The organism is Streptomyces sp. ST2-7A, assembly GCF_021390475.1.
GTDB lineage: Bacteria > Actinomycetota > Actinomycetes > Streptomycetales > Streptomycetaceae > Streptomyces.
This window is the reverse complement of the sequence record NZ_JAJUWS010000018.1, coordinates 1-109150: the sequence shown is the minus strand read 5'-3', so window position 1 is coordinate 109150 and position 109150 is coordinate 1. Positions and strand designations below refer to the sequence as shown.

The 109150-nt window shown below is 73.7% G+C and carries 92 protein-coding genes, 1 tRNA gene and 3 pseudogenes; 42 read left to right on the top strand and 54 right to left on the bottom strand.

Going from position 1 to position 109150, the window contains the following annotated elements:
- Nucleotides 1-1335 (bottom strand): sensor histidine kinase KdpD (locus LZF96_RS13275; RefSeq protein ID WP_233870760.1); only part of this gene is annotated, 1335 nt, incomplete at its 3' end.
- A gap of 562 nt (nt 1336-1897) precedes the next feature.
- Between LZF96_RS13275 and LZF96_RS13270 the strand changes: the two genes are divergently transcribed.
- A complete protein-coding gene (locus tag LZF96_RS13270) occupies nt 1898-2689 on the top strand; it encodes a tyrosine-protein phosphatase (RefSeq protein WP_233870757.1) in 792 nt (263 codons plus the stop codon).
- A 77-nt stretch (nt 2690-2766) separates the two neighbouring features.
- Here the strand turns inward: LZF96_RS13270 and LZF96_RS13265 are convergent, their stop codons facing one another.
- From LZF96_RS13265 to LZF96_RS13215, 11 genes and pseudogenes are all read right to left on the bottom strand, one after another.
- Nucleotides 2767-3825, bottom strand: a complete 1059-nt coding sequence (locus LZF96_RS13265) for a polyprenyl synthetase family protein (RefSeq protein WP_233870751.1) — start codon at nt 3823-3825, stop codon at nt 2767-2769.
- Nucleotides 3822-5552: a hydroxysqualene dehydroxylase HpnE gene (gene hpnE, locus LZF96_RS13260; RefSeq protein WP_374203218.1), complete on the bottom strand. Its 1731-nt coding sequence runs from the start codon at nt 5550-5552 to the stop codon at nt 3822-3824. Before hpnE ends, LZF96_RS13265 begins: the two co-directional genes overlap by 4 nt.
- Before the next feature lie 77 nt (nt 5553-5629).
- Nucleotides 5630-6559, bottom strand: a complete 930-nt coding sequence (gene hpnD, locus LZF96_RS13255) for a presqualene diphosphate synthase HpnD (protein ID WP_233870746.1) — start codon at nt 6557-6559, stop codon at nt 5630-5632.
- A complete protein-coding gene (gene hpnC, locus LZF96_RS13250) occupies nt 6556-7665 on the bottom strand; it encodes a squalene synthase HpnC (RefSeq protein WP_233870742.1) in 1110 nt (369 codons plus the stop codon). Before hpnC ends, hpnD begins: the two co-directional genes overlap by 4 nt.
- A gap of 33 nt (nt 7666-7698) precedes the next feature.
- Nucleotides 7699-8436 carry an ABC transporter ATP-binding protein gene (locus tag LZF96_RS13245; protein ID WP_233870781.1) on the bottom strand — a complete coding sequence of 246 codons (738 nt, stop codon included), beginning with the start codon at nt 8434-8436 and terminating at the stop codon, nt 7699-7701.
- A 97-nt stretch (nt 8437-8533) separates the two neighbouring features.
- Nucleotides 8534-9469 carry an ABC transporter permease gene (locus LZF96_RS13240; RefSeq protein WP_233870738.1) on the bottom strand — a complete coding sequence of 312 codons (936 nt, stop codon included), beginning with the start codon at nt 9467-9469 and terminating at the stop codon, nt 8534-8536.
- A 110-nt stretch (nt 9470-9579) separates the two neighbouring features.
- Entirely contained in the window at nt 9580-10425 is an 846-nt protein-coding gene (locus tag LZF96_RS13235) for a glycosyltransferase family 2 protein (protein WP_233870779.1), read from the bottom strand.
- 65 nt (nt 10426-10490) lie between these two features.
- A complete protein-coding gene (locus tag LZF96_RS13230) occupies nt 10491-11180 on the bottom strand; it encodes a CDP-alcohol phosphatidyltransferase family protein (protein WP_233870735.1) in 690 nt (229 codons plus the stop codon).
- Nucleotides 11181-11346: 166 nt separating this feature from the next.
- Nucleotides 11347-12405, bottom strand: a pseudogene (locus LZF96_RS13225) (iron-containing alcohol dehydrogenase family protein); the annotation flags it as partial.
- The gene (locus tag LZF96_RS13220; protein ID WP_233870732.1) at nt 12393-13166 is read right to left on the bottom strand and encodes a sugar phosphate nucleotidyltransferase; all 774 of its coding nucleotides are present in this window, start codon (nt 13164-13166) and stop codon (nt 12393-12395) included. The pseudogene LZF96_RS13225 and the gene LZF96_RS13220, both read right to left, overlap by 13 nt.
- Nucleotides 13163-15163, bottom strand: a complete 2001-nt coding sequence (locus LZF96_RS13215) for a DUF5941 domain-containing protein (RefSeq protein WP_233870776.1) — start codon at nt 15161-15163, stop codon at nt 13163-13165. Before LZF96_RS13215 ends, LZF96_RS13220 begins: the two co-directional genes overlap by 4 nt.
- A gap of 253 nt (nt 15164-15416) precedes the next feature.
- Here LZF96_RS13215 and galE point away from each other — a divergent pair, with 253 nt between their 5' ends.
- The 3 genes from galE to idi all read left to right on the top strand — a co-directional run bounded on the left by galE (nt 15417) and on the right by idi (nt 18508).
- Nucleotides 15417-16445 (top strand): UDP-glucose 4-epimerase GalE, encoded by a 1029-nt coding sequence (gene galE, locus LZF96_RS13210; RefSeq protein WP_233870729.1) that lies wholly within the window; start codon nt 15417-15419, stop codon nt 16443-16445.
- Between the two features lie 205 nt (nt 16446-16650).
- The gene (locus LZF96_RS13205) at nt 16651-17586 is read left to right on the top strand and encodes a cation diffusion facilitator family transporter (protein WP_233870726.1); all 936 of its coding nucleotides are present in this window, start codon (nt 16651-16653) and stop codon (nt 17584-17586) included.
- A gap of 352 nt (nt 17587-17938) precedes the next feature.
- The gene (idi, locus tag LZF96_RS13200; protein WP_233870724.1) at nt 17939-18508 is read left to right on the top strand and encodes an isopentenyl-diphosphate Delta-isomerase; all 570 of its coding nucleotides are present in this window, start codon (nt 17939-17941) and stop codon (nt 18506-18508) included.
- 119 nt (nt 18509-18627) lie between these two features.
- Here the strand turns inward: idi and LZF96_RS13195 are convergent, their stop codons facing one another.
- Both LZF96_RS13195 and LZF96_RS13190 read right to left on the bottom strand, forming a co-directional pair.
- On the bottom strand, nt 18628-19113 hold the full coding sequence (locus tag LZF96_RS13195; RefSeq protein ID WP_233870721.1) for an ATP-binding protein: 486 nt from the start codon (nt 19111-19113) through the stop codon (nt 18628-18630).
- A gap of 119 nt (nt 19114-19232) precedes the next feature.
- Nucleotides 19233-19820: an HdeD family acid-resistance protein gene (locus LZF96_RS13190; protein WP_233870773.1), complete on the bottom strand. Its 588-nt coding sequence runs from the start codon at nt 19818-19820 to the stop codon at nt 19233-19235.
- A 384-nt stretch (nt 19821-20204) separates the two neighbouring features.
- Between LZF96_RS13190 and LZF96_RS13185 the strand changes: the two genes are divergently transcribed.
- From LZF96_RS13185 to LZF96_RS13175, 3 genes are all read left to right on the top strand, one after another.
- On the top strand, nt 20205-21074 hold the full coding sequence (locus LZF96_RS13185) for an enoyl-CoA hydratase/isomerase family protein (protein WP_233870719.1): 870 nt from the start codon (nt 20205-20207) through the stop codon (nt 21072-21074).
- Nucleotides 21075-21083: 9 nt separating this feature from the next.
- Nucleotides 21084-21986, top strand: a complete 903-nt coding sequence (locus tag LZF96_RS13180) for an alpha/beta fold hydrolase (RefSeq protein ID WP_233870717.1) — start codon at nt 21084-21086, stop codon at nt 21984-21986.
- 220 nt (nt 21987-22206) lie between these two features.
- Nucleotides 22207-23103, top strand: coding sequence for a phosphotransferase (locus LZF96_RS13175; protein ID WP_233870715.1), 897 nt, complete (start codon nt 22207-22209; stop codon nt 23101-23103).
- A 10-nt stretch (nt 23104-23113) separates the two neighbouring features.
- Here LZF96_RS13175 and LZF96_RS13170 read toward each other — a convergent pair whose 3' ends face one another.
- Together LZF96_RS13170 and LZF96_RS13165 are read right to left on the bottom strand one after the other, a co-directional pair.
- Nucleotides 23114-24031 carry a regulator gene (locus LZF96_RS13170; RefSeq protein WP_233870713.1) on the bottom strand — a complete coding sequence of 306 codons (918 nt, stop codon included), beginning with the start codon at nt 24029-24031 and terminating at the stop codon, nt 23114-23116.
- On the bottom strand, nt 24022-24345 hold the full coding sequence (locus LZF96_RS13165; RefSeq protein ID WP_233870711.1) for a hypothetical protein: 324 nt from the start codon (nt 24343-24345) through the stop codon (nt 24022-24024). Before LZF96_RS13165 ends, LZF96_RS13170 begins: the two co-directional genes overlap by 10 nt.
- Nucleotides 24346-24732: 387 nt before the next feature.
- Between LZF96_RS13165 and LZF96_RS13160 the strand changes: the two genes are divergently transcribed.
- Entirely contained in the window at nt 24733-25278 is a 546-nt protein-coding gene (locus tag LZF96_RS13160; RefSeq protein WP_308294198.1) for a bifunctional DNA primase/polymerase, read from the top strand.
- Nucleotides 25279-25562: 284 nt separating this feature from the next.
- Here the strand turns inward: LZF96_RS13160 and LZF96_RS13155 are convergent, their stop codons facing one another.
- Both LZF96_RS13155 and LZF96_RS13150 read right to left on the bottom strand, forming a co-directional pair.
- Nucleotides 25563-28043, bottom strand: coding sequence for a Tex family protein (locus LZF96_RS13155; RefSeq protein WP_233870709.1), 2481 nt, complete (start codon nt 28041-28043; stop codon nt 25563-25565).
- Nucleotides 28044-28285: 242 nt separating this feature from the next.
- The gene (locus tag LZF96_RS13150; protein ID WP_374203216.1) at nt 28286-30031 is read right to left on the bottom strand and encodes a PLP-dependent aminotransferase family protein; all 1746 of its coding nucleotides are present in this window, start codon (nt 30029-30031) and stop codon (nt 28286-28288) included.
- 28 nt (nt 30032-30059) lie between these two features.
- Here LZF96_RS13150 and LZF96_RS13145 point away from each other — a divergent pair, with 28 nt between their 5' ends.
- On the top strand, nt 30060-30932 hold the full coding sequence (locus LZF96_RS13145; RefSeq protein WP_233870707.1) for a methyltransferase domain-containing protein: 873 nt from the start codon (nt 30060-30062) through the stop codon (nt 30930-30932).
- A gap of 42 nt (nt 30933-30974) precedes the next feature.
- Here LZF96_RS13145 and LZF96_RS13140 read toward each other — a convergent pair whose 3' ends face one another.
- The 7 genes from LZF96_RS13140 to LZF96_RS26575 form a co-directional block, all read right to left on the bottom strand.
- Entirely contained in the window at nt 30975-33392 is a 2418-nt protein-coding gene (locus LZF96_RS13140) for an MMPL family transporter (RefSeq protein WP_233870705.1), read from the bottom strand.
- 332 nt (nt 33393-33724) lie between these two features.
- Complete coding sequence (locus LZF96_RS13135; protein ID WP_233870703.1) at nt 33725-34417, bottom strand: TetR/AcrR family transcriptional regulator; 693 nt, start codon at nt 34415-34417, stop codon at nt 33725-33727.
- A gap of 503 nt (nt 34418-34920) precedes the next feature.
- Nucleotides 34921-37263, bottom strand: coding sequence for a 3-hydroxyacyl-CoA dehydrogenase NAD-binding domain-containing protein (locus LZF96_RS13130; RefSeq protein WP_233870700.1), 2343 nt, complete (start codon nt 37261-37263; stop codon nt 34921-34923).
- A 123-nt stretch (nt 37264-37386) separates the two neighbouring features.
- Nucleotides 37387-38598, bottom strand: coding sequence for an acetyl-CoA C-acetyltransferase (locus LZF96_RS13125; RefSeq protein WP_233870698.1), 1212 nt, complete (start codon nt 38596-38598; stop codon nt 37387-37389).
- 142 nt (nt 38599-38740) lie between these two features.
- Entirely contained in the window at nt 38741-39964 is a 1224-nt protein-coding gene (locus LZF96_RS13120) for a CaiB/BaiF CoA-transferase family protein (RefSeq protein ID WP_233870696.1), read from the bottom strand.
- Between the two features lie 530 nt (nt 39965-40494).
- Complete coding sequence (locus LZF96_RS13115) at nt 40495-42858, bottom strand: ABC transporter substrate-binding protein (RefSeq protein WP_233870694.1); 2364 nt, start codon at nt 42856-42858, stop codon at nt 40495-40497.
- Nucleotides 42859-42865: 7 nt separating this feature from the next.
- A complete protein-coding gene (locus tag LZF96_RS26575) occupies nt 42866-43771 on the bottom strand; it encodes a hypothetical protein (protein WP_267940830.1) in 906 nt (301 codons plus the stop codon).
- Between the two features lie 327 nt (nt 43772-44098).
- Between LZF96_RS26575 and LZF96_RS13105 the strand changes: the two genes are divergently transcribed.
- The 3 genes from LZF96_RS13105 (at nt 44099) to LZF96_RS13095 (ending at nt 47349) form a co-directional block, all read left to right on the top strand.
- The gene (locus LZF96_RS13105) at nt 44099-45223 is read left to right on the top strand and encodes an aminotransferase class V-fold PLP-dependent enzyme (protein WP_233870692.1); all 1125 of its coding nucleotides are present in this window, start codon (nt 44099-44101) and stop codon (nt 45221-45223) included.
- A gap of 150 nt (nt 45224-45373) precedes the next feature.
- Nucleotides 45374-46348, top strand: coding sequence for a sterol desaturase family protein (locus LZF96_RS13100; protein ID WP_233870690.1), 975 nt, complete (start codon nt 45374-45376; stop codon nt 46346-46348).
- A 149-nt stretch (nt 46349-46497) separates the two neighbouring features.
- Nucleotides 46498-47349, top strand: coding sequence for a lysoplasmalogenase (locus LZF96_RS13095; protein ID WP_233870687.1), 852 nt, complete (start codon nt 46498-46500; stop codon nt 47347-47349).
- Here LZF96_RS13095 and LZF96_RS27360 read toward each other — a convergent pair.
- Nucleotides 47294-47425: pseudogene (locus LZF96_RS27360) on the bottom strand (hypothetical protein); the annotation flags it as partial. The gene LZF96_RS13095 and the pseudogene LZF96_RS27360 overlap by 56 nt on opposite strands.
- A gap of 176 nt (nt 47426-47601) precedes the next feature.
- Complete coding sequence (locus LZF96_RS13090) at nt 47602-49152, bottom strand: glycine hydroxymethyltransferase (RefSeq protein ID WP_233870684.1); 1551 nt, start codon at nt 49150-49152, stop codon at nt 47602-47604.
- A 239-nt stretch (nt 49153-49391) separates the two neighbouring features.
- Here LZF96_RS13090 and LZF96_RS13085 point away from each other — a divergent pair, with 239 nt between their 5' ends.
- Nucleotides 49392-49619: a dodecin gene (locus LZF96_RS13085; protein WP_233870681.1), complete on the top strand. Its 228-nt coding sequence runs from the start codon at nt 49392-49394 to the stop codon at nt 49617-49619.
- Nucleotides 49620-50089: 470 nt separating this feature from the next.
- On the opposite strand, the gene LZF96_RS13080 is transcribed toward LZF96_RS13085, so the two are convergent.
- Nucleotides 50090-51019 (bottom strand): carbohydrate kinase, encoded by a 930-nt coding sequence (locus LZF96_RS13080; RefSeq protein WP_233870678.1) that lies wholly within the window; start codon nt 51017-51019, stop codon nt 50090-50092.
- A gap of 280 nt (nt 51020-51299) precedes the next feature.
- Between LZF96_RS13080 and LZF96_RS13075 the strand changes: the two genes are divergently transcribed.
- The 4 genes from LZF96_RS13075 (at nt 51300) to LZF96_RS13060 (ending at nt 53785) form a co-directional block, all read left to right on the top strand.
- On the top strand, nt 51300-52112 hold the full coding sequence (locus LZF96_RS13075; protein ID WP_233870675.1) for a hypothetical protein: 813 nt from the start codon (nt 51300-51302) through the stop codon (nt 52110-52112).
- A gap of 104 nt (nt 52113-52216) precedes the next feature.
- Nucleotides 52217-52378, top strand: a complete 162-nt coding sequence (locus LZF96_RS13070) for a hypothetical protein (RefSeq protein ID WP_233870673.1) — start codon at nt 52217-52219, stop codon at nt 52376-52378.
- A 25-nt stretch (nt 52379-52403) separates the two neighbouring features.
- Nucleotides 52404-52580, top strand: coding sequence for a hypothetical protein (locus LZF96_RS13065; RefSeq protein ID WP_233870670.1), 177 nt, complete (start codon nt 52404-52406; stop codon nt 52578-52580).
- A gap of 299 nt (nt 52581-52879) precedes the next feature.
- Nucleotides 52880-53785 carry an alpha/beta fold hydrolase gene (locus LZF96_RS13060; RefSeq protein WP_233870667.1) on the top strand — a complete coding sequence of 302 codons (906 nt, stop codon included), beginning with the start codon at nt 52880-52882 and terminating at the stop codon, nt 53783-53785.
- 41 nt (nt 53786-53826) lie between these two features.
- Here the strand turns inward: LZF96_RS13060 and LZF96_RS13055 are convergent, their stop codons facing one another.
- The 7 genes from LZF96_RS13055 to LZF96_RS13025 form a co-directional block, all read right to left on the bottom strand.
- Nucleotides 53827-55521, bottom strand: coding sequence for a polyamine aminopropyltransferase (locus LZF96_RS13055; RefSeq protein ID WP_308294197.1), 1695 nt, complete (start codon nt 55519-55521; stop codon nt 53827-53829).
- 92 nt (nt 55522-55613) lie between these two features.
- Nucleotides 55614-56051 carry a DUF350 domain-containing protein gene (locus LZF96_RS13050; RefSeq protein ID WP_233870663.1) on the bottom strand — a complete coding sequence of 146 codons (438 nt, stop codon included), beginning with the start codon at nt 56049-56051 and terminating at the stop codon, nt 55614-55616.
- A gap of 222 nt (nt 56052-56273) precedes the next feature.
- Complete coding sequence (locus tag LZF96_RS13045; protein ID WP_233870659.1) at nt 56274-56690, bottom strand: DUF4247 domain-containing protein; 417 nt, start codon at nt 56688-56690, stop codon at nt 56274-56276.
- Nucleotides 56687-57214, bottom strand: coding sequence for a DUF2617 family protein (locus LZF96_RS13040; protein ID WP_233870656.1), 528 nt, complete (start codon nt 57212-57214; stop codon nt 56687-56689). The genes LZF96_RS13045 and LZF96_RS13040 overlap by 4 nt, the downstream gene beginning before the upstream one ends.
- Nucleotides 57211-57912, bottom strand: a complete 702-nt coding sequence (locus LZF96_RS13035) for a DUF4178 domain-containing protein (protein ID WP_233870653.1) — start codon at nt 57910-57912, stop codon at nt 57211-57213. The genes LZF96_RS13040 and LZF96_RS13035 overlap by 4 nt, the downstream gene beginning before the upstream one ends.
- Before the next feature lie 532 nt (nt 57913-58444).
- Entirely contained in the window at nt 58445-60367 is a 1923-nt protein-coding gene (locus LZF96_RS13030) for a PH domain-containing protein (protein ID WP_233870649.1), read from the bottom strand.
- Between the two features lie 170 nt (nt 60368-60537).
- Entirely contained in the window at nt 60538-61074 is a 537-nt protein-coding gene (locus LZF96_RS13025; protein ID WP_233870645.1) for a PH domain-containing protein, read from the bottom strand.
- Between the two features lie 64 nt (nt 61075-61138).
- Between LZF96_RS13025 and LZF96_RS13020 the strand changes: the two genes are divergently transcribed.
- Both LZF96_RS13020 and LZF96_RS13015 read left to right on the top strand, forming a co-directional pair.
- The gene (locus LZF96_RS13020) at nt 61139-61756 is read left to right on the top strand and encodes a TetR/AcrR family transcriptional regulator (RefSeq protein ID WP_233870642.1); all 618 of its coding nucleotides are present in this window, start codon (nt 61139-61141) and stop codon (nt 61754-61756) included.
- Between the two features lie 81 nt (nt 61757-61837).
- Nucleotides 61838-61925 (top strand) — tRNA-Leu (locus LZF96_RS13015).
- A 317-nt stretch (nt 61926-62242) separates the two neighbouring features.
- Here the strand turns inward: LZF96_RS13015 and LZF96_RS13010 are convergent.
- Nucleotides 62243-63292: a LacI family DNA-binding transcriptional regulator gene (locus LZF96_RS13010; RefSeq protein ID WP_233870639.1), complete on the bottom strand. Its 1050-nt coding sequence runs from the start codon at nt 63290-63292 to the stop codon at nt 62243-62245.
- 368 nt (nt 63293-63660) lie between these two features.
- On the opposite strand from LZF96_RS13010, the gene LZF96_RS13005 reads away from it, so the two are divergent.
- The 5 genes from LZF96_RS13005 to LZF96_RS12985 are packed head-to-tail and all read left to right on the top strand — an operon-like array spanning nt 63661 to nt 68653.
- On the top strand, nt 63661-64935 hold the full coding sequence (locus LZF96_RS13005) for an extracellular solute-binding protein (RefSeq protein ID WP_233870636.1): 1275 nt from the start codon (nt 63661-63663) through the stop codon (nt 64933-64935).
- 7 nt (nt 64936-64942) lie between these two features.
- Nucleotides 64943-65926 carry a carbohydrate ABC transporter permease gene (locus tag LZF96_RS13000; protein WP_233870633.1) on the top strand — a complete coding sequence of 328 codons (984 nt, stop codon included), beginning with the start codon at nt 64943-64945 and terminating at the stop codon, nt 65924-65926.
- On the top strand, nt 65926-66810 hold the full coding sequence (locus LZF96_RS12995) for a carbohydrate ABC transporter permease (RefSeq protein WP_233870630.1): 885 nt from the start codon (nt 65926-65928) through the stop codon (nt 66808-66810). Before LZF96_RS13000 ends, LZF96_RS12995 begins: the two co-directional genes overlap by 1 nt.
- The gene (locus LZF96_RS12990) at nt 66807-67508 is read left to right on the top strand and encodes a ThuA domain-containing protein (protein ID WP_233870626.1); all 702 of its coding nucleotides are present in this window, start codon (nt 66807-66809) and stop codon (nt 67506-67508) included. Before LZF96_RS12995 ends, LZF96_RS12990 begins: the two co-directional genes overlap by 4 nt.
- Entirely contained in the window at nt 67493-68653 is a 1161-nt protein-coding gene (locus tag LZF96_RS12985; protein WP_233870623.1) for a Gfo/Idh/MocA family protein, read from the top strand. Before LZF96_RS12990 ends, LZF96_RS12985 begins: the two co-directional genes overlap by 16 nt.
- 251 nt (nt 68654-68904) lie before the next feature.
- Here LZF96_RS12985 and LZF96_RS12980 read toward each other — a convergent pair whose 3' ends face one another.
- Nucleotides 68905-69510, bottom strand: coding sequence for a TetR/AcrR family transcriptional regulator (locus tag LZF96_RS12980; protein ID WP_233870620.1), 606 nt, complete (start codon nt 69508-69510; stop codon nt 68905-68907).
- 101 nt (nt 69511-69611) lie between these two features.
- On the opposite strand from LZF96_RS12980, the gene LZF96_RS12975 reads away from it, so the two are divergent.
- Both LZF96_RS12975 and LZF96_RS12970 read left to right on the top strand, forming a co-directional pair.
- The gene (locus LZF96_RS12975) at nt 69612-70067 is read left to right on the top strand and encodes a VOC family protein (protein ID WP_233870617.1); all 456 of its coding nucleotides are present in this window, start codon (nt 69612-69614) and stop codon (nt 70065-70067) included.
- 149 nt (nt 70068-70216) lie between these two features.
- Nucleotides 70217-70903, top strand: coding sequence for a GyrI-like domain-containing protein (locus LZF96_RS12970; RefSeq protein ID WP_233870614.1), 687 nt, complete (start codon nt 70217-70219; stop codon nt 70901-70903).
- Nucleotides 70904-71082: 179 nt separating this feature from the next.
- On the opposite strand, the gene LZF96_RS12965 is transcribed toward LZF96_RS12970, so the two are convergent.
- Nucleotides 71083-72054, bottom strand: coding sequence for a zinc-binding dehydrogenase (locus tag LZF96_RS12965; RefSeq protein ID WP_233870611.1), 972 nt, complete (start codon nt 72052-72054; stop codon nt 71083-71085).
- Nucleotides 72055-72306: 252 nt separating this feature from the next.
- Nucleotides 72307-73140, bottom strand: a complete 834-nt coding sequence (locus LZF96_RS12960) for an alpha/beta fold hydrolase (RefSeq protein WP_233870608.1) — start codon at nt 73138-73140, stop codon at nt 72307-72309.
- A 135-nt stretch (nt 73141-73275) separates the two neighbouring features.
- On the opposite strand from LZF96_RS12960, the gene LZF96_RS12955 reads away from it, so the two are divergent.
- From LZF96_RS12955 to LZF96_RS12945, 3 genes are all read left to right on the top strand, one after another.
- Nucleotides 73276-73905 carry a TetR/AcrR family transcriptional regulator gene (locus tag LZF96_RS12955; RefSeq protein ID WP_233870605.1) on the top strand — a complete coding sequence of 210 codons (630 nt, stop codon included), beginning with the start codon at nt 73276-73278 and terminating at the stop codon, nt 73903-73905.
- A gap of 201 nt (nt 73906-74106) precedes the next feature.
- Nucleotides 74107-74577 carry a hemerythrin domain-containing protein gene (locus tag LZF96_RS12950; protein WP_233870602.1) on the top strand — a complete coding sequence of 157 codons (471 nt, stop codon included), beginning with the start codon at nt 74107-74109 and terminating at the stop codon, nt 74575-74577.
- Between the two features lie 359 nt (nt 74578-74936).
- Complete coding sequence (locus LZF96_RS12945) at nt 74937-75527, top strand: DoxX family membrane protein (RefSeq protein WP_233870599.1); 591 nt, start codon at nt 74937-74939, stop codon at nt 75525-75527.
- Nucleotides 75528-75833: 306 nt separating this feature from the next.
- Here the strand turns inward: LZF96_RS12945 and LZF96_RS12940 are convergent, their stop codons facing one another.
- A complete protein-coding gene (locus tag LZF96_RS12940; RefSeq protein ID WP_233870596.1) occupies nt 75834-75998 on the bottom strand; it encodes a hypothetical protein in 165 nt (54 codons plus the stop codon).
- A gap of 274 nt (nt 75999-76272) precedes the next feature.
- Here LZF96_RS12940 and LZF96_RS12935 point away from each other — a divergent pair, with 274 nt between their 5' ends.
- Nucleotides 76273-76698 (top strand): hypothetical protein, encoded by a 426-nt coding sequence (locus LZF96_RS12935; RefSeq protein WP_233870594.1) that lies wholly within the window; start codon nt 76273-76275, stop codon nt 76696-76698.
- Nucleotides 76699-77184: 486 nt separating this feature from the next.
- Here LZF96_RS12935 and LZF96_RS12930 read toward each other — a convergent pair whose 3' ends face one another.
- Both LZF96_RS12930 and LZF96_RS12925 read right to left on the bottom strand, forming a co-directional pair.
- Nucleotides 77185-77772, bottom strand: coding sequence for a CRISPR-associated endoribonuclease Cas6 (locus tag LZF96_RS12930; protein ID WP_233870591.1), 588 nt, complete (start codon nt 77770-77772; stop codon nt 77185-77187).
- Nucleotides 77773-77886: 114 nt separating this feature from the next.
- On the bottom strand, nt 77887-79164 hold the full coding sequence (locus tag LZF96_RS12925) for an FAD-binding protein (protein ID WP_233870588.1): 1278 nt from the start codon (nt 79162-79164) through the stop codon (nt 77887-77889).
- A 215-nt stretch (nt 79165-79379) separates the two neighbouring features.
- On the opposite strand from LZF96_RS12925, the gene LZF96_RS12920 reads away from it, so the two are divergent.
- A complete protein-coding gene (locus LZF96_RS12920; protein WP_233870586.1) occupies nt 79380-80123 on the top strand; it encodes a sulfite exporter TauE/SafE family protein in 744 nt (247 codons plus the stop codon).
- 282 nt (nt 80124-80405) lie between these two features.
- On the opposite strand, the gene LZF96_RS12915 is transcribed toward LZF96_RS12920, so the two are convergent.
- Nucleotides 80406-80948 carry a pyridoxamine 5'-phosphate oxidase family protein gene (locus LZF96_RS12915; RefSeq protein WP_233870584.1) on the bottom strand — a complete coding sequence of 181 codons (543 nt, stop codon included), beginning with the start codon at nt 80946-80948 and terminating at the stop codon, nt 80406-80408.
- Between the two features lie 229 nt (nt 80949-81177).
- Here LZF96_RS12915 and lanKC point away from each other — a divergent pair, with 229 nt between their 5' ends.
- From lanKC to LZF96_RS12895, 4 genes are all read left to right on the top strand, one after another.
- The gene (gene lanKC / locus LZF96_RS12910; protein WP_233870582.1) at nt 81178-84039 is read left to right on the top strand and encodes a class III lanthionine synthetase LanKC; all 2862 of its coding nucleotides are present in this window, start codon (nt 81178-81180) and stop codon (nt 84037-84039) included.
- A gap of 105 nt (nt 84040-84144) precedes the next feature.
- Complete coding sequence (locus LZF96_RS12905; protein WP_233870580.1) at nt 84145-84264, top strand: SapB/AmfS family lanthipeptide; 120 nt, start codon at nt 84145-84147, stop codon at nt 84262-84264.
- Nucleotides 84265-84442: 178 nt separating this feature from the next.
- Entirely contained in the window at nt 84443-86254 is a 1812-nt protein-coding gene (locus tag LZF96_RS12900; protein WP_233870578.1) for an ABC transporter ATP-binding protein, read from the top strand.
- A complete protein-coding gene (locus tag LZF96_RS12895; RefSeq protein ID WP_267940827.1) occupies nt 86254-88191 on the top strand; it encodes an ABC transporter ATP-binding protein in 1938 nt (645 codons plus the stop codon). The genes LZF96_RS12900 and LZF96_RS12895 overlap by 1 nt, the downstream gene beginning before the upstream one ends.
- Here the strand turns inward: LZF96_RS12895 and LZF96_RS27355 are convergent.
- The 6 genes and pseudogenes from LZF96_RS27355 to LZF96_RS12865 form a co-directional block, all read right to left on the bottom strand.
- Nucleotides 88117-88290: pseudogene (locus LZF96_RS27355) on the bottom strand (helix-turn-helix transcriptional regulator); the annotation flags it as partial. The gene LZF96_RS12895 and the pseudogene LZF96_RS27355 overlap by 75 nt on opposite strands.
- Nucleotides 88291-89183: 893 nt before the next feature.
- A complete protein-coding gene (locus LZF96_RS12885) occupies nt 89184-89606 on the bottom strand; it encodes a PPOX class F420-dependent oxidoreductase (protein WP_233870576.1) in 423 nt (140 codons plus the stop codon).
- A 241-nt stretch (nt 89607-89847) separates the two neighbouring features.
- Complete coding sequence (locus LZF96_RS12880; RefSeq protein WP_233870573.1) at nt 89848-91176, bottom strand: chondroitinase-B domain-containing protein; 1329 nt, start codon at nt 91174-91176, stop codon at nt 89848-89850.
- A gap of 95 nt (nt 91177-91271) precedes the next feature.
- Complete coding sequence (locus LZF96_RS12875) at nt 91272-91709, bottom strand: ATP-binding protein (protein ID WP_233870570.1); 438 nt, start codon at nt 91707-91709, stop codon at nt 91272-91274.
- A 1090-nt stretch (nt 91710-92799) separates the two neighbouring features.
- Nucleotides 92800-93360: a flavodoxin domain-containing protein gene (locus tag LZF96_RS12870; RefSeq protein ID WP_233870567.1), complete on the bottom strand. Its 561-nt coding sequence runs from the start codon at nt 93358-93360 to the stop codon at nt 92800-92802.
- 140 nt (nt 93361-93500) lie between these two features.
- On the bottom strand, nt 93501-94739 hold the full coding sequence (locus LZF96_RS12865; protein ID WP_233870563.1) for a PP2C family protein-serine/threonine phosphatase: 1239 nt from the start codon (nt 94737-94739) through the stop codon (nt 93501-93503).
- A 483-nt stretch (nt 94740-95222) separates the two neighbouring features.
- Between LZF96_RS12865 and LZF96_RS12860 the strand changes: the two genes are divergently transcribed.
- Both LZF96_RS12860 and LZF96_RS12855 read left to right on the top strand, forming a co-directional pair.
- Nucleotides 95223-95894, top strand: a complete 672-nt coding sequence (locus LZF96_RS12860; RefSeq protein ID WP_233870560.1) for a hypothetical protein — start codon at nt 95223-95225, stop codon at nt 95892-95894.
- A 44-nt stretch (nt 95895-95938) separates the two neighbouring features.
- Nucleotides 95939-96931: a hypothetical protein gene (locus tag LZF96_RS12855; protein WP_233870557.1), complete on the top strand. Its 993-nt coding sequence runs from the start codon at nt 95939-95941 to the stop codon at nt 96929-96931.
- Between the two features lie 834 nt (nt 96932-97765).
- Here the strand turns inward: LZF96_RS12855 and LZF96_RS12850 are convergent.
- Entirely contained in the window at nt 97766-98134 is a 369-nt protein-coding gene (locus LZF96_RS12850; RefSeq protein WP_233870554.1) for a hypothetical protein, read from the bottom strand.
- A gap of 692 nt (nt 98135-98826) precedes the next feature.
- Here LZF96_RS12850 and LZF96_RS12845 point away from each other — a divergent pair.
- Both LZF96_RS12845 and LZF96_RS12840 read left to right on the top strand, forming a co-directional pair.
- Nucleotides 98827-100164, top strand: coding sequence for a DUF4132 domain-containing protein (locus LZF96_RS12845; protein WP_233870551.1), 1338 nt, complete (start codon nt 98827-98829; stop codon nt 100162-100164).
- A 423-nt stretch (nt 100165-100587) separates the two neighbouring features.
- The gene (locus LZF96_RS12840; RefSeq protein WP_233870548.1) at nt 100588-100770 is read left to right on the top strand and encodes a hypothetical protein; all 183 of its coding nucleotides are present in this window, start codon (nt 100588-100590) and stop codon (nt 100768-100770) included.
- Between the two features lie 291 nt (nt 100771-101061).
- Here the strand turns inward: LZF96_RS12840 and LZF96_RS12835 are convergent, their stop codons facing one another.
- Nucleotides 101062-101691, bottom strand: coding sequence for a DsbA family protein (locus LZF96_RS12835; RefSeq protein WP_233870545.1), 630 nt, complete (start codon nt 101689-101691; stop codon nt 101062-101064).
- Between the two features lie 519 nt (nt 101692-102210).
- Between LZF96_RS12835 and LZF96_RS12830 the strand changes: the two genes are divergently transcribed.
- Together LZF96_RS12830 and LZF96_RS12825 are read left to right on the top strand one after the other, a co-directional pair.
- Nucleotides 102211-103497, top strand: coding sequence for a D-arabinono-1,4-lactone oxidase (locus tag LZF96_RS12830; protein ID WP_233870542.1), 1287 nt, complete (start codon nt 102211-102213; stop codon nt 103495-103497).
- Complete coding sequence (locus LZF96_RS12825) at nt 103494-103886, top strand: sensory rhodopsin transducer (RefSeq protein WP_233870539.1); 393 nt, start codon at nt 103494-103496, stop codon at nt 103884-103886. Before LZF96_RS12830 ends, LZF96_RS12825 begins: the two co-directional genes overlap by 4 nt.
- Nucleotides 103887-104184: 298 nt before the next feature.
- Here LZF96_RS12825 and LZF96_RS12820 read toward each other — a convergent pair whose 3' ends face one another.
- The 3 genes from LZF96_RS12820 to LZF96_RS12810 form a co-directional block, all read right to left on the bottom strand.
- Nucleotides 104185-105750 (bottom strand): hypothetical protein, encoded by a 1566-nt coding sequence (locus LZF96_RS12820; RefSeq protein ID WP_233870783.1) that lies wholly within the window; start codon nt 105748-105750, stop codon nt 104185-104187.
- 185 nt (nt 105751-105935) lie between these two features.
- Nucleotides 105936-106886, bottom strand: a complete 951-nt coding sequence (locus LZF96_RS12815; protein ID WP_233870536.1) for an ABC transporter ATP-binding protein — start codon at nt 106884-106886, stop codon at nt 105936-105938.
- A complete protein-coding gene (locus tag LZF96_RS12810; RefSeq protein WP_233870533.1) occupies nt 106883-107470 on the bottom strand; it encodes a TetR/AcrR family transcriptional regulator in 588 nt (195 codons plus the stop codon). The genes LZF96_RS12815 and LZF96_RS12810 overlap by 4 nt, the downstream gene beginning before the upstream one ends.
- A gap of 263 nt (nt 107471-107733) precedes the next feature.
- Between LZF96_RS12810 and LZF96_RS12805 the strand changes: the two genes are divergently transcribed.
- Nucleotides 107734-108936, top strand: a complete 1203-nt coding sequence (locus tag LZF96_RS12805) for an FUSC family protein (protein ID WP_233870530.1) — start codon at nt 107734-107736, stop codon at nt 108934-108936.
- Nucleotides 108937-109150 lie beyond the last annotated feature (214 nt).

The window sequence follows — 109150 nt, the reverse complement described above, 5'->3', positions numbered from 1 at the left end:
GCGCCCCTCGGGGGCGGGAGCGGGGGCCGTGTCCGCGGACGCCGGCTCGTCCCCGGGCAGGGGCTCGCCCAGCAGTTCGCGCGGGATGACCAGGACCGCCTGGACGCCGCCGTAGATGTTGCTCTGCAGCTGCACCACGATGTTGTGCCGGCGCGCCAGCTCGGAGACGACGAACAGGCCGATCCGCCCGTCCCTCAGCAGTTCCTCGACCTCGATCCGCTCGACGCCGGAGAGCAGCGCGTTCATGCGGATCTGCTCGTCGGGCGGCATGCCCAGCCCCCGGTCCTCGACCTCGATGGCGAGGCCGGCGGTGACGTGCTGGGAGCGCAGCAGTACCACGGTCTGCGGTGCGGAGAAGGTGGTGGCGTTCTCCACCAGTTCCGCGAGCAGGTGGATGACGTCGGCGACCGCGTGGCCGCGCAGGGTGCCCTCGACCGGCGGGACGAGTTTGGCGCGGGAGTAGTGCTCGACCTCGGCGATCGCCGAGCGCAGCACCTCGGTCATGCCGACCGGGCGGGTCCACTGTCGGCGGGGGACGGCGCCGCCGAGCACGGCGAGGTTCTCGGCGTAGCGGCGGATGCGGGTGGCCAGGTGGTCGACCTGGAAGAGCCCCTTGAGCAGTTCCGGGTCCTCCACCCGGTTCTCCAGCTCGTCCAGCTGCTCGATCTCCCGGTGGACCAGGGACTGCAGACGGCGGGCCAGGTTGCCGAAGACCTCGACCTTCTCGTCGCTGCCGCCGGCCCTCTCGCGGACCACGGAGGTGGCCCGGGCGATCGCGTCGTGGGCGGCGTACCGGTCCATGGCGATCTCGTGGGCGAGGAGGTCCAGGTTCCCGGCCCCGCCCGGTGGCGGTGGCGGTGGGTCGGCGGGGGGTCGGACCCGCTCCCCGCGTTCGACGCGGTCCAGAACCTCCCTCAGCTCGCCGCGCGCGCGAGCGGTGTGGCGGCGCAGCGCGATGACCCGGGCGACCTGGGCCCGGCTCTCGCCGGCGGCGAGGTAGGCGGCCGCGGCCACGACCACGCAGACCAGCACGAGGGCACCGCCCAGCACCGCCCACAGCGGTCCCTCGGCCACCCGTTCGGCGGTGTCGCCGGCACGCAGGAGGAAGGTGACGGTCGCGGTCGCGATGGCGGCGACCAGGGTGGCGGGCACCACGGTCAGGCGCAGGACACGGCCCCGGGCCCGGATGTCACCGGCGGTGGGGCGCAGGGGCGCCGGGCGGTCCCGGAGGCCGACGGGACGCGGGGAGGGACCGGGCACGGCGGCCCGGGAGGTGTCGTCGGCGGCGGGGACGTCCTCTCCCTGATCGGCCGCCTGGCGCTGCGTCTGGGGCATCGGCGTCCTCGGGGCGTCGTCGGGGCTGCGGGTCACGGGCGACCGTCCCGGCCGGCACGGGGTGCGGGGGCGGCCGGAACGCCGAAGGGGATCGTCGTTCGGTCGGGGTGCGCGGCGGAACGGGCGGATCGAGGGGCGGTCGCGTTCACGGTGTTCGCCCCACGCACGTCGCTCCCGGCCCGGTTCCACGGTCGACATCCCGTCCCCCGGAGGGCGACGTCACGACCGGGATGCCGGCCGGGTTCCGCAAACGAACCGTCGCGATCATAACGTCACACCGGTATCGGCCGGCACCGGTCCCGACCCGGGGATTTTCCCCCGCCCCGGCTCCGGCGCCGCGTCCGTTCCCCCGAACCCCTCTCCCCCGCCCCGCCCGGTGGGCTCCCCCGCGTCCGCCGTGTCCGCCCGGGGGACGGGAACGCGCCACCGTGCCCGTCGTACCCGGGCACCGCTCCGACGGGGCTCGTCCGCACTCTCGGCAGGGAAAAGCCGGTGTCGTAGGGTCGAGGCGTTCGGGCGCCGTCGGCCGCGCCGGGTCGAGGACCCACGACGAGGAGGAACCGTGACACAGCAGTCCGCAGAGCCGGTGTTCACCGGAGTGCGCAACTTCCGCGACCTGGGTGGCCTCCCCACCGGGGACGGCAGGCGGGTACGTCCCGGTCGGTTCTTCCGCAGCGGACACCTCGCGAAGGCCACCGAGGAGGACCGTCGGGCCCTGGACTCGCTCGGCCTGCACACCGTCTTCGACTTCCGCAACGCCGCCGACCAGGCCCTGGAGGGCGCGGACGTGGAGCTGCCGGGCGTGCGGAACGTCAACCTGCCGCTCACCGATCCCGCCGACGGCGCCGACTTCTGGCGGATGGTGCGGCACGGTCAGCTGGCGCAGCTGCGGGCCGAGCTGGAGGACGGCCGGGCGGCGGGCCGGATGGTGTCGTCCTACCGGATGATGATCCGTGAGCGGCGCGAGGAGCACGGCCGGGTGCTGCGGTCACTCGCCGGCGGCAGCGTGCCGGTGCTGATGCACTGCGCGGCCGGGAAGGACCGCGCCGGCCTGACCGTCGCGATCGCCCTGATCGCCCTGGGGGTCGAGCGGGAGGCCATCATCGCCGACTACCTGAAGTCCAACATCGGGATCAACCGCTACCGGATCACCCGGGGGAAGAACGCCGAGGGCGGACTCTCCGAGGAGGTCGTGGAGTTGCTGGCGCCCCTCTTCGACGCCCGGCAGGAGTACCTGCAGGCCGCCTTCGACCAGATCACCGTCGACTGGGGCGACACCGACGCCTACCTGCGGGACGGACTCGGCATCGGTCCGGAGCACCGGGAGCGGCTGCGCGACTCCTTCCTCCACTGAGTCGCGCCGACCGGACCACGGCACACCGGTCCCGTGAATGACCCCGGGCCCCGGGGAGTGCCCCGGGGCCCGACGGATCAGCGTTCGCGGATGACCACGAAGTCGGCCAGCGCCCGGAAGCGGTCCCGCACCCGGTCGGGCATCGACAGGTCCTCGATGGCGGCCAGGGCGGCCGTGTGCCGACGGCGTGCCTCGGCCTCGGTCCACTCCCGCCCGCCGGCCTCCTCGATCAGCGCGGCCCGCTCGGCGAACTCCGTCTCGTCGAAGTCCTGGAACTCGACGGGGGACTTCTTCGCGTCGGCCGTCAGCAGCGCGGTCAGCCGACGGGCGGCGGCGTTGTCCGCCGCCACGGCGGCGACCACCGGCAGCGACTTCTTGCGTCGGCGCAGATCGCTCCAGGTCTGCTTGCCGGTGGAGCGGGGGTCGCCCCAGATGCCCAACAGGTCGTCCACCGCCTGGAAGGCCAGACCCAGATCGTGGCCGTACGCCTCCAGCGCGTCGGCGGTGCGGTCGTCGGCCCCGCCCAGGACCGCCCCGATGGAGGCGGCGCAGGCCAGCAACGCGCCGGTCTTGTCCCCCTCCATCCGCAGGCACTCCTCGACACCGACCATCTCCCGGTGCTCGAAGCTGATGTCGCGGGCCTGGCCGTCGATCAGCCGGCGGGTCGCCGAGGCGAGTCGCCGGGCGGCCCGGGCCGCGTGCTCCCCGCCCTCCACCAGCAGGATCTCCCCGGCCAGGGCGAACAGCGCGTCACCGACGAGGATCGCGTGGGCCGGGCCGTGCACCTTCCACACGGTGTCCCGGTGCCGGCGCTGCTCGTCACCGTCCATCAGGTCGTCGTGGAGCAGCGAGAAGTTGTGGACCAACTCGACCGCGACCGCGCCGGGCACCCCGACGGCGGGGGCGGCGCCGGCCGCCTCGGCGGAGAGCACCGCGAGGGCGGGACGGACCGCCTTGCCGCCGTCCGCGTCGGCGGGACGGCCGTCGGCGTCGATCCAGCCGAAGTGGTAGGCGGCCACGGTGTCCATGGGCGGCGCGAGCCGGTCCACGGCGGCCCGCAGGGCGGGGCCGGCCAGCGCGCGACCCTCCTCCAGAAGCTCCCGGACTGCGGTGGTGTCGGGGGCGGTGGACTTCACTGGGGCTCCTCGATGGATGCGGAAGGACGAACGTCGGTTTCCGGCCGGGCGGTCGGGGCGGGGCCCGGAACGGTCGGGGCGGGGCGGGGGCCCCGGGGCGGATCGGCGCCCCGGTCGGGCCTCCCGCCGGTGGGGGTCGGGGTCCCCCGGGGGTCACCGGCATCCCGGGCTTCCGTCGGCGGGGTGGTCGTGGACGCGGCGGGCGGGGTATCGCCGTGGGGGTTCGCCCCCCCACCGGCCGACTCGCCGGCCCCGGTGTCCCCGCCGGTCCCGGCGCTCCCGGTGTCTCCGGGGACCGGAGCGGCACCGCGCACCGCGATCCGAAGCCCGGCACCGGGCGCCCCCACCGCCTTCGCGGCGGCCAGACCGCTGCGCACCGCTCCCTCCATCGTGGCGGGCCAGCCGGTGGCCGTCCAGGCGCCGGCGAGGAACAGGCCGGGCGCGGCGGTGACGGGACCGGGCCGCAGGCGACGGGTGTTCGGGGCCGGGTCGAAGGTCGCCTCGCGCTCACGGGTGACGAAGAAGTCCCGCACCCGGGCCTCCCGCGCGCCGGGGAACGCCCTGGCGAGGGCCGACAGGTAACGCTCCCTCAGGACCGCGACCGGCAGGTCGATCTCCTCCCCCGCCGCCGACTGGGAGAGCGCGAGGTACTGACTCGCCCCGGCGTCGGGCAGGGCCGCCAGCCCGGAGGCGACGGTGCGGTCGAAGACCCACTGCACCGGCGAGTTGAGCACCGCGAGGAAGGGCTCGCGCGACACCGGTCGGTCGTAGATCACGTGCACGTCGAGGATCGGGGCGGTGCCCAACTCCCCGAGGCGATCGGGGTCGGACAGCGCGCCGGGCGGCAGCAGGGCGCGGGTGGCGTCCTGCGGCAGGGCCAGCACCACGGTGTCGGCGCCGATCCCGTTCCCGGAACCCGCCGGCGCGCCGGGGTCGGCGGGCCCGTCCACGGCGCGCAGGTCGGCCCACCAGCCGCCGTCGGACCGCCGGCGCAGTCCGCGGACCCGGGTGCGCGTCAGCACCCGGACCCCGGCCCGCTCCAGGGCCCGACCGGCCCGGTGGTGGTGGATCTCCCCCAGCGGGACCTGCGGCAGGCCGATGTCGGCGGCCCCCTTCTCGCTCAGCAGACCGGTGCGGAAGACCATCACGGCCAGCGCGAGCGAGACGTCGTCGGCGCGGGCGTTGAGCGTGGCCACCCCCACCAGGTCCCACAGCGCCGCCACGGCGGTGGGCCCGGTCCCGTACCGACGCAGCCAGGATCCGAAGGAGTGTCGGTCCAGCGCGGGGTCCTCCGGGTCCAGCCGGCGCAGCGCGAGCGCGGCGCGGACCACCGAGGCGCGGTCGGCGGGCGACAGGTGCGGGTAGCGGGCCAGGGCCCCGGCCAGGTGCAGGGGGGCGGGCATCCCGGAGCGGCGCAGCCGGCCGAGCCGGCCGGTGCGGGCGTCGAGCACCGGCACGTCCAGCCGGGGCTGGACGGGCGCCAGGTGCTCGGCCCCCACCCGGCGCAGGAAGCCCCGATAGGCGGTGCAGCAGCGCAGGTAGACGTGCTGGCCGTTGTCCACGGTCAGCGGTCCGGGCTCCCGGTCCCGGGTGAAGGAGAAGGCCAGGCCGCCCAGCCGGGGGCGGGACTCCACCAGGGTGACCGGGTGACCCCGGTCGGCGAGGGCGAGGGCGGCGGTGACCCCGGCCAGCCCCCCGCCGACCACCAGGACACGTCCGGGGTCCACGGCTCCCCCGGTGTCGGGGACTCCGCCGCCACCGGTGGGCCCCGGGGCGGGAAGGGCGGATGAGGGCACGGGCGGGGTCACGCGGGGTACCCGCGGGCGGCGCGACGGGCGTCCAGGCCGGTCAGTCCGCGCACGGCGACCAGTGCCTTCTGCGCCGGGGGGAGCGAGACCCGACCGCGCAGCACCGCGGCGGGGTCGGCCGCGATGTGGTCCAGCAGACGGTGGTAGATGCCGGCCATCGCCGCCACGCAGGCGCCGGAGCGGCGGTCCAGCAGGGGCAGCAGGCGCAGCCCGTCGGCGAAGAGGTCGCGGGCGCGGCGCACCTGGAAGCGCATCAGACCGGTGAAGTCGGCACCGGGGAGCGGCGCGGCGGCCCGGAAGCCGTCCTGGCAGCCGAAGCGGCGCAGTTCCTCGGCGGGGAGGTAGGTGCGGCCGTTGCGGGCGTCCTCCCGCAGGTCGCGCAGGATGTTGGTGAGCTGGAGGGCCAGCCCGAGGGTGTTGGCCCGCTGGGCGGCGCGGTCGGCGTCGGGGGCGCCGGCGACGGTGCCGAAGACACCGAGGGACAGCCGGCCCACGGCCCCCGCCACGCACCGGCAGTAGTCCCGCAGGTCGTCCCAGGTGTGGTACCGGCGGCCGTGCACGTCCATCAGCACCCCGTCGACCAGTTCGTCCAGGGCGTCCACCGGGATGGGGAAGGCGCGCGCGGCGTCGGCGAGGGCGAGGGCGACGGGGTCGGTGCAGTCCTCGGTGATCTCCCCGGCGCGGATCCGCTCCAACAGGATCCGGCACTCCTTGAGCCGGGCCTCCTTGACCTCCGACGGCAGGGTGCCGTCGCCGATGTCGTCCACCCGCCGCGAGAAGGCGTACAGGGCGGACATGGCGTGGCGCTTGGGAGTCGGCAGCAGACGGATGCCGTAGGAGAAGTTGCGGGCCTCCAGACCCGTGACGGTCTCGCAGTAGCGGTGGGCGGCGGTCACGGCCGGGGCCGGCCGCGGGCTTCGGGTCACGGGGTGGTGCTCGCGTTTCTGCTCGGGGACGAGGGGGCGGGGTCGGGGGAAGGACCGGGGCCGGAGGGGTCGGAGGGGCCCCCGGCGGCCCCCGGCGGGCCCTCCGGCGGGCGGGAGGCGGCGCGCAGGACGGCCAGGCAGGAGGAGGCCAGGTCCCGCCGGCCCGCCCTCCGCGCACCCGCCAGGACGTCCCAGCGGGCGGCGGACAGCCCTCGCAGGGCCGCCCGTCCCCCGCCGACGAACCCGGCCAACAGCAGTCGCAGCCGTCCCCCGGTGTCCCGGACCAGCGGCACCCCTTCGGCCAGGAGTCCCCGGGCCCACTCCGCCTCGACGGCGATCAGGGCCCGCAGGGAGGCGTTCGCGGTGGGGGCCAGCAGGTCGTCCGGATCGACCCGGAAACGACGCATGTCCTCGGCCGGGAGGTAGATCCGGCCCCGGGCGCGGTCCTCGGCGACATCCTGCAGGTGCTCGATGATCTGCAGCGCCGTGCACACCGCGTCCGAGCGGCGGACCCGCTCGGGTGTGGTGGTGCCGGTCACCGCCAGGACCAGCCGGCCGACGGGGTCGGCGGACAGGGCGCAGTAGCCCAGCAGCTGGGCGCGGTCGGCGTAACGGTGCACGCGCTGGTCGAGACGGTTGGCCTCGATCAGCGCGCGCAACGAGTCCTCCGGGAGCCGGTGCTCGCGCGCCACCGGACCCAGCGCGGCGAGGAGGGGGTGCCGGGGGGAGCGACCCGCCAGCCCCCGGTCCAGATCCGCCTCCAGCGCGTCCAGGAGCACCAGCCGCTCGGCCGGGGGCATCGGGTCGACCGGGACCTCCTCGCCCCGTTCCCGCGCCGCCCGGGGGTCGGTGCCCAGCAGGAGGGCGGCGTCGGATCCGCCGGGCGCCAGGTCGCCGTCGCCGATGTCGTCCACCAGGCGGGCGTAGCCGTACAGGGCCATCAGGCCGTGACGCCAGGCGGGGGGCAGGAAGGCCGGGGCGACGGGGAAGTTCTCCCGCGCCGCCTTGCGCAACGTGGCCCCGGTGGGATCCGGGGCCGGGGCGCGGTGCGCGGTGTCCGTGGGGTGGGCGGTGCCGTCGGCGCCCGCCGTGGTGCTGCTGTTCATCGACATTCTTCCCCGTCGCACCGGCGCGACCGGTTACCTGGCGTTCTCCTCCGCGTATGCCTTGAGGACGGGCTCGGTCGGGCCGTCCATGACCAGCTCGCCCTTCTCCAGCCAGATCACCCGGTCGCAGGTCTTCTCGATGGTCCGGTTGTTGTGACTGACCAGGAACACCGTACCGGCCGTGGCCCGGAGTTCGCGGATGCGGGCCTCGGAGCGTTTCTGGAACTTCTTGTCGCCGGTGGCCAGCGCCTCGTCGATCATGAGCACGTCGTGCTGCTTGGCGGCGGCGATGGAGAAGCGGAGCCGGGCCTGCATGCCGGAGGAGTAGGTGCGCATCGGCAGGGTGATGAAGTCGCCCTTGTCGTTGATGCCGGAGAACTCGACGATCTCGTCGTAGCGCTCGCGGATCTCCTCGCGGGACATGCCCATGGCCAGGCCGCCGAGTATGACGTTCCGCTCGCCGGTGAGGTCGTTCATCAGGGCGGCGTTGACGCCCAGCAGGGAGGGCTGGCCGTTGGTGTAGACCCGGCCGCGCTCGGCCGGGAGCAGACCGGCGATGGCGCGCAGCAGGGTGGACTTGCCGGAGCCGTTGGAGCCGATCAGACCGATCGCCTCGCCCCGGTGGGCGATGAAGGAGACACCGCGCACGGCGTGCACCTCACGGACCCGGCCGGAGGGCTCGCGGCGCAGGATGCGGCGCAGCGCGGCGGCGGCGTTGCCCTTCTGCCGGCCGCCCTGCACCCGGTAGACGATGTGCAGGTCCTCCGCGATGACGGTGGGGACCGGGGGTTCGGCGGCTTCGGTCGCGGGAGGGTTCCCGCCGGTCGCGGGGGCGGTGTCCGCCCCCTCGCGGGTGGTGTCCTTGAGTTCAGCCACGGCCGTACCGCTCCTCCGCCTTCCAGAAGTACACGAACCCACCGATACCGAAGAGCAGCGCCCAGCCGACACTCAGAAACCAGAAGTGCGGAGCGAGACTCTGGTGGTGCGGTCCGTCGATCAACGCGAAGCGCATCAGCTCCATGTACACCGCCGCCGGGTTGGCCATCAGGACATCGGCGATCCAATCCGGGCCCGGCACGTTCCGGCTGACCATGTACTGGAGCGGGAACATCACGCCGGAGGCGTACATCCAGGTCCGGAGCACGAAGGGCATCAACTGGGCGAGGTCGGGGGTGTGACTGCCCAGCCGGGCGAAGATCATCGCCAGTCCGGAGTTGAAGACGAACTGCAGCAGCAGGATCGGGACGATCAGCGGCCAGGTCCAGGTCGGGTGGTACCCGAAGGCCAGCAGCACGATCACCACGATGATCATCGAGTAGAGCAGTTGCTGGAGCTGTTGCAGCGAGAAGGACAGCGGCAGCGAGGCCCGGGGGAAGTGCAGGGCCCGGACCAGGCCCAGGTTGCCGGAGATCGCCTTGACCCCGCTCATCACCGACTGCTGGGTGAAGGTGAAGACGAAGACGCCGATCACGAGGAAGGGGATGTACTCGTCCATCTCCATCCCTCCTCGGCCGCCGAGCAGCAGACCGAAGATCAGGAAGTAGACGAAGGCGTTGAGCAGCGGGGTGAACACCTGCCAGAGCTGCCCCAGCTTGGCCTGGCTGTACTGGGAGGACAGCTTGGCGCGGGAGAAGGCCAGGATGAAGTGGCGACGCCCCCACAGTTGCCGGACGTACTCCGTGAGCGGGGGCCGGGCCCCGCTCACGGTCAGTCCGTGGCGGGCGGCCAGTTCCGCCGGGGTGAGGTGGGATTCCCCGGGCCCCGACGGGCCGGGTGTCGCACGTTCGTGCGTTGTCTCGCTCACGTGGAAAACTCTCGTCCTCGCTGGTCACAGCCGACAGAACCGGCGACGTCCGGGTCCCGTCGGGAGTTCCCGGTCGCGTCGGTGGATGGATGTTCTCAGATCCGAGCTTGTCAGATGACCGGGGGGCGGCCCAGTCGGGTCAGCCGCCACACGGTCCGCCAGCGCATCGGACGTCGCGGACCACAGGGGGTCCGCCAGCCCTCCGCGAACCCGCCGAACCAGGCCCCCAGGGCGGCCCGGGAGGGACGGCGGAGCAGGGTGAGCAGCAGCCACACCGAAAGATAGACCGGAATCAGCGGCAGCGGGAGATTGCGGCGGGCCAGCCACACCCGGTTGCGGGCCACCATGCGGTGGTAGACGGCGTGCCGGGCCGGTGAGGTGGTGGGGTGGTGCAGCACACAGTCGGCGCGGTACTCGATGCCCCACCCCGCGTCCAGCGCGCGCCAGGCCAGGTCGGTCTCCTCGTGCGCGTAGAAGAAGGCGTCCGGCAGACCGCCGACCTCGGCGAAGACCCGGGTGCGCACGGCGTTGGCACCGCCCAGGAAGGTGGTGACCCGCGAGGAGCGCTCCGGGTCCGAGGCCCGCAGTCGGGGAACGTGCCGACGCTGCGTGACGCCGGTCCCCGGATCGGCGATGCGGAAGCTGACGATGCCCAGGCGGGGATCGGCGGCGAAGGCGTCACGGACCCGCTCGGCGGTTTCGGGGTCGGGCAGCAGACCGTCGTCGTCGAGGAAGAGCAGGACGTCGACCTCCTCCCCGGCGGGGCCGAACGCCTCGACGCCGACGTTCCGACCACCCGGGATGCCGAGGTTCTCCGGCAGCTCGACGCTGCGCACGCCCTCGGGCAGATCGGGCAGCGGGGCGCCGTTGCCGACGACGACGACCTCGATCGGCTCGCCCTTCTGGTCCGCGACGGAGTCCAGGAGGGCGTTCAGCTCGGCGGGGCGGTTGCCCATGGTGATGATCACCGCGCCGAGGCGGACCCGCTCCCGCCCCGCCGGCCCGGTCGGCTCCGCGCCGCTCACCGCAGCCTGCTGGAGGCGAGGATGGAGACCAGGTGCAGCACGGTCTGCAGGACCGCCACGGCGGCCAGCACGACCACGCCGAGCCGGGTGAAGAACAGCCCGCCCGCGATCAGGTCGGCGATCGCGACCACGAGGATGAACAGCGATGCCTCCACCCCGCCGACCAGCCGGTGGAACTTCAGCGCGGCGGCGGCCCGACGGGCCAGCGCGACCCGGGAGGAGCGCGGCACGGCCGCCTCCTCGCGCGCCGCCGACATCCCGCTGCGGCTGCGGGCGACGTCCACCAGGTCGGTCTCGGCCTTGATGAGGATGGCGCCCAGCGCGGCGAGGGTGCCGAGGAAGGCCCACATCCACTCACCGCCGGCGCCCTCGCGGCCGAAGAGGTCGGCCGCGCGCAGGCCGAAGCCCACCAGGAGCGCCGCCTCGGCGAGGTAGTGGCCGATCCGGTCCAGGTAGACGCCGGTCACCGAGGTCTGCCGACGCCAGCGGGCGACCTCGCCGTCCACGCAGTCCAGCAGCAGGTAGAGCTGGATCAGCAACGCGGCGAGGACCGCGCCGAGGATGCCGGGGATCAGCAGGGCCGCGCCGGCGCCGACCCCGGTGAGCACCATGAGGTGGGTCAGCTGGTTGGGGGTGATCCGGCTGTTCACCAGCAGGCGGGTCCACCGCAGGGAGATCTCCCGCATGTAGAGCCGGCCGGCCCAGTGCTCCCCGCTGCGGCGGTCCTTGATCCCCTCGGGGTGGACGACCGGACGCAGTTCAGCGATGGAGGGCCGGGGCGGTCGGCTCGGGCCGTCCTTCCCCGTCGTCCCCCGCGGGTCGTTCCCGGTCCCGGGGCCGCCCGGCGTCGATGGTGTTGACGAGGTCGACATAGTCGGCGTACGCGTCCCTGATCTGGTCGGTGGACAGGTCGAGGTGTTCGAGGATCGTGTAGCGCCCGGGGCGGGTGCGCGGGGCGTACTCCACGACCCGGAGGAACTCCTCCGGGTCGAAGCCGATCTCGGTGGGGAGCACCGGCAGGCGGTGCCGGCGGAGCGTCTCGATGATCAACCCGGTCTTCGCCCCCGCCCCGCGCAGGTGCATCGCGAAGGCGGCGCCGAGCCCGCACTGCTCGCCGTGGGGGGCGCGGCGCTGCGGGAAGAGCAGGTCGAAGGCGTGGTTGATCTCGTGGCAGGCGCCGGAGGCGGGGCGGCTGTCCCCCGCGATGGACATCGAGATGCCGGTGAGTACCAGTCCCTCGGCGAGGACGGTGAGGAAGTCGTCGTCGTCGCAGTCCCCGGGGTGCCGCAGGACGGCCTCGCCGGCCTGGCGGGCCATGGCGGCGGCGAGGCCGTCGATCGCCTCGCCGGTCTCGCGGTGGGAGAGCTCCCAGTCCGCGACGGCCGAGATGTTGGAGATCACGTCGCCGATGCCGGAGCGCACGAAGCGGGGCGGGGCCTCCCGGATCACCGACAGGTCGATCACCACGGCGATCGGAGTGGGCACGCCGTAGGAGCCGCGGCCCGCGTCGTTGTCGAGGGTCGCGACGGGCGAGCACAGACCGTCGTGGGAGAGGTTGGTGGCCACGGCCACCAGGGACAGTCCCACCCGGGCGGCGGCGAACTTGGCGCAGTCGATGATCTTGCCGCCGCCCAGTCCGACCACCGCGTCGTAGTGGCCGGATTTCAGGGCGCCGGCGAGTTCGACCGCGTCGTCCAGGGTGCCGCCGCCGACCTCGAACCACTCGGCGCCCTCCAGGGTGGGCTCCAGCCGCTCGCGCAGCCGGCGGCCGGAGCCACCGCTGATGGCGAAGGCCAGCTTGCCGGTGGGGGCGATGCGCTGGTCGGCGAGCAGTCCGGCCAGGTCGGCCAGGGCGCCGGGGCGGATGTCGACGGTGACCGGCGAGGGGATGAGCCGGGTCAGTACCGGCATGCGATCTCCCGTCCGCGTGCCAGGTCGGCGTGGTTGTCGATCTCCACCCAGGCCACCTCGCCGATCGGGGCGGTGTCGACGCGGAAGCCCCGGTTCACCAGCTCCTGGTAGCCGTCCTCGTAGTACAGGTCGGGGTCGCGCTCGAAGGTGACCTTCAGCGCGTCGGCCAGGTCGGCCGCGGCGGAGGACTCGATGAGGGTGACGCCGATGTACTCGCCGCTGGCCTCGGCCGGGTCCATCAGCTTGGTGATGCGGCGCACCCCGCTCGCCGGGTCGACGACGACCTTCATCTCCTCGTCGGCGAGCTTCTTGACGGTGTCCAGGGCCAGGATGATCCGGCGGTCACCGCCACGCGCCTCCAACAGGGCGCGCTCGACCGAGGGCGGGTGGACGGTGTCGCCGTTGGCGAGGATGACGCCCTCGCGCAGGGCGTCCCGGGCGCACCACAGGGAGTAGGCGTTGTTCCACTCCTCGGCCTTGTCGTTGTCGATGAGGGTGAGCTTCACGCCGTACCGCGCCTCCAGGGCGGCGCGCCGCTCGTACACCGCCTCGCGCCGGTAGCCGACCACGATCGCCGCGTCGGTGAGGCCGACCTCGGCGAAGTTGGCGAGGGTGAGGTCCAGGACGCTCTTCGCCTCACCGGGGACGGCTCCCTCCGCCTCGGCCCCCTCGGGCCCGACCGGCACCAGTGCCTTGGGCAGGGTGTCGGTGTAGGGACGCAGACGCCGTCCGGCGCCTGCCGCGAGCACGAGGCCGATCATGCGGGTACTCCGTTTTCCCTTGTTCCGTCGGGGCCGTTGTCGCGGCGGCCGGCGGTGTCGTCGGTCGGGGTGTCGGTTCGGGGGTCGGTCGGGTCCGCGTCGTCGTGGACGGCGGGCGCCGAGGAGGAGGTCCAGAACCGGACGCTCTCGGCGGGCACGACCACGGCGAGCGCGGCGGCCGCGATCGCCAGGGTGAGGGTCAGGCCGGCGCCTCCCGCCGCCCAGAGGGCGGAGGCGGCGACGACCAGCAGGACCCGGCCCTCGTGGCCCCCGAGGGCGAGGACCAGTCGGCGGGGCGGCGCCCCGGCACCGCCGCGCAGGCGGTACACCGTGTCGTAGTGATGGTAGGCGGTGACGGCCACCAGGCAGAAAGCGGCCGGCAGGGTCGCGTTCACCCACCCGTCATCCCCGCCCCGGGCGTGTGCGGCGAGCACCAGGACGGTGCCGTACTCGCCGAGGCGGAACAGCGGCGGCAGCAACCAGTCCAGTCGACCGGTGGGCGGCGCGGCGACGGCCAGGCCCGCGCACACCGCGTACCCGAGGGCGAGCAGCGGCGTCCAGACGGCTCCGGCCACGCCGGGCAACAGCAGCGCGCCCGGGGCCAGGAGGACGGCGGCCAGCGCCCACAGCGGGGCCGCGAAGCCGCCGGGGCGGCGGTGTCCGGCGCCGAGCCGGGCCACACCATCGGCCAGGGGGCCGCTGTCGGTGAGGATCTCCAGGGCGCGGGCGGCCTCCGGGGTGACGGTGCGCGGGCGCAGCGAGCGCAGGACGCGGCCGGCGGTGGTGTAGCAGGCGGCGAAACCGCCGGCGACCAGCAGGACCACGAGGGTGACGCGCGGGGTGGTCAGGGCGGTGAGGAGGGCGATCAGGGCCCAGCGCTCGCCGATCGGCAGGATGATCATGCGGCGCAGCCAGATCGTCCAACCCACCCGGTCCAGGCGGCCGGAGAGCGCGGCGGCGCGTCCGGCGGCATCGGCGTCGGTCGCCGGGGCCGTCCCGCCCGGCGGGGTGCCGGCGGGGGGCGGGGCGGTGCTCTCGGTGAAGGCGAAGTCGACGATGTGCCGGCAGGTCTGCAACACCATCGCGCCCAGGGCGAGGGTCCAGATGGTCCCGTCGTCCCCCGCCCGCACGGCCCCGATCGCCAGACCGGCGTAGAAGGCGTACTCCTTGACCCGGTCGAAGGTGGCGTCCAGCCAGGCGCCGAGCGTGGAGTAGGCCAGGGTGTAGCGGGCCAGTTGTCCGTCGGCGCAGTCCAGCGCGAAGGAGAACAGCAGGAGCGCCCCGGCGGCGACGAAGCCGCCGCGGGTGCCGGTCGCGGCGCATCCGGCGGCGATCAGGGCCACCGCCAGGGAGGCGGTGGTGACCTGGTTGGGGGTCAGGCCGCGGCGGGCGCACCAGCGGGCCAGGTACCGGGACCAGGGGCTGATCGCGAAGGTGGTGAAGAAGCCGTCGCGAGACTTGACCGCCGAGTCCAGGCGCACCCGTTCGTCGTCGACGGCCACGATCCCCTCCTCGGCGGCGGCGCGTTCCGCGGCGGTGCGCGAGACGGCGGCGACCAGCGTGCCGAGCGCGGGCCGGTGGACGGCCGTGCCCGATTCCTCCGCCCGGGTCGCCAGCAGGTCGGGCAGCGGGGTGTCCGGGTCCAGGAGGCGGGTGTCGCCGGGGCGGGCCCCGGCGATCGCCTCCAGGCCGTCGGCCAGCGCGGCCCGGGCCCCGGGTCGCACCAGCAGCACGCCGGGGACGGCCGCCGCCGGGAAGCGGGGGTCGGTGAGGGCCAGCCGCAGGGCGTGTCGATGTCCGACGAGATCGGCGTCGACCACCGCGACCGGGGTTCCGGCGGGCACCCCCGCCAACTCCCGTTCCACGGCCCGGGCGGCCCGGGAGGCGTGCCCGGCGGCGCCCGCTTCGACGGGGCGCGGCGTGAAGCCGAGCGCCCGCAGGTGGTCCTCCAGGGCCGAACCGGCCGGGGGGTCACCGATGAGGATGGCGATCGACAGCTGAACTCACTCCTTGGGACGCGCCACGGCCGCGCAGGCGGCGGGACCGGGCCGGGCGCCGGACACGGGGCCGGGATACGGGGGCTGAGGCTATCCGATCGAACGGGAGGGTGTTCACCTCGGCTTCACCGCTGTCGGGTTGCCCACATCACCGACTTCTCCCCCGCGGTGTCCGGCCGGGTTCGGACACCGGACACCCGGGTGGGCCGGCCGGGCGACGGGCCGCGCGGCGCCCGGCAGTAGGCTGCCGGACATGACGTGGCTGATCATTGGCGGTGCCGGCTACATCGGGGCGCACGTGGCCCGGGCCATGGCGGAGGCCGGGGAGTCCGTGGTGGCGCTGGACGACCTCTCCTCCGGGGTGGCCGGGCGCCTCCCGGAGGGGGTTCCGCTGGTGCGGGGCTCCGTGGCGGACCGGGCGCTGCTGGACCGGACGCTGGCGGAGCACGCGGTGGAGGGGGTGGTGCACCTGGCCGCGCGCAAGGAGGTCGCCGAGTCGGTGGCCGACCCGCTGCTGTACTACCGGGACAACGTGCACGGCCTCACGGTGCTGCTGGAGGCGGCGGTCGCGGCGGGGGTGGGGCGCTTCCTCCTCTCCTCCTCCGCCGCCGTCTACGGCACACCGCCGGGGGACGGGCCGGTGACCGAGGAGACCCCCTGTCGGCCGGTGAACCCCTACGGGGAGACGAAGCTGGCCGGTGAGTGGCTGGTGCGGGCCACGGGGGCGGCGCACGGCCTCGCCACCGCCTGCCTGCGGTACTTCAACGTGGCGGGCACGGCCCGCCCGGAACTGGCGGACCGGGGACGCTCCAACGTGGTGCCGATCTTCCTCGAGCGGCTGGCCCGTGGCGAGGCCCCGGTGATCCACGGGGACGACTACGCCACCCCCGACGGCACCTGTGTGCGGGACTACGTGCACGTGGCGGACGTGGCGGCGGCCCACCTGGCGGCCGCCCGGTACCTGACGGGGGCCGCGGCGGGGTCGGACCTGACGGTGAACATCGGGACCGGCACGGGGGTCTCGGTGCGGGAGCTGGCGGTGCTGGCGGCCGAGGCGGTGGGCCGGCCGGAGGTCGAGCCGGTGGTCGGTCCCCGGCGCGCCGGGGACCCGGCACGGGTGGTGGCCGCCGTGGACCGGGCCCGCGAGGTGCTGGGGTTCACGGCCGCGCACGACATGCGGGAGATGCTCGTCTCCGCCCGCGAGGGACGGCTCGCGACCACCTCCGCGCCGGAGAACGCGCAGGTCACAGAGACAGGGGAAAGCGCAGGTCAGAGGGGATGACAACGGTTTTCGGCGTCGCGTTGCCCGATACCCCCGGGGCGTAGTTCACTGGGTGCTCGCCGGGGTTCGCCGGCCGCCCCGGCCGGACCTGCGCCGGGGTGCCGTCGCGTGGTGCGGAGGGACCCGTCGAGGGCTCCCCGCGCCCCGGGAGGACATCCCGGCGGGACGGGCCCGGGGACGACGAGCGCGCGCGGAGGCGGGACGCATGGGAGCCGGACACCGGCACGGCCATCACGGCGCGGGCGGCGGGGGCACGGCCGGCGCGGCGCACCGGGGCCGGCTGTGGATCGCCCTCGGCATCGCCTGCCTGCTGCTGGTCGTCGAGTCGGTGGGCGCGGCGATGACCGGTTCGCTGGCACTGCTGGCCGACGCCGGTCACGTGGCGACCGACGTGATCGGCCTGGGCGCCGCGCTCTTCGCCATCCACCTGGCCAACCGTCCGACGGCGGCGCGGCGCACCTTCGGCCTGGCCCGGGCGGAGATCCTGGCGGCGCTGCTGAACTGCGTGCTGCTGCTGGGCGTCGGCGGCTACATCCTGATCGAGGCGATCGACCGGTTCCGCGACCCGGCCGAGGTGCCGGGCGGGCCCACCATCGCCTTCGGCCTGTTGGGGTTGGCGCTCAACGGCGTCTCGCTGGCGCTGCTGATGCGCGGGCAGCGGGAGAGTCTGAACGTGCGCGGAGCCTTCCTGGAGGTGATGGCGGACGCCCTGGGTTCGCTGGCGGTGGTCGCGGCGGCCGTGGTGATCCTGCTGACCGGTTGGCGGTACGCGGACCCGATCGCCTCCCTGGTGATCGCGGGCCTGATCGTCCCCCGCACGCTGCGGCTGGCCGGGGAGGCGCTGGAGATACTGCTGGAGACCGCCCCGCGCGGGGTGGACCCGGACGAGGTCCGCGAGCACATGCTGGGCGTGGAGGGGGTGCGGGAGGTCCACGACGTGCACCTGTGGACCATCACCTCGGGGATGCCGGTGGTCTCGGCGCACGTGGTGGTCGCGCCGGAGGTCCTGGACGCGGCGGGGCACGAGCGGATCCTGCGCGAGTTGCGGGAGTGCCTGGGCGGGCACTTCGCGGTGGAGCATTGCACCTTCCAATTGGAGCCGGCGGGGCACGCCCGGCACGAGGCCGGGCTCTGCCACTGACGGCGGGGGATCGGCCACGGCACCGGCCACGGCACCGGCCGGGGGCCGGGCCGGCCGGCCCGGCCGCCGATCGATGCCCGCGCGTTCCCCCGCCCGGGAACCGCTGTGCCGGAGAATCGCCGTGCCGGGGACCGTCGGCCTCCCCCGCGGGGCGGGTCCGGCGCGCGGTCCGCCGTCCCGACCCGGCCGAGGGCCCGGGGCGCGCGGGGGTGCGCGGGCGGCGCCCGGGGGTGGGCACCCCCCGCCGGAAAGCCGGTGGGGCAGACTGGGTCGGGTGGTCGGCGCCCCGGGGCGCCGGCCCGATCCGTCCCGCGGCCCGGCCGCGACCCGCACCGTGAGCGGAAAGGCTCCCATGTCCCGCAGCACCACCCCACCCGCCGAGCCGATCATGCTGGAGCTGGTCGACGAGCGGGGACGGACCGTCGGCGTCGAGGAGAAGCTGGCCGCCCATCGCGCCCCCGGGCTGTTGCACCGCGCGTTCTCCGTCTTCCTCTTCGACGCGGAGGGACGCCTGCTGTTGCAGCGGCGGGCGAAGGAGAAGTACCACTCCCCCGGGGTGTGGTCCAACACCTGTTGCGGTCACCCGTACCCGGCCGAGCCGCCGTTCCTGGCCGCCACCCGCCGCACCGTGGAGGAGTTGGGCCTCGCGCCCGTCTCGATGCGGTCGGTGGGAACGGTGCGGTACAACCACCCCGATCCCGCCTCCGGGTTGGTGGAGCAGGAGTGGAACCACCTCTTCGCCGGGCGGGTGGACGAGGAGCCCCGGCCCGATCCGGCCGAGATCTGCGAGATCGACTTCGTGACCCCGGAAGGGCTGGCCGAACGTCGTGCCGAGGGGCCGTTCTCGGCCTGGTTCGGCACCGTGCTGGACGCCGCCCTGCCGGGCATCCGCGAGGTGACGGGGGGGACGGCCGGCTGGTGAGTCCGGCGGGCCCTCCGAGGCGGGGTCGGGCGGCGCGTCCGCCCGGCTTTCCCGGTCGGCCCGGTGGGTCCCGTGGGTCCGGTCGGCCCGAGCGGTCCGAGCGGTCCGACGGGGCCGGTTCAGTGGAGTGGCATCAGGTCCATCGGCACCGCCGCCCAGACCACCTTGCCCCCGGCGGGGACCGGTTCCACCCCGCAGACGCCGCCGGCCTCGCCGGATATCTCCCGGACCAGGAGCAGGCCCCGGCCCCCGATGCGCTCGCGGTCGGGCTCGGCGTACAGCGCGGTGGGGCGGTAGGGGTGTCGGTCCTCCACCGAGACCCGGACCCAGCCACCGCCGAAGGCCACCTCCACACCGATCTCGGGGGTGAGCAGGGCGGCGTGCCGGACTCCGTTGGTGACCAGTTCCGAGAGGATGAGCAGCAATCCGTGGAGCAGGTCCTCGGAGATCGGCGCGCCGCGCTCCCGGATGAGCGCGCGCACCGCGCGGCGGATCTGCGGCACGGACGCGTCCACCGGGGCGACGGTGAAGCGCCAGGCGCTCTCCTCCCCGCCGGTCGCGGGAAGGGGGTAGTGGGTCGAAGCACTCGCTCGGCTGTCCATCATGCCCGGCACCGGTCCCTCTCGTGACGACCCGCCGACCGGGGAATCCGGTCGGCTCCTCTTCGGGGTCACCCCTACGAGTGTTGGCACATGCCAGAGCCTCATGACCGAGTGTCGGGAACTCAGCGCATATCCACGTCTTTTGACGTATCCCGACTGGGCTTGACCGAATGATTCGTCCCGGGTGTGACCAATCCGATCAGTCGACGACCGCCGACACCCGCCGCGATCAGACTCAGACCGTCGAAGAGCAGGGCGAGCGAGAAGAAGGCGCCCAACACGTACATGGAGCCGTCGGGCCAGTCCACCAGCACCAACACCCCCAGCAGCACCCCGAACGACCCCTGCACCAACGTCCACACCGTTTGCGGGCCGCGCACCACGAAGGCCCCGACCAGGCGGTACACGCCCGCCGAGAGGAAGAGCAGCGCCGCGAAGGCCGTCAGCCCCTCCTCCCCCGGGTCGGGGAAGCGGATGAGGATCACCCCCGCCGCCGCGTTCAACGCCCCCACCACCAGGCCGAGCCACACGAAGCGCGTACCCCGCGCCGCCACCGCGTGCAGCAGACCGACGCACCCGCCCAACAGGAGCAGCCACCCGAAGAGCAGGACGGTGGTGATGGTCGCCAGCGCGACGTGTCCCAGCCCGACCAGCCCCGCGGCGACCAGCACGCAACCCAGCACGGTGAGCCGTCCGAGGTCCCGGCGCACCAGTCGGACGGAGTCCTCGTCCGCCCCCGCGTCCGGCGCGCTCCCCTCCCGACCGGCGACCGGTTCCGCCGCCGGCGCGGAGCGCGGGGGTGGTCCCCCGGGAGGACCCCCCGGGCGGCCGGTGACGGCATCGGGGGCGGTGTCCGGGTCGGGGGCGGACCGGGGGCCGTCCCCGGCGTCCTTCTCCCACCGGGCGCGTTCCCGCGCCGCCCCGTCCCCGCGGTCGGATCCCCCGATGTCGTCTCCGCTGTTCATCGCTGCCTCCCACCGGTTCCCCGGCGGCGGCCGGCCCCGGGCTCCGTGGCGAATTCTGCCCCCGCCGGCCCGTTTCGCACCTCGCAACGCGCCCGGAATCCCACCCGGGGCCCCGGATACGATCCGCGCATGGAACCCGGAGGGAGCACGGTGCCCGGCGAACCCGCCCCGCGCCCGACCGCGACGACGCACACCGCCGTGACGCATGCCGTCCGGGAGGGCGTGGCGCGGGTGGTGCTGTGCCACCCGGCCCGGCGCAACGCCCTCACCGGGGAGATGTGGCGGCGCATCCCTCCGCTGCTCCGGCGGCTGTCCGCCGACCCCGGGGTCCGGGTCCTGGTGCTGACCGGCCACGGTGAGACCTTCTGCGCCGGGGCCGACATCCGCGACCTGCGCGCGGGGGACGCGCCGCAGGACCTCGCGGTGGCGGCCGAGGAGGCGATCGCGGCCTTCCCCGGCCCGAGCCTGGCCGTGATCCGGGGCGACTGCGTGGGCGGCGGCTGCCAGTTGGCCGCCGCCTGCGACCTGCGCCTGGCCGCGGCGGGCGCGCGGTTCGGGGTGACCCCCGCCCGGCTGGGACTGGTGTACCCCGCCTCCTCCACCGCCCGCCTGACGCGCCTGATCGGCCCCTCGGCCACCAAGCACCTGTTGTTCTCGGCCGAGTTGATCGACACCGACCGCGCGCTGCGGGTCGGCCTGGTGGACGAGGTCCTGCCGCCGGACGCGCTTGAGCGGCGGGCGGGGCGACTGATCGCGACCCTGCTCTCCCGCTCGGCCCTCACCCAGCGGGCCGCCAAGGAGTTCGTCGACCATCCGCCCGCCGATCCGGCCGCCGGAACCCTGCGCACCGAACGGTGGCGGACCGCGCAGCGCGAGTCGGGTGAGGCGGCCGAGGGAGTGGCCGCCTTCCTGGAACGGCGACCCCCGTCCTTCCGCTGGGCCGGCGGGATCGACCCGCCCGATCGCGCCCCCGGCGTGCGTGTCCCACCACCCGGGTAGGGGTGGCGCATGGCCAGAATCCTGTGTGGGGACACCGAGTTCGGATACGACGAGGCGGGGGGCGGCGAGCCCGCGGTGGTGCTGGTGCACGCCGGGCTGGCGGATCGTCGGATGTGGGCGCACCAGTTCCTGGCCCTGGCGGCCGATCACCGGGTGATCCGCTACGACTGCCGGGGCCACGGGGAGAGCGGTTCCGGGCCCGGGCCCGGCTCCCACCAGGAGGACCTGCTGGCGTTGTTGGACGCCCTCGAGGTGCCCCGGGCCGCGCTGATCGGCTGTTCGATGGGCGGCTCGTACGCGGTGGAGGCGGCCCTGGCGGCACCGGAACGGGTGACTGCGCTGGCACTGATCTCCCCCGGGCTCTCCGGGCGCCCGTGGCCCGAGGACATGCTGCTGGAGGCGGCGGAGCGGGTGCACGCGCGCATCCCCGCCGAGCGGCGCGAGGTCTACCTGGCCGGGGGCACCACGGAACACCTGCTGGTCGACGCGCTGGCCACCGCCGAGGCGCACATCGAGTGGATGGTGGCCGGTCCCGGTCGGGACCGCTCGGCGCTGCCGCCCGAGGCGTGGGAGTTGGCGGTACAGATGTACCGCGAACACCTGGAACGTCTGTGGAGCGGGGAGGAGCCGCCGGTCGAGGAGGTGCTGCCGGATCTGTTGCCGGGCACCCGATTGGACCGCGTGGTCGCGCCCACCCTGGTCATCAACGGGCTGGACGACGTGCCCCGGGTGCAGGAGGTCGCGGCCGAGGTGGCCGGCGGGATACCCGGCGCCCGTCTGGTGGATCTGCCCGACACCGGGCACCTGGCGCCGTTGGAGCACCCCGCGGAGGTCACGGAGATCCTGCGGTCTTTCCTGGTCTCCGCCTCGACCGTCCCCACCCGCGAGGACCCCGGGGCGCCCGCTCGCTGACGGGCGGGGAGCGGGGCGGCCCCCGCCCCTCCCCCGGGTCGCCGCGCACGCCGCGCCGGAGGCCGTGGCTCCTCACCCCGACGCTCCTGGTGAGGCGCCTGCCGACCCGGTCCACCCCCGCGCTCACGCCCCGGATACGCCGTGGCGATGCGCTCCGGCGCTGTTTCCCCGGAGTGTGGAAGGGTGGGCCCGGAAGTCTGGGGACGGGGAGGTGCGCGGCATGGCGGTGATGTTCCAGGCCGGGGCTGCGAGGGCCGTTCTCGATGCAGCCTGTCGACGGGCCGGGCTCGATCCCGCCGGTGCCGAGTTGCTCCGGCTGGGTTCGAACGCGGTCTACCGGCTCGCCTCGGCCCCGATCGTGGTGCGGGTGGCCGGTGACGGGGAGAGCGCCGCATTTGTGAAGCGATCGGTCGCGGTGGCGCGATGGCTGGAAGCGGAGGGGTTTCCCGCTGTCCGGATCGTCTCCGGCATCGAACAGCCGATGGCAGTGGCCGGCCGTCTGGTCACCTTCTGGGAGAACGCGCAGGATCGGGAGGAGTACGCCCGTCCCGATGAACTGGCCGACCTCCTCCGCCGTCTCCACCGGCTGCGGGAACCGGAAGCGCTCGGCCTGCCGTACTTCAACCCTTTCGCCAAGGTGTGGGAGCCGCTCGCCGAGATGGAAGGGGTGGGGGATGAGGACCGGCGGTTACTGTCCGAACGTGCCGATCGGCTGCACAAGGAGTACGACCGGCTCGACTTCGTCCTTCCCTTCGGCATGATCCACGGGGACGCCAACGTCGGGAACGCGATCCGCCGACACGACGGCCGGGCGGTGCTGATCGACCTCGACGGTTTCTGCCCGGGGCCCCGGGAGTGGGATCTCGTGCTGACCTCGCTCTACTACGAGCGGTACGGCTGGCACACCCGGGCCGAATACGAGTCCTTCGTGCACCACTACGGATTCGAGCTGATGAACTGGCCCGGCTATCCGGTCCTCGCCGATCTGCGAGAGCTGATGATGACGCTCTGGCTCGGGCGCCGGATCACCACCGAGGAACGAGCGGCGCGGGAGTTCGCCCGCCGGGTGCACGCCATCCGCACCAACGGCAGCCGGCGGGACTGGCAACCCTTCTGAACCGGTGGACCTACCGGCCGATCCGATCGGTGGTGGCGAGCCACAACCGGTGCTCCCCGGCCTGCTCCTCCAACTCCCGCACGCTCGCGGTGTGCCCGGTGGCCTCGACATGCCGCCGGAACTCCGCCAGATAGCCGACGCACCGGTTGAACCGGAGCTGTTCCCCCAGATCGAGGGCATCCAGAGCCACCCGGCACGCCTCCTCCGGATCGCCCGCCCCCAGGTGGGCGTCCGCCAGAACCATCGTGGCGAAGAAGTCGCTGCGCACGTGGTCACCGCTCATGGCGTTCTCGGCATGGGCCACGGCCCTGCGGGCACTCCTCACGTCCCGGAAGCAATGGGCGGCCTCGGCGGCCAACTCCGCCTCGTCGAAGTAGCTGATCCACTCCGGTTCGTCGCCGTTGTAGCGGCTCTCCAGAGCGTTCGTCGCGGCGGAGAGTGCCTGTTCGCATCCCTTCACATCTCCCGTGCGGGCCAATGCGCGGGCCTCCATGGCATGGAACTGTGCCAGCAGCGTCGGCGTCGCCACCCCGGCCACGCCCAGGCGGGCCGCCCGGGCGAGTGTGGCAGCTTCGGCGTGGCGACCGAGAAAGGTGGCTTGGTGGCTCATCGCGGAGAGCACACTCCCGGCCAGACGCCGGTCCTCCCAGTCTTGGGCGAGACGCAGCGCCTGGAGGAAATAGCGTTGGGCGAGACCGTGATGACAGGCGTCGTAGGACATCCAGGCCGCGAGAAGGGTGGCCTCGGCGGCAGTGGAGAACAACACACGTCCCAGCGCCTCGGTCCAGCCTCCGGTGAGCAGAGGGGCGACTTCACGGCTGAGATACTGGATCACCGCGTGCCGGGCGTGACCACCGCCGAACCGGTCGTCCAACCGCGCGAAGGTCTCGATCGTCGTCCGTACGGTGGCCACATCCGTCAGGCCCACCCGAAGGTCGGTTCCCTCCGAACGTGCCGGGCGGTCGGGGGCGGAGCCACCAACCACCGCAACGACGCCTCGTGCCAGGCCGGAACGGAGGGAGCCGAGGAGAGCAGGCCCTCCGCGTTCTCCAAGTCGGTCCGCCACAGGGCGGCGACCCCTGTGATGGCCTCCCGGATGGTGTCCGGGTAGCCGATCCTCGATACAGGAAGAAGCGGTACCTCCTGCACCCCGGACAGATCGAGGGCTTCACGGAGCAGCGGGCCGTAGAAGTCATCGGGAACGCTGTGGCCGTTCTCCCAACTGGCGATGCGGCGCTTCACACTCGCATCGGAGGGCAACGCCCGACCCTGTCGCGCGGCCTGCCGGCGCAACTCGCCGACGAGACGTAACTGACCCCACCCACGAGCCCTACGGGCTTCCCGGATGGTCTCGCCAAGCCCGGCCGTACTCCCCATCGCATCCCCCGTCGTACGATCACGCCTTCTCCGTGTTCGTCTTCTCACATTACGGAGTCGAGTCCTTGGTCAATGCGGAAAAGGAGGAGACGCGAAGGGTTTTCAGCGTCACGGGGGATGATCCGGCGGTGACGCCCGCGTCATCCCCCGTCTCCCGTCGTCATCTGCCGCCCCACCGCCTTGGCCGGAAGTCTGGAGGAGCGGCGACCGACCGGCGCCGTGCGGATGTGACCGAGGTGGGTTCGGGTGCAGATGATGACGCGGCGGGGGCTGGCATGGATCTCCTCCACAGCCGAAATTCCGGAACACTGCCGGGAAATCTGGCGTGATGACCCCCGCCGGCCGTACGCACTTCCGGCCGGGAGACAGTTCGATGTCGTGACGGTCGATCAGCGCCTCGGCATCGAAACCTTCGACCAACTGCGACGCTACGGACTTCCGGCCGGCCCGGTGATGGCGGACTGGGCCGCCCGACGGGTGGGCTTCTTTCTCCCGGCCGGTTCACGGGAACGCTTCGAACGGATGCCGGTCGCCGAGCGTGCCGGGATGCCCTCCTACCGCTACATCGGTCCGGGATCCGTCGTGGTGGTGCCGGGACCGATGCCGTTCGGTGGCGATCGGTTCACCTGGCTCCTCGCTCCGTTCCGGCAGCCCTACCCGACACCGGTTCGCACGGCCGCGCTGACGGCCATGCTCGCGGCGGCCTCGATGACCCTGGAACGAGTCGACCAATGGGGTATGGAGCACACCGGGACAGCCCCGGAGGATGGCGAAGAGATGGAGTGCCGCCCCGGATGAGAATGCCCCAACGATGCCGCTGTTCAGATGCACTGAGTCCGCCGATCTGCAAGGGGAGTTCCCCTACCTGCGGGCCGACCTCAACACCTTCGGCGGCGCATGGTCGCACTACAAGAAGACCCCGCTGTCAACAAGTTGGCCGGTGACGGGATCTGTCAGCACCTTCTGTGAGGCTCCGTCGCGGGATTCGCGCCCGCGCACGCGGTTCCGACGGGTCGCACCGGAACGGCCCGGGCCCTCCCGCGTGCGGGGAGGGCCCGGGCCCCGGGCGACCTCGTGAGGGGTCAGCGACGGCCCTCGCCGCCGGTGAGTCCGGCCCGGCGCAAGGCGTCGGCCATGGCGCTGTTGACCGGCGCCGGCGCACCGCGCCGGTCACCGCCCCGACGGTCGCGCTGCCGGGGCGCGCCGCCCTTCTCGCCGCGCTCGGCTCGGCCCCCGCGCTCGCGCGGGCCGTTGCCCTCGGGGCGACCCTCCCGGCCGCCCCGACCGCCGCGGCCGGCCCGCCCCTCCTGACCGCCCTGGCCGCCCTGGCCGCCGCGGTCACGACCCGCGCCCGGTTCGTCGTCCAGCCGCAGCGTCAGCGAGATCCGCTTGCGCGGGATGTCCACCTCCCGCACCCGCACCCGCACCACGTCACCCGACTTGACGACCTCGCGCGGGTCGGAGACGAACTTCTCCGACATCGCCGAGACGTGCACCAGGCCGTCCTGGTGGACGCCGATGTCCACGAACGCGCCGAAGGCTGCGACGTTGGAGACCACGCCCTCCAGGATCATGCCCGGCTCCAGGTCGCCGATCTTCTCCACGCCCTCCTTGAAGCGGGCGGTGCGGAAGGCCGGTCGGGGGTCGCGGCCCGGCTTCTCCAGTTCGCGGAGGATGTCGGTGACGGTGGGCACGCCGAAGGTGTCGTCGGTGAACTCCTCCGGGCGCAGGCCGCGCAGTACGGCGGTGTTGCCGATCAGACCCGCGACGTCCGTACCGGTGCGCTCGGCCATCCGACGCACCACGGGGTACGCCTCGGGGTGGACACTGGAGGCGTCCAGCGGGTCCTCCCCGCCGCGCACCCGCAGGAAGCCGGCGCACTGTTCGAACGCCTTGGGGCCGAGTCGGGCGACGTTCCGCAACTCCTTGCGGCTGCGGAAGGGGCCGTTCTCGTCCCGGTGGGCGACGATGTTCTCGGCGAGCCCGGAGCCGATGCCGGAGACCCGGGCCAGCAGCGGCGCGGAGGCGGTGTTGACCTCGACGCCGACGCCGTTCACGCAGTCCTCGACCACGGCGTCCAGGGAGCGGGAGAGCTTCAACTCGGAGAGGTCGTGCTGGTACTGCCCGACCCCGATCGACTTCGGATCGATCTTGACCAGTTCGGCCAGCGGGTCCTGGAGCCGGCGGGCGATGGAGACCGCGCCGCGCAGCGACACGTCCAGGTCCGGCAGCTCCCGGGAGGCGAAGGCGGAGGCGGAGTAGACCGAGGCGCCCGCCTCGGAGACCAGGGTCTTGGTGAGGTTCAGCTCCGGGTGCCGGGCGATGAGGTCGGCCGCCAGTCGGTCGGTCTCGCGGGAGGCGGTGCCGTTGCCGATGGCGACCAGCTCGACCCGGTGCCGGGCGGCCAGTTCACCGAGTCGTTCCAGCGCCTGATCCCACTTGCGCTGCGGGGCGTGCGGGTAGATCGTCCCGGTCTCCACGACCTTGCCGGTGGCGTCGACGACGGCCACCTTCACACCGGTGCGCAGCCCGGGGTCCAGGCCGAGCACCGCGCGGGTGCCGGCGGGCGCGGCGAGCAGCAGGTCGCGCAGGTTGGCGGCGAAGACGCCGACGGCCGCGTCCTCGGCGGCGGCCCGCAGCCGGGAACGCAGGTCGATCCCGAGGTGGACCAGGACGCGGGTGCGCCAGGCCCAACGGACGGTCTCCCGCAGCCAGGTGTCACCCGGGCGCCCCCGGTCGACGATGTCGAAACGGTGGGCGATGGCCCGCTCGTAGGCGGCGGACTCCGGCTCGCCGTCCTCGCCGGCCTCCGGTTCCAGGGCCACCTCCAGGACGTCCTCCTTCTCGCCCCGGAACATGGCCAGCGCGCGGTGCGAGGGCAGTTCGGCGACCCCCTCGGCGACATCGAAGTAGTCGGAGTACTTCGTGCCGGCCTCCTCCTTGCCGGGACGCACCCGGGAGATCAGGCGACCGCGGCTCCACATGCGCTCGCGCAGTTCGCCGATGAGGTCGGCGTCCTCACCGAAACGCTCCACCAGGATGGCCCGGGCGCCGGTCAGCGCGGCCTCGACGTCCGGGACGCCGCGTTCGGCGTCCACGAAGGCGGCCGCCGCGGCGGTGGGCTCCACCGAGGGGTCGGTGAGCAGACCGTCGGCGAGGGGCTCCAGGCCGGCCTCGCGGGCGATCTGCGCCTTGGTGCGGCGCTTGGGTTTGAAGGGGAGGTAGATGTCCTCCAGCCGGGCCTTGGTCTCCGCCGCGTGGATGGCGGTCTCCAGGGCGTCGTCCAGCTTGCCCTGCTCCCGGACCGACTCCAGGATCGCGGTTCGGCGCTCCTCCAGCTCCCGCAGGTAGCGCAGGCGCTCCTCCAGGGCGCGCAGCTGGATGTCGTCGAGGCCGCCGGTCGCCTCCTTGCGGTAGCGGGCGACGAAGGGCACGGTGGATCCGCCGTCCAGCAGTCCGACGGCCGCCACCACCTGTCCCTCCGCGACCGCCAGTTCCTCGGCGATTCGGGCCTCGACGGTGCGGCCGGTGCCGGCGGGAAGGGTCTGTGCGGACTGTGTCACGGTGCTCTCGGGGCGCGTGCCCCTGCCTCCTCTTGCCCGGTGTCGACGGACCGGGTCCGGGCCGCCCGCGGATGGGTGCGCGCGGGCGCGGGGTCGGTCCGCCGGGGTCGGTTCGCCGTACCGGGACCGGTACGGCCCGTGCATTCTGACAGGCCCGGGCGGTCGGCTGCCGGCGGGACGCGCCTGTCGGTCCGGCCGGGACGGGGGCGGGCGGACCCGGGGCGGGAAAGGACGGGGCCCCGTCATCCCCGGTGGATCGCACCGGGGACTCGACCCCCGGGCGTGTCCCCGGGGTCCCCGGGGTCGGCGGGGTCGGCACGAACGCCCCCGGCCGGTCCACCGGCGGGCGCGTCGGGGCGAAGGCCCCGGATTCCGGACGGGCGGCTCCGGTCCCCCGCGCGCCGCCCGGCGACGGGTTCTCCGGGGAAGGTGCCGCGCGAGGGGCCGAGCAGGCCGCGCACGGCCCCGCCCAGCAGTGCCACTCCCTCCGCGATCGCTCCCGGCGGGTGGGCGGCGTACCCCAGCACCAGACCGGGTCGATGGGAGCCCCGGGTGTTCGGGGAGACGTGCCAGGACAACGGGTGCACGCGCACCCCGGCCTCCAGCGCCGCGGTAGCGGCCCGCAGGTCGTCGCCCGTGGCGAAGGTCACCGTCAGGTGCAGACCGGCCGCCGCGCCGTGCACCGTGCCGCCGGGCAGGTGCTCGGCCAGGGCGGTGATCATGGCGTCGCGGCGCCGGCGGTGCCGGGCGCGCAGGAACCGCAGATGGCGCTCGAGCGCGCCGGACTCCATCAGGTGGGCGACGACCAACTGCGGTGGGACGGAGGTGCCCAGGTCGGCGAGGCGCTTGGCCTCCACCAGGGCGGGCCGGAGGGCCGGTGGGGCGATCAGCCAGCCGATCCGCAGGCCGGGTGCGAGGGTCTTGGAGAGGCTGCCCAGATGGTGCACCCGCTCGGGGAGCAGCGCGCGCAGGGCGGGCACCGGGGGACGGTCCCAGCGGTGCTCGGCGTCGTAGTCGTCCTCCACGATCAGGCCGTCCGTCTCCTCGGCCCACCGCATCAGGGCCCGCCGGCGGTCCCCGCCCAGGACCACCCCGGTGGGGAACTGGTGGGCGGGTGTCAGGAGGACCGCCCGGGCGCCGTCGGCGCGCAGGGCGTCGATGTCCGCGCCCTCGGCGTCCACCGGGATCGGCGGGGTGTCCAGGCCGCGTCCGCGCAACACCTGCCGGACGCCCATCGACCCGGGGTTCTCCACCGCCACGCGGTCGATCCCCCGCGCCCGCAGGACCTCGGCGAGCAGGCCGAGTGCCTGAGCCGTACCGGAGACCACCAGCACCGCCTCCGGGTCCACGGCGATCCCCCGGGTGCGGCCGACCCACCCCGCGACGGCGGTGCGCAGGGCGGCGGTACCGCGCGGGTCGCCGTAGCCGAGGACGGCGGCGGGCAGGTCGGCGAGGACGGCGCGCTCCGCGCGCAGCCAGGCCGTCCGGGGGAAGGCCGCGAGGTCGGGGGTGCCGGGCGTGAGATCGACGCGGGCCGGGACGGCGCGCAACGCGTCGTGCGCCCCCGCCCCGGGGTCGGGTACGAAGAGCCCGTCGGGAATCCGGCGGGGAGCGGTATCGGGCCCCGTCGGGATGGGCGCCGGGGGCCGGACCGGTGCGGCGACCACGACGGTACCCCGGCGTCCGTCCCCGGCCAGATGGCCGTCCTCGGTCAGTCGCCGGTACGCCTCGGTGACCACGCCCCGGGAGACGCCGAGGTCGGCGGCGAGGGTGCGGCCGGCGGGCAGCCGACCGCCCACGGGCAGTCGCCCGTCCGCGACGGCCGCCCGCAGCCGGTGGGTCAGCCAGTCGGCCAACCCCCCGGCAGGGGCCTCGCGACGGTCCAGGTGGAGGAAGTCCGCCCCGTGGGCGGACCCCGGGGCCGGCCCGGGTGTTCCCCGGGCGACCGTTTCGGACCTGTTCTCCGGCTCTTCTTCGGACCTGTTCACCGGTCCATTGTGACGAGAGGCTCGGGGCATGGAGATCATCACCCCGCACGGGGACACCCACCCCGGTTCGGAGCCGGCCGGGGCGCGGGACGGATATGTACACGGTTACGGGGCCCGCGAGGCCGAACGGCTGACCACGCAGGCGGACGTCCTGGCGGCCCTGGTGCACGGCGACCGGGAGGGCATCGGCGGCCCGATCACCGGCCGGGTGCTGGAGGCGGGGTGCGGAACCGGGGCCCAGACCGGGCATCTGTTGGCCACGCCGGGGATACGGGTGGACGCGGTGGACCTCTCCACCGCGTCGCTGGCCCGGGCCCGTGGCCGACACGCGGCGGCCACGGCGGAGGGGCGGGTGCGGTGGCACCGCGCCGACGTGACGGACCTGCCCTTCCCGGACGCCGCTTTCGATCACGTCTTCGGCTGTTTCGTGCTGGAGCACCTCGCCGAACCGGGCCGGGCCCTGGCCGAGTGGCTGCGGGTGCTGCGGCCGGGCGGCGGGTTGACCGTGGTGGAGGGCGACCACGACTCGACCCTGCTGCACCCGGACGGCGCGGCGGGACGCGCGGTGATCGCCGGCCAGGCACGGGCGCAGGAACGGGCCGGTGGGGACGCCTTCATCGGGCGTCGGTTGGCGCCGTTGGTGCGGGGCGCGGGGTTCCGGGAGGTGGTGGTGGAGCCCCGCACGGTGTGCGCGGACCGGGCCCGGCCCGATCTGAGGACCGGATTCGTCCTCGGCACCTTCGTGCCGGTCTTCGAGGCGGCCCGGGGGGATGTGCTCGCGGAGGGGATGGTGGACGCCGCCGAATGGGAGCGCGGAATCGCCGACCTTCGGCGCACCGCCACGGGGGACGGCACCTTCCACTACACGTTCTTCCGCGCGACCGCGCGCGCCCCCCGCTGAGCGCGCCGACCCGGGATGCCGGGGGCTCCGGCGGGTGTCCGTTCAGCGGCGCCGGGAGGAGGGGGTGTCCCGTTCGGCGTCGGCGCCCGGGACACCACCGTGCCGCGCGGGGTCCCCCGGGTCGTCGGCGAACCCGTCGTCGGCGACCTCCCCACCGGCGGTTCGCCGCGCGAAGACGGCCGGGGCGTCCGCCGTCCCGGCGCCCGGGACGGCGGGCTCGGCGGCCCCCGGTGCCCTCCGGGCCAGCTTCTCGCCCTCCACGTCCACGTTGGGCAGGATCCGGTCCAGCCAGGCCGGCAGCCACCAGGCGGAGCGGCCGAGCAGCGCCAGCACCGCGGGCACGATCGCCATCCGGACCACGAAGGCGTCGAAGAGGATCGCGGCGGCCAGACCGAATCCGATCATCTTGATCATCGGTTCGTCCGCGCTGACGAAGCTCGCGAAGACGCTGATCATGATGATCGCGGCGGCGGTCACCACACGGGCGCTGTACCGGAAGCCGGTGATGATCGCCTGCCGGGCGTCCTCGCCGTGGACGTACGCCTCCCGCATCCGGGTGACCAGGAAGACCTCGTAGTCCATCGCCAGGCCGAAGACCACACCGATCAGGAAGATCGGCATCAGGCTCATGATCGGACCGGTGACCTCGACCCCGAAGAGGCCGGCCAGCCAGCCCCACTGGAAGACCGCGACCACGGCGCCCAGGGAGGCGAAGACCGAGAGCAGGAAGCCCAGCCCCGCCTTGATCGGCACCAGCAGGGAGCGGAAGACGACGGTCAGCAGGACGAAGGCCAGGCCGACGACGACCATCAGGTAGGGGGCCATGGCGTCGTCGATCCGCTCGGAGACGTCGATGGCCATCGCGGTCTGGCCGGTGACCAGGACCCGGGCGTCGTCGGCGCCGGCGAAGGCGGATGCCTCCTCGCGCAGGTCGTGCACCAGGTCGGCGGTCTCGACACCGCTGGGGGTGGAGCCGGGGATGACGGTGAGCATCGCGGTGTCACCGGTCTCGTCGGGGATCGGCTCGGTGACGGCCACGACGTTGTCCAGGCCCCGGATCCCCTCGGCCACGGCGCCGGCGATCGCCCCGGCGTCCTGCCCGTTGTCCACGTCGGCGGTGTCGACGGCCAGCAGCAGCGGGCCGTTGAAACCGGGTCCGAAGGACTCGGCGAGCATGTCGTAGGCCTGGCGCTGGGTGCTGGAGGGCGGTTCGGAACCCTCGTCCGGGAGGTTGAGTTCCATCTGGGTGGCGGGTATCGCGATCACACCGAGGCCGGCGACGGCGACCAGCAGGACGGCGATGGGACGCCGGACGACGAAGCGGGCCCAGCGGGTGCCCATGTTGGGCCGCTCCCCGTCGGCCGGGGTGCCCTCGACGGGGACCGTGTCCCCGGCGTCCCCGGCGCTGTCGGCCCCCTTGGTTCCCCCGGCGCGGGGGCGACGGGCCACCTGCGGGCGCACCTTCTCGCCCGCGAAGCCGAGCAGGGCGGGAATCAGGGTGATGCCGATGAGGACGGCGATGGCCACGGCGCCGGCCGCGGCCAGACCCATCTTGGTGAGGACGGGGATGTTCACCACCGCGAGGCCGCACATGGCGATGATGACGGTCAGACCGGCGAAGACGACGGCGGACCCGGCGGTGCCGGTGGCGCGGCCGACGGCTTCCCTCCGGTCGTGTCCCGCCGCCAGTTCGGCGCGATAGCGGGAGACGATGAACAGCGCGTAGTCGATGCCGACGGCGAGGCCGAGCATCATCGCCAGGATCGGGGTGGTGCTGTCCAGTTCGAGCGGTCCGCTGAGAACGGTGATGGCGCTCACCGCGATGCCGACCCCGATCAGGGCGGTGATCAGCGGCAGGCCGGCGGCGATCAACGAGCCGAGGGTGATGACCAGCACCACCGCCGCCACCGCGACACCGATCACCTCGGCCACGCCGGTGCTCGGGATCTCGAAGAGGGCGTCGCCGCCGATCTCGACCGTCAGGCCGGCGTCCCGGCCGGTCTCCGCCGCGTCCAGCAGCGCCTCGCGTTCGGCGTCCTCCAGTTCGGTGCCGCCGACCCGGTAGGAGACCTGCGAGTAGGCGGTGGTGAGGTCCTGGCTGACCGCCTGCGTCTCGAAGGGATCGGTGACCTGCGCGATGCGGTCACTGCCGCGTTCGAGTTCGGCGACGACGTCACCGACGGCCGCCGCGTGGGCGGGATCGTCGATCGCCCCGCCGTCGGGAGCCCGGAAGACGACCCGGGCGGTGGCCCCGTCGGCCCCCATGCCGGGGAAGCGTTCGGAGAGCAGGTCGAAGGCCTCCTGGGCCTCCGTGCCGGGAATGGAGATCTCGGTCGCGGGCTGGGAGTCGGTGGTCACGACGGCGGCACCGGCGACGCCCAGCAGGGCGATCCAGATCAGTGCGACCCATCGCCTCCAGGCGTATGTGAGACGCCCTGTCGCGTAGAGGAATGTCGCCATGAGAAGGCTGCTCTCCCATCGAGGTGGGCCGGCGGGGAGATTCCGGCGGTGTGGCCGTTCTTCGGTTTTCCGGATGCTTCCGGATGATTTTTCGCCGGTTTTCCGGCGTGCCTCGGGCCGGGCGGTGCCGTTCCGGGGTCCGGGGGGACGACCGGTGCGACGGGGACGGGGCCGGTTCCTCGGCGGGCGCGCGCCACGGCCGACCGGCGGAGCCCCTCATCGGGGCACGTCGGGGCCCGCCCGGGAGCGACCGGGCGTGTCAACGGGACGCGCGGGGTGTGGTGGTTGTCGATCCGCCGGGGTCCGGGGCGATGGGGGGCCGCCCCGGACGGTCAGCGGTCGGCGGATCCGTCCCGGGGAACCGGAGCGGACCCGCCGGGTTGGGAGGTCCCGGGGTCGGGGCCCCCCGGTTCGGTGCCCTCGAGACCGAGCACCGGGATGACGACCGCGTCGATGAAGCGGTCGAGGTACTCGGCGTCGGCGTGGGTGCCCTCGAAGAGCGGCCGGGTCATGACGGCCCCCATGAAGGCGTGCACGAGGTGGTCGGTGGCCGGGACGCGGGGCGCGATCTCGCCGCGCTCCACGGCCCGGTGCAGGGCGATGGTCAGCACGTCGGTCTCCGGCTCGACCAGCACCTCGCGGACGGCGCGCAGCAGTTCGGCGTCCCGCTGCCCGGCGTGGAGGAGGGCGTGCAGCAGACCGGTGCTCTCCTCCGAGTCCTCGGCGACCCGTCGGGCCATCTCCCGGATGTCCCCGAGGAGGGTGCCGGTGTCGATGTCCGCGAGGGTGGTCCGCTTGGTGTGCCGCAGGGCCGTGACGACGAATTGCGCCTTGGTGCCCCACTGACGGTAGAGGGTGGCCTTGCTGGCCCGGGTGCGGGCGGCGACGGCGTCCATGGTGAGGGCGTCGTAACCGCGTTCGCAGAGCAGTTCCAGCACCGCCTCGTACAGTTCGCGTTCCCGTTCCGGGGTGAGCTTCCCCCGACCGGTGGCGCGCGGCGCGACGGCCGCGGACTCTCCCGACATGGCGCGTGCCTCCCGAGGGCGACGGAACGACGGAACGGACGGTGTCGGCACCGTATCGGGCGGGCACGGCCCCCGGGGAGGGGCCGGCGCGTCCGGAACGGGCCGCGTATCGGGGCGGAACCCACCGGTCGCCCCCGCCGCCCGGGGCGGCGGGAACGGTGCCGAGGGGGTACGCCCCCGTGTACGGGCAGCGTAGCCGGCCCCCTCATCGAAACGCAAGCGGATCGAAACGTGACCGTTCTCATTCACGGGCCGGTCGGACTCCGGGGATGGCCGGGGCTGGACGGGGAAGGCGCCGGGGTCGGCTCCCCGTGTCCGCCGGCACCCCGGGGTTCCCCGGGAACCGGGCTCCGGGCTCCGGGCTCCGGGGAACCCGGACGTCACGTCCCGCCGGCCCGCGGGGGGCGGTGGGCGCCCGGACCGGCCCCCGGATCGTGTCGAGGACCCCGGACCGGCGCTCCCCGGGGGCGGGCCCCACCGCAGGGGACGCTCCCCGGGCCCCCTCAGGCTCCGTCCACGGCCACGGGGCCGCCCACCGGCCGACCCTCCCGCACCCGCTCGATCAACCACGCCGGCGGCTCGAAGCGCTCCCCGTACCGGCCCCGCAACTCCCGGGCCCGCTCCAGGAAACCGGTCGGGCCCGTCGGCCATCCGTCCGCGTAGCGCAGCACCCCGCCGGTCCAGGTGGGGAAGCCGATGCCCAGCAGTGATCCCACGGTCGCGTCGGCCTCGGACTCCACCACGCCCTCCTCCAGCGCCCGCATCGCCTCCAGGGACTCGGCGAAGAGCATCCGCTCGCGCAACTCCCGGAGGTCGGCGTGCCCGACCGCCGGGTCCGTGCCGGAGGTCGGCGCGCCGGGGCCGGCCCCCGATCCGGCGCCGGCCGCCGCGAAGTACTCGCGCAGCCCCGGCCACAGCCCCAGCCGCCGCCCGCCGGGACCGTCGTACTCGTGGAAGCCGGCGCCCGCCGCCCGCCCGGCGCGCCCGAACTCCTCCACCATCCGCTCCAGCACCCGCTCGGCCGGATCCGGACCGTCCGCCGGCCCCGCCCCGGCGGCGCGCGCCGCGCGTCGGATGTCCCGGGGCAGGGTGAGGGTCAGCTCGTCCAGCAGGGCGAGGACCGGGGTGGGGTAGCCGGCCGAGAGACAGGCCCGCTCGATCGAGGCGGGGGCGATCCCCTCCCCCACCATGCGCAGCCCCTCGTCGAGGAAGCAGCCGATGACCCGGGAGGTGAAGAAGCCGCGGGCGTCGTTGACCACGATCGGCGTCTTCCGCAGCCGACGGACCAGGTCGAAGGCGCGGGCGACGGCCTCGTCACCGGTGGCGGGCCCGCGCACGATCTCCACCAGCGGCATGCGCTCCACCGGGGAGAAGAAGTGCAGGCCGAGGAAGTCGGCCGGCCGGTCCACCGAACGGGCCAGGTCTCCGATGGGCAGAGTGGAGGTGTTGGTGCACAGCAGCGCGTCGGGGGCGAGCAGCGGCACCGCCTCGCGCAGCGCCGCGGCCTTGACCTCCGGGTCCTCCACCACCGCCTCGATCACCGCGTCACAGCCGGCCAGGTCGGCCGGGTCGGCGGTGGGGGTCAACCGGCCCAGCACCTCCTCGCGGTCCCCTGCGGAGAGTCGGCCGCGCTCCATCTCCCGGTCCAGCAGTTCCGCGCAGCGGTCCCGGCCCCGGGCGGCACGGTCGGCGTCGAGGTCCCTGAGCACCACCTCGATCCCGGCGCGGGCCAGCACGTGCGCGATGCCGGCACCCATCATCCCGGCGCCGAGGACGGCGACCCGGGTCACCGGCCGCTCCGGGACGCCGGCGGGGCGACGGGCCCCGGCCTCCACGGCCCGTTTGTCGAAGAACAGCGCGCGGATCGTGTCGCGCGCCACCGGTCCGGTGACCAGGGAGGTGAAGTACCGGGACTCGATGAGTTGGGCGGCCTCGATGTCCACCGCCGCGCCCTCGACCGCCGCCGCGAGGATCGCGTGCGGGGCGGGGGCAGGCGCGCCACCGGTGCGGGCGGTCAGGCGGGCGGGGAGGGCCGGCAGCAGGGCGGCGGGGCCGGGGTCGGAGGGCACGCCGCCGGGGACGCGGTATCCGGGGAGGTCCCAGGGCTGTCGGGCGTCGGGGTTCCCGGCGATCCACGCGCGGGCCCGGGAGAGCAGTTCGGCCGGGTCGTCGACCACCTCGTCCACCAGGCCCAGCTCCAGGGCGCGCGCCGGGCGGTACCGGCGTCCCTCCAGCAGCAGCGTGGCCAGGGCCCCGGTGATGCCCAGCAGGCGCACCGAGCGGACCACGCCACCGGTGCCGGGCAGCAGGCCCAGGGTCACCTCGGGCAGCCCGACCCGGCAGCCGGGGCCGGTGAGCAGCAGGCGGTGGTGACAGGCGAGGGCGATCTCGTAGCCGCCGCCCAGCGCGCTGCCGTTCATCGCGGCGACCACCGGACGGCCGAGGGTCTCCAACCGGCGCAGGGCGCGCTTGATCGCCATCGCCCCGTCGAAGACCTCCCGCGCGCGATCCGGCCCGATCTCCACCAGGCGGCGCAGATCCCCGCCCGCGAAGAAGGTGGGCTTGGCCGAGGTGATGATCACGCCGGTGATCGTGTCGCGCTCGGCCTCCAGCCGGTCCACCGCGGCGGTGAGCGCGGCGGTGAGCGCGGGGTTCATCGTGTTGGCGGAGCGGGCGGGGTCGTCCAGCACCAGGGTGACGACGCCGTCCGCCCCGGAGCCGTCGTCGGGGTCCCGCTCCCAGCGGATCGGGCCGGGCGCCCCGGGGGCGCCCCCGGCGGTCGGGGCGTCGGCCCCGGGGGCGTCGGCGGTGGGCCGGTCATCGGTCGGGGGCTGCTGCTGGGGCATGGCCGGGGCTCTCCGGGAACGTCGGGGGCGGGGACCGGGCTGGGACCGCGCGCCGGCGGGTGGGGTGAGGCGCGGGGCGGTTGCGGGGGCGGGTAAGCGGCGGGGCACCGCCGTCCGCCGGGATCAGAGACGTTCGATGATCGTGGCGATGCCCATGCCGCCGCCCACGCACAGGGTCGCCAGCCCGCGGCGCAGGTCGCGGCGCTCGAGTTCGTCGAGGAGGGTGCCCAGGATCATCGCGCCGGTGGCGCCCAGAGGGTGCCCCAGGGCGATGGCGCCGCCGTTGACGTTGACCCGGTCGAGGTCGAGTCCCATCTCCCGTACGAAGCGCAGCACGACGGCCGCGAACGCCTCGTTGATCTCCACCAGGTCGATGTCGTCCATGGTCAGGCCCGCGCGGTTCAGCGCCTTGCGAGTGGCGGGGGCCGGGCCGGTGAGCATGATGGTGGGCTCGGAGCCGGTGACGGCGGCGGAGACGATCCGGGCCCGGGGGCGCAGCCCGTACCGCTCCCCCACCTCCCGGGTGCCGATGACGGTGAGGGCCGCGCCGTCCACGATGCCGGAGGAGTTCCCGGCGTGGTGGACGTGGTCGATGCGCTCCAGCCAGTGGTACTTCCCCAGCGCGACGGCGTCGAAGCCGCCCTCCTCCCCCATCCGGGCGAAGGAGGGACGCAGGGCGGCGAGGGAGTCGGCGGTGGTGCCGGGGCGCGGGTGCTCGTCGCGGTCCAGCAGGACGAGACCGGAGGGGTCGGTGACCGGGATCACCGAGCGGTCGAAACGGCCGTCCTTCCACGCGGCCGCGGCGCGTTCCTGGGAGAGCGCGGCGTACTCGTCCACGTCGCGGCGGGTCAGCCCCTCCAGGGTGGCGATGAGATCGGCGCCGATGCCCTGCGGGACGAAGCCGACGCGGTGGGCGGTGGCCGGGTCGGCGGCCCAGGCCCCGCCGTCGGAACCGATCGGCACCCGGGACATCGACTCCACCCCGCCGGCGAGGATCAGGTCCTCCCATCCGGAGCGGATCCGGGCGGCGGCCTGGTTGACGGCCTCCAGACCGGAGGCGCAGAACCGGTTCTCCTGCACGCCCGCCACGGTGTCCGGGAGACCGGCGGCGATGGCCGCGATCTTGGCGATGTCGGAGCCCTGGTCGCCCAGGGGGCTGACCACGCCCAGCACGATGTCGTCGATCGCGGCCGGGTCCAGGTCGGGTAGGCGGCGGCGGAGTTCGTCCACCAGGCCGACGACGAGGTCGATCGGTTTGACGGTGTGCAGTGAACCGTTGGGCTTGCCGCGACCGCGCGGGGTGCGGATCGCCTCGTAGAGGTAGGCCTCGGTCACGGGCTCTCCCGGCGTCGTCGGCGGATCGGCGGGTCCGGTCGCTGCCGCTCCCGTCTCGGAACGCCTCCCACGATAAGAACGTGTTCCACTTTCGACAAGGGCGACGCCCCGACCGGCGCCTTCGATCCCACTCCGCGCGCCCTCACGCCCCCGGCGCGTCGGGGGATGCCGGGTCGGCGGGGGCCGTGGCCTCCGCCAGACCGGGCAGTCCCCAGTCCCGGGCCACCCCGGCGGCGTCGGCGCCGGGCCGGGAGGGGCCCCGTCGCACCGCGCCGGGTGTGGCGGAGAACCGGGGCGCGGGGGCGGGCTGCACCAGTCCCCCGTGCTCGACGAAGGTGCCCCGGGCGGCGAGGTGCGGGTGGTGGGGTGCCTCCCGCAGCGAGAGCACCGGCGCCACGCACGCCTCGGTGTCGGCGAACACCTCCACCCACTCGTCCCGGGTGCGGCCGGCCATCCGATCGGCGATCGCGGCCCGCAGCCCCGGCCACCGGTCGGGGTCCTCGTGGTCGACGACCACCGGGTCGTCGGCGAGGCCGAGCAGCTCCAGGAACTCCGCCCGGAACCGGGGCTCCAACGGGCCGACGGCCAGGTACCGGCCGTCGGCGGCGGCGTAGGTGTCGTACCAGGGGGTGCCGCCGTCCAGGAGGTTGGCCTCGCGGCGGTCGTGCCAGGCGCCGGCGGCCATCATGCCGTGCAGCATCGTGGTGAGGTGGGCGGTGCCGTCCACGATCGCGGCGTCCACGACCTGGCCCGCGCCACCGGCGCGCACCCGGTGCAGGGCGGCGAGCACGCCCACCACGAGGTAGAGGGAGCCACCGGCGTAGTCGCCCAGCAGGTTGGCGGGGACGGCCGGGCGGCCGTCGGCGGGGCCGATGACGCCGAGTGCGCCGGTGATCGCGACATAGTCGATGTCGTGGCCCGCCCGGCGGGCCAGCGGCCCGTCCTGCCCCCAGCCGGTCATCCGCCCGTAGACCAGGCGGGGGTTACGGGCCAGGCAGGCGTCGGGGCCGACGCCCAGGCGTTCGGCCACGCCGGGGCGGTACCCCTCCAGCAGCACGTCGGCGCGTTCGGCCAGCTCCAGCACCCGCTCGGCGGCCCCCTCGCGCTTGAGGTCCAGCAGCACCGAGCGCTTGTTGCGGTTCGTGGTGTCCCACCGGGGGTCGATGTGCGGCCAGGCGCTGCCGGGACGGTCGACCCTCACCACGTCGGCGCCCAGGTCGCCCAGGATCATCGCGGCGAACGGACCGGGGCCGATGCCGGCCAGTTCGACCACCCGCACGCCCGCCAGGGGACCGTCGCCCGGTTCGGGGTCGGTCTCCCGCCGTGCGGCGTCCGCCGTGGCGTCCCCGTCGGTCTCCGCGCCCATCGCTCTCCCCTGCAACCCGTCCCGGACGGGGCCCACCGGGCACCCGACCGACCACCCGGATGGGCGGTCGTGGCGGGTGATCATAGGAACACGTTCCAGTTTTGTCGAGGAGGATGTCGCCGACCCCGGGGAGGGCGCACCCGCCGGGAAGCGCGCGGGCTCCGGGCTCCGGGCTCCGGGCTCCGGGCTCCGGCAAGAGGTTGTCGGCGGGGATCGTCCGGCTTTCCGGGTATCACCCGGCCGCGTTCCCGGGGAGACCACCCCGCGCGGAAGGGCACGGGCACCGGGAAGCACGCCCCCGTCGGAGCGCACGGGTTTCGGGAAGACCACTCCACCACGGGAGCGCGCCGGCCCCGAAAAGAGCCCGCCGGCGAGGATCACACGGCTTCCGGGGACCACCCGGCCATTCCCCGGGAGACCGCTCCCGGCGGGGAGCTCGCGGACTCCGGGAAGCGCGCCGCCCGCCCGGGGGTGCGCGGGCTCCGGGGACCACCCGGCCGCGTTCGCCGGGGAGACCAGCGCCGCCGGGGTCAGGCCCCCGCCATGGACGCCTTCCCCAGGTAGTGGAACTCCCCGTCCCGCACCTCGTACCAGTACGCCCCCTCGTCACCGGCCGAGAACCGGCCGTCGGCGGCGAAGGCGAGCGGCTTGGCCACCCCGCGCAGGCGGGCCGAGCGCAATCGGGTGAGGAGCATCTCGCGATCCGGCGGCGCCTGCGTCCCCATCCGCCGTACCGTCTCCACCAGCAGTCGGGCCGCGTCGTACGCCTCGGCGGCCCAGGGCTCCGGCTCCTCCTCGAACCGCTTGCGGAAGACGGTGGTGAACCCCACCGCCTCCGGCGCCCGCGCGGGATCGATGCGGGGGGCGACCAGCAGCCATCCCTCGGCGGCCTGCCCCGCCCTCCGCGGGAACTCCTCCCGCAGGGCGGTCTCCCACGCGATCCGGGGTCCGGTGAAACCGGCGTCGGCCAGCGCGACCGCCAGCGCCGCGACCGCGTCGGCCCGGCCCGCGTGCACCACCCCGTCGATGCCCTCGGCCAGCAGTCCGGCTACCGTGCCGACCGGGTCGCCCGCCCCGACCGGCAGCACCCGCGGCACGGGGGTGATCCGGTCGCGGTCCAGGGCACCGGTGACGGCCCGCACCGCGATACCGCTGATCGGCTCGGCGGCCCGGTCGTCCACCAGCCCCACCCGCCGCACCCCCGGTTCGCCGTGCAGCCGGTGGACCACCGCCAACGCCTGGGCCGCGGTGTCGGGGCGGGCGTGCAGCAGCGTCCGGTCGCCCTCGGGGAACTCGGCCGGGGAGAGCGCCAGCAGCGGCAGACCCGCCCGGGCGTACTGTTCGGCGGCCGGACGGGCCGACGCCTCGCCGGTGGGGCCGATCACCGCCCGCACCGCGGGGTCCGAGCCCAGTTCACGGGCCGCCTCCGCGGCCCGCCCGGGGTCACCGCCGTCGTCGACCACCCGCACGTCCACGTCGAAGGGCAGGCGGGCCAGGTCCGCGAGCTCCTCCACCGCCAGCCGCACACCCAACTCCTGGGCGCGGCCCACCCCGGCGTCTGCCCCGGTGAGGTCGGCGTGCACGCCGATGAGCAGCGAGCGCGCCGCCTCCGCCGGCGGTGCGCCGGAGCGGGCCCGACCGGCGAAGAGCACACCGGCGCCGCCGGCCGCCGCGGTCGCCGAGCCGGCGACCAGGAGCAGCAGGCCGCGCCGGGAGGGGCCGCGCGCCGTGTCCCCCGACCGACCGGCGCCGTCCCCGGTCTCCACCGGTCCGGGCCGGTCCTCGGCCCCGGGGAAAGGGTGACGGCCGGGGTCCGCGCCGGGATCGCCGCTCCCGACCCGGCGCGTCCCGTCGAGGGGGGCGCGGGCCGGCGGGGCATCGGGGGGCGGGACCGCGCGCCGACGGGTGATCAGGTCCAGCACGTCATCGGGCAGCCGCACCCCGCCGGGGTCGCCACCCCCGCCGGCCCGGGGATCGAGTTCCGAGCACAGCTCGGCGGGGGTGGGCCGCAGTTCCGGATCACGGTCCAGGCAGGCGCCGATGACCTCGAGCAGGCCCCGAGGGACGTCCGCGAGGTCCGGGGGTTCGCTCAGGATGCGCCGGCGCACCTCCCCGGCGGGCGCGGCGCCGAAGGGCAGTCGCCCGGTGACGGCGTGGGTCAGCACGCACCCCAGGGCGAAGACATCGGCCGGCGGGCCCGGTCGGCGCTCGGGCTCCTCGGCCTGCTCCGGTGCCAGGCAGGAGGGGGGCAGGATCAGCGGCCCGGCCCCGTACAGCGCCCCGGCCAACCCCAGGCCGGTCAGCCGGGGCCCGTCCGGGGCCAGCAGCACCCGCGCGGGGGTCAGGCAGGCGTGCACCAGACCGGCCCGGTGCACCGTCTCCAGCGCCTCGGCCAGTCGGGCACCCACCTCGCGCCCGATATCCCGGGGCAGCGGACCGCGCGCCGCCACCACCATCGCCAGGTCGGGGTCGGGCAGGTACGGCTCGGCCAACCACACCAGGCGGCAGCCGATATCGGCTGCCACCGGCGCCACCGCCCAGCGACTGACCACCCGCTGCGCGGAGGCGGTGCCGCGGGCGAACGCGGAACGGAACTCGGTGTGTGCCGACCACGGGTGCGGAACCACCCGAAGCGTCATCAGCACCCCGCCCACCGAGCGGGCCAGGTAGCAGGTGCCGGGGGGATCGGCGGGCAACCGCCCCAACAGTCGGTGGCCGGCCAGTCGGGCGGGGTCCGCCGGGTGCAGCGGGCCGGGGCCGGGGTCGCCGGGGTCCGGCGTGTTCGTGCCGGCGCCCGCGGCGAACGGGGCGGGTGTTCCGGCGGCTCCGGGGTTGCCGGGATGACGGGGCGCGCCGGATCGGGAGGACCCGGATCGGGACGACGGGGTGTGCACGGGCTCCTCAGCTCAGCTCGGTGTGCGCGACGGTGATCATGCGGCGCATCAACCGCTGCGCGAGATCCGTCAGTTCCTCCTCGGTGGAGCCGTCCGTCCCCTTCACCGCGAGGGCTGCGGTCACCGGTCCGACCCGGGCCACCAACCAGAGGTAGGGGTGCGGCCCGCCGAGGTCGTCGGCGAAGAGGTCACCGCGTTCGGTGATGAGGTCATCGGCGGGCAGCGTCCCGTTACCGGGACGGAAGGCTCCCACGGAGGTCAGCCCGGCGATCCGCTCGTCGGCCCGCAGCCGCTGCTCCGGGCAGCGCAGCCCCTCCTCCAGGATCCCGGCCATCCTCCGGTCGGCGGCCGTCACGTCGTCGTGCACCGTCACCACGGTGACCACGCCCAGGGGGCCCGGGGTCCCCCGGCCCTCGGTCGGACGCTCGGCCTCGACGGTCCGCAGGGCGAGGATGTCGTCGGGTATCGGCTCGCGCTTCCACACGCACGCGTCGGTGAGGACGGGGTGGGTGTCGGGGGTTCGCGCCGGACCGGTCTCCGCGTCGGCCGGATCGGCGAAGCCCCCGGACGCGGAGGGATCGGACGCGGAGGGATCGGCATCGGGGCGGTCGTCGGCGGAGCGATCGACCGCGACGAACCCGGTTCCGTGGTCGGCGACTTCCGGCAGTACGGCGCCGGCCAGCAGGGCGGCGGACGCGGCGTCCCGGGGCAAGCGCTCGGGATCGGGCACGAAGGGCGCGGCCCCCGGTGGGAGGGGATCCTCCGCGGGCTCGCCGGGGTCCTCCCCGGGGGTGGCCGTGGCGGCGGACCCGGCGACGGGATCGGCCCGGGTCGGATCGCTCCCGCAGCCGGTGACCAACAGGACGGTCAGCGAGCCGAGGACCACGGCCCGCGTCACCGGTCGTTGACGCATACGCGCCTCCCTCCGCGGGGTGCCGGACGGTTCGGCGGGGATCACCCTAGCGGGCCGCCGAACGGGGCGGAATGGCTTTCCGTCACGGTCCGGCTACGGTGACCGGCCGGGATCGGGCCCGCTCCGCGGAGCCGATCCCGGCGAACCGGTCCGTCATGCGCTCCCCCGGTGCACTCCGGGGCGCACGCCCCGGGGTCCCCCACCCTCGATGACCACGGCCGGAAGGAGTCGCGGGCCTCCCGGGCCGGGAGGTGGGAAACCGGCCGGCGGGGGGCGGGAACGCCCGATTCCCTCGCGGGAAAAGAACATCGATCGGAGACTGTCACCATGAAGACCTCACGCGATCTCCCCACCGACCCGGCCGCGGCAGCGGGCGATCTTCCGGCCGACCTGATCGCCCGCGAGTTCTCCCCGGACCCCGGCTACTTGAACACCGCCTCCCACGGCCTGCTGCCAGCCCGGGCCGCCCGAAGGCTTCGGGAGGCGGTGGAGGACCTGACGGTCGGTCGGATCGACCACATCGCGCTCATCGACGAGGCGGAGGCGGCCCGGGTTCGGTGGGCCCGACTGGTGGGGGTGGCCCCGGAGCGGGTGGCACTCGGCTCCACCGTCGCGGCCCAGGTCGCCGTGGTCGCCGCCGCCCTGCCCCGGGGGGCCGAGGTATTGACCGTGGAGGGCGAGTTCAGCTCGGTGTCCACCCCCTTCCTGCACGCCGACGACCTGCGGCTGCGCGTCGTGCCGCCGGAGAAGCTCGTCGACTCGGTGGGACCGGACACCGCCCTGGTCGCCGTCAGCGCGGCGCAGTCGGCGGACGGTCGGATCGCGGACCCGGCGGCGGTGCGGGAGGCGGCCCGCGCGCACGGCGCCCGCACCCTGGTGGACGTGACCCAGGCGGTCGGTTGGATGGACTACGACGCCGAGGCCGACGACTTCGTGGTGTGCGGCACCTACAAGTGGCTGTTGGGGCCGCGCGGCGCCTCCTTCATGGTGGTGCCCGCCGACGGTGGTGGCCTGCGGCCGGTGCAGGCCGGGTGGTTCGCCGGAGCCGACCGTTGGGAGAGCTGCTACGGCCCCGTGCGGGACCTCGCCCCGACCGCCGCCCGCTTCGACCTCGCCCCGGCCTTCCTGCCCTGGTCGGGCACCGCCCGGGCCCTGGAAGTGATCGAGGAGGTCGGGATCGACGCGATCCGCGCGCACGACCTGGCGCTGGCGGAGCGCTTCCGGGCCGGTCTGGAGCGACTGGGCCGCCCGGCCGCCCCGGAGTCGGCCGGGTCGCCGATCGTCTCGGTTCCGGGCACGGGCGCGGCGGTGGGGGCACTGGCCCGGGCGGGGGTGTCGGTGGCGGCCCGCGCAGGCGGCCTGCGCGCCTCCTTCCACCTCTACAACACCCGGGCGGACGTGGACCTGGCCCTGAACGTGCTGGAGGGCGTCCCGGCCGGGGCCGGGGATTGAGCCCCGCCGGCGCGGCGGCCCCCACCCCGCACCGGCGGGGTGCGGGGTGCGGGGTGCGGGGTGCGGGGTGCGGGGTGCGGGCGAAAACTTTTCCGTACCGATGGGTAATGCCCCCCGGGCAGGGACGACACGCGGCCCTACAGTGCGCTCATGCCCAATCCGCCCGATGTCGTGCTGTGGGCGATACCCGCCTTCGCCCTGCTCACCGTGATCGAGATGATCAGCTACCGGCTGCACCCGGACGAGGACGCCGCCGGCTACGAGACGAAGGACGCCGGCACCAGCCTCGCCATGGGGCTCGGCAGTCTCCTCTTCGACCTGCTGTGGAAGATCCCGATCGTCGCGATCTACGCCGCCGCGTACGCGCTGACGCCGTTGCGCGTCCCCCTGGAGTGGTGGACGATCCCGCTGCTGGTCGTCGCCCACGACCTCTGCTACTACTGGTCGCACCGCGGCCACCACACGGTGCGGATCCTGTGGGCCTGCCACGTGGTGCACCACTCCAGCACCCGGTTCAACCTCACCACCGCGCTGCGGCAACCGTGGACCACCTGGACGGTGTGGCCGTTCTACCTGCCGCTGATCCTGCTGGGCGTGCACCCGGCGGTGCTGGCCCTGCTCTCCTCCGCCAACCTCGTCTACCAGTTCTGGGTGCACACCGAGCGGGTGGGCAGGCTGCCGGCGCCGATCGAGTTCGTCCTCAACACCCCCTCCCACCACCGGGTCCACCACGCCTCGCAGGGCGATTACCTGGACCGCAACTTCGGCGGGGTGCTCATCGTCTGGGACCGGATGTTCGGCACCTTCGCACCGGAGACCGAGCGCTGCGTCTACGGCCTGACGAAGAACATCGACACCCACAACCCGCTGCGGGTGGCCACCCACGAGTACGCCGCGATCCTGCGTGACGTGCGGGCCGCCCGCACCGGACGGGACCGGCTGAACCACGTGTTCCGCGGCCCGGGGTGGCGCCCGACGGAACGGGTGCCGGAGGCGGCTGGTGCCGGGGTCGGAGGGCCCGGGAGGACGACCGCAGACATCCCGGCCGGGGCGGACGGGCGCCCCGGGGGCCACCTCCCCGGGACGGTCCCGGGCTCCGCCGGCGAGCCGACCGCCGTCGGATGACGTCGGGGAACGCCACACCCGCCGGGGACGCGGCGGTGCCGGGCGGTGTCCCGTCGCCCGCCGCCCCCGGGTCCGGGCGGCCCACCGGGGAGGCCCCGGCGTCCGGGGGGATCCCGGACGCCCCCGACCACCGAGCCGATCCGGCCGGTGTGCGGCATCGGTCCGCCGGAACGCCGACCGAGCGGACCGCGAACCGGCGGAACCGTATCCTCCTCGGCTCCGGCACGCTGTTCCTCCTGCTCTGCGCCGCGCACCTGCTCGGGCACGCCGTGGACGCCGAGGCGCTGCACCGGGCGACCAAGCCGCTGCTGATCCCCGCCCTGATGGCGGTGGTCGTCGCCCGGCGCGGGCCCGGGTTGCTCCTGGTCGCCCTGGCCGGCGGGTGGGCGGGTGACGTGCTGCTGATGCCGGACCACCCGGGGGCGTTCCTCGGCGGGATGGCGGCCTTCGGCCTCGGCCACCTCGGCTACCTGACGCTGTGCCGCCGCGCCGTCCGTCGCGGCTCCTCCCCCACGCCGGCGCGGATCGCCGGCGCGGCGTGCGGGTACACGGTGGTGGGTGTCCTGGTCGTCGTCCTGCTGTGGCCGGGCCTGCCGGCGGAGCTGCGGATTCCGGTGGCCGGCTACGCGGTGTTGTTGACCGCCACGGCCTGCGCGGCGGCCCTCGCGCTCGGGCCCCGGGGCGCGGCGGGAGGGGGACTGTTCCTGCTCTCCGACGCGCTGATCGCGGCCGGGATCGCGGACGGCCCGGTGATCCCCGCACAGGGATTCATCATCATGTCGACTTATCTCGCCGCGCAGTGGCTGTTGGCGGACGCGGTGCTGCTCTCCCCCGCCGGGGCGCGGGGAGTTCGACCCGGGCACGGACCAGGGCGTCGCGACGGACGCGGTCGGCGCGGCGGGTCGTCTCCGGGAGACGGGACCCCCGGCCCGGGTGCGGGGCCCGGGCACGGGCCGCCGTCAAACCGATACGGGGCCCGGCGGAGACGACCACCGACGTGACGCCCGAGCGGATGCGCGGCGCCGAGCCGACCACCTCAGGCACCCCCATCACCGCCGTCGCGCCCCGGGGCCCCATCCGGGGTGTCGAGGGGCGGGGTGGTTCCCCCCGCCCCGGACCGGACCCGCCCGACAGCGGGAAGCGACGCGGGGCGGGTCGGCGTGCCACCGCCTCGGCCGCATCGGCGGGGTGCCGGGCCCGGCACCCCGGGTATCGGGCGGGACGGCACGGTCCCGGGGGCGCCCGTCACCGGCTCAGCCCAGGTCCACGCCCGGGTACAACGGGTGCTTGTCCAGCAGATCGGCGGCCCGGGCGGCGACCGTCGCCGTCACCCCCTCGGCGACGTGGTACCGCGCCCGGGAGGCCGCCCCGGAGGCGGTGGCGGCGGGGGTGGTGTGCGCCAGGACGGTGTGGATCAGGTCGGCGATCTCCTCCATCCCGTCGGTGCCCAGGCCACGGGTGGTCAGCGCCGGGGTGCCCAGCCGGACGCCGGAGGTGTACCAGGCGCCGTGGGGGTCACGGGGGATCGCGTTGCGGTTGGTGACGATGCCGGCGTCCAGCAACGCGGCCTCGGCCTGCCGGCCGGTCAGCCCGTAGCCGGAGACGTCCAGCAGCAGCAGGTGGTTGTCGGTGCCACCGGTCACCAGGCGGGCACCGCGCCGCAGCAGCCCGTCGGCGAGCGCGCGGGCGTTGTCCACCACCCGGGAGGCGTACTCCCGGAAACCGGACTGCCGGGCCTCGGCCAGTGCCACCGCCTTGGCGGCCATCACCTGCGGCAGCGGCCCGCCCAGGACCATCGGACAACCCCGGTCCACGTGCTCGGCCATGGAGTCGTCGCACAGCACCATGCCGCCGCGCGGACCGCGCAGCGACTTGTGGGTGGTGGTAGTGACGATGTGGGCGTGCGGGACCGGGTCGAGGTCCCCGGTGAGCACCTTGCCCGCGACCAGACCGGCGAAGTGCGCCATGTCGACCATCAGGGTGGCGCCGACCTCGTCGGCGATCTCCCGCATGGCCGCGAAGTCCACCAGGCGGGGGTAGGCCGAGTAGCCGGCGATGAGGATGAGCGGCCGGAACTCGCGGGCCGCCGCGCGCACCGCCGCGTAGTCCAGCAGACCGGTCTCCGGGTCGGTCCCGTAACTGCGCTGCTCGAACATCTTGCCGGAGATGTTGGGGCGGAAGCCGTGGGTCAGGTGGCCACCGGCGTCCAGCGACATGCCGAGCATCCGCTGGTCGCCCAGGGCCCGGCGCAACCGCGCCCAGTCCTCCTCCGACAGCTCGTTGACCTGCCGCACGCCGGCGTCGGCGAGGGCGGGGGCCTCCACCCGCTGCGCGAGCACCGCCCAGAACGCGACGAGGTTGGCGTCGATGCCCGAGTGCGGCTGCACGTAGGCGTGGGAGGCGCCGAACAGTTCGCGGGCGTGCTCGGCGGCGATCGACTCGACGGTGTCGACGTTGCGGCACCCGGCGTAGAAACGGTGGCCGACGGTGCCCTCTGCGTACTTGTCGCTGAGCCAGTTCCCCATGGTCAGCAGCACGGCGGGCGAGGCGTAGTTCTCGCTGGCGATCAGCTTGAGCGACTCGCGCTGGTCGCTCAGTTCCGCGCCGATGGCGTCCGCGATGCGCGGCTCCACGCCCCGGATCACCCGCAGGGCGTTGCGCAGGGCCACCGATTCGGGGGTACCGCCGACATTGTGGTCGGGCGCCTCGTGGTGGGTGTGGGCCGCCTCGAAGGGCTCGGGCGAGACGAAAGGCGCGGGAACACCGGGGTCGGTGGCGGGGTCGAGGTTCTCGTTGCCGGTCATGCGGGGGCCTTCCGAAGGTGTCGTCGGAGCGGCCCGGGCACGCGGCACGGTGTGACCGCCCGGGGGCGGGGGTCGCTTCCCGATGATTCGTTCCGTCCGCACACGCCGGTCACGGCCCGTATCGAGCCTAGCACTCGCGGGACCGGCCCGCCCGGGGCACGGTGGAGGGGACCGTCCCGGTCGCGCGACCGGGGAATCCGCATCCGATGCGCGGCGCCGGCGCCGCACCAGGAGGAAGCGTGTCCGAACACACCTACAGGGTCACCGAGATCGTCGGCACCTCGCCCGAGGGGTTGGACGCTGCCATTCGCAACGGCATCGACCGGGCCGCGCGCACCCTGCGGAACCTGGACTGGTTCGAGGTGACGCAGATCCGCGGGCACATCGAGGACGGACGGCCGGCCCACTTCCAGGTGGGGCTGAAGGTGGGGTTCCGGCTGGAGGACGGGGAGGAGGGCACCGGCTGACACCCGACCGGACCGGATCGGGCCGGCGCCGGCCGGGTCGCGTCCCATCGGGCCGGCGCCACGGGTGACCGCCGGTTGACCGGGGCCGCCCCGATCCCGGTCGGACCCGGCTCGAGCCGGGGCGGCCCCAATCGAGTCGAGTCCGGTCGGATCGGGCCCGGTACCGCGCCACGGGCGGCACTGGGGCGACCGATCCCGGTCGGTTCGAGCCGGACCCGGCCGGGACGGCCACGATCGGCTCGGAGCCGGCCGGGTGACCGCCACGGCCGGCTCCGTGCCGGTACCCCCGCGGACGGCTCCCGGAGCGGCGCTCGTCACGCCCACGGCCGAGTCCCATGGTCTCCGCGGCCCGTCCCCACTCGACGGCGAACGAGGCGTCCCGGCAGGCCGGTGTGGTCCGGCACGGTTCGCCCCGGCGTGACGGGGAGCGCCCCGGCGCGTGTCCGCCCGCCCGGAGGCGGCCCGGCGTCTCAACCGGCGTCCGCGCCCGTCCCCTCGGCCGCCGGCCCGTCCAACTCCTCGAGGGTCGGCGGCTGGGAACCGGCGCGGGTACAGGTCAGCGCGCCGGCGCGGGCGCAGCGTTCCAGCACCGCCGTCAGTTCCGCCGTCCCCGACGGCGGGCCGCCGCGCCGGGCCACGGCGTCCAGCAACGCCGCCTGGAAGGCGTCCCCGGCGCCGACGGTGTCCACGACCTCGGTCGGCGGCGCCGTCACCCGCACCGTCCCCGACGGTGCGACACCCAGCGCGCCGGCCGCGCCGAGCGTGACGACCACCAGGCGCGGTCCCTCGGCCAGCAGTCGGCGGGCCGACCGTTCCGGGGACTGCCCCGGGTACAGCCACCCCAGGTCCTCATCGCTCGCCTTGAGCACGTCGGTGGCCGACGCCAGGCGTCGGGCGGCGGCCCGGTACCGCTCACGGTCCGGCTGGGCGGCCGGCCGCACGTTGAGGTCGGCCGCCACGCTCACCCCGGCCTCGCGCTGCCGGGCGCACAGTTCCAGCACCCGTCGGGCGCCCGGTTCGAGCACCGTCGCCAGGGAACCGGTGTGCACCACGGCCGTGTCGGCGGGCACGGTGAGCTCGTCCGGCGCCCAGGAGGCGAGGAAGTCGTAGCGCGCGGCGCCGGCGTCGTCCAGATGGGCGAGGGCCACGGTGGTACTGCCCGAGGACGGCATCCATCGCACGTCCAGACCCGCCTCCTCCACCCGGGCGCGCACCAACTCGCCGGGCGGGTCGTCTCCCCGGGTGGTGACGAGGGTGACCTCGCGCCCCAAGCGGCGCAGGCCGACCGCGACGTTGGCCGGGCTGCCGCCCGCCACCGCCCTCGGCTGCTCCTCTCCCTTGCGCCACAACAGATCGACCAGGGACTCCCCCACCACGGTGACGCGGGCGACACGGCGCACGATACGGCTCCTCTCCGGTACCGGGGCGCCGACGGCTCGCACCGGCGCCCGACGTGGCACATCGTCTCCCGCGCGGGGAGCCGCGGCAAGATCATGCCGGCCCCCGCTCCCCCGACCCGCGCGGGCGCGGCCCGGAACGGGGTCGGGGCCCCCTTGGAAAATCCGCCGACTCCGGGAGAATCGTGCGGGGGTGTCGGTCCGTCGGCCCGGTGCCCCCGCGATCCGACCACCATCGACCGTCGACAGGGGCCCGTGGGGTCCGGACGAGGAAAGGAGCCCCGTGCCCGGCTTCACCGTGGACATCACCGGCACCACCGGCATGAGGACCGGGGAGTGGGCGGACGGGGAGCAGTTCCTGATCCTGCCCGACGACCGGGGTTCCGATGACCGACCACCCGCCCGGGTGCGCCTGGTGTCCCCGGACGATCCGGGGACCCCTTTCGGCTCCTTCGCCGGCTCCCCACGCCGCGCCGCGCAGGTCGGGCTGCGGACCGGGGAGGGCGACACGGCGGACGCCGGCGCGCACGGCGGCGGGGTGACCGTCGCCGAGGTGGAGGAACGCACCGCCCGTCGGGCGGGGATGCCGCACCCGGTCCTGCTGTTGGACGGCCCGGACGGCGAGCGGCTGTGCTCGGTGCTGCCGGAGGAACCGGGGGTGCCCGAACCCCTGCGCTTCCGGGTGGAGGACGGCGGGGGCGGGGAACTGTGCCGGATCGTGCGGCGCCCCTCACGGATCGGCCGCCGGGCGTACTGGCGGATCGTCTTCCCCGACGGCCGGCCGGCGCTGACCGGGCACCGGGGCACCTGGATCGGATGGGTCGGCTTCGCGCTGACCTTCCCGGTCTGGCTGCTGTTCTTCGCCGGTTCGCTGCTGGTGGCGGCGGTGACCATGGGAGGGGTGAGCGAGATGCTGGTGTGGGGCGCGCCCAAGCGCACCACCTGGCGTTCGCGCTGGGCCCCGCCGCTGGTGGGCAACGCCCTGGACTTCCGCTACCTGCGCTGTGGCTACCGCTGGAACCCGAAACTGGTGGACCCGCGCATCGCCTGGGCGCAGGCCTCCCTGCACCACTTCCGCAAGATGCACAAGGACTGAGACACGGTCCGCGCCGACCGGTGGCCCCCGGGGATGTCGGTGGCGGGGCCTACCCTTCCGACCATGGACACTCCGACGTTCGAGGGCGGGGTCAACCCCTCGCGATGAAGATCCGCGGGGAGCGTTACGACGCCACCGTGGCGTCCCACCGGGACACCCTCGGCCTGCCGGCCGTCGAGCACTCCTCGATCGACTCGCCCTCGGTCGCCCGGACGCGCTCGGTGGAGTTCGGTCCGGTCACGTTGTGGTCGGACCGGGGGGGATGATTCCCGTGACCGGGCGGAGGTGTGGTTGGAGTTGCGCACGGACGACCTGTCGGCGGCCACCGCCCATCCGGCCCGGGCCGGCACGGCCACCCGCGACCAGGTGGAACCGTTCGAGGACCCCGGGACCCCGGCCCACCGGATCGGGAATCCCGCGGGCGTCGTTCACCTCCTCGCCGAACGCCGGGGCGACCCCTCGGAGTGACGCGCCCGCCCGCCCGGTGGTCGGCGAGGAGGTGCTCCGGTACGGAGAGGAGCGCCGGCCGGCCGGTGCCGATCGCGAACTCCGGTGCCCCCGCCCTCCGCTCCCCGCGCGAGGGACTCGACCGTCGGGTCGAGACCCGCCGGCGCGAGGTCCGGGGCGAACACCTCGTCGTGGTCCCACGCCACCCGCTCGTCCCACGCATCCGCGTCGACGAGGTGACAGCCCGTCACGACAGGCCGGAGGCGGGCCGGCGGTTCTCCCAGGGCGCTCACCCCCAACCACCCGTGCGACCATGCGGGATGACCATCTCTCCCACTCTCGTCACGGTCGGCGAGGGCCACCGATTGGCGGTTCGACGCGGTCCCGGCGGCGGCGTCCCCCTGCTTCTCCTGCACGGCTTCCCCTGCACGAGCCTGATCTGGTCCCGCACCCTCGAGCCGCTGATCGAGGCCGGCTTCGATGTCGCCGCCCCGGACCTGCGCGGCTACGGCGACTCCGATTTCGCCCCGGACGGGTTCTACGACTTCGCCGCCTTCAACACCGACCTGATCGGCCTGTTGGACGCGTTCGGCTGGGAACGCGCGGTGGTCGCCGGCCACGACCTGGGCGCGATGGTGGCCATCGACATGGCCAACCGGCACCCGGATCGGGTGGACCGCCTGATCGTCCTGGACGACTCGATGCCCGATCTGCCGGAGGCGTTCGCCGCGGCGGGCATCCCCGCCGGCCGCCCGAAACCGGCGGTCTACGACTACCAGCGCCGCCAGGGGCTGCACGCCGACGAGCTGATCGCCGAGTTGGACACCCCGGAACGACGGCGGCGCTACATCGCGGAGTTCTTCGGTCATCGGATGTGGTGCCCGCCCGACGCCTTCGACGAGGCCGACCTCGCGCTGCTCACCGAGCCCTACGCCGACGCCGATCGGTTGCGCGCCTCGTTCGCCGACTACGAGGTGGTCATGGGCACACGTCCGGTGTCCGCCCCCGAACTCACCGACCGACCGGTGCGACAGCCCGTTCTCGTCCTCATCGGCCCGGATCAGGTGACACTGGGCGACCACGTCGCCGAGAAGTGCGAGATCGCCTTTCCGGAAGTCGTCGGGCCCTTCTGGGTCCCCGGGGCCGGGCATTTCATGCCCTGGGAGAAGCCCACCGTGGTCAGCCGTGCCATCCGCCGGTTCTGCGGGGACCTCCTGGCACGCTGACCCCGTCCCGTCCCGTCCGGGCCGCGATCGGGACGGTCCGGTCAGTTCTGTTGCCACTCGCGGTTGCGGTACTCCAGGACCACCGGGTGCATCAGGGTGCTGGGGCGCACGCCGGGATCGCGGCGGTCGAGGGGGAAGACGGTGGCCGCCTCCACCACCGCCTCGTCCAGGAAACGCAGGTCGGGTCGCTCGGCCGGGGGCGCCAGTTCCGGCCGGGGGATCCGGCCGCCGGGCGCGGCCAGTACGTACCCCCAGTTGCCGAAGCTGGGCACGTCCACCTGGTAGGGCGTGGTGCCGAAGCCGGCCTCCCGCACGCCCGCCTCGATGGACCAGAAGGTGCGCGGCGCGAAGTACGGGGAGCCGGACTGGACGACCAGGTACCCGTCGGGGTCCAGGACACGGCCGATGAGGGTGTAGAACTCCACCGAGTAGAGCTTGGCCGTGGCGATGTCCTGCGGGTCGGGCAGGTCGGTGATCACCACGTCGTAGGGGCCCCGGGCCTCGCGCAGCCAACCGAAGGCGTCGTCGTTGACGACCGTGACCCGGTCGTCGGCCAGGGCGTTGTCGTTGAGTTCGACCAAGGGGTCCCAGCCGCGGGCCAGGTCGGTCATGGCGGGGTCGAGGTCCACCAGGGTCACCGACTCCACGTCCGGGTAGCGCAGCACCTCGCGCAGGGCCAGGGCGTCCCCGCCGCCGATGATCAGAACCGAGGAGCGTTCGCCGGCGAGCGCCGGGTGGACGAGGGCCTCGTGGTAGCGGTACTCGTCCACGGAGGAGAACTGGAGGTCGCCGTTGAGGAAGAGCCGCAAATCCTCCACACCCAGCAGACCGGGGGCGCGGGTGACGACGATCTCCTGGTAGTCGGTGCGCTCGGCGTACGCGATGGGGTCGCGGTACAACTGCTGGCGGGCGGTGACCTCGAAGCGGTCGGCGAGGGCGAAGGCGCCGGCGAGCACCACCAGCACGCCCGCCATTCCGGCGATCAGACCGGCCCGGACCAGGGGCCGGACGCGGGCCCGGAAGATCCACAGCACCACGGCGATGCCGGCCACGGCGTTGACGCCGCCGACCACCAGGGCACCCTTGATCTGCCCGAAGAGCGGCAGGAGCAACAGCGGGAAGCTGAGACCGCCGATCAGGGCGCCGATGTAGTCGACGGCGAACATGTCGGCGACCGCCCGACCGGCGTCCTGCCGTCGGATCCACTGCAACATGGTCATCAGCAGCGGGATCTCCGCGCCGATGAGGGCGCCGACGACGAAGGCGATGACGACCACGGCGACGGTGTAGATGTTCAGCCAGGCGAAGGCCGCGTACAGCAGGAGCACCGACAGGCCGCCGACCAGGGCCAGTATCCCCTCCACGATCGCGAACGCCTCGATGGCGTGGCGCTGCAGGGGTTTGGCGGCCAACGAGCCGACGCCCATGGCGAAGACCATCACCGACAGCACGATGGAGGTCTGCAGGACGGTGTTGCCGATCAGGTAGCCGCCCAGGGCCACCAGGGCCAGCTCGTAGACCAGGCCGCAGGCGGCGCAGACGAAGACCGAGAGCAGCAGCAGGAACCGGGCGCCCCGGGCGCGCGGCACGCCCCCGGCGCCGCTCCCGTCACCGGCGGTCGGGCCGTCGGCGTCGCCGGGCGGGGGCGGCGGGACGGAGCCGGCGGGTCCGGGGTCCACCGGCGCCCCGGCCGGGGGCGCGGTGACGGAGGCGGGGGTCTCGGAGGTGGTGCTCATGCCGCGTGCTCCGCTGGGTGGTGGGGCGGGGTGGGCCCGGCGGCGGACCGACCGGTGCGGTACCGGCCCGCCGCCCGGTCCGGGCGGGAAAGTCAGGAAAGGGCGGCGGTGAGCATCACCGCGGTGGCGATGTACATGGCGCCCTGGACCCAGGCGGCGGGGTGCGGGCGACCGTCACGGTCCTCCAGCACGGTCGCCCCCATCCGGCCCGGGGTGAGGATACCGACCAGGGCGAAGACCAGGGTCATCACGATCACCCCCGCGAGGCCGTAGATCAGGGTGCTGATCAGGCCGGCGCCCAGACCGCGCTGGAACTCACTGGCGTTGATGGCGGCGGCGACCACCAGGCCCACACCGATCATCTGACCACTCATGACGATGGCGGCGCCGACGTTGCGTTCGGTCCAGATCAGCGGGGTCAGGCGACGCGGGGTGACCAGGTCCAGGGCGAGGTAGCCGAGCGCCATGACGGCGAAGCCGGCCACGCCGTAGGCCAGGACGACGCCGGCGGACTCGAGGATGTCTGCCACGGGGTTCCTCTTTCGGGGGTTGTCCGGGGTCCGGGGTGGTTGGGGGGATTCGGGGAGTTCCGGGAATTCGGGAGGGGTGTTCGACAGGTGGTGCCGGGGTGACGGTGAGCGGACGCGCGGGGCGCCCGGGCGCGTACCCCGGCCCCGACGCATGTCGTCTCACACGCGGGCGCGGGAGCGTTCCGGGGCGCGCGGCCGACCGGACGCCGACAGGTCGGACGGCTACTTGCCGGAGCCGGGACCACCGCCCCGGTAGCCGTCACCGGCCCGCCCCGGGGCGGGCCAGACCCCGCCGATGTAGGTGCCCCAGCGCTGGTGGCCGCGGGCGTAGGTCTCGATCTCGATCCGGCTCCCACCGGCGCCGCGCGGCTGAACGGCCACGATGTGGTCGCGGTAGCGCAGGAACCGGCGATCACCGTTGCTGCTGCGGGCGCGCGGCGCGGTGTGACCGGCGATCGCCGAGGCCACCGACTCCGGCGTGCCGGTCGCGGTGTAGGCGTTGCCCATCCGCTGGTAGGTCTGTCCGATCCACGCGGAGGGCACGGGGTTGCCGGTGCCGGAGGCGGAACCGCAACCGACGAGCAGACCGCCCACCAGGAGCATCGCCACCAGGACGGTCAGGCGCTTGACGGGACTCACGGTGCCTCCAACCGGGTCCGGGTGGTGACGATCTGCCGGTGCTGCGGATAGACGTGCCAGGTGTCCCAGCCGGGACGGGGATCCGGGACGCCGCCGGCCGGCCGGGCGAGGAGCGCGGTGATCGCGTCCGGCGAGCCGGGGAAGACCGCGTACAGGGTGTCGGCTCGCCCTTCCGCGCCCAGGGCCCGCAGCGCTGCGACACGACGGCGGAAACCCGCCGCGTCACAGCGCTCCACCCGGGAGGCGAAGTCGTACCCCCAGCCGGCGATGCGCCGCCGGGTGGCGCGCGGCAGGGACTCCACGTCGCCCTCCGGCTCGCCGCCGGTCGGGCAGGCCACGGTCTCGGTGACGGGGCCGGCGAAGACCTGGTGGGAGGCGCCGAGCAGGCGCAGTTCGGCACTCAGCCCGCCACCGAGGTCCACCCGGGCGACGGCGTGGGCCGGGCGGCGTTCCGGTGTCAGGGAGAACGCCAACTGCTCGGCCGCGGTGTCGAGATAGGGGACGGCGAGGGATATCGCGGTCACGGCCGGGCCCCCGGGCCCGAACCGCCGTCGGTGAGGGCGGAGTCGTCGCCCGGGTAGATGGTGAGGGTGCCGTTGGGCACCCGCTCCCCCAACGACGCCTCCCAGGTGCCGCGCCCGTCCGCGCCGAGGAAGCGCTCGAAGGCCAGCGACCGGCCGCCGGGGCCGTCGTAGTCGGCGTACTCGACGCGGCCGGAGGCGGGCAGACCGGTGGTGCCCTCGGAGCGGTAGTCGGCCATGCCGTGCTCGGTGCGGTGGTAGGTGACGCCCCGAACGGTGAGGGTCTTGGCGGACGGCGTGAGGCTCCCGGGGCCCCCGTCGTTCTCGTCGTTCTCGTCGTCCAACTCGGTCCACACGTAGACCTCGAGGTCCGGGTCCTCCTCCACCGACAGCCAGCGGCGGGTGCCGTCGGGGCCGTCCATGGCGTCGAGGAAGTGCTCGGACCAGCTGAAGCCACCCTCCGTCAGGCGCAGCGAGCCGCGCACGAACAGCCGCTCACCCAGGTACTCCACGAGGTCGCCGGCGGCGATGGTCCGCGGATCACCACCGGTGCCGTCCTCCGGGGCGAAGGGGTCGGCGGGCCGGCGGGGCCCGGCGGCCGATGACCGGGGTTGCCTGCGGGTGACGACCACGGCCACCACGGCCACGGCCACTCCTGCCAGTGCGACGATGATGCCCACCACGAAGGCGATGCCGTTCATGTGATGCGTCCCCCGGATTCCCCGCGTGTTCGCGTGCTCGCTGTCGTACCGTCGATGCCGATCCGGGCGTCGGGCGCCCGGTGCGCACCGCCGCGCCGGCGGGTCACGGATGCCGGGGCGGACGAATCCCGGTCGCCACGGGCCACGGGGAATGGTCGAACCCCCGTGGGCGCGGTGTGGATCCGATGTGCCCCCGCCGTGTCCGCCGCGCGAAGCGCGATGAGTATGGCATACGGATTGAAACACGCCGGCGGGCGGGCGTTCGGTTCCGAAAACCTGCGCCGGAGCCCCGGCGGGGGGCGGGCAGACGGGTCGCCGGGGCGTGCGGCACCTTCTCGGAAAGCGGCCCGGGGCGGTCGGTCCCGGCGCCCGCCGGGGTGCCGGTCGGCACGTGCGGGTCGGCACGTGCCGGCGCCCCGACCGGCGGTACCGTCTCGCGCCCCGTCCACCCCGGCCCCTCACGGGACGGACAACCGCCGGAGGTTCCGCCTCATCGCCCCGACGCACCCTGGAATTCACCGATGGGGCGGCGTCACCGGACGTTCGACGTCCCGGCCCCCGGTGCTCCGCCGTCCCCGACTTCCTTCCCGGCCCCGACCCGGCGGGCGACCGGTCCGGGGCCGGTCGCCCGCTCGGCGCGGAACCGCTCCACCTGTTCGGGCAGGGCGAGCGCGGCGAGGTCGGCCGCGCGCTCCGCCGCCATGTCCACCACCGGGTAGCGCCCCCATCCCGCCGCGGTGGTGAACTCCACGGTGGCCAGGCCCAGTCTCCGCTGCAACAGTGACTGCCGGATCCGCACCCCGCTGACGGCACCGATCCGCAGGGCGGAGGTGTGCCGGTTCGTGGCGCCGTACCGGGACACCAGATGGGAGGACGTGACGGCGTGTCCGAGGGCGAGGTGTCCGGCGACGGCGAGCCCCGTGGCGATCGGCAGGACCACCGCGCCGGTGACCCACCACACGGCGGCCGACCAGCCCGTGCCGACGATCAGCCAGGCCGCCGCGCCGGTGAGGATCGCCGTGATCCCCAGCGCCCAGCCCAACCGACGGCGCAGGGCGGCGCGCGGATGCCGCGTCAACGGCGCCCGCAGCGGGTCCTCCGGGGTGGCCAGCACGGCGTCGGCGACTCGGGAGGCGGTGGGCTTCGGCACCCTCGGCAGGATCGTGGCGGCGGCACTCCACATCGACAGTCCGGTGGTGATGACGTGGACCTCGGTGCTGTGCATCCACCGCCAGGGCAGTGGTTCGGAGAGGGTGATGCCACGCAGGCGGTGGTCGTCGCGGTTGACCTCCCGGGTGCGCAGCAGGCCGTGCGTGGTGCGCAGGACGGTGCCGTTCTCGCCGGGCACCCGCTCCAACCGGAAGCCGGCGTACTCGTTGAAGAAGTTGACGGCCAGGCCCGCGACACCCAGCAGCCATACGGCGACGAGGGCGAGGACGACGGTGGCGGCAGTGCCGAAACCGGCCCGTTCGATCCACGAGGCGATCCACCCGGCGGGGTCGAGGCCGAAGATCGTCAGCATCCAGTACGTGCCCCACAGCAGACCGGCGGCCATGAAGAAGGCCCACACGTTCGCCATGTTGTACAGCACCCACCAGGGCCGCAGCTCGGCGTACACCTCACCGGCGGCGGTGTCCCGCGTGCCGTCGCCCTCCCCGGTCCCGCCGGCGGCGAGGTCGACGGAACGGTGTTCCAGCAGGCGCCCGCGCAGCCGCAGGGCGTCCTCACGGGAGACCGCGTCCAGCACCAGGGCCGACTCCATCGCCATGCTCGACTGCCCGGCGCCGATGCGCACCCGGCGCAGTCCGGCCAACCGGCGCAGCAGGCGGGCGTCGGCGTCCACGCTGCGGATCCGGTCACGGCGGATCGAGCGGTAGGTGCGCACGAACAGGCCGGTGCGGCGCTCGACGTAGGTGTCCGTGACGCGGTAACGGGTGGTGATCCAGCGCAGGACATCGGCCGCGGCGCCGATCGCGCCCCAGACCGCGATGAACCCCAGCGGCCACAGCACGCCCGGGGTCGGCTCGACGCGGACGATCAGCAGGGCGACGATGCCGGGCGCGAGGGAGAACAGCACGCGGAGCGCGTCGGCGAGGATCATGCGCGGGTTGAGCCGCTGCCAGGGCGGCAGGTCGGGGTCCTCCCCGGCGGCGGGCTCGGCCCCCTCGTGCACGACCTCCGGTTCGGACCCGGCGGGGTCCTCCTCCATCGGCGCGCGGGCGACGTCGGGGGCCCCCTCGTCGACCCTGCCGGCCTTCTCGGCCTTCTCGATCTCCTCGACCGGAGTGCTTCGGGTGGTCGAGGCGCCCGTTCCGTTCCCGGACCCGCCGGGCGCGGCGGGCGCGGTGTCGGCCCCCGGGGCGTCGCCCCGACGGGCGGCGGGCACGCCCTCCTCCCCCGGCGTCGAGCCACCGACGGTGCCGGGCTCATCGCCCGTCGGGGCCGTGGGGGCCATGGGGGCCATGGGGGAAGGTATCCGTGGACCGGCCTCCCGCCCCGCCGGCGCGGCCTTCCCCCGGTCAACTCCCACCGCGGCGTCCACCGGCCGGTTCCCGGCGACGGGGCCCGGCGGGGCGGCGGGGTCGCCGGTCGAGGCGGGGCCGGTGCCCGGCTCCGGCGCGGCGCTCACGTCGCGTCCCCGGGGGTGCGGCGGGTGATCTCGGTCAGTCGGTCGGCGGCCTCCCGCGCCACCTCCGGGTCGAGGCCGGGAATGCGCACGGCGCCGCTGGAGGAGGCCGTGGTGACCACCAGTGTGCTCAGCCCCATCAGTTGTTCCAGCGGGCCGCGCGAGGTGTCCACGGTCTGGATGCGGGAGATGGGGGCGATCCGCCACTCGCGCACGAACCAGCCGCTCGCCGCGTAGACGGCCTCCTCGGCGATCTCCCAACGGTGCACCGCGTACCGCCAGGAGGGGACGACGGCGGTACGCAGCAGGCAGAGCACGACCAGGCCGATCAACAGCGGGCCGCTCCACACCCGACCGCCCTCCCACAGCGCGTACAGCAGCGTCGCGCCGCCGATCAGGGGGAGAAACCCCGCCAGGGAACGCAGGATCCACCAGGGGACGGCGCGCCGCAGCACGCGGTGGTGGGGTGGCCGCAGCACCATCGGTGCCCCGGATCCCCCCGTGGATCCGTCGGGAACAGTCACCGGCTCATTCATGGGACACAGTGTCCCACAGCGGGTTGTGCATGTTCCACAGTAATACGCGGCTTATCCTTTCCCCATGTCGGAGAGCCCTCTGCCCGGCGCCGGGACCACACGGACACCCGGCACCACGGAACGCACCCGCCGCGCGATCCTGGACGCCGCCGTGACGGCCTGGACCGCCGACCGCGCCGCGCCGCTGTCCGAGATCGCCCGGCTCGCGGGCGTGGGACGCAGCACCCTGCACCGTTACTACGCCGACCGCCCGGCGCTGCTGCGGGCGCTCGGCGAGGAGGCGTTCGAGTTGACCGCCCGCGCCTTCGCGGACGCCGAGCCCGAACGGGGAACCCCGGTGGAGGCGTTGCGCCGCCTGGTGCGGGCGATGTTCGACCTGGGGCCGGTGATGAACCTGCTGTTCGCCGAGGGCCGACCCGAGGAGGAGGGGTGGGACGACGACCGCTGGGAGCGGATCCACGCCCCCGTCGGCGCGCTCTTCGTACGCGGACAGCGGGAGGGGACCATCGCACCGGGTGTGGACGCCGACTGGTTCGTGCGCTGCCTGTGGTATCTGCTCTCGGCCGGCTGGGAGGCCGTACAGGAGGGTGTGACGGCCAGGCAACGGGCCGTGGAGCTGGTGATCGGCACCCTGGAGCACGGAGTGCTCGCCCCCGGCGCCGACCGGCGGGAACAGGGATGAGAGCACCTCTCGGAACTTGGTATGGTGAACACGTCGCCACGGCACCGCGCGGAGTACCGCCGGGTCGCGGGCGGAACACCTGTCCGGGTGGCGGAATGGCAGACGCGCTAGCTTGAGGTGCTAGTGCCCTTTATCGGGCGTGGGGGTTCAAGTCCCCCCTCGGACACCACCGAAGACCCCGGGCGAGCCGGGGTCTTCCCCGTTTCCACGGACGCTCGCCGGTCCTGCGCGGCCAACCGCATGGCCGATGACGGTCGGCAACGGATACGAAGACCGGAACAAAGGGCGGGACGCCCTCCCACACCGCGTCCCCGGACGACAAGAGGGAATCGTGGCCCCGGAGCCCGGTGTCCGAAGCCGCAGCGCTCGTCCCTCCTCGGACACCCCCGGTCGTCGCGGCGGCCGACCGGGTCGGTGGCGCGCAGACCCCGCTCCGGTGGGATCCGGATCGGGGGTTCGCCGTCACGCGGGAGGGCGGGCCCTCGGTCACCGCCGGGGGGCGGGGGGCGCGGTGCTGTCGCGCACGACGAGCCGGGTGGAGAGTTCCAGGCGGTCCACCGGCAGGGGTTCACCACGGGCCAGGATGAGCAGCATCGTCGTGGCCTGGCCGCCCATCTCGCGGAGCGGCTGGCGGACGGTGGTGAGGGCCGGAACGATCCACTCGGCGGTGGGCAGGTCGTCGAAGCCGACGACACTGAGATCCCGGGGAATGCGCACCCCGGCCTCGGCGGCGGCCTGGTACACGCCGATGGCCTCGTGGTCGTTGGAGGCGAAGACGGCGGTGGGCGGGTCGGGCAGGCGCAGCAGTCGACGGGTGTGGGCGAGGCCGTCGGCGATCTGGAAGTTGCCGATGCGGATCAGGTCGGGGTCGGAGCGGATGCCCGCCATGTCCAGGGCTGCGCGGTAGCCGTCGAGTCGGGCACGGGCGGCGAGCACTCCTTCCGCGCCGGTGATCACGGCGATGCGGCGGTGCCCGAGTTCGATCAGGTGTCGGGTGGCCGACAGCCCTCCGTTCCAATTGCCCGCGCCGACCGAGGCGGCGTCATGGCCGGGTTCGCCGGTGGGATCGACGAGCACATAGGGGATGCCGCGGCTGCGCAACTGGTGGTTCTGGTCCTCGGTGAGGCCGGAGCACACGGTGATGACGCCCGTGGAGCGGCGGGCCAGAACGTCCTCGACCCAGTCCCGGCCCGGCACCTGACGGCCCTGCAGCTCGGTGACCACCACGGCCAGGCCGTTGTCCCGGGCGACCCGCTGGACCCCGTGGAAGATCTCGACCCCGTACAGGCCGTTCAGCTCGTGGAAGACGAGCTCCAGCAGCGGGGCCGGGCCGCCGCCGCGCCTCTGCCGCCGGTAGCCGTGGCGGCGAATGGCGCCCTCGACGAGTTCCCGGGTCCCGGGAGCGATGTTGTCCCGCCCGTTGACGACCTTGGACACCGTGGCGACCGAGACGCCGGTGCGCTTGGCGATCTCCGCGAGAGTCGTTGGCCCGCCGGGAGCTTCGTCACCCTCAGCGCTGTTGTGGGCAGAGGTCATAGGGCACTATAACGCGGATATTCGTCCCTTTTGAGTAAAAATATACCGATAGGCGCCCTTCCGGAGGTCGATCCCCACCCCCTTCCCTACTCGCCGCACCACTCCGACGGCAAGGAAAGTTTCAGGATTTCACCGAAAATCTGAAACCGCCTCAAGACCATCACACCCCCGAACCACCGGGGTGGAAGTGCCGGGAGAGGGGTCGATCCCACTTCGCGAGCGCACTTCGATGCACCCATCGAGATCGTGTTATCACACTGTGACATCGTGACGCACCCCTTGACGGGGGTGACGAACGTTTCTAGCGTCTCCGCCCACGTGATTGTTTCGTGGTTGCTCCGGAAATTTTCGTAGACAAGGGCGCTCCGATGATCAAGAGCTTCTCCCGCAAACGTGTCGCAGCGGTGGTCCTCGCCGCGACACTCGGCCTCGCTGCCGCCGGATGTTCCGGCAGTTCGGGTAGCGGCGACGGCAACTCGTTCGAGTTCTGGTCGTTCTCCGGCATCAACCAGAAGGCCGCTGTCGAGAAGTACGAGGAGGCCAATCCCGGGATCACGGTGAAGCTGACCGAGGTCGGCACCACCCAGGAGACCGCCCAGGCACTGACCACCGCGCTGGCCGGCGGCAAGGTTCCCGACCTCGTTCTGATCCAGGGCGATGACCTGCCGAAGTTCGTGGAGCAGCCACAGAACTTCCACGACCTGCGGGAGTTCGGCGCCGAGGAGATGAAGGACGACTACCTGGACTGGGTGATCAACCAGAGCGTCGCCCGGGACGGCTCGATCATCGGCATCCCCACCGATGTCGGCGGCATGGCCGTCGCCTACCGCACCGACCTGTTCGCCGAGGCCGGCCTGCCGACCGACCGGGACGAGGTCGGCGCGCTGTGGCCGACCTGGGAGGACTTCATCGAGGTGGGCCGGCAGTACACCGAGGCCACCGGCAACGCGTTCATCGACAACGCCCCCACCAGCGTCTTCTACCAGGCCGTCAACCAGGTGTCGCAGAAGTACTACGACGCCGACGGCGAGCTGATCCACTCCGACAACCAGGAGGTCAGGGACGCCTTCGACCTGGCGCTCGACGCCATCGCCGCCGACATCTCCGCCGGGCAGGCATCGTTCACCGAGGGCTGGAGCGCCGGGATGCAGCAGGGCGCCTACGCGGTGGTGGCCGCCCCCTCCTGGATGCTCAACAGCATCCGCAGCAACGCGCCGGACACCGAGGGCGACTGGGACGTCGCCACCATCCCCGGCGGCGCCGGCAACTGGGGCGGCAGCTACCTCGCGATCCCGGCGAAGGCCGCCAACCCCGAGGCCGCCTGGGGCTACATCAGTGAAATGCAGTCGCCCCGGGGGCAGTTGGAGCACTTCCTCGACTCAGGGGCCCTGCCCACCACCCCCGAGGTCTACGACGACGAGGATCTGACCGCGAGCACCGACCCGTTCTTCTCCGACGCGCCGATCGGCACCATCTACACCGACTCGCTGCTGGGGCTGGAGCCGTTCCTGATCGGTCCGGACAGCGCCACCATAGGCAACGAGTTCCTCAACGCCCTCACCGCCGTCGAACAGGGGGGCGCCGACCCCGACGAGGCCTGGGACACGGCCCTGGCCAACATCCGCACCGCCATCGGGCAGTGAGGAACCCGTGAGGACACGCACCCTGTCCGGGCCGCGTCCCTCCGCCCCGCCGACGGCCCCGAAAGGGGCCGCGGCGGGGGCGGACCGGCCGAGGCCGGTCCGGCACCGGCTCGCCGAACGGGTCGCTCCCTACACCTACATCGCGCCGTTCTTCCTGCTCTTCGCGGTGTTCGGTCTCTTCCCGCTGCTGTTCACCTTCTACATCGCCCTGTTCGACTGGAACCCCATCGGCGACCGCACCTTCATCGGCTTCGACAACTTCACCCGCCTGTGGGAGGACGGGCGGTTCTGGAACGCCACCCGCAACACGCTCAGCATCTGGTTCCTGTCCACCGTGCCCCAACTGCTGGCCGCGCTGCTCCTGGCGCATCTGCTCAACCACGCACGGCTGCGCTTCTCGGGCTTCTTCCGCATGACGATGCTGGTGCCCTACATCACCTCGGTGGCCGCGACGACGATCGTCTTCGCCCAGATGTTCGATCGAGATTACGGTCTGTTGAATTGGTTGCTCGGCCTGGTCGGGATCGGGCCGATCAACTTCCTCCAGTCGACCGGCGCCAGTCACGTGATGATCGCCACCATGGTCGCCTGGCGCTGGTTCGGCTACACCACCCTGCTCTACCTGGCCTCGCTCCAGGCCATCCCCCGCGAGACCTACGAGGCCGCGGCCGTCGACGGCGCCGGAGGCGTGAAGCAGTTCTGGCACATCACGATCCCCTCGCTGCGGCCGATCATCATCTTCACCGTCGTCACCTCGACGATCGGCGGTCTGCAGATCTTCACCGAGCCACTGCTCGCCGGGAGAGCCACCCCGCTCACCTGCGGGCCGACCCGGGAGTGCCAGACCCTGACCCTCTTCCTCTACGAACAGGGCTTCGGAGGCTATGAGTTCGGCTACGCGGCGGCCATCGGCGTGGCACTGTTCGCCATGATCGTCGTCATCGCGCTGATCAACTACTTGCTGTCCACCCGTATCCGCTCGGAGCGATGATGACCACCACCACGCCCCCGGTGGCACGCCGATCCCCACCGGCACGCCGTCCCCGTTCGCCGGGGCGGGTCCCCTGGTGGGCCTACGCCCTGCTGGTGTTCGCGACGTTCGTCTGCGTCTTCCCGCTGTACTGGATGTTCGTCGTCGCCTCCACCGACACGGCCACCGCCAACCAGATGCCGCCGGCGGTCATCCCCGGTGGCAACCTGCCCGACCGCGTCGACCTGGTCTTCAGCACGGTGCCGTTCCTCCGGTCCATGATCAACAGCGTGGTCGTGGCCGGCTGCGTGGGCATCGGACACGCCGTCATGTGCTCGCTGGCCGGGTTCGCCTTCGCCAAACTGAACTTCCGCGGTCGCAACGCACTGTTCCTGGTGCTGGTGCTCACCATGACCGTGCCGATGCAGCTCGCGATCATCCCGCAGTACCTGATCGTCTCCGAACTGGGCTGGGTCGACAGCCTTCAGGCGGTGATCGTGCCGGGGCTGCTGCTGGTCAGCGCCTTCGGGATCTTCTGGATCCGGCAACACCTGTCCGTGACGTTGAGCGACGAACTGATGCAGGCCGCCCGGATCGACGGCGCCAACACCTGGCAGATCTTCTGGCGCATCGCCTTCCCGATCGTCCGCCCCGCGGCGTTCATCCTGGGCCTGTTCAGCTACGTCACCGCCTGGAACGACTTCCTGTGGCCGTTCGTCGTCCTGAAGTCGCCCGACAACTTCACCGTTCAGATCGCCATCAAGGCCCTCCAGAACAACTACGACATCGACCTGGGATTGGCCATGGCGGGGTCCTTCCTCGCGACCCTGCCGCTGCTGGTGCTGTTCGTCTTCGTCGGCCGGCGCATGGTCGCCGGCATCATGGAAGGAGCGTTCAAGGGGTGACGGACCACACGGATCACACGGGCACGAGCCGCCCCGGGACCGACCGACCGACACGGCGGGCCCTGGTCGTGCGGGGCGGCTGGGAGGGGCACAGCCCGATCGAGGCCACCGACCTGTTCCTCCCCTTTCTCCGCCATCACGGTTTCCACGTCACGACGGCCGAGGAGTTGGAGGTCTACGAGGACGCCGAACTGCTGGCCTCGACCGACCTGATCGTCCAGTGCTGGACCATGGGCGAGCTCACCCGGAAGGAGTGCGCCAACCTGGTCGCGGCCGTCCACGCCGGGACCGGGTTCGCCGGCTGGCACGGCGGCGTCATCGACTCGTTCCGCGGCGACCTCGACTACCAGCTGCTGACCGGGGGGCAGTTCCTGATGCACCCGCCCGAGTTCTCCACCCACCGCATCGACCCCGTCGACACCTTCGCCGATCACCCGGTCATCGCCGGACTCGGCGCCTTCGAGGTGCACACGGAGCAGTACTGGGTGGCCACCGACCCCCTGAACGACGTCCTGGCCACCACGACCTTCGAGGCCGACGAGATCCTTCCGCGTCCCGTCGGGATACCCGCCGTGTGGACCAGACGGAGAGGGCTCGGTCGGGTCTTCGTCTCCACCATCGGCCACAAGCCGGACGACTTCGACGTGCCCGGGGTACGCGCCATCACCGAGAGGGGGATGCTGTGGGCGAGTCGCTGAACGTCGGCATCGTCGGCGCCGGCAACATCAGCCGCGCCTACCTCACCACCCTGACCGCCCTGCGTGATCTCCGGCGGTCGGGTGACCCCCTCGGTGGCGACCCCCCGCACGGCCCGCGGTTGACCGCCGTGACGGACCTCGACCCCGCCCGTGCCCACCGACTGGCCGAGGAGGCCGGCGACGGCGTCGCCGTCGCCGGCTCCCTCGCCGAACTACTGGCCCGCGAGGACGTGGACGCCGTCCTCAACCTCACCGTCCCCGCCGCCCACGCCGAGGTGACCCTGGCGGCGCTGGACGCGGGCAAGCACGTCTACGGCGAGAAACCGCTGGCCGCCGACCGGGAGGGCGCCGACGCGATCCTCACCCGCGCCCGGGCCACCGGGCTGCGGGTCGGCTGCGCCCCGGACACCGTCCTCGGCAGCGGTCTCCAGACCGCCCGCGCGGCCGTCGACGACGGGCTGATCGGCACCCCCCTCGCCGCGTCCGCCTTCATGACCTGCCCGGGACACGAGAGCTGGCACCCCGACCCGGAGTTCTACTACCGGCCCGGTGGCGGCCCGCTGCTCGACATGGGCCCCTACTACCTCTCCGCCCTCGTGCACCTGCTGGGCCCCGTCACCCGGGTCACCGGCGCCGCCTCCCGGGCGCGCGTCGAACGCGTCGTCGCCGGCGGCCCGCGCGCGGGCACCCGGTTCCCCGTGGAGATCGACACCCATGTCACCGGCGTCCTGCACCATGTCGGCGGGGCGCTGACCACCCTCGCGATGAGCTTCGACGTGCACGCCGCGCGGCTCCCCCTGCTGGAGGTGTACGGCACCACCGGGTCGCTGTCCGTCCCCGACCCCAACCTCTTCGAGGGCTCCCCCGCCCTCGGTCGGGGCGGCTCCTGGACGCCCCTGCCGCACGCCGCCGGCTACCGGCCCGGAGGGCGCGGCGTCGGCCTGGCCGACCTGGCCGACGCCCTCCGCGACAGCCGCCCCCACCTCGCCTCGGCCGAACTGGGGGCCCACGTGCTGGACACCATGCTCACCCTCCTCGACGCCGCCCGCGAGGGCCGCACCCTCCCCGTCACCCGCACCACCGACCGCCCCCCGGCGATGCGGGACCTCTCCCCGCCCCCCGTGCCGGCCGGGTCCGACGCGTAGGCCCCGCCGGGCGGGGTGGTGCGTCCGACCCCGCCCGGCCCCGGGTCACGGCCGCCGGCGAGGGGTGCGCGCCGGAACCACCCGCGTCGGCGCGTTGACGACGCGGTCGGCCGCGTCCTCGGCTCCGCTGTCGGGGCTCCCCCGCGAACAGCGGCGCGGCCGGCCGACGCTCCCGTCACGAGGACCGGAGTCGCATCGTTAGGGGTCGGATGAGCCGCGTCATCCGACCCCGGGGAGCACGGCGGGCGGGTTCACGTTCGATGGGGATCGTCCGGAACCCGCAACCCGTTCAACATGCGGTCCAACGCCCGCTCCGTCTGCTCCAGCGACCGCGGTCCCGCCGACCGGGCCAGCCACAACGCGGCCTCGTTCATCGCCCCCGAGAGCAGACGCACCACCGGCTCCACCGGCTGGTCGACGATCCCCCCGGTCGCCACAAGCTCCTCGATCACCTCGGCCAGGTGCCGGGCGGAGGATTCCTCGTCCATGGCCCGCCATTCGTCCCACCCGAGCACGGCGGGCGCGTCCACCAGCAGGATCCGCCCCACCACCGGATCGACACCGGCGGCGAGGAAGGCCCGACAACCGGCCCGCAGTTGGTCCCACGGCTCGTCGTACCGGCCGGCGACGGCGGCCACCCGCTCACCGAGCTCCCGCTGCACCTCCGCGACCACGGCCCGGAAAAGCCCCGCCTTGCTCTCGAAATGGTGGTAGGCGGCCCCCTTGGTCACCCCGACCGCTCCGGCCACCTCGGTGAGAGCGACGTCGTGATAGCCGTCGGCGGCGAACCTCCGGCGCCCCTCGGCCAACAGCGCCCGTCGCGTCGCCTCCCGCCGCTCGGCCCGTGTGACAGCCATCCGCGTTTCACCCTCCCTCACACATACCCGGAGTATGTTAGCCTCCGGTTTCGCATACCAAGGGTATGCGAAACCGGACCCCAATCGACGGGAGAGACGCCGTGAAGACCGAGCTGCGCAGCTTCTACCCGGTGATCGCCACTCGCGACGTCACCGCCTCACGCCACTTCTACGTCCGCCATTTCGGGTTCGAGGTGACCTTCGAGGCCGACTGGTACGTGAGCCTCCACCGCCCCGATGCCCCGCAGTACGAGCTCGCCCTCCTCGATCACGCCCATTCGACCGTTCCCGAGGGGTACCGCACCCCCCTCCGAGGTGGCCTCCTGCTCAACTTCGAGGTCGACGACGTCGATGCCGAACATCACAGGTTGGTCGAACAAGCAGGCCTGTCCGAACTCCTCCCCCCGCGCACGGAGGAGTTCGGACAACGCCACTTCATCGTCGGGGGACCGGACGGCGTGATGATCGATGTCATCAGGGTGGTTCCGGCCACCGAGGAGTACGCCGGGCACTACACCCGGGGAGAGACACCTGCCCCGCGGGGAGAGGACCGCTGACTCCGGAGGGTGGGACCAGCCCCTCCCGGCACGTCATCCGACCCCACCGGGAGCCCCTTCCCCTCCGCCCCCGTATCCGGTACCCGCCTCGAACCCTCCCGCCACCGGCCGGGTTGTCACGGTCCGGGTTGTCACGGGTCCATGGGGCGATGATGCCCGGGATCGGGTCACAGAACTTCGAGGACGCGCCGAGCGCGAGGGAGAGCACCTTCATGCACAACCACGACATCAAGAAGGAACGGCGGGACCTCTACTCGGCCCGATCCGACCGGTTCGGGATCGTCGACGTGCCCCGGTTGGACTTCCTCATGGCGGACGGCAGGGGCGATCCCAACACCTCGGCCGACCACCGCGCGGTGGTCGAGGCCCTGTACACGACCTCCTACGCCGTGCGGGCCCTCGCCAAGAGGCAGTTGGGCCGAACCCACACCGTCGGCCCGCTGGAGGGCCTGTGGTACGCGGACGACCTCGGCGTCTTCGCCGGTCGGGATCACGACGCCTGGAAGTGGACGCTCATGATCGTCCAACCCGGGTGGATCACCCCCGACATGATCGAGGAGGCGATGGGGGACGTGGCGCGGAAGAAGGACCTCCCCGCCGGGGACCGCGTGAGGTTCGAGGACCTCACCGAGGGGCGGTGCGCGCAGATCCTCCACCTCGGGCCCTACCACGAGGAGGGTCCCACGATCGCCCGCATGCACGAGGAGTTCATGCCCGCCGAACGGCTCGTCCCCCGCGGGCATCATCACGAGATCTACCTCTCCGACGCCCGCCGCACGGATCCGAGCCGGCTGCGCACCATCCTTCGCCAACCGGTCGCCCCCGCCCCGGGCTGATCCCACCCGCGCCCGGGGCGGCCCGGGACCACCCCCGATCGGGCTCGCTCGGACGCTCCGCACGCCGCCACGGCCGGCGGTGGGAGTCGGGGCGATGAGTCGCGGCCCGTGCCTTCCCCGGTCGTCCCGGGTGAGCCCCGGCCCCCACAGCCGTGGTCCGCCCGTCCCCGCCTCCGCCCTCACACCTCCAGCAGGGCCTTGCCGACGACCTGCCGGGCCTCCACGGCGGCGTGCGCCTCGGCCGCTCGGCTCAGCGGGAAGACGGCACCGATGACCGGCGTGATCCGCCCGGCCGCCGCCTCCTTCAGCGCCCGCTCGACCCACCCGCCGTACTCCTCCGGGGGGAACCACACCTGCTGGATGCCGTGCACGGCGATCCCCCGACGCTCCGCCTCCTCCGGGTCGATACCGGCGAAGTCGCCGGCGGCGGCCCCGTGGGCGGAGAAGTGACCGCCGTCGGCCGTCACCGCGAACGCCGCGCCCCCCAGTGACCCGCCGGCGCCGTCGAAGACCACGTCCACCCCGGCCCCACCGGTCAGCTCCCGCACCCGGTCCGGCCAGTCCGCCGCGCCGTGGTCCACCGCCGCGTCGGCGCCCAGCCTCCGCACCGTCTCCAGCTTCCGCCCACCGCGCGCCGTGCCGATCACCCGGGCCCCGGTGGCGTGCGCGAGCTGCACCAGCACACTGCCCATCCCACCGGCGGCGGCCACGATCAGCACGGTGGTTCCCGGGCCGAGGCGGGTGTTGCCGAAGACGCCCAGGGCGGTGGGGCCGTCGTGCACCAGCGCCACGGCCTCCCGCGTCCCCACGCCGTCGGGGATCGGGATCAGCGCCTCGACGGGAGCGACGACCCGTTCCGCGTAGGCACCCATGCCGTCCGACCTGGCGATGACGCGGCGGCCGAGCCAGGAGCGGTCCACCCCCTCCCCCACGGAGGTCACCTCTCCGCCCGCCGCGTCCCCGGGCACGTACGGCGGCTCGACGGTGAAGTGGTCGCGCCCCCAGCCGGACCGCACCTGCGTCTCCACGAAGAGGACGTCCACCACCGACACCGCGACCACGACCTGCCCGGGCCCGGCCACCGGGTCCGGGCGCTCCCGCCACACCAGTACCTCGGGACCGCCGAACCTCTGAACCTCGATCACGTGCATGGTTCCTCCCCTGGTCCGTTCACCGGTGGGGCGCGGTGTTCCCCGCCCTCGGGGATGAGTCTGGAACCTCCAGCAAGCTTGAGGTCAAGCGCCGCCGCCCGGGTAACGGAGCGGACGGTCCGGAGCGCCGCCCCCGGGTGGGGTCGCGCACCCGTTGACGGCGTTCGTCGTCGAGTGCCGCGGGACCCACCGGGGGCGGTGACGCGGCGGGAGTGCGGGCAACCCGCGCGCACCCCGGTCGCACAGGGCGGCCTACTTGGCCAGGAAGGCCAGCAGCGCCTCGTTGACCTCCTCCGCGTGCGTCCACAGCAGACCGTGCGGGGCCCCCTCGATCTCGACGTAGTCCGCGTCGGGCAGCAGCTTGCGGAAGGGGCGGGCGGTGGAGTCGATCGGCAGGATGCGGTCGGCGGTGCCGTGCAGGATCAGGGTGGGCACGTCGATGCGGGGGATGTCGCCGCGGAAGTCGGTGGTCCAGGTGGGCACGGCCGCGACGGAGGCGTGGGGGGAGGCGCCGGCGGCCACGTTCCAGCACTGGCGCACCACCTCCTCGGAGAGGCGGGAGCCGAGGAACTCGTCGGTGTTGAAGAAGTCCCGGTAGAACTCGGTGAAGTAGGCGTAGCGGTCGGCCTTGACTGCGGCGAGGATGCCGTCGAAGACCTCTTGCGGAACCCCGGCCTCGTTGTCCTCCGTCCTGCGCAGGAACGGCTCCACGCAGGCGAGGAACGCGGCCTTGGCGACCCGGCCGGAGCCGTGCGTGCCCAGGTAGCGCGCCACCTCACCGGACCCCATGGAGAAGCCGACCAGGGTGACGTCGGTCAGGTCGAGAGCCTCCATCAGCGTGTGCAGGTCCGCCGCGAAGGTGTCGTAGTCGTAGCCGGTGGTGGGCCGATCGGAACGACCGAATCCCCGGCGGTCGTAGGTGATGACGCGGTGGCCCGCCTCGAGCAGTGCGGCGGTCTGCCTCTCCCAGGAGTCCCCGTCGAGGGGGTAGCCGTGGATGAGGAGGACCGGACGACCCGAGCCGTGGTCCTCGTAGTAGAGCTCGATGTCGGCGCTGTTCTCGGTGCCCACGGTGATGCGAGGCATGGTTCCACCCTTCCGAACTTGAGGAGAACGGTCGTTCTCCTCCGATGGTCGCTACTCTAGAGAACGAGCGTTCTCCGCGCAAGTCGGATAGCTTGCCCCCTCGGGGGAGGTCGGAGAAGGAGAGGAAGAGGAACGGTGAAGGACCCCAGCGGCACGAGCACGGACCACCGGGCGCCGGAGCGGAGGATCGACGACGCGACCGCGCGCGACCGGGTGCTGCGCGCCGCCGATCGACTCTTCTACGATCGCGGCGTCCAGGCCGTCGGCATGGATGAACTGCGCACCGCGTCCGGTATTTCACTCAAACGCGTCTACCGGCTCTTCGCCTCCAAGGAGGCGATCGTCGAGGAGGTGCTGCGCCATCGGCACGAACTGTGGGAGGCGGGCATCTCCGCCGCCGTCGCGACCACCCCGGACCCACGTGAACGTCTCCTCGCCGTCTACGACTTCCTCGCCCGATGGTTCGACGACGACGGATTCCGCGGCTGCTTCTTCATCAACTCCTTCGGCGAGCTGAGCGGCACGGCGCCACGCGTCACCGAGATCGTGCGCGCCCACAAGGCGGGTTTCCAGGAGACCGTGTCCCGGCTCGTCGCCGAGGCGGGCGGTCCGCCCGACCTCGCCCCGCAGCTGGCGATACTCGCGGAAGGGGCCCAGACCACCGCCGCCATCGCCGGCACCTCCGAGGCGGCCGGGCAGGCCAGGGCGGCGGCCGGGACGCTCATCGATGTCGCCCTGCGCCCGCCCCGGGAACGGGCCGCCTGAAAAAGGGGAGGCAAACGAATGGTTGTCCGTCCGCGAGGTCGTCGACAGGGCGGCGGATCGTTTCGGTCCCGACGGGACCGTGGGGTTCGACGACGGGGTACCGTGGGGGAAGCGTCGCGTGCCGGTGGCAGACCGTGCCAGGCATGGAGGCGCCGAATCGAAGGAGGTCGATGATGCATTCGTCACACCCTTCGCTCTCGCGTGACTGAGCGCGAGACGACCAGGCTCGTCGCCTGGAGCCAAGAACTCCGTCGGGTCCATCACCGACTGCGCGAAGCGCTGTCGGTGACCCGCGCCTCCCTTGCCGACGGCACTCCCGGCGAGGCGGCCACCCGCGAGCTGCTGCTGTACTGCCACGGCTTCTGCACGGCCCTCGACGGCCACCACCGGGGCGAGGACCGCACCCTGTTCCCCGCCATCGCGGCCGCCCACCCGGAGCTGCGACCGGTACTGCGCGCGCTCGAGCAGGATCACTCGATGATCGCCCACCTGATCGGCGGCCTCCGAGCCGCGGTCGACCGGGCGGCGCCGCCCGAACAACTCGACCAACACCTCGAAGGCATCGCCGCGGTGATGGAGAACCACTTCCGCTACGAGGAACGGCAACTGCTCACCGTGCTCGAAACCCTCGAGGTGGCAGCCGCGCCCCGGGAGGCGCTGGGCCCGCTGTGATCCCGGACCGGACCGCGGGCGGCGGTGATGCCCTCCACTCACGGGATCCTCGGTCCCGCCGCGTATCACGGGATGCCGGCTGCCCGCCCCCCGGGGGGTTCGGAGGGTGACACGCCCGGCCGGGAGCCTGGCCGCCGCCCGGGTGATCGGCGCCTCGGAGTGCCGAACGGCTCGATCGCGGTCGCGGGCGCACGTGAGGCGGACGAGCGGCAGCCGACCGGCCGGCGAGTCGATGTCGGGGACCGCCGGGGAGATGGCCGTGCACGCTTATTGTCAGCCACGTTGGGGGCCCATACAGTCGACACCAGGGCGTGGGAGCGCTCCCACAGTCGCGAACGCTCCAGTCGAAGGGACACCCCGTGACGACTTCCCCCAGCAGGCGGACGGCCCCGCCCCCCGGCGGTTTCCACCTCCCCGGCGCCCTCTCCTCCCTCCTCCACCGGCACAGCATCACCCTGCTGCGCGTCTCCGTGGCGTTGCTGTTCCTCTGGTTCGGCGCCCTGAAGCTGGTGCCGAACGCCAGCGCGGCCGAGGAAATGGCCTCCCGCACCATGAGCGTCCTCACCGCCGGACACGTGGCACCCGAGGTGTCCCTCCGGGCACTGGGCTCGATGGAGATCCTCATCGGCGCCGGGCTCCTGACCGGTCTGCTGCTGCGACTCACCCTCGCCGTCTTCCTGGTTCACATGGCCGGGACCCTGGTGGCGCTGGTCGTCCTCGCCGGGGAGATGTGGCAGGGGACGGTGCTCGTGCCGACCCTGGCCGGGCAGTACGTCCTCAAGAACCTGGTGCTCATCACCGCCGGCCTGGCCATCGCCACGCACCGCCCGACCGTGCGCGGGCGGCGCTCCCGACCGCCCCGGGGACGGGCGGCCGACACCGGTGCCGGTGTCGGTGAGGCGGTGGCCTCGGAGCCGCCGCCGACCCCCGCGTCGACGGTGATCACCTGAGTGGGGCCGGAAACCGTGACAGCCGGGAGTCGCCGGGGCCGAACCGCCGTTTTGTGAGTGCTCGGGGCTCTCCCGCCTCTTCCCGGCGAGGTCCGTCGGTGTCCCCCCGGGCTCCCGGCCCCGGGCGGAGGCGTGGGAGAGCAGAGTCCCGCCCGCGTCCGGGGGCGAGCACCCGCTCGTCGGCAACGACTGCGCGGCCCTGCGGAATGGAGGGGACCCGGTTCCCGGGACCGCGCCCCGGAAGCCCGGCGGGTTCGAAACCGCCTACCGTCTCCCGGCGGGGAAAAGGTCGGATCGAACCGCGTCCTACCGGGTGAAGTCGTGCAGGTGGTAACAGAGTTCGTCGTCGATCGCCTCGCGGTGGATGTCGATCTCGACCAAGGCGGGACGGCCGTCCCTCTCCATCTCGACCCTGACCGAGTCGGCATCCCACTCCTCGTCGGCCGTCTTCGCGCGGGTGGCTTTGTTCACGAGAACGGACAGCAGGTGTTCACCACTTCGGGAGGCACCACTGCTGGCGGCTGTTCGATTCCAGTTGTGATGTGGCAGTAGGTTCGAGGTCGCGCAGGAACCGTGCTCCGACCACTCAAGTGATACCTGCGCGCCTGCGGTGAGCTTCCGTTTCGCCCTTCCGGTGGGTTTGTTGGTGGAAAACATCAATAGCAGGATGCGGGCTCGTACGGTCCATGGTGGCCCGGCTTATTGAAGCCGGCGTGGGCATTTCGTTCGAGAGGACTCACTCCGCATGTTCAAGAGCAGCAGCAGGAGGACCCGCAAGGCGGCCTGGGCGGCAGCCGCGCTCGGTCTCGTGACCGGAGGGGTGTGCGCCGGGGTGGCGGGAGCAGCAGTCGCGCCCGGCGCCAAGGTGACGGCCCCGTACGCGCAGGCAGCCGCCGTGGTCAACGCCGACGGAAGCATCAACCGGTCCAAGGGAATCAGCAGCGTCACGAAGCCTGCCGTCGGGAAATACTGCGTAGAGCTGGAGGACAAAGACCTGGACCTCACCAAGCTCGTCCCGGTCGCGACCCTCCAATACACGTCCTTCGAATACGGGATCCGCATCTCGTACTGGCCGCATCCTGACTGCGGAAACCGCGCAGACACCATTCACGTCATCACGGGAATGCCGAACAAGTGGGTGGACCAGGCATTCGGGATCGTCGTCCCATGAATCCACACCGCCGGTGATTCTCCGGCCCCGTCGGCACCCTGCCCGGCGGGGCCGCCGCTCGTCCAGCCCGAGTCAGCGCCCAGCCGATGTCTCCATGTGCAAGCAGTTCGATTCCCACCGTTCGCTCGGGTGCGTCCCGAGGCGGTGAACATCTGCTGTCCGTTCTCGTGAACAAAACCACGGCGGTGACGGTCACCGCCGTCACCCAGAAGCCGCACGATTCTCGGGCCCGGGCCGAATCCCCTCATCGCCACCGGCAGACCGTCACCGGAGCAATCCAAGTCGCTCCCGTTTCGAATCCTGAGCTGGGAGAACTCCTGTCGGGACCTTGAACACAGACCCTAAAGGCGCTGGTAGGAGCATGACCAGAGGGGAGGATCGGCACGGATTTTTCAGCGAACCTCCGATTGTTCCGAAAACCCCGGAGTGTTGCTGAAATCCGGGCGTCCGCCCCGGCCTGCGACCAACCCGGAAGAGCCCGGCACCTCACCGCGTCGGATGCGGGATGATCCAGCCGAAGCCGGCCGCGTTCGCCTGTCCCAGCCCCCGACTCCACAGTGTGCGCAGTGTTTCCGTCGGCCCGGAGAGTGCCATCTCCACCGGCGCTCCGGGCCTGGCGCCACCTCCGACCCGGAACGAGCGCTGCGATCCGACCCGGGTCACCGCTTCCAACTTCACGGCCGGGTCCATACCCAACGTCTCGGCCTTTCGGACGAGGTTCCCCTCGATGTACTTCCCCCACTCCTCGTGGTCCGGCAGCAGCCAGGGTGGCCGGGAGACGCGCTCCCCGCCCTCGTCCCGGCTCGCCCCTTCATGACCACCGGGGTTGAGGTGCGCAACCGGGCCCGGCCGGAGGAGAACGCCGGTGGGGGGGATCACCTCAATGCGTGTCAACCGCAGTGCCACACCTCCCCAGTCGAGGAGTTCGCGTTCCGCGAAGCCCTTGCGCGGGGTCTCGGCGAGTTGCGGCACGGGGCTGCCGAATTCCACGGTGCCCGGTCCGCCGGCGGCGTACCGGCCCCGCACCCGGTGTGCCAGGGGAAAGACCGGGGCCCCGTGACCGAACGGCACCATGCCGTAACCTCCGACGCCCCGCTCGTGCAGTCGCCTGCCGACGGTCGGTTCCAATCGGCCGAGCACGCCGGGACCAGGCTGCGGCCCGGCGTCAGGACCACATCCCGGGGCGGGTCAGTCCTCCGCCAGGAGGTCGTCCAGGTAGGCGTTGCGGAAGACGCCGTCGGGGTCGTGGTCGGTGACCAGGCGGCGGAAATCGGGCAGGCGGTCGTAGGCCGCGCCCAGTTCGGAGGGGCGCCGGGAGCTGAGCTTGCCCCAGTGCGCGCGGGCACCGAGCGGCATCAGGCGGTCCTCCATCTCGGCGATGACCGGAAGCACCGCCCCGGGGTCCTTGCGCCAGGTGAAGTGGAAGGCGACCGTGTCCCGGCCGCCGCTGGGGCTGAGCCACTGGGTGTCGGCGGCGATGGTGCGGATCTCCGAGACCAGCAGCACCGGCGCCATCCGGGGGCCCAACTCGCGCAGGTGGGCGATGGCGGCGGCGGCCTCGTTCCGGGGCAGGAACAGTTCGGACTGCACCTCGTCGCCCCGGCTCGGGGTGAACTCGGCGCGGAAGTGCGGCAGACGCTCGTGCCATGGGCCGGGCACGCCGTTCTGCACGGTGCAGTGCTCGGCGGGCATACCGGGAACGGGGTGCCACGGCTCGTCGGCGGGCCGTCCACCCATCCAGTCCGTGCCGGGGTGCGCGCCACCGCCGGGCTCGTCGGTGCTCATCTTCAGCACCACCGTGCCCATGGCGCCCGACCAGTCGGTGAAGACGCTCACGCTGCGGGCCGTCGCGAACACCTCGTCGAAGTGCTCGACCACCGTGGTCAGCGGCACGTCCACCTGCACCCACTGCGCGACCTCGAACGCGGGCTCGGTGCGCAGGGTCACCTCGGTGACCACGCCGAGCGCCCCGAGGTTCACCACGGCGCCGGGGAAGCGGTCCGGGTCCCGCTCACGGCTCAACTCCAGCGGTTCGCCGCCGGGGCCGATGATCCGCACCGCCGTCACCGCGTCGGCCAGGCCGGGCTGTCGGCTCCCCGAGCCGTGGGTGCCGGTGGCCACCGAGCCGTAGACGGAGATGTGCGGCAGGGAGGCCATGTTGCCCAGCGCCCGGCCGCGCGCGTGGAGGGCGGCGGCCACCTCGCCGTACAGCGTCCCGGCGGAGACGGTGACCGTGGAGGCGTCCTCGTCCATCTCGAAGACCCGGGGCAGGGCGTTCACGCGCACCAGGTCGCCGTCGGTGTCGGCGATCAGGTTGAAAGAGTGGCCGCTGCCCAGCACGCGGACCCGGCGCCCCTCGGCGACCACGCGACGCAGCTCGTCCACCGTTTCCGGGTGGTGCAGCCGGGCCGCGCCGAAGGTCACGTTCCCGGCCCAGTTGCGGGCGACGGCACCGGTGGAGGTCATGCGCGGTCCTGTTCGGTTTAGAGCGAATATGCGGTGGACACCGGTTCGGACCAGGTGGTTTCCGGTGGATGTCCGGCCCCGACTGTAAGCCGAAACGGCTTTTCCCGACAGGCCCCACCGGCCCCCGGAGCCCCGCGTTCCGAGGAGTGGGACCCCGGGGCCGGAAGGACGGGCGGCCGGAAGGGGTGGAAGGCCATCGGATAGTGTCCCCGGCGATGTCCGATCCCACCCTGTGGGGATTCACGGCGCTGGTGATCGCCGCGTTGCTCGTCGGCTTCGCCAAGACCGCGATCGGCGGCGTGGCGGCGATCAGCGTGGCGGTCTTCGCCGCCGTCCTCCCCGCCCGCGAGTCCACCGGCGCGTTGTTGCCGCTGCTGCTGGTCGGCGATCTCTTCGCCATCCACGCCTACCGCAAGCACGCCGACTGGGGAGTGCTGGTACGCCTCTTCCCCTCGGTGGCGGTAGGGGTCGGAGTGGGCACGGTGTTCATGGCGCTGGTCGACGACACGGTGATGCGGCGCACCATCGGGGCGATCCTGCTGGTGATCGTGGGCGTGCACGTGTGGCAGCAACGGCGGCGCGTGCCGGGGGCGGACCCGCCCGCCCCGCACATCGCCCGCACCACCGCCTTCGGCCTGGCGGCCGGGTTCACCACCATGGTGGCCAACGCGGGTGGGTCGGTGATGGCGCTCTACCTGCTGTCGGCGGGCTTCGCGATGATGGGGTTCCTGGGTACGGGGGCCTGGTTCTTCTTCGCGGTCAACCTCTTCAAGCTGCCGTTCAGCGTCGGGCTGGGGCTGATCACCGTGGACTCGCTGATCCTGAACCTGTGGTTGGCCCCGGCCGTGGTGGTCGGCGCGCTCATCGGTAAGGCGGTGATCCACCGCATGGACCAGTCCCTCTTCTCACGCCTGGTCCTCATCTTCACGACACTCTCCGCCCTCAACCTGCTGCGCTGAGGGCAGTGTTTCCCTCGAAGGGGCGATGAGGACGACTCCACCGCCCCGATCTCCCACATCCGCCCCCCTGTTGCTACCCCCCGAAGGGGTGATGAGGACGACCGGCCCGGCGCTGGTCGGTCTGTGGGGTGCGCGGGGTTGTTACCCCTCAAAGGGGTGATGAGGACCCCATGGTGAAGGTGCTGGTGGGGGCGGGGGTCGGGAGGGTCCACGGGCGGGATTTTTCAGCGGACCTCCGGCGGTGCACGATACCCCGGCGTGTCGCCGACATCCGCCGTCCGGTCAGGCCGATCGGAAGCGCCAGCGGGTCTGGGCGAAGGTGCCCTTGGCGAAGCCGAAGGCGGTGGTAGGGGTGATGCGGAAGGCCAGTGCCTCGCCGCCCTCTGCGTGGTGGAGCATCCCGTCGCGGGCGGTGAAGGCCCATTCGGTCCCGTACTTGGCGACGTAGGCGTGGGCGATCCGGCGCAGGGCCTCGTCGTCGCTGACGCGCTCGGCGGGGCCCTCGACGGTGATGTCCAGGCCGTGGCCGAGGGTGTTGGTGCCGGTGGTGAGAACGCAGTGCGGGTTGGTCGCGAGGTTGGCGGCCTTGCGTTCGCCGGGGCCGGTGGTGAAGTGCGGAGCGTCGTCCACCCACACCGACAGCAGTGGGGTGACGTGCGGGCGGCCGTCGGGGCGGACGGTGGAGAGCCAGAAGATCTCGGCCGCGCGCAGTGTCTCCAGCCCGGTCGGCCACGGGGTGGCCGTGGCGCCGGGTTCGCTGAAACCGGGGTGGAGTTCGGTGGTCGGGGTGCCGCCGGGGGTTCCGGACTTCTTCGTCTCCGCCATGGGATTCACCGTAGGGCCGACCACCGACAATCCGCCGGTGCGGCGGAGCCGCCCGGGTGAGGAGGCGCGCGGCCGGCGGGCGGAACGGGGGTGTTCACCGGCGGTGTGCGCCCGTTCACGGCGCACCGGGAAAAGGGTGCGTTCCGCATGTCCGACACATGACGGGCGCGACTGTTCCGATGAGTCGCCGATATGGAAATCTCATGTCCAGTCATCCGAAGGGGGATGAATGGACAAGCGGTACGAGGCATTCTGTCTCGCCGACCCGTATTTCTACGAGACGCCCGCACGCGGCCCGGCCCGTTCCCGCCGGTCGAATTCCTCGACCGACGCGAACGGCGGCAACGGGACGAACGGAAAGGGCGGGGAATTCCCCGCCGCCCGTCGCCCGGTGCCCGCCGGGTGGACCACCGGTCGCGCCGGCGACTGGCTCCACCTGCACCCGGAGGGCCTGGACCTTCCCGCCCAGGGTTGGAAGATCCACGTCTCGGCCCGGCCGGGGAACGCGGCCCGGATCGCCGACGCGGTCCATGACTACTGCGTCCCCCGCCGTCTGTCCTTCAAATTCGTCCCCACCTCCCACCAGGTTTATCTGCGGAATTCCAAATACGCCCCGCGCGAGGCCGCCGGAAAATTCGTCACCCTCTACCCGGAGGACACGAACCGGCTGCGCGTCGTACTGGAGGAATTGGACGAAATCCTGAAGGGTGAGACCGGCCCCTACGTTCTGAGTGATCTGCGCTGGCGCGAGGGACCGCTGTACGTGCGGTACGGGGGGTTCACCCGTCGGCTGTGCGCCGATGACAGCGGTGCCCTGGTGCCCGCGCTGGAGAACGCCGAGGGCGAGCTGGTGCCCGACCTGCGGCGGCCCGGTTTCCACCTGCCCCCGTGGGTGACCCTGCCCGACTTCCTCGAGCCGGCCCTGGCCGCTCGCAACGCCACCACGGTGCGGGAGCTGCCGTACCGGATCGAGCGGGCGCTGCACTTCTCCAACGGCGGCGGCGTCTACTCCGGCACCGACACCCGCACCGGTGAGCAGGTGGTGCTCAAGGAGGCCCGCCCGCACGCCGGTCTGGCGGCCGACGGCGTGGACGCCGTGGCCCGGCTGGAGCGCGAGGCGGCGGCGCTGGAACGGCTCGACGGTCTGGACACGGTGCCCCGTCTGCGGGACGGGTTCACCCTCGGGGACCACCGGTTCCTGGTGATGGACCACCTGCCGGGGCGCACCCTGAACTCCTTCTTCGCCGAGCGACACCCCCTGCTGACGCCCCGGACCGACCGGGCGGCGATCGCCGAATACACGCGGTGGGCGCTGGGGATCCTCGCGGCGGTCGAGCGGGCGGTGACCGCCCTGCACGAGCGGGGCGTGGTCTTCAACGACCTGCACATGTTCAACATCATGGTCGCGCCGGACGAGACCTCGGTGGCGCTGCTGGACTTCGAGACGGCCTCGTACCCGGGTGCCGAGACCCGGCAGTTGGTCGCCCACCCCGGTTTCCTGGCGCCCGCGGACCGCTCCGGTCCGGCGGTGGACCGGTACGCGCTGGCCTGTCTGCGGCTGGCGATGTTCCTGCCGCTGACCAGCCTGTTGGGGTTGGATCGCGGCAAGGCCGCCCACCTGGCCGAACTGGCCTCGGGGTTGTTCCCCGATCTGCCCGCCGGGTTCCTGGACGCCGCGGTGGCGGAGATCGAGCACGCCTCCTCCACCACCGAGGCCACGACCGCCGGAACCGGCGGGACCGCCGGGATCGCGGTCTCCCCCGCCGCCGGGGATCCGCCGGGCGTCACCGGTCCCGCGGCCGCCCGCCGGGCGGCCGAACCGGCGGCGGCACGCCAATCCGAAGACGCCGGGCACACCGGACCGGCCGGGCCCGCCGGGGGCACCGACCCCGGTGGCCGGTCGCCGGACCGGGAGGCCCTGGTGCGGGCGATCCTGGACTCCGCCGATCCCGGGCGCGTCGACCGGCTCTTCCCCGGCGACATCGCCCAGTTCTCCGAGGGCGGGGGCAGTTGCCTGGCCCACGGCGCGGCCGGGGTGCTGTACGCGCTGGCCGAGGTGGGCGCGGACCCGTACCCCGAGGGTGAGCGCTGGCTGCTGGACCGGGTGGCGGAACGAGGGCCGAACGCGCCGCTGGGCCTGTACGACGGGCTGGGAGGTGTCGCGCTGGCGCTGCACCGACTCGGACACGCGGAACGGGCGCTGGAACTGACCGACGCGCTGTGCCTGCCGGGGCGCGCGAGGGGCTGGGAGCACCTGCCGGTGGACCTGTTCGGCGGGCTGGCCGGCATCGGGTTGACGCTGGATCACCTGGCCGACGCCGGGGCCGGGGAGGCCGCCCGGCGGGGCGCGGAGTCGATCGCCGAGCGATTCGCCGAACATCCCTCGCTGGTGGGGCCGGTGCGCCCGGACTCCCGCGCCGGGTTGCTGCACGGCGCGTCGGGAGCGGCCCTGTTCCTGATCCGACGGTACGAACGCGATGGTGAGCGGGCCCGGTTGGACGCCGCGGGCGCGGCGCTGCGCCGGGATCTGTCGCGGTGCGTCCCCGACCGCTCGGGCACCCTGCTGGTCGACGAGGGCAGTCGGTTGATGCCGTACGTCGGGGCGGGGAGCGTGGGCATCGCCATGGTGCTGGACGCCTACCTGGCGCACCGCCCGGAGGAGGAGGACCTGGCGCGGGCCCGGGCCGCGATCCTGCCCGCCGCCCGCTCCCGCTTCTACGTCCAGCCCGGTCTGTTCCGGGGCCGGGCGGGGATGATCCTGCACCTGACCCGTACCCCGCTCGACGGTCCCGCGGAGGACCGGGAGCGGGACCTGGCGGAGCAGGTCGACGCGATGGCCTGGTACGCGGTCGCCCTCGGCGACGGCACGGCCTTCCCCGGCGACCAGATGATGCGGCTGTCGATGGACCTGGCGACCGGCACCGCCGGATGTCTGCTGGCCCTGACCGCCGCCCGGCAGCCCGATCGCGGTATCGGGCTGCCCTTCCTGCCGCCCCTCGCCCCACGCGGCGACGGCCGGCCCCACGAACGCCCCCGCTCGACGGGGGTGCGCCACAACAGAACAGCGCCGTTCCCGCTCGTCTCGCGATGAGTCCGGCGACCGGCGCACTCCCCGGGGGTTTCCGGAGACGGTGACTCCCGGAGGAATCCACCACATCACACATCAGAGGCACCACCCGAAGAAAGGGACACCGTCATGGCTCTTCTGGACCTGCAGATGATGGACGCCACCCCCGAGACCACCGAGTACGGCGGGGGCAGCACCGCCAGCCTGCTGCTCTGCGGTGACAGCAGCCTGAGCGTCGTCACCTGCTGACGTCGGTCCCCCCGCCGTGGCCCCGGGCGATTGCCGCCCGGGGCCACGGCTCCGGCGTGTCCGCGGACCGGAGGGACCCACCCCGCGCGGCCGGGGGACACAACGGCGGCGGATGACACGAGAGGACTTCGAGAGGTTCGACGGGCCCGCCGGAGCCGAACGGGGGTCGGTCGGGCCGATGGTCAGGACAGGAGCGTTGACGACCGTGCCGGAGAAAACCGCCGTTCCCACCCATCCCGGGGCCGCTCCCGAGGTCTCCCCCGGCCCGGCCCCCGGCCCCTCCGCCGAACCGACCGTGGACCGCCGCCCCGCCGCGGACCCCGCTCCGGTCACCGCCCGCGCGGTGCTGCGGGCCTCCCGTGGTCGCGCCGTCGCGCTCGCCCTGGTCGGCCTGCTGACGACCGCCGTGGAACTCGTCCTGCCCGCCGTCCTGGGCGGCGCACTGGACGGTCTGGTGGCCGGCGAGGGGACCGGGAGCGCGCTGCCGTTGTGCATGGCGCTGATCGGGACCGCGGTGGTGCTGGAGGGGGTGCGCACGGTGCTGGCCGGTACGACGGACGCGCGGGCCGCCGCCGGACTGCGACGGGACCTGGTCGGCCGTCTGCTCGCCGTGGGCCCGGAGGCGACCCGTCGCCTCGGGACCGGGGAGACGGTGACCCGGGGGACGGTCAACGCCGCCCACGCCGGGGGGTTTCCCGTGGCGCTGGCCGGGTTGGTGCCGGCGGTGCTCACCCCCGTCGGCGGGTTGGTCGCCCTGTTCCTGCTCGATCCCCGGCTGGCCCTGGTCGTGCTGCTCGGCGCGCCGCCGCTGGTGGTGCTGTTGCGCTCCTTCGCCCGTTCCACCTCCGACTGCGTGTCGCGGTACCAGAAGGCGCAGGGGACGCTCGCCGCGCGGCTGGTGGAGGCCCTGACCGGGGCCCGCACGATCGCCGCCGCCGGCACCCGGGAGCGTGAACGGGACCGGGTTCTCGAGCCGTTGACGGAGTTGGGGCGGCAGGGTCATCGGCTGTGGCGGGTCCAGGGGGCGGCCTCCGCCCGGGCGGTGCTGCTGGTGCCGCTACTGGTGTTGGGGGTGGTGGCGGCGGGGGGCCTGCTGGTGGCCGAGGGGGACCTCGGTGCCGGGGAGCTGCTCGCGGCGGCCCGCTGGGCCGCCCTGGCGGCGGGTGCCGGATCCCTGGTCGGCGGACTCTCGGCGGTGGTGCGGGCACGCGGCGCGGCCCGCCGACTGGACGAGGTGCGGGCCGTCGAGCCACCGCCCTCGGGGGACCGCGACCTTCCGCCGGGCCCCGGGGCGGTGGGGTTGCGGGGGGTGACGGTGGTGCGCGACGGCCGGGAGGTGTTGCGCGGCGTGGACGTGGAACTGCCGGGTGGCGCGACCACGGCGGTGGTGGGACGGTCCGGGGCCGGGAAGTCGGTGCTGGCGGCCGTGACGGGGGGTCTGCTCGCGCCCGACGCGGGCGAGGTGCTGCTGGACGGGGTGCCGGTGGCCGAGTTGGCGCCGGCGGTACTGCGGCGCGAGGTGGGGTGGGCCTTCGAGCGGCCGGCGTCGGTGTCGGGCACCGTGGCGGACTCGATCGGGTTGGGGCCGTGTCCCCCGTCGCGGGAGCGGATCGAGGCGGCGGCCCGGGCCGCGTGCGCGGACGGGTTCGTGCGGGCGTTGCCGAAGGGGTACGACACCCCGTGCGCGGAGGCGCCGCTGTCCGGCGGGGAGTCCCAACGCATCGGGTTGGCCAGGGCGTTCGCGCACCGGGGGCGGCTGCTGGTGCTGGACGACGCGACCTCCGGGCTGGACGCCGTCACCGAGAACCGGGTCGAGCGGGCCCTGGCGGCGGCCGGACGGGGGCGGACCCGGCTGGTGGTCGCCCACCGGCCGCGCACCGCCGCCCGGGCGGATCGGGTGGTGTGGCTGGAGGACGGGCGGGTGCGGGCCTGCGGCACGCACGCGGAACTGTGGGCGGATCCGGCGTACCGAGCGGTGTGGAGGGGCTGATGGGGGCCGTCGTGGAGGACCGTCCACGCGGGACGGGGAAGCGGGGGGAGCCGGCGACTCGGCCCGGACGGGGGCTGTTCGGGGCGGGGCTGCGCTTCCTGCGCCGGCGGCCTGGCGCGGTGGCGGCGCTGACCCTGTGGTCGCTGCCGGAGGCGGCCCGGACCCTGCTGCTGGGGTACGGCGTGGCGCGGGCGCTGGACGACGGTTTCCTGGCCGGGGAGCCGGCGGTCGGGCTGCTGTGGCTGTCGGTCGCCGCGGCCGGGGTGGTGGTGGGCGCGATCGGCACCTGGCGGGTGCACCGGGCGGTGGCGGCCCTGGTGGAGCCGCTGCGGGATCTGCTGGTGCGGCGGGTCACCGATCGGGCGCTGGCCGAGGCGGTGCGCGCGGGCCGCCCGGGGGACACCTCGGTGGTCTCCCGGCTGACCCACCAGACCGAGATCGCCCGGGACGGGTTCGCGGGGCTGGTGCTGATCACCCAGATGTTCGTGTTCACGTCGGTGGGCGCGGTGGTGGGGCTGCTGTGGCTGGATCCGCTGCTGTTGGTCGTCGTGGTGCCGCCGCTGGTGACGGGCCTGGTGCTCTTCGGGTGGTCGTTGGGGCCGCTGGCCCGCCGGCAGGCGGCGCACCTGGTGGCGGAGGAGGAGTGGTCCCGGTCGCTGGGCGCGACCGTGGTGGGGTTGCGGGACGTGGTGGCGGCGGGCGCGGAGGAGCGGGTGCGCGCCGGGGAGGAACGGCGGGTGGCGGCGGCCGAGCGCTCGGGGCGGGCGCTGGCGCGATGGACGGTCACCCGGCCGCTGGCGATGGCGGTGGGCGGCTGGGGGCCGGTGGTGGTGCTCCTGCTCGCGGCCCCGGCACTGTTGGACCGGGGGTTGACGGCCGGGGCGCTGGTGGGGGCGCTGACCTATCTGACGCAGTCGTTGATCCCGGCGCTGGAGACGCTGGTGCGGGGGGTGGGGGGCGCCGGGGCGCGGTTGGTGGTGGTGGTCGGGCGGTTGCGCGCGGCCACCGGGCCGTTGCCGCCGCTCCCCGCGTCGAGGCCCGTGCCGGGACCGGGTCCGGGCCCGGGGGCTCCGGCCGTGGAGATGCGCGGGGTGTGCTTCGGCTACGGCGGGGTGGGGTCCCCGGTGTTGACGGACCTGGACCTGGTGGTGCCCCGGGGCGGACGGGTGGCGGTGATGGGTCCCAGCGGGGTGGGGAAGTCGACGCTGGCGGCCGTGCTGAGCGGTCTGGTTCCCCCCGACGCCGGGCGGGTGGCGCTGTGCGGGGTGCCCTTGGCCGGGCCCGGTACCGACGGGTTGGCGGGGTTGAGGACCCTGGTGCCGCAGGAGTCGTACGTGTTCTCCGGCTCGGTGCGGGAGAACCTGCTGTACCACCGGCCAGGGCCCCCGCCTCCCGATGCGGTGGTGGTCGGGGCGGCACGGGAGGTGGGGGCGGGGGAACTGGTGGAGCGCCTGGGCGGCCCGGACGGCCCGGTGGCACCGGCGGCGCTGTCCGCCGGGGAACGGCAACTGTTGGCGCTGGCGCGGGCGCACCTGTCCCCGGCACCGGTGCTGGTGCTGGACGAGGCGACGTGTCACCTGGACCCGGCGGCGGAGGCGCGGGCGGAGAACGCGCTGGCGGACGTCACCGGGCGGACATTGGTGGTGATCGCCCATCGACCGGGGTCGGCTCGGCGGGCGGATCGGGTGCTGATGCTGGACGGCACCCACGCCGACCTCGGCACGCACGCGGAACTGGTGGGGCGCTGCCCCGGTTACCGGGAGTCGGTCGCCGGATGGTCAGATCCAACCGGACTCGCGGGAGATGCGGACGGCGTCGACGCGATTCCGGGCGCCGGTCTTGCGGGTGACGGCGGCGACGTAGTTGCGGACGGTGCCCCGGGAGAGGTGGAGGTGGGACGCGATCTCGGCCGGGGAGCAGCCGTCGGCGATCAGTGAGAGCACGTGCAGTTCCCGGGGCGTGAGGGGGATGGTCGCGGCGTGGATGAAATCGGGGGCGAGCGCCTCGTCGACGTATCGGTGCCCCTCGGCGGTCATCCGGATGGCCTTGATCAGGCGTTCGGGGTCGGCGTCCTTGCTGACGTAGCCCAACGCACCGGCCTCGGTGGCGCGGCGCAGTACGCCGGGGCGGCCGGTGTCGGCGAGCACGAGGAGCGCGGTGGAGCCGGCGCGCAGTCGCCGGCCGAGCTCGGCGTCGAGGACGTGCCGGTCCGGGGCGTGGTGGTCGGCGGTGTGCCGGTCGGGGCTGTCGGTGTCGGCGACGCACACATCGGCGCGGGCTGTTCGATCCCCCTCCAGCGCCTCGGCCCGGGACACCGCCTCGACGCCCAGTTCCGGATCCGCGCCCAGGGCGGCGGCGAGGGCGGAGCGCAGTAAGGGGGTCTCGTGTACCAGCAGTACCCGGATCACAGGCGGTCCCACTTTCGGTCGACTCGTCCACGTGCGGGTGGACACCGGATCATGGTGAGGGTCACGGCATCGACACAGAAGAGGGCACGGACCGTTCCGAGGCTCGCCCCGGGGCGAGCCGGGCGGAAGCGTGGTGGCGTGGACGGTCGGCGGAGGGGGGTGGGGGGACCCCGACCTCCCGTGATCACCGGGGCGTATTCGCTGGCAGGCCGCGTGGCGCCGAAGAGGAAGGGGAGGTACCCGTTCCACTCGACACCCCCGGGCGTACGCGGGGCGCGCGGGACCCGCGGCGTGCTCCTGTTGGCCCGCCTCCGATACCCGACGGCGTTCGTACGCACGTTCCCCCGTGCCCGGGGCGCACGCTCCCGGGCACGGGCACACGGGGCGTGCTCGCTCGGCCCGGCACGCGCCGACGTGTCGACGCGCCGCCGGGGCCCGGGGCGGCGGGGACCTGCGATCCCGGCCGGCGCCGGGTCGGTGGGCCGGCGCCGGGACGCCGACCCACCCCGGGCGGGAACGGTTCAGCCACCGACCTGGTCGTTGTCCTTCATCTCGCCCCAGCCGTGCCAGCGGTCGATCTCGACCCACGCGCTGACCCGTCCCCGGTCGCGGACCGGGTACGGCTTGCCGCTGTAGTGGCGGGAGAGCCGGTCGATGTCGGCGAGGTCGGTGTCCTCCCGGATGTCGACGACACGCCCGATCAGGCTCACGTGGGTGTACCAGCTCTTCTCGTCCAGGATGCTCAGAGTCACCCGGGGGTCCCGGCGCACGTGGGCCAGGCGTCGGCGGCCCTCGTCCATGTTGACCAGCACCCGGCCGTCCTCCCACAGGTACCAGGTGGGGGTGGCGACGGGCGTGCCGTCCGAACGCAGTGTGGCGATCACGCACGGGTTGGGGTGGGTGAGCATCTCGATCGCGTCCGACGGCAGCGGCGGCTTGGACACACGAACTCCTCGGGGTTCTCGGCGGTGGTGCCGGGTGCGGGCCCGGGGCCGGGCCCGGCCGGGGCGTGGGTCCAGCATCGCGGACCCTTCGGGCTCGGGCCCGGAGGCGCGGCCCCGACCTTCGGTGTGTCCCGCCGAACGGGCCCGGAACGCACCGCCGCGGAGCGCCGCGCTCCCGGTGCCGGACCGGCCGGGACCCGTGCGACGGGTCCCGGCCGGTCGGTGGGTCGGTGCCCGGGGATCAGAAACGGGCTCCGATATCGGTGCCGTCGCGCGGGACGAGGAAGTCGGTGGACGGGATCGAGCCGCCGGCACCCCGGGGACCGGTGACACCGCCGGGGCCCGTGCCCAGCACGGAGTCGGCGTTCCAGGGCCCGGGGAGGTTCCAGGAATTGCCGACGGAGGTGGAGGATCCGGCCGAGACGGGGTTGGGGTCCAGCACCGAGAGGTTGCCGCGCAGTTCGGAGGCCGAGCGGTTGACGGTGAAGCCGTTGCGGCCGTTGTCGAAGGTGGTGGTCCGGGTGATCAGGATGTTTCCCGGGTTGCCGTTGTCGACGACGCCGTCCACGGCGTTGCGGAAGGCGATCGGGTTGCGCAGGACGTGGTCGGCGGAGATCACACCGGTGCCGCCACCGGTGCCCCCGCCGAGTTTGAAGCCGTTGCCGTCGCCGGAGAAGTTCGGGAGGTCCCACCGGTTGACGCCGTTGCCGTACGCGACGCTGTCCTCGATGGTGATGGCGGAGCGGAACTCCCGGGCGTCGAAGCCGCCGTCGGCGTTGTTCCACAGTCGGGCCCCGACCACCCGGTTGCCCTCGCCCCGCCCCTCCTTGATCCCCGGGCCGTCGGCGCTCTCGCCGTTCTTGCGGGGGTCGTGGTTGCCGTGGGAGTCGAGGTTGACGATGAGGTTGCGGCTGGAGTCCCCCTGGAGTTGGAACCCGGTCTCGTAGTTGTCCCGGGTGATCAGGTTCCGGAACTCGTTGTCGTCACAGTTGTGGCAGTACACGCAATAGGGACCGCGGATCAGCTCCAGCCCTTCGATCCGCCAGAAGGAGGCCTCCTGGTGGATCGAGCCGCGTTCCGGACGGGGGATACCGCCACCGACCGGGGTGCGGCTCGCGGGCAGGCGGTCCCCGTCGATTATCACCCGCTCGCCCTCGTGCGCGGTCAGGGTGATGGGGCGTCCGGGCTCGCCGGAGGTGGTGATGGTGATGTTCTCGGTCAGGACGTAGGTGCCGCCGCGCACCACGATGGTGTCGCCGGGGCCCGCCCGGTCCACGGCCTCCTGGATCTCCGCCAGCGGTGCGTCGGCGGTGCCGGGGCCGGAGTCGTCGCCGTCGGGGGCGACCACGATCACGATGCCGGTGTCGGCGGTCCGGGGGGACACGGTATCCGCCGGCTCGTCGGAGAAGGCGGCGGGTACCACCACCGCCGTCAGCATCACCGCCGCCGCACCGGCGAGGGCGACCTTCACCCCGGTCGGGGCCGTGGCGCCGCTCGCCGCACGCCCGTCCGTTCGTTGTCCGCTCGTCGCGCACTCGTCACAACTGCTCATCGCGGGAGGAGCGTTCATCCCGTCGTCCGCGGGACCGCCATCGGCCCGCCCGAGGAGCGAGGGGACAGCAAGCGCTTTTTACGGCTTGGCCGGAACGCGCCCACCGACGGTGTTCAGCTCCCGCCGTCCCCCAGCGGAACGGCGAACCAAACCCACTTGCCGTCGGGGACCCGGGTGCAGCCGAGCGCACCGGTCATCTCGCGCAGCAACCACAGACCCCGGCCACCCTCGGCGTCCCAGTCCGGAACGGTGACCACCGGCACCCGCGCGCAGCGGTCGAAGAGCCGCACCCGGACCGTCGCCCCCACGTGGTGCACCTCCAACCGGCATCGCGGATCCCCCGCGTGCTTGACAACATTGGAGAGCAGCTCGGAGATCCCCAACCGGATCACCCCCACGGCGTCGGCGTCCCCGCCACGGCCCCGCACCAGACGCCCGGCCTCGTCGCGCCAGCGCTCGATGTCCCCGGCGGAGGCCGTGATGTCCCAGCCGGACGCCGCCCGGGGGTGGGGAACACGACCCCGGCGACCGACGGATTCTGTACCGACCATCGAAAGCCTCCGATGCATCGCGGAGTATCCGGCACCCCCGGAAGGCGAACGCCGGCAACGGACGCGCGGCACCGAGCGGCACCGAAAGGCCGGGGCCCCGACCCATCGCGTCGGAGCCCGACGAGGGCACATTGTCACGGCGGGAATGCGACGCGCAAGCCCTTCCTATGATTTCCGCCATTCGCGAAATGCCGGTTCGGGGCATTCCCCGGGGCGGGCCCGGAGACGGCGCCCCGGTGAGGACCCGGCGGTGGGTGTCGTCCGAACCCACCTGCAACGACTCGTGACGAAAGAGGAGTTGCGGCACCACCCGGGGGCCTCGTCGCCGGCGCGAGGGGGGACGACCGTCGGACCCGCCCCGCGCCGCGCGTGACCGATCGAATGAATCCATTACGACGAGCGCCACCCACCACCCACCTTCCATTTCGTTTCTCCACCGCCGCGGAGCACGCGAGAAGCACGAGACGATTCGCGATGGGATTCCCGACGGGAAAGGAGCCCATCGCGCACGCGATTCGAATGCGATGAAACCCGTCCCGATAATCCCCGCCACAATGAGCCCGCCCCGAAGGCCCTGCCCCCGAAAATCCCGCCCGGGGATCCTTCGTGTGGACATCCGGGGGAAGCGCGGCCGGGGCAGGAGGCTTCCGCCGGCCCCTCCCTTCCGCGAGGGGGCGGCCCGGACCTCCTCCGGAGCGGAGGGAACCGACCCGGGGCACACGGCGAGGATCCGTGCGACGCCGGGGTCACCGATCGGGCCGCCTTCCCGTCGCCTGTCGCCTGTCGCCTGTCGCCTGTCGAAACCCTCCACGATTTCATCCCCCGAAACGGGAGGCCCTCGGGGCAAACGCCGCCGGGCACGGCCGGGCTGCGCCGGGCCCCACCTTCCGCTCCTCCGTCACACGACGGATCCCGTCCCCGCACCCCCGAAAAGGCGGATGATGATCGAAGAAATCGCTTTCTCGCGAGGGGAGCCCCTCCCCGCCCCTCCGGGGAAACCGTTTTCCTTCCCGGCGGAGCGCGGACGCCATCGGATCCCCCGCCCCCATCCCCCTTCCGACACGCACCGATCAACGGACCGAACCGGGTCTCACCCCCGGCCGCCTCCCCCGCCCGGCGAAGCGCGCCGCCCGCGCCGCGCGGCCAACCGCTCCGCGACGGAGCCCGTCCACGCGTCGACCACCGACCAGTCCCGGTGATACCCGTACCGACCACCCATCGCCCGGAAGAGGGTTCGCCCCATCGGATTGAGGTGATCCGGGTGGACCTCTCCGGAGAACACCTTGTGACCGACGGGGCGGACGACTTCCCGCAGGGCCTCGACGACCCGGCGCTCCTGTTCCTGCTCCGCTCGTGCCCGCACCCGGTGACCCGGGGCCCGCGACATCCCGACGCCGAACATCCACACCGGCATCCGTGACAACTCCGTCGCGTACCGCTCGACCCACCGACGAGCGCCGGGCAACCAGTCCCGGTTGTGCACGGCACTGCCCACGACGCACGCGTCCCGGCTCGCCGGGCTCCCGATGTCCCCGTCCTCCAGGTGGTGGCATTCGACACGATGCCCCGCCTCCTCCAACCCCGAGGCGATCCGCTCCGCGACCTCATGGGTGGAGCCGTGCGCGCTCGCGTATCCCACCGGGACGATCATGGCCGCTCCTCCTCGCCGGATGATTTCAGGCGATATCCCCTGTTTCCGGCAGGCATCGGCGACGGATCGGTGTCAAGCGGGCCCGGGCCCACCCGGAGGCGGCGCGCCCCGGGCCGGGGCGCGCCGTCCCCGGGCGGGACTCAGTCGGCCCGGGACGCGGCGGTGGTGTCGGCCCCGGAAGTCGCCCGGCGCGACCGCGGCTCGGAGCCGCGCCAATCCAGGAGCAGGATGGTCGCGTCGTCCCGCAGATGTCCCCGGCAGACGTCGAAGACGGTCCCGGTGATCCGGCGGGCGGCCTCCCGGGGATGCAGTTCACGGGTTTCCCGCAGGAGCGCGCCCAGATCCACGTCCGCCGCCTGACGTTCCTGCATCCCGTCGGTCAACAGCAGGAGTCGGTCCCCGGGCCGCAGATCGAGCTTCTGCGCCTCGTAGGGGATGGGCGAGGGGATTCCGAAGGGCAGGTGCGGGAAGAGAGGAACCTCCTCCACCTCGTCCCCGCGCATCAGCAGGGGCCGGGGATGACCCGCGTTGACGATCTGCGCCTCCCCCCTCTCCAGGTCGACGAACATCAACTGGCCGGTCGCCATGGCGCCGCGTCCGTGCGCCAACAGGGCGTCATGGGCCCGGGTCGCCTGCTCGGTGAGTCCCTCCCCCGCTCGACGCGCGCCGCGCAGCGCGCCCATCAGGAGGGTGGCCAGGAGCGCGGAGTCGACCTCGTGGCCCATGGCGTCGGTGATGGAGAGATGGAGCAGTTCGCGGTCCAGGGCGTAGTCGTAGGTGTCCCCACCGATCTGGTCCGCGGGGACCAGGGCTCCGGCCACGGTGAATGCGGCCGCCTCGCAACAGGAGGCCGAGGGCAGGAGCTGATGCTGGATCTCCGCCGCCAGGCTCACCCGGGTGGTGCGCCGACCCCAGTGGTACAGATCGGTGAAGCGACGGTCGGTGACGATGATGTAGGCCAACGCGTGCGCGGCCTCCTCGATACCCCGCAGCGCCTCGTCATCCGCGCCGGGCAGGGACACCTCCAGGACACCGAGGCAGTCACCCCGGTTGGTGACCGGTGCCACCGCACGATGCCCGATGCCCCCCTCCAGTTCCTCGACATGCGGAGCCTGGGTGCGAAGCACCCCTTCGTAGATGCTGCCCGGCAGGGCGATGCCCGCGGAACGCCCTCCGGGGCCCTCACCCTTGCCGTCACCACCGCTGTCGCCGGTGAAACGCACCACCTCGCGACCGACGATGTCCGCGAAAAGGAAGGACACCGAGAACGCCCCGAAGCGTTGCTCCAGGTGCCGGGCGACGACCCCGACCGATTCCACCGGCGGAGCCTCCTCCGCCGCCGTCAGGAGTTTCCCGAGACCGAACCCCTCGTCCGCCATCGTGACCCCCTCCCTGCTCAGACTTTCCACTCCCCTACCCCGGGTTCGCCGAAAGAAGGGTGTTCGTTGACGGGGGGCGGGACCGAGAGGGCTCTCCTCGGAGCCGATACGTGCCCGTGAACGACTACCGGCCCCACCCCGCCGGCGGATGCGGATCCCGTCCGGTTCTTTCCCCGGGAACCGTGCGGAGTGCGCCCGGCGCGGTTCCCCGGCGGGTGTCAACGGCAGGAGGGTCGATCCCTTCGGGGCCCTCCGCCGGCAGACTCCGGGAACCGCGCCGGGCGCGGCGGCGTCCTCTCCCCTGCGAATGCAAGGAGCCGGTGGGTCGGTCACCTCACGTCCCCGGGCTCCCCCCACGGGGACGTTCGGGACCGTTGACGGCTTCGCTCAGTAGACTCCGCGCGTCGTCACCGGCGGGGCCGGAGTGCGCTCCGAAGCACCGGGCCCGGCCACCACCGCACCAGCTCGAGGACACGGGGACCCATGACCCATCGACTGATACGCATCGCCGGCGCGGCCGCTCTCACCGGCACGCTCCTCCTCCCCCTCACCGCGTGTGGGGACGACGACGGCGACACCGATGACACCATCGAGGGCGCGCAGACCACCGACCCCGAGGACACCAGCGGGGGCACCGGGGACGAGCCGGCGCCGCCCGCCGACGACATCGAACGCCCGGAGATCACCCTCCCCGGGGACGTCGTCAACGTCTTCGAACCCGTCGACACCGACGACCCCATCGAAACCGCCGTCCTCGGCGACCACGAACACCGCGTCAACTCACTCGACGAGGTCATCGTCACCGGTGACCTCGAACGCCCCGGCCTGGGGTTCTACTCCACCGGAGAGGCTCTGCGCTCGGCCGTCGAATGGGCTTCGCCCATCATCGACGAGGGATGGGCACGCTCGGGAGAGGTCCGTCACTACAACCGTTCCGTGGATGTCACGGACGACGAAACGGCCTTCGTGACCTACTGCGTGGACCGGAGTGGTTCCACCGCCACCTGGCGGGAGAGCGGCGAGGTCAGAGAAGTGGAGAGCAGCGGCGCGGACACCAGGGACTCCCATTACGTGACCCGGTTGAGGGTGAATGGGGATGGGGTGTGGCAGACGGATGAGGTGCTCTCCGAGCCCGACTCCGAGGAGTGCTCGTGAGCGGGCGCGCGGTCGGTCGGGCCACTACCCTCGTGATCGCGACCATGACGCTGTGGGGATTCTCCGGGATCGCGGGGGCGGACGACGGATTCGGGGATGAAAACGTCCACGGCGAGTCCGACGGGCGGAACATCGGGGCCGGGGCGGGGCGCGGGAACGGACCCCTGCCCGGCATCGTGATCGAGGGGGGCGGCGGGAGCGGGGGCTCCTTCTCCACGACCTCGACCAACTGGTCCCCGCCGGCCTGTTACTACGCCCCCGAGTACACCCCCGAGGAATTCGAGCAGCACTATCTCGACTACCTGCACAGCCCCCTGCACTCCGGCAAGGCCGAGGCAGTGTACTGGTATCGGGAGAACTACGGCGAGGAGGGCGGGGTCAACTTCAACCTCGACGCCGAGGAGGAGGGCATGTGGTGGGGCAGCTTCATCAACACGGCCTCCGACGACCACGAGGGCAAACTGGCCTGCTCCGAACCGTGGTTCTGGGTGCCCTTCGGTGAGGCCCCGCCGCCCCTGCCCGGCGTTCCGACACCGGAACTCCTGGCCGGCCTGGCCTACGAGCACACCCGGGTACCGGACACCGAGATCGCCCTCAACCCCGAGGACGCCGATCACCAGATCGTGAACCTGCCGACCTGGATCTGGACCGAGGGCTCCTCCACCGCACCCGTCTCGGTGACCGCCCGGGTCGTCGGGTACGACATCTGGGCCACGACCACCGCCGAACCCGACCGGCTCACCATCGACCCCGGCACGCGGGACGCCGTGACCCATCCGGCTTCCGGCGAGTGCGGCATCGCCGGTGACGGCACCATCGGTGAGCCGTACCGGGCGGGGCGGGCGGAGGAACCCCCGCCGTGCGGGGTCACCTACCTGCGGGCCACCCATTCCGGCGGGCCGCACCAACTGCTGGCGACGCTCACCTGGGACGTCTCCTGGGTGGGCTCCGGTGGGGCCGGCGGCGATCTGCCGGACGGCTCCGTGAGCACCCCACAGGACATCGAGGTGGAGGAGATCCAGGCCGTCGTCCGCTGAGGTTCCGGCGTGCGCCGACCTTCCCGGGCGGGGGCCGGTGGTCGGGACCCCGCCCGGGAAGGTCGGTGATCCGGCTCGGCGGTCCCGGGGCCGATCCTCCCCGGACGGGGCCCCGATCCGTGCCCCCGGATGCGGAGGCTTCCGGGCCGCTGTCCGGATCCGCCCCGTCCCCTCCGGCGACGGACCTCCGGCATCGGTCGTGACCGGGAATTGTCGGTACCGGGGGCTACGGTGACGCCGATCGAGGGGTGCGCGGCGCCCGAGGACGAGACGCGGACGGGGAGGGGCCGGGGTGACGGGGGAACCGGTGGCAGGCGGAGCGGCGCGTCCGGTGGGGACCGGGCGGACGGACCCGACGACGGAGACGCGCCGGGGACCGACCGGGACACCGGGAACGCTCCCCGCCGTGTGGCTGGGACGGGCGTTGCCCCGGGCGGGAGCGGTGTACCGGCGGCCCGCGCCGCCCCGAGTCGGGGCCCCGGTCGCCGTCGCCCGGCGGGTGACCGCGGGGCGGGACCGGCTGGAGGAGTTCCTCACCGCCCCGCGGAGCGTTCCCGCGTGGTGCGCGGCGGCCGTCGCGACGCTCGGGGGCGGCGCGGACCCGATCGGCGCCGCGGTGCTGGCGGCGGTGACCGCCGCCCCGGTGGGGCGGGACGGGGATCACGCGGACTTCGTGGACGCCCGGGTACTGGAGCACGGCCCGGCCTTCGCCGCCCGGTCGGTGGTCGAACAGTTCGAGATGTACCCCCACCGCGAGCGGGAGGACGGGGAGGGCGGGGAGGGCCGGAACACCGCACTGGTGGCCGTCGGAACCCCCGGTTTCCCCGGTGACGGCTATGCCCGGCGTTCCGCTCTCCCGGCAGCCCGTCGGCTGCGCGGTCTGTTGGCCGTCGCCGATGCCGACACCCGCGAGGCGGTGGCGCGGGCGCTGGCGCCGATGCGCACCACACCGGGGCGTCGGGTGGTCGCCTCGTACCTGCTGCCGGACCGGGCGGGCTGGGCCGCCGAGTGCTGCGCGGAGGCGTCCCGGCCGGGCGGATGCCCGGTGCTGGACGAGATGCGGCTGTGCGTCGTGGGCACCCCCGAACACCTGGCGGCCCTCGGGGCCCGGGCCCACCTGGCGCCGTACCGCTGGACGCCGGAGCTGCTGGCCACGGTCGCCGACCGGGTGGGCACCGAGTTGGTGCCGGTGCTCGCCGGCATCGTCGCGGATCCCTCGCCGGACGCCCGGCGGATGGGCACGGTCCTCGACCTGCTGGGGGAGCTGCCCTCCCGAGGCGCGGTGGAGACCCTGTTGGACGCGACGGTCGGGGCGCGCGACGTGGCGGCCCGGCGGGCCCTGATGGGCATGGTGGCGCGCCATCCGGTGGCGGCGGCGACGGCCCTGGCCGAGGCCGTTGCGCGGGACGGCGTCGGAGCGGGGGGATCCGGCAGTGGGGACAGGTCCGGAGCACCGGGGGCCGGTGGGGGCGCGGCCGGGGCGTCCCCGGAACGGAGGGCGGTCGCCGAGGGCTTCCTGGCCTGCGCCCTGCGGGCGCGGCCGGGTCTCGCGGAGCGGATCGCCCCCCGCCTGTCGGCGGGGGCGCTCGCGGTGGTGCGTCGTCCGTCTCCCACCTCACCGCACCGGCCGGAGGCTCCGGAGTCCGCCGTTCCCGCCTGTCTGTTGGATTCCCCCGCACCGCACGGTCCACCCGGGCCGCCCGGCCCTCCCGGTGGCGGGACCCGCGGCGGGTCGTCGGACGCGACGGCGGGCGGGGAGGTGTGGGTCCACCCGGCGACGCTCCCCCGGCTGGTGCTGCGCGACGGCCGCCCCCTCCCGCACGCCGCGACGCGGCTGTTGCTGCGCCGGCTCGCAGGGGCCGGTCGGGCCGACGCGGGGGCGGAGTCCGTGGACCGTGTCGCGCTGGTGGAGGCCTGCGAGCCCGGCTCGCCCGCGGGCCTTCGTCGAGGCGTTGTTCGAGCGGTGGCGGCTGATGGGGATGCCTCCCGCGGCGGGGTGGGTGATGGCCGCCCTCGGCGTGTTGGGCGACGAGGGCACGGTGCGTCTGCTCGTGCCGCTGATCGACGTCTGGCCCGGGGAGGGCGGTCACCACCGGGCGGTGCAGGGGCTGGACGCGCTGACCGCGATCGGCACCGAGGAGGCGTTGCGCGCCCTGCACGGGCTCTCCCCGCGCGGTCGGTTCGCGGCGTCGCGCCGGCGGGCCGGGGAGCGGATGGTCGAGGTGGCGGCGGGCCTGGGTCTGTCCGACGATCAGTTGGCGGACCGTCTGGTTCCCGACCTCGGGTTGGACGCGGACGGCAGCACCGTCATCGACCACGGCGGGCGACGCTTCGTGGTGGGCTTCGACGAACGGCTGACGCCGTTCGTCGTGGACGGGACGGGACACCGGTGGGCGGCACCACCGAAACCGGGGGCGCGGGACAACGATCCCGGCGCCCGGTCGGAGCACCGTCGCTTCACCGCTCTGCGCCGGGAGGCACGGACGGTGGCGGTCGAGCGGCTCGCCCGTTGGGAGCGGGAGATGGTGGAGGGGCGGCGGTGGTCCCGGGCGGAGTTCCACCGGTACCTCGCGGAGCACCCACTGCTCGGGCACGCGGTGCGGCGCCTGGTCTGGGAGGGCCGGGAGGAGTGCCACGGGGGCCGGGAACGGGTCGTGTCCTTCCGGCCGGGGCCCGGCGGCACCGGGGTCGACGCGTACGGTCGGCCGGTGGAGTTGGGCGGGCACGCCGTCATCCGTCTGCCGCACCCCCTGGAGTTGGGGGAGGAACTGCCCGTGTGGCGGGCGCGGTTCGGCGCCGTCGGAACACTTCAGCCGTTTCCCCAGTTGGCGCGGCCGATCCACCGGCTGTGGCCGGGGGAGGAACGGGCCTCGCGGTTGCGGCGGTTCGAGGGGGTGCGGGTGTCGACGGCGGCGCCGGCGGAGCTCACCCGACGCGGCTGGGAACGCGGCGAGCCCTCGGACCACGGGGTGGAGCGGTGGCTCTCCCGCCGGGTCGGTCCGGGGCGATACGTGGTGATCAACCCGGAGGAGAGTCCCCCACCGGGGGAGCCGGGGCCGGTGGCGGAATGCTCCCTGCGAGCCGTGCGGTTGGCCGATTCCCCGGGTGGGGACCGGCCGGAGAGGGAAGCCGATCCGCGGTTCGGTGATCTGGAACCGGTGATCGTCTCGGAGGTGCTGACCGATCTGATGGGTATTCTGCTTCCCGGCGAGGAGCCGATGGCCGAGAGGTGACCGGGCCCCGGTCGGCCGGATGACCGGGGCGGCGGGTGCCCGGGAGAGGAATTCCGGGGGTACGGGGAAACCACCACCCCACCGGCTCGGGTGTTCCGGAACGGGGTTCCGGTCGGCGGACGCCGGCGTGACGATCCGCCCGGTCATCCGCTCCGCGCGCCCCGGAATCCGGGTTCCGACACGGTCCGGATGCCCCCTGCCGCACATTCCTGTACGATCACGCGTTCTTTCGCGTCCCTGCCTCCCGGGCATATCCTCCGGCGCTCCGGAAAGACGCCCGGAAGAACGAATGCGGAGGCGAATCCCGTGCGGATCGGGCAGGGTGTTCCCCCGTCCGCATCGGGCGTCCCGCCCCGGAGTGGGGAGCGGAAGAGGAAAAGCGCACGGCCGACACAGGTGATTCCGAGGACCCGGAGGATGATCGTGCACCAGGCGAACACGGCGATCGGCAGGTTCGGCAGGGGAATGACGCAGACGGGTATCGCCTGCATGGTCGCGGCCGCGATCACCGCCATCGGGGTACGGGAGCCCGTTCCGGCGGTGCTGATGCTCGCCGGCTCGGCTTTCGCCCTGCTCGGACTCCTCCTCGCCCCCCGTTCGGGCTAGCTTGTTCTCCAACCCCTGGTGGGCCCCCATGGCATCGGTGGATTCCTCGCGGTGACTTCGATGGAGAAGCAGGGCATCGCGTCGATGGCCCCCGGGGTCCGCCGGTGGTCGGCCCACCGTCGTCCAACGGACCGGATCGGCCGGCATCGGCGGCTCGATCCGGTCCCGCATCGCGTCAGCGGTCGTCAATCGAACAGGCACGTCCGATCAACCGATCGAAGAGACACGCTCCCGGGGGTATGACGGTCGCACCGCGACCGTCATACCCCCGGCGCCGGGTCCCGGCTCCGCTCAGTCGAAGTTCAACTCTCCCGTCCGGGTGCGCTTGAGTTCGAAGAAATCGGGATACGACGCCAGGGTGCGGGCGGCGTCGAAGAGCCGTACGGCCTCCTCGCCACGCGGTATGGAATTGAGCACCGGTCCGAAGAAGGCCACCCCGTCGATATGGATCGTGGGCGTTCCCACGTCCTCCCCCACAGCGTCCATGCCCTCGTGGTGGCTGCGCCGCAGCTCCTCGTCGAAGGCGTCGTCATCGGCCGCTCCCGCCAGGTCCGCGGGCAGACCCACCTCCGCGAGTGATTCCCGGACCACCTCCGGGAGATCCTTGTTCCCGCCCGGGTGGATGCGGTTCCCCATGGCCGTGTAGAGGTCGGGGAGCACCTTCTCACCGTGACTCCCGGCGGCGGCCGTCAGCACCCGGACCGGACCGAGCGAGGCGTCCATCAGGGCGCGGTACCCCTCCGGCAGCTCACGGTTCTCGTTGAGCACGTACAGGCTCATCACCCGGAATTTCAGGTCCATCGGACGCAGGCGGGCGACCTCCGTGATCCAGCGGGAGGTGATCCAGGCGAAGGGGCAGACGGGGTCGAACCAGAAGCCGACGCGGGGAGGGGTGCCGGGGTCGGGTGTCTCGTCGCTCATGTTCTCGTCCTTTCACGGGTTCGGACGGTGAATCGTCCGGGACAGTCGGTGGAAGCCGCCCGGTGGGCCCCGGCCGAGGGCCGGGGGGAGGGACGGCCGGTGCGCCGTGGGCGGGGGATCCGCCACAGCGGTGAACCGAACAGCGCCCCCGGCTGTTCCCCTGCGCCGGAGGCGGTGTGCCGCCCGGGGCCGGTGGTCACCGGAACGTCACGGGAGAACACGGTTCTTTCGCACACGCGTCGGGTATATCGGGTCGGGTATGTCGGTTGGATCAGTGGATACCCGACCGACATCCCGGAGGGGCGAGCCGATTTCCCCCGCCTCCGGGGGGCGCGTGACGACCGTGGCCGTGCTCGCCATCGCGGCGGGCACCATCGCCGTGCTCTTCGCGCCGATCATGGATGCGCGTATTTTCTCCCAGTTCTCGCCATAAGTCCGGTGTTGTAGGGGAGGTGCCCCACGGGCGCGCGTGACGCGCCGACATCGATCGCCATCCGTCATCGCGAAGGGAGACCGTTCATGCCCGACACCCCCGGGGAATTCGTCAACTGGTCGGGGAGCCTGCGCTTCACGCCGGGCGAGTTCCTCCACCCCGCCGACGAGCAGGAGGTGGTGGAACGGGTCCGCCGGGCGGCCGGGAGCGGGGAGACCGTCCGTCCCGTGGGCTCCGGTCACTCCTCCACGCCGCTGTTCGCCACCGACGAGGTGCTGATGTCCCTCGACCGGATGAGCGGATTGGTCTCACACGACCGCGAGGCCCTGCGCGGCACGCTGCTGCCGGGCACCGGCCTGGCGGAGGCCGGTCGGTTGCTGGCGGAGGTGGACATGGGTATGGAGAACCTCGGTGACGTGGACTACCAGGCCATCGCCGGAGCCATCGCCACCGGCACCCACGGGACCGGCACCACGCTGCCCAACCTGGGGGCGAACCTGATGGGTGGCCGGCTGGTCGCCGGGACCGGTGAGGTGGTGCCCTTCGGCGAGGACGCGGGCCCGGATCACGACCCCGACCTGTTGCGCGCCGCCCGGGTCTCGCTCGGGGCCCTGGGGGTGATGACCTCGCTGACCCTGCGCCTGCTGCCCGACCACCACCTGCGCCGGGTGAACCGGTGCACGCACATCGACTGGGCGCTGGAACACTTCCACCGGCTGGCCGCCGCCCACCGGCACTTCGACCTCTACTGGTACCCGCGCAGCGATCTCGCGCAGGTGCGGACGCTGAACATGCCCGACGACGAGCCCGACGACCCCGCCCTGATCCCGCCGGGCCGACACCTGCACCGTGACGAGACGGATTCCAACCACGAGATCATCCCGAACAGTCGGGAGCTGAAGTTCGACGAGATGGAGTACATGCTGCCGCTGGAGGCGGGACTGGAGTGCTTCCGGGTGATCCGCGAGCGGATCAGGGCGCGGCACCGCCGGACGGTGGCGTGGCGGGTGCTGCTGCGCACCGTCGCCCCCGACGACGGGCTGATCAGCACCTGCGGGGGGCGACCGACGATGACGATCGCGCTGCTGCAGAACAACACCCTCCCGCACGACGAGTACTTCGGGGACCTGGAGCCCGTGCTGCGGGACTTCGGCGGCCGGCCGCACTGGGGCAAGAAGCACTCCCTGAAGGCGGCGGAGCTGCGTCCGCTGTATCCCGGCTGGGACACCTTCGGCGGGGTGCGGCGCCGGTTGGACCCGGAGGGTGTCCTCCTCAACGACCACCTGCGGGGCCTGCTGGTCGAGGAGGACTCCGAGGAGTGGCACCGGATCGGGAAGAGGAAGCAGCGGCGCCGCGAGGAGGCGAGGGCATGAGCAGCACGGCGGGAACCTTCGAGGTCCCGGGGAGCCGGACCTGGGTCTTCCCCGGCGGCCACATCCCGGTGGAGGGAACGGGGCCGGAACCGGAGTTCACCAGCCGGGACGAACTGTGTCTGCTCAACGCCGGCACCGAACCGGCGGCGGTGGAGCTGACCGTCCTGCACGAGGACCGCGAGCGGGTGGGCCCCTATCCGCTGCGGGTGGAGGCGGGGCGGGTGCGGCACGTACGGATCAACGACCTGGTGGACCCGCAGGCGGTGCCGCTGGGTGAGCCCTACGGGCTGGTGGTGCGCTCCGATGTGCCGGTGGTGGCGCAGCTGACCCGCCTGGACACCCGTCGTGGCGGCCTGAGCACGGCCGTCGCCCCGGGGTACTGGGCCTGATCCCCGGGCCGGGCGGGGACCCGACGGTGGTCGGCCGGCGAAGCCGACGCCCCGCGAGCGGGAGGTGTTCCCGGCGCTCCGGGGGTGTCGAACACGGGGATCGGTCGCCGGCCGCACCCGGGGTGCGCCGGTCGAGACGCACGTGGTGTGCCTGTCGGAGAGGATCGGGAGCGCCAACCGGGTGCGTCCCGGGGGTGTTCACCGTCCGGCGCGGGCCGTTGCCCCGAGCGCCGCTTTCCGGGGGCCCGCGCCCGATGGGAGGGGTCGGACCCGGGGCGGATCCCCGGACGGGCTCCCCTCATCCGGGTGAGGGCGCGAGGCTCCGGGAAAGCGCCCGCCGGGCCGGGGGGACGCACAGCAGCAGGCCGGCGAGGACACCCATCGGAACGACGATCGCGGCCGACAGCGGTACCCGTTCGACGAGGTCCGCGAGGGCGGGGAACGCCGTCGCCCCACCGGCGTTCCCGGTCTCCCCGGCGAGGACGAGCAGGGGCCAGGCGGGTGGCAGGAGGGCGAGGGCGGCACCGGCCGGGGCGGGGAGCAGCGCCGCCGCCACCGGGACCCCGACCGACAGGGCACCCGCGGTCTTGGTCGCCACCAGCGCCTCCACCCGGTTGCCCGCCGTGGCCGCGACGACGGCGACCACGAGCGGGGCGAGGGAAGCGGCGAGGAGCGCCGCGACCAGGGATTCGGGGCCGGCCGTCGGCGCGAGCCCGCTCAGCGGGATCGCCACGGCCTGGACGAGCAGGGAGAGTCCCCACGCCACCGCGAGCCACAGCAGCAGCGGGAGCGGAGCCGGCACCGGGGCCACCCGTACCAGGCGGGGCAATCCCTCCTCGGCGTCCTCCACCCATCGCAGCGCGATCACGGTGCCGATCAGGATCGGGACGTGCAGCAGGATCAGCGCCGCGAAGACCGTCGGGGCGTGCGGCGCGAGGTCGATGGCGTACCGGTCGGCGAACAGGTCGACGGCGGCCGGCCACAACGGGCGCAGTGCCAGGGCGGTGAGAAGCGGTGCCGGGATCAACAGCCAGGGCAGCGGGTCGCGGAACGGCCCGGCGAGGCCGAGGAGCGCGGTGATCCGTCCGCCCGTCCCCCGACCGGCGCGGCGTCCCGCCGCCGGACGGGCGGCCCCGGGGCGGTGACGGGGGAACCGGGAGGAGGCCGGGGGCGGACCGCCGAGCGCGCGGGCCGCCACGCCGACGGCGATCGCCGCCCAGAGCCAGGCCCACAGGAGTGCGGGGAGCGCCCCGCCGGCGGGCGGGAGGCCGGTGACGGACGCCTCGATCAGTCGGGCACCGGCGGTGGTGGGGACGGCGTGCGCGATCGGGTGGTCGAGGACACCGAGGAGATGGGCGACCGGCACCACGAGCAGGGGCGCCAGCAGGGGCAGCGCGCCCGTCACGACACCGGGCAGCGTGCGGGCCCGGGTGCCGGCGGCGAGGCAGCAGGCGAGGAGCAGCACCGCGACCGGGGCCACCGCGACCGGGGCGGTCAGGGCGACCCGCAGGGCCCCGGCGGCGTCGGCCGGTCGGGCGGCGGCCAGGGCGATCGGGGTCGCCATCGCGCAGGTGAGGAGAGTCAGGGGGAGGATTCGGCACAGCGCGGCCTCGGCGGGGCGCAGCGGGGAGACACGGCGCACGGCGTCGGTCCGCTCCGCGCGCTCCACCAGCACCAGGGCGACGGCGAAGAGCGCGCCGAAGCCGGCGGTGTCCAGGAAGATCAGGTGGGGGCCGAGGGCCCGGGCGGTGGTCGGGGAGGGGACGAGGAGCAGCAGCGTCCACAGCGCGGCGAGGCCGGCGGCGACGTGCGTCACCCGGCGTTCCGCCAGCAGGCCCGTCTCCTGGCGCAGGGCGGCGACCACCCGGGCCCGGGCGGCTCGCGCGTCGCCCGGGATCCGGGTCCCCCATCGGCCCCCGGTCCGGACGGCGGCGTCGCCGTCCGGACCGTCACCGTCATCGGGGCCGGGCGCCGGGGCCGGGGGGCGCCGTGCGCCGGTGGGCGGGGTGTCGGGGCGGGAGGCCCGGGACGGGCCTCCCCGGCGGGGCGTCACAGCCGGTCCCCGGTGAGGGCGGCGAAGACCTCGTCCAGCCCCGCCTCCCGGGTGTGCAGGGTCTCCACGACGCCGGCGCGCAACAGACCGGCCAGTTCCTCGGCGGTCCGCGGTGCGGCGGTGTCCAGGACCCGTCGGACGCGTCGGCTGTCGTCCCCCTCCCCCGGTTCCCGGTACTCGACGACCACACCGGGGCGGCCGTGGCGCAGGCGGAAGCCACGCGGGGTGTCGATGGCGGCGATCCGGCCGCCGGAGACGAAGGCCAGTCGATCGCAGAGGCGGTCGGCGGTGTCCATGTCGTGGGTGGTCATGACGACGGCGGCGCCCCGGTCGGCCTCGGCCCGGATCACCTCCCGCAATCGGGCGGCGCGCACGGGGTCCTGACCGGAGGTGGGTTCGTCCAGCAGCAGCAGGCGGGGCCGGTTGATCAGGGCCCGGGCCAACTCCAGGCGCATCCGCATCCCCTTGGAGAAGGTGCCGACGCGGTGGTCGGCGCGGTCCGCGAGGTCCACCCGGGCGAGCAGTTCCACCGGGTCGGCGGTGGGCACCCGGTGGAGGGCGGCGAAGGCGGACAGGTTGCGGCGGGCGGTGAGCCGCAGGCGGGCGGCGGGGAGTTCGAAGGCGACCCCGACCCGGTCGAAGTAGTCGTGGCCCCACTTCTCCAGGGGGGTGCCGAGAACGGTGACGGTTCCGGCCCGGGGACGCACCAGGCGGGCGAGGACGGCCTGGATCGTGGACTTCCCTGCGCCGGAGGGGCCGAGCAGGCCGAGCACCTCGCCGGGGCCCACGGTGAAGGAGACGTCCTCGACGGCCGGGTCGGTGGCGCCCGGGTGGACGACCCGCAGACCGGTCACGGTCACGGCGGGATCGGCGGCCCGGGCCGGGGGGCCGGTCGGGGTGGTGCCGGCGGCCCGCCCGGGGACGGGGTCGGGGGCGGTACGCGTCACGAGGGGCCTCCGTCGCCGGTGAGGAGGGCGTCGAAGGCGTCCTCGACGAGATCGGGCAGTTCGCTCCGGCCCTCCTCCTCCACCCAGAGGGTGATGGCGGTGGTCAGGGCGGCGGTGCAGGCGGCGGCGATCACCCGGACGGACGGCGGGGGTCGTTCGCCGGGCGGGGTGAGGCCACGCTCGAAGGCCAGGGAGGAGGAGGCGGCGCTCTCACCCATTCGGGCCCGCAGCGCGGGGGTTCGCAGGATCAGCCGGGCCCGCAGGTACAGGGCCTCGCGCTCCCGCCGGTAGACCTCCGGCAGGGCGGTGGTGACCGCGTGGCGGATCCGTTCCACCGGGGGGTGGTCGGCGGGTCGGGAGCGGACGAGTTCCTCCAGCAGGGGGTCGTACTCGTCCCGCAGAACCACGTCCTCCTTGGTGGGGAAGTGCCGGAAGAAGGTCATGTGGGAGACACCGGCCTCGGCGGCGATGCGGGCGACGGTCACCTTCTCGTAGCCCTCGGCGAGGAAGAGCCGGAAGGCCACGGCGCGCAGGGCGTCGCGGGTGCGCGCTCCCCGGCGTTCCCGTCCGTCCACGAGGACCACTCCCGAAAGTGTGAGTTCATAACAGTGTGAGTAACTAACACCATACACCCGGCGATCGGACGCCGGCATGTCGACGGCTTTTCGGAACAGACGACTGGTATGCCGGAACCACACCCGCCCCTTCACCCGCCCTCCCCCGGTTCCCCCGGCCGCGCCCCGGGACCCGGCCCGCTCCCGCTCCGCGAAGGACCGTCGATGCGCTCGCGTCCCCCACACCGTCCCGGCGCCCCGGGCGTCCGGCCGCGTGCGGGCGGGTGAGCCGGATGGCCTCCCGCCGCATCCCCCTCCCCCGCTCGCTCCTCGCCCGGGTACCGCGTCCCGATCGGACCCTGCGGGCGGCGGGACCGGTCCGACCGGTCCGCCGGGTCGGACTCGCGTTCGCCCGGTTGCGCCGTTACCTGCCGGCCGTGCTGCTCGCGGGCCTGGCGGCGGGGCTGGCCTTCGCGATCGCCGCCGCGCTCTTCGGCGCCGAGGCGGCGTTCTTCGCCCCCATCGCCGCCGTGGTCTGTGTCGGCATCGCCGCCGGACAACGGGTCCGCCGGGCGGTCGAGATCGCGGTGGGGGTCGCGTTGGGACTCACCGCCGCCGACCTGCTGGTGAACCTCATCGGTTCCGGCCCGGTGCAACTGGGGGCCGCCGTCGTCCTGGCCATGACCGCCGCCGTGCTGCTGGGCACCGGGAGCGTGCTGGTCAACCAGTCGGCGGTGGCCGCCGTGCTGGTGATCGCCCTGGCGCCGCAGGGGGACAACAATCCCCTGATCCGGCTCGCCGACGCCCTGATCGGCGGGGGTGTCGGCGTCCTGCTGGCCTCGGTCCTGGGACCCAACCCGGGGCGGGTGGTGGAGCGCGCCGGGGTGGCCGTCCTCGACCACCTCATCGAGGTGGTGTGCGGCATCGGCGAGGCGCTGGCCCGGGTCGACCTCGAACGGGCGGAACGGACGTTGACCGAGGCCGGCCGCATCGAGGACCGGATGGCCGACCTGGACCGGGCGTTGGAGACCGCCCGGGAGAGCGCCCGGCTGGGGAACCGCAGGCGTTCCCTGCATCCCCGGAGTCCGATGCCGTTGCTGCGCTCCCGGCTGGAGTTGACGGCGGCGACCGTGCGCGCGATGGCCCGCGCCGCCGCCAACGCGGTGCGGCACGGCCGGCCGGTGGACGCCCGACTGGTCACCGCGGTGGAGGACCTGGCGGTGGCCCTGGGCGAACTGCGCCGGTGGGCGCAGGGGGGCAACGGTCGGGAGGAGGCGCGGGACGCCGCGCTGCGGGCGGCCCGGCTGGCCTCGGAGATCCCGCCGGGGGGCCGCCCGCTGACCTCGGGGGTGCTGATCGGACAGATCAGATCGGCGGCGATCGACATCCTGCGGTCGACGGGGCTGGACCAGCGCGAAGCCGTACGGACCCTGGAACGGAGGGCGGGACGCGCGGACACCCCGGAGGACCGGGAGGAGGGGGACCGGGAGGAATGAGTCACACCCCCGTGCCGTGCCGTGCCGTCGGAGCCGGCCGAGGACGCCCCCGCCGGGAGCGGGGACGAGCCGGGGTGGCCGCCTCCGGTCGAGCACACGGTGATGACGGCCGGGCCCGGTCCCGGGCCCGGGCGGATCGTTGTCGCGCGAGGAGGCCCGACATCCGCAACCGACACCGCCGATGCCCGGCGCCGAGCCGTCCGGGCGCCCGGAC

What these genes read in the sequence shown, in the direction of transcription:
- LZF96_RS12895 (WP_267940827.1), top strand. Translation starts at nt 86,254, where the DNA reads ATGGGGGCCGTCGTGGAGGACCGTCCACGCGGGACGGGGAAGCGGGGG.
- LZF96_RS12970 (WP_233870614.1), top strand. Translation starts at nt 70,217, where the DNA reads ATGATGCCCGGGATCGGGTCACAGAACTTCGAGGACGCGCCGAGCGCG.
- LZF96_RS12875 (WP_233870570.1), bottom strand. Translation starts at nt 91,709, where the DNA reads ATGGTCGGTACAGAATCCGTCGGTCGCCGGGGTCGTGTTCCCCACCCC.
- LZF96_RS13235 (WP_233870779.1), bottom strand. Translation starts at nt 10,425, where the DNA reads ATGGGCAACCGCCCCGCCGAGCTGAACGCCCTCCTGGACTCCGTCGCG.
- hpnC (WP_233870742.1), bottom strand. Translation starts at nt 7,665, where the DNA reads ATGAACAGCAGCACCACGGCGGGCGCCGACGGCACCGCCCACCCCACG.
- LZF96_RS12830 (WP_233870542.1), top strand. Translation starts at nt 102,211, where the DNA reads ATGCCCGACACCCCCGGGGAATTCGTCAACTGGTCGGGGAGCCTGCGC.
- LZF96_RS13145 (WP_233870707.1), top strand. Translation starts at nt 30,060, where the DNA reads ATGGAGATCATCACCCCGCACGGGGACACCCACCCCGGTTCGGAGCCG.
- LZF96_RS12960 (WP_233870608.1), bottom strand. Translation starts at nt 73,140, where the DNA reads ATGCCTCGCATCACCGTGGGCACCGAGAACAGCGCCGACATCGAGCTC.
- LZF96_RS13140 (WP_233870705.1), bottom strand. Translation starts at nt 33,392, where the DNA reads ATGGCGACATTCCTCTACGCGACAGGGCGTCTCACATACGCCTGGAGG.
- LZF96_RS12920 (WP_233870586.1), top strand. Translation starts at nt 79,380, where the DNA reads ATGTCCGATCCCACCCTGTGGGGATTCACGGCGCTGGTGATCGCCGCG.
- LZF96_RS13005 (WP_233870636.1), top strand. Translation starts at nt 63,661, where the DNA reads ATGATCAAGAGCTTCTCCCGCAAACGTGTCGCAGCGGTGGTCCTCGCC.
- LZF96_RS12900 (WP_233870578.1), top strand. Translation starts at nt 84,443, where the DNA reads ATGGTCAGGACAGGAGCGTTGACGACCGTGCCGGAGAAAACCGCCGTT.
- LZF96_RS13105 (WP_233870692.1), top strand. Translation starts at nt 44,099, where the DNA reads ATGAAGACCTCACGCGATCTCCCCACCGACCCGGCCGCGGCAGCGGGC.
- LZF96_RS13010 (WP_233870639.1), bottom strand. Translation starts at nt 63,292, where the DNA reads ATGACCTCTGCCCACAACAGCGCTGAGGGTGACGAAGCTCCCGGCGGG.
- LZF96_RS12915 (WP_233870584.1), bottom strand. Translation starts at nt 80,948, where the DNA reads ATGGCGGAGACGAAGAAGTCCGGAACCCCCGGCGGCACCCCGACCACC.
- LZF96_RS13195 (WP_233870721.1), bottom strand. Translation starts at nt 19,113, where the DNA reads ATGATGGACAGCCGAGCGAGTGCTTCGACCCACTACCCCCTTCCCGCG.
- idi (WP_233870724.1), top strand. Translation starts at nt 17,939, where the DNA reads ATGTCCCGCAGCACCACCCCACCCGCCGAGCCGATCATGCTGGAGCTG.
- LZF96_RS12995 (WP_233870630.1), top strand. Translation starts at nt 65,926, where the DNA reads ATGACCACCACCACGCCCCCGGTGGCACGCCGATCCCCACCGGCACGC.
- lanKC (WP_233870582.1), top strand. Translation starts at nt 81,178, where the DNA reads ATGGACAAGCGGTACGAGGCATTCTGTCTCGCCGACCCGTATTTCTAC.
- LZF96_RS13070 (WP_233870673.1), top strand. Translation starts at nt 52,217, where the DNA reads ATGAAGATCCGCGGGGAGCGTTACGACGCCACCGTGGCGTCCCACCGG.
- LZF96_RS13220 (WP_233870732.1), bottom strand. Translation starts at nt 13,166, where the DNA reads ATGATCGGCCTCGTGCTCGCGGCAGGCGCCGGACGGCGTCTGCGTCCC.
- LZF96_RS12930 (WP_233870591.1), bottom strand. Translation starts at nt 77,772, where the DNA reads ATGGTGCCGTTCGGTCACGGGGCCCCGGTCTTTCCCCTGGCACACCGG.
- LZF96_RS12905 (WP_233870580.1), top strand. Translation starts at nt 84,145, where the DNA reads ATGGCTCTTCTGGACCTGCAGATGATGGACGCCACCCCCGAGACCACC.
- LZF96_RS12925 (WP_233870588.1), bottom strand. Translation starts at nt 79,164, where the DNA reads ATGACCTCCACCGGTGCCGTCGCCCGCAACTGGGCCGGGAACGTGACC.
- LZF96_RS13035 (WP_233870653.1), bottom strand. Translation starts at nt 57,912, where the DNA reads ATGAACGGCATCGCCTTCGTGGTGGGCATCATCGTCGCACTGGCAGGA.
- LZF96_RS12865 (WP_233870563.1), bottom strand. Translation starts at nt 94,739, where the DNA reads ATGGCGGACGAGGGGTTCGGTCTCGGGAAACTCCTGACGGCGGCGGAG.
- galE (WP_233870729.1), top strand. Translation starts at nt 15,417, where the DNA reads ATGACGTGGCTGATCATTGGCGGTGCCGGCTACATCGGGGCGCACGTG.
- LZF96_RS13135 (WP_233870703.1), bottom strand. Translation starts at nt 34,417, where the DNA reads ATGTCGGGAGAGTCCGCGGCCGTCGCGCCGCGCGCCACCGGTCGGGGG.
- LZF96_RS12825 (WP_233870539.1), top strand. Translation starts at nt 103,494, where the DNA reads ATGAGCAGCACGGCGGGAACCTTCGAGGTCCCGGGGAGCCGGACCTGG.
- LZF96_RS12850 (WP_233870554.1), bottom strand. Translation starts at nt 98,134, where the DNA reads ATGCCGGCGAGCACCGGCACCAACTCGGTGCCCACCCGGTCGGCGACC.
- LZF96_RS13185 (WP_233870719.1), top strand. Translation starts at nt 20,205, where the DNA reads ATGGAACCCGGAGGGAGCACGGTGCCCGGCGAACCCGCCCCGCGCCCG.
- LZF96_RS13120 (WP_233870696.1), bottom strand. Translation starts at nt 39,964, where the DNA reads ATGGGCGCGGAGACCGACGGGGACGCCACGGCGGACGCCGCACGGCGG.
- LZF96_RS12855 (WP_233870557.1), top strand. Translation starts at nt 95,939, where the DNA reads ATGACGCTGTGGGGATTCTCCGGGATCGCGGGGGCGGACGACGGATTC.
- LZF96_RS13175 (WP_233870715.1), top strand. Translation starts at nt 22,207, where the DNA reads ATGGCGGTGATGTTCCAGGCCGGGGCTGCGAGGGCCGTTCTCGATGCA.
- LZF96_RS12805 (WP_233870530.1), top strand. Translation starts at nt 107,734, where the DNA reads ATGGCCTCCCGCCGCATCCCCCTCCCCCGCTCGCTCCTCGCCCGGGTA.
- LZF96_RS12980 (WP_233870620.1), bottom strand. Translation starts at nt 69,510, where the DNA reads ATGGCTGTCACACGGGCCGAGCGGCGGGAGGCGACGCGACGGGCGCTG.
- LZF96_RS12835 (WP_233870545.1), bottom strand. Translation starts at nt 101,691, where the DNA reads ATGAGCGACGAGACACCCGACCCCGGCACCCCTCCCCGCGTCGGCTTC.
- LZF96_RS13025 (WP_233870645.1), bottom strand. Translation starts at nt 61,074, where the DNA reads ATGAATGAGCCGGTGACTGTTCCCGACGGATCCACGGGGGGATCCGGG.
- LZF96_RS12880 (WP_233870573.1), bottom strand. Translation starts at nt 91,176, where the DNA reads ATGAACGCTCCTCCCGCGATGAGCAGTTGTGACGAGTGCGCGACGAGC.
- LZF96_RS13100 (WP_233870690.1), top strand. Translation starts at nt 45,374, where the DNA reads ATGCCCAATCCGCCCGATGTCGTGCTGTGGGCGATACCCGCCTTCGCC.
- LZF96_RS13130 (WP_233870700.1), bottom strand. Translation starts at nt 37,263, where the DNA reads ATGCCCCAGCAGCAGCCCCCGACCGATGACCGGCCCACCGCCGACGCC.
- LZF96_RS13205 (WP_233870726.1), top strand. Translation starts at nt 16,651, where the DNA reads ATGGGAGCCGGACACCGGCACGGCCATCACGGCGCGGGCGGCGGGGGC.
- LZF96_RS13020 (WP_233870642.1), top strand. Translation starts at nt 61,139, where the DNA reads ATGTCGGAGAGCCCTCTGCCCGGCGCCGGGACCACACGGACACCCGGC.
- LZF96_RS13180 (WP_233870717.1), top strand. Translation starts at nt 21,084, where the DNA reads ATGGCCAGAATCCTGTGTGGGGACACCGAGTTCGGATACGACGAGGCG.
- LZF96_RS13090 (WP_233870684.1), bottom strand. Translation starts at nt 49,152, where the DNA reads ATGACCGGCAACGAGAACCTCGACCCCGCCACCGACCCCGGTGTTCCC.
- LZF96_RS12935 (WP_233870594.1), top strand. Translation starts at nt 76,273, where the DNA reads ATGTTCAAGAGCAGCAGCAGGAGGACCCGCAAGGCGGCCTGGGCGGCA.
- LZF96_RS26575 (WP_267940830.1), bottom strand. Translation starts at nt 43,771, where the DNA reads ATGCGTCAACGACCGGTGACGCGGGCCGTGGTCCTCGGCTCGCTGACC.
- LZF96_RS13160 (WP_308294198.1), top strand. Translation starts at nt 24,733, where the DNA reads ATGATGACGCGGCGGGGGCTGGCATGGATCTCCTCCACAGCCGAAATT.
- LZF96_RS13230 (WP_233870735.1), bottom strand. Translation starts at nt 11,180, where the DNA reads ATGCGGGAGATCTCCCTGCGGTGGACCCGCCTGCTGGTGAACAGCCGG.
- LZF96_RS12860 (WP_233870560.1), top strand. Translation starts at nt 95,223, where the DNA reads ATGACCCATCGACTGATACGCATCGCCGGCGCGGCCGCTCTCACCGGC.
- LZF96_RS13055 (WP_308294197.1), bottom strand. Translation starts at nt 55,521, where the DNA reads ATGAGCACCACCTCCGAGACCCCCGCCTCCGTCACCGCGCCCCCGGCC.
- LZF96_RS12965 (WP_233870611.1), bottom strand. Translation starts at nt 72,054, where the DNA reads ATGCACGTGATCGAGGTTCAGAGGTTCGGCGGTCCCGAGGTACTGGTG.
- LZF96_RS13030 (WP_233870649.1), bottom strand. Translation starts at nt 60,367, where the DNA reads ATGGCCCCCACGGCCCCGACGGGCGATGAGCCCGGCACCGTCGGTGGC.
- LZF96_RS13060 (WP_233870667.1), top strand. Translation starts at nt 52,880, where the DNA reads ATGACCATCTCTCCCACTCTCGTCACGGTCGGCGAGGGCCACCGATTG.
- LZF96_RS12870 (WP_233870567.1), bottom strand. Translation starts at nt 93,360, where the DNA reads ATGATCGTCCCGGTGGGATACGCGAGCGCGCACGGCTCCACCCATGAG.